Annotated in this window: 96 protein-coding genes and 4 pseudogenes (2 of these 100 cut by a window edge); 23 read left to right on the forward strand and 77 right to left on the reverse strand. The window is 38.9% G+C overall.

Translation table 11 applies throughout. The features are described from left to right. Nucleotides 1-364, forward strand: the end of a protein-coding gene (locus ACVIJU_RS00335; RefSeq protein WP_340854572.1) for an inositol monophosphatase family protein. The gene continues 404 nt to the left of window position 1, outside the view; the window shows 364 of its 768 coding nt (coding positions 405-768); its start codon lies beyond the left edge, outside the window; it ends in the stop codon at nucleotides 362-364. Between the two features lie 190 nt (nucleotides 365-554). Here the strand turns inward: ACVIJU_RS00335 and ACVIJU_RS00340 are convergent, their stop codons facing one another. Beyond that, complete coding sequence (locus ACVIJU_RS00340; protein ID WP_327863780.1) at nucleotides 555-1,493, reverse strand: amidohydrolase family protein; 939 nt, start codon at nucleotides 1,491-1,493, stop codon at nucleotides 555-557. 20 nt (nucleotides 1,494-1,513) lie between these two features. Continuing rightward, a complete protein-coding gene (locus ACVIJU_RS00345; RefSeq protein ID WP_063388379.1) occupies nucleotides 1,514-2,293 on the reverse strand; it encodes an IclR family transcriptional regulator in 780 nt (259 codons plus the stop codon). A 211-nt stretch (nucleotides 2,294-2,504) separates the two neighbouring features. Between ACVIJU_RS00345 and ACVIJU_RS00350 the strand changes: the two genes are divergently transcribed. The 7 genes from ACVIJU_RS00350 (at nucleotide 2,505) to ACVIJU_RS00380 (ending at nucleotide 8,673) form a co-directional block, all read left to right on the forward strand. Next, nucleotides 2,505-3,965, forward strand: a complete 1,461-nt coding sequence (locus tag ACVIJU_RS00350; RefSeq protein ID WP_063388380.1) for an aldehyde dehydrogenase — start codon at nucleotides 2,505-2,507, stop codon at nucleotides 3,963-3,965. An 85-nt stretch (nucleotides 3,966-4,050) separates the two neighbouring features. After that, nucleotides 4,051-4,836, forward strand: a complete 786-nt coding sequence (locus ACVIJU_RS00355) for a 2-keto-4-pentenoate hydratase (protein ID WP_066247143.1) — start codon at nucleotides 4,051-4,053, stop codon at nucleotides 4,834-4,836. 20 nt (nucleotides 4,837-4,856) lie between these two features. Next, on the forward strand, nucleotides 4,857-5,741 hold the full coding sequence (locus ACVIJU_RS00360) for an acetaldehyde dehydrogenase (acetylating) (protein WP_063388382.1): 885 nt from the start codon (nucleotides 4,857-4,859) through the stop codon (nucleotides 5,739-5,741). Further along, nucleotides 5,734-6,780: a 4-hydroxy-2-oxovalerate aldolase gene (gene dmpG, locus ACVIJU_RS00365; RefSeq protein ID WP_063388383.1), complete on the forward strand. Its 1,047-nt coding sequence runs from the start codon at nucleotides 5,734-5,736 to the stop codon at nucleotides 6,778-6,780. Before ACVIJU_RS00360 ends, dmpG begins: the two co-directional genes overlap by 8 nt. Nucleotides 6,781-6,794: 14 nt before the next feature. Beyond that, a complete protein-coding gene (locus ACVIJU_RS00370; protein ID WP_456687140.1) occupies nucleotides 6,795-7,583 on the forward strand; it encodes a 2-keto-4-pentenoate hydratase in 789 nt (262 codons plus the stop codon). Next, a complete protein-coding gene (locus ACVIJU_RS00375; RefSeq protein ID WP_257790172.1) occupies nucleotides 7,584-7,817 on the forward strand; it encodes a 4-oxalocrotonate tautomerase in 234 nt (77 codons plus the stop codon). It abuts the gene before it with no gap. A 22-nt stretch (nucleotides 7,818-7,839) separates the two neighbouring features. After that, nucleotides 7,840-8,673 carry a DODA-type extradiol aromatic ring-opening family dioxygenase gene (locus ACVIJU_RS00380; RefSeq protein ID WP_456687141.1) on the forward strand — a complete coding sequence of 278 codons (834 nt, stop codon included), beginning with the start codon at nucleotides 7,840-7,842 and terminating at the stop codon, nucleotides 8,671-8,673. A gap of 722 nt (nucleotides 8,674-9,395) precedes the next feature. Here the strand turns inward: ACVIJU_RS00380 and ACVIJU_RS00385 are convergent. The 22 genes and pseudogenes from ACVIJU_RS00385 to ACVIJU_RS00490 form a co-directional block, all read right to left on the reverse strand. Further along, nucleotides 9,396-10,418 (reverse strand): LLM class flavin-dependent oxidoreductase, encoded by a 1,023-nt coding sequence (locus ACVIJU_RS00385; protein ID WP_327863036.1) that lies wholly within the window; start codon nucleotides 10,416-10,418, stop codon nucleotides 9,396-9,398. Nucleotides 10,419-11,032: 614 nt separating this feature from the next. Then, nucleotides 11,033-12,249: pseudogene (locus ACVIJU_RS00390) on the reverse strand (acyl-CoA dehydrogenase family protein). A 42-nt stretch (nucleotides 12,250-12,291) separates the two neighbouring features. Further along, on the reverse strand, nucleotides 12,292-13,551 hold the full coding sequence (locus ACVIJU_RS00395) for an acyl-CoA dehydrogenase family protein (RefSeq protein ID WP_130157489.1): 1,260 nt from the start codon (nucleotides 13,549-13,551) through the stop codon (nucleotides 12,292-12,294). Between the two features lie 373 nt (nucleotides 13,552-13,924). Beyond that, nucleotides 13,925-14,917 (reverse strand): aldo/keto reductase, encoded by a 993-nt coding sequence (locus ACVIJU_RS00400; protein WP_130157491.1) that lies wholly within the window; start codon nucleotides 14,915-14,917, stop codon nucleotides 13,925-13,927. Nucleotides 14,918-14,965: 48 nt separating this feature from the next. Continuing rightward, nucleotides 14,966-16,336, reverse strand: a complete 1,371-nt coding sequence (locus ACVIJU_RS00405; RefSeq protein ID WP_456687142.1) for an LLM class flavin-dependent oxidoreductase — start codon at nucleotides 16,334-16,336, stop codon at nucleotides 14,966-14,968. 108 nt (nucleotides 16,337-16,444) lie between these two features. Next, nucleotides 16,445-17,335: a MetQ/NlpA family ABC transporter substrate-binding protein gene (locus ACVIJU_RS00410; protein ID WP_063386546.1), complete on the reverse strand. Its 891-nt coding sequence runs from the start codon at nucleotides 17,333-17,335 to the stop codon at nucleotides 16,445-16,447. Nucleotides 17,336-17,366: 31 nt separating this feature from the next. Then, nucleotides 17,367-18,029: a methionine ABC transporter permease gene (locus ACVIJU_RS00415; protein WP_066247161.1), complete on the reverse strand. Its 663-nt coding sequence runs from the start codon at nucleotides 18,027-18,029 to the stop codon at nucleotides 17,367-17,369. Next, a complete protein-coding gene (locus tag ACVIJU_RS00420; protein WP_339229981.1) occupies nucleotides 18,019-19,044 on the reverse strand; it encodes a methionine ABC transporter ATP-binding protein in 1,026 nt (341 codons plus the stop codon). Before ACVIJU_RS00420 ends, ACVIJU_RS00415 begins: the two co-directional genes overlap by 11 nt. 342 nt (nucleotides 19,045-19,386) lie before the next feature. Continuing rightward, the gene (locus tag ACVIJU_RS00425; protein WP_063386543.1) at nucleotides 19,387-20,595 is read right to left on the reverse strand and encodes an acyl-CoA dehydrogenase family protein; all 1,209 of its coding nucleotides are present in this window, start codon (nucleotides 20,593-20,595) and stop codon (nucleotides 19,387-19,389) included. Nucleotides 20,596-20,617: 22 nt separating this feature from the next. After that, nucleotides 20,618-21,850, reverse strand: a complete 1,233-nt coding sequence (locus tag ACVIJU_RS00430) for an acyl-CoA dehydrogenase family protein (RefSeq protein ID WP_063386542.1) — start codon at nucleotides 21,848-21,850, stop codon at nucleotides 20,618-20,620. A gap of 106 nt (nucleotides 21,851-21,956) precedes the next feature. After that, nucleotides 21,957-23,333 carry an LLM class flavin-dependent oxidoreductase gene (locus tag ACVIJU_RS00435; protein WP_063386541.1) on the reverse strand — a complete coding sequence of 459 codons (1,377 nt, stop codon included), beginning with the start codon at nucleotides 23,331-23,333 and terminating at the stop codon, nucleotides 21,957-21,959. A 214-nt stretch (nucleotides 23,334-23,547) separates the two neighbouring features. Beyond that, nucleotides 23,548-24,936 carry an LLM class flavin-dependent oxidoreductase gene (locus ACVIJU_RS00440; RefSeq protein ID WP_063386540.1) on the reverse strand — a complete coding sequence of 463 codons (1,389 nt, stop codon included), beginning with the start codon at nucleotides 24,934-24,936 and terminating at the stop codon, nucleotides 23,548-23,550. Nucleotides 24,937-25,378: 442 nt separating this feature from the next. Further along, nucleotides 25,379-25,921, reverse strand: coding sequence for an NADPH-dependent FMN reductase (gene ssuE / locus ACVIJU_RS00445; protein WP_063386539.1), 543 nt, complete (start codon nucleotides 25,919-25,921; stop codon nucleotides 25,379-25,381). A gap of 42 nt (nucleotides 25,922-25,963) precedes the next feature. Continuing rightward, a complete protein-coding gene (locus tag ACVIJU_RS00450; protein WP_117017026.1) occupies nucleotides 25,964-27,145 on the reverse strand; it encodes an acyl-CoA dehydrogenase family protein in 1,182 nt (393 codons plus the stop codon). A gap of 69 nt (nucleotides 27,146-27,214) precedes the next feature. Then, on the reverse strand, nucleotides 27,215-27,547 hold the full coding sequence (locus ACVIJU_RS00455; RefSeq protein ID WP_235600401.1) for a hypothetical protein: 333 nt from the start codon (nucleotides 27,545-27,547) through the stop codon (nucleotides 27,215-27,217). Nucleotides 27,548-27,816: 269 nt separating this feature from the next. Continuing rightward, nucleotides 27,817-28,893 (reverse strand): dimethylsulfone monooxygenase SfnG, encoded by a 1,077-nt coding sequence (gene sfnG / locus ACVIJU_RS00460; RefSeq protein WP_063386537.1) that lies wholly within the window; start codon nucleotides 28,891-28,893, stop codon nucleotides 27,817-27,819. Nucleotides 28,894-29,393: 500 nt separating this feature from the next. Further along, complete coding sequence (locus tag ACVIJU_RS00465; RefSeq protein WP_063386536.1) at nucleotides 29,394-29,867, reverse strand: PCYCGC motif-containing (lipo)protein; 474 nt, start codon at nucleotides 29,865-29,867, stop codon at nucleotides 29,394-29,396. 469 nt (nucleotides 29,868-30,336) lie between these two features. Continuing rightward, nucleotides 30,337-31,698, reverse strand: coding sequence for a branched-chain amino acid transport system II carrier protein (brnQ, locus tag ACVIJU_RS00470; RefSeq protein WP_144596898.1), 1,362 nt, complete (start codon nucleotides 31,696-31,698; stop codon nucleotides 30,337-30,339). 321 nt (nucleotides 31,699-32,019) lie between these two features. After that, the gene (locus tag ACVIJU_RS00475; RefSeq protein WP_066250491.1) at nucleotides 32,020-32,496 is read right to left on the reverse strand and encodes a flavin reductase family protein; all 477 of its coding nucleotides are present in this window, start codon (nucleotides 32,494-32,496) and stop codon (nucleotides 32,020-32,022) included. A 361-nt stretch (nucleotides 32,497-32,857) separates the two neighbouring features. Next, a complete protein-coding gene (locus ACVIJU_RS00480; RefSeq protein WP_117017022.1) occupies nucleotides 32,858-33,697 on the reverse strand; it encodes a zinc ribbon domain-containing protein in 840 nt (279 codons plus the stop codon). A 103-nt stretch (nucleotides 33,698-33,800) separates the two neighbouring features. Next, a complete protein-coding gene (gene nagZ / locus ACVIJU_RS00485; RefSeq protein WP_117017021.1) occupies nucleotides 33,801-35,114 on the reverse strand; it encodes a beta-N-acetylhexosaminidase in 1,314 nt (437 codons plus the stop codon). Further along, complete coding sequence (locus tag ACVIJU_RS00490; protein ID WP_158640151.1) at nucleotides 35,111-36,511, reverse strand: zinc ribbon domain-containing protein; 1,401 nt, start codon at nucleotides 36,509-36,511, stop codon at nucleotides 35,111-35,113. Before ACVIJU_RS00490 ends, nagZ begins: the two co-directional genes overlap by 4 nt. Before the next feature lie 371 nt (nucleotides 36,512-36,882). Between ACVIJU_RS00490 and ACVIJU_RS00495 the strand changes: the two genes are divergently transcribed. The 3 genes from ACVIJU_RS00495 to ACVIJU_RS00505 are packed head-to-tail and all read left to right on the forward strand — an operon-like array spanning nucleotide 36,883 to nucleotide 40,212. After that, nucleotides 36,883-37,926 (forward strand): sugar phosphate nucleotidyltransferase, encoded by a 1,044-nt coding sequence (locus ACVIJU_RS00495; protein ID WP_063386531.1) that lies wholly within the window; start codon nucleotides 36,883-36,885, stop codon nucleotides 37,924-37,926. Further along, complete coding sequence (locus tag ACVIJU_RS00500) at nucleotides 37,923-39,140, forward strand: glycosyltransferase family 4 protein (protein ID WP_117017019.1); 1,218 nt, start codon at nucleotides 37,923-37,925, stop codon at nucleotides 39,138-39,140. Before ACVIJU_RS00495 ends, ACVIJU_RS00500 begins: the two co-directional genes overlap by 4 nt. Beyond that, entirely contained in the window at nucleotides 39,121-40,212 is a 1,092-nt protein-coding gene (locus ACVIJU_RS00505; protein ID WP_117017018.1) for a glycosyl transferase, read from the forward strand. Before ACVIJU_RS00500 ends, ACVIJU_RS00505 begins: the two co-directional genes overlap by 20 nt. A 172-nt stretch (nucleotides 40,213-40,384) precedes the next feature. Here the strand turns inward: ACVIJU_RS00505 and ACVIJU_RS00510 are convergent, their stop codons facing one another. Together ACVIJU_RS00510 and ACVIJU_RS00515 are read right to left on the reverse strand one after the other, a co-directional pair. Beyond that, nucleotides 40,385-40,813 carry an SRPBCC family protein gene (locus ACVIJU_RS00510; protein ID WP_456687143.1) on the reverse strand — a complete coding sequence of 143 codons (429 nt, stop codon included), beginning with the start codon at nucleotides 40,811-40,813 and terminating at the stop codon, nucleotides 40,385-40,387. A 177-nt stretch (nucleotides 40,814-40,990) separates the two neighbouring features. Next, the gene (locus ACVIJU_RS00515; RefSeq protein ID WP_222422782.1) at nucleotides 40,991-41,488 is read right to left on the reverse strand and encodes a 2,4'-dihydroxyacetophenone dioxygenase family protein; all 498 of its coding nucleotides are present in this window, start codon (nucleotides 41,486-41,488) and stop codon (nucleotides 40,991-40,993) included. Nucleotides 41,489-41,750: 262 nt separating this feature from the next. Between ACVIJU_RS00515 and ACVIJU_RS00520 the strand changes: the two genes are divergently transcribed. Further along, the gene (locus ACVIJU_RS00520; RefSeq protein ID WP_257790162.1) at nucleotides 41,751-41,876 is read left to right on the forward strand and encodes a hypothetical protein; all 126 of its coding nucleotides are present in this window, start codon (nucleotides 41,751-41,753) and stop codon (nucleotides 41,874-41,876) included. Between the two features lie 370 nt (nucleotides 41,877-42,246). On the opposite strand, the gene ACVIJU_RS00525 is transcribed toward ACVIJU_RS00520, so the two are convergent. Both ACVIJU_RS00525 and ACVIJU_RS00530 read right to left on the reverse strand, forming a co-directional pair. Beyond that, a complete protein-coding gene (locus tag ACVIJU_RS00525; protein WP_456687144.1) occupies nucleotides 42,247-43,458 on the reverse strand; it encodes an MFS transporter in 1,212 nt (403 codons plus the stop codon). Nucleotides 43,459-44,386: 928 nt separating this feature from the next. Further along, nucleotides 44,387-44,536 carry a hypothetical protein gene (locus ACVIJU_RS00530; protein ID WP_456687145.1) on the reverse strand — a complete coding sequence of 50 codons (150 nt, stop codon included), beginning with the start codon at nucleotides 44,534-44,536 and terminating at the stop codon, nucleotides 44,387-44,389. Nucleotides 44,537-45,080: 544 nt separating this feature from the next. Here ACVIJU_RS00530 and skfA point away from each other — a divergent pair. The 7 genes from skfA (at nucleotide 45,081) to ACVIJU_RS00565 (ending at nucleotide 51,352) form a co-directional block, all read left to right on the forward strand. Beyond that, the gene (gene skfA / locus ACVIJU_RS00535; RefSeq protein ID WP_456687146.1) at nucleotides 45,081-45,248 is read left to right on the forward strand and encodes a sporulation killing factor; all 168 of its coding nucleotides are present in this window, start codon (nucleotides 45,081-45,083) and stop codon (nucleotides 45,246-45,248) included. Between the two features lie 207 nt (nucleotides 45,249-45,455). Next, nucleotides 45,456-46,691 (forward strand): sporulation killing factor system radical SAM maturase, encoded by a 1,236-nt coding sequence (gene skfB / locus ACVIJU_RS00540; RefSeq protein WP_456687147.1) that lies wholly within the window; start codon nucleotides 45,456-45,458, stop codon nucleotides 46,689-46,691. After that, nucleotides 46,688-48,187, forward strand: a complete 1,500-nt coding sequence (locus tag ACVIJU_RS00545) for a CPBP family intramembrane glutamic endopeptidase (RefSeq protein ID WP_456687148.1) — start codon at nucleotides 46,688-46,690, stop codon at nucleotides 48,185-48,187. The genes skfB and ACVIJU_RS00545 overlap by 4 nt, the downstream gene beginning before the upstream one ends. A gap of 15 nt (nucleotides 48,188-48,202) precedes the next feature. After that, entirely contained in the window at nucleotides 48,203-48,925 is a 723-nt protein-coding gene (locus tag ACVIJU_RS00550; protein WP_063386521.1) for an ABC transporter ATP-binding protein, read from the forward strand. Then, nucleotides 48,918-50,366 (forward strand): sporulation killing factor system integral membrane protein, encoded by a 1,449-nt coding sequence (skfF, locus tag ACVIJU_RS00555; RefSeq protein ID WP_456687149.1) that lies wholly within the window; start codon nucleotides 48,918-48,920, stop codon nucleotides 50,364-50,366. Before ACVIJU_RS00550 ends, skfF begins: the two co-directional genes overlap by 8 nt. Before the next feature lie 43 nt (nucleotides 50,367-50,409). Next, on the forward strand, nucleotides 50,410-50,916 hold the full coding sequence (locus tag ACVIJU_RS00560; RefSeq protein WP_063386519.1) for a HEAT repeat domain-containing protein: 507 nt from the start codon (nucleotides 50,410-50,412) through the stop codon (nucleotides 50,914-50,916). A gap of 13 nt (nucleotides 50,917-50,929) precedes the next feature. Continuing rightward, on the forward strand, nucleotides 50,930-51,352 hold the full coding sequence (locus ACVIJU_RS00565) for a TlpA disulfide reductase family protein (RefSeq protein ID WP_094244947.1): 423 nt from the start codon (nucleotides 50,930-50,932) through the stop codon (nucleotides 51,350-51,352). A 439-nt stretch (nucleotides 51,353-51,791) separates the two neighbouring features. On the opposite strand, the gene rhaB is transcribed toward ACVIJU_RS00565, so the two are convergent. The 14 genes from rhaB to rhaA form a co-directional block, all read right to left on the reverse strand. Next, a complete protein-coding gene (gene rhaB / locus ACVIJU_RS00570; protein WP_162877021.1) occupies nucleotides 51,792-53,273 on the reverse strand; it encodes a rhamnulokinase in 1,482 nt (493 codons plus the stop codon). Between the two features lie 107 nt (nucleotides 53,274-53,380). Further along, the gene (locus ACVIJU_RS00575; RefSeq protein WP_456687150.1) at nucleotides 53,381-53,590 is read right to left on the reverse strand and encodes a hypothetical protein; all 210 of its coding nucleotides are present in this window, start codon (nucleotides 53,588-53,590) and stop codon (nucleotides 53,381-53,383) included. Nucleotides 53,591-53,649: 59 nt separating this feature from the next. Then, entirely contained in the window at nucleotides 53,650-54,699 is a 1,050-nt protein-coding gene (locus ACVIJU_RS00580; protein ID WP_456687151.1) for an autoinducer 2 ABC transporter substrate-binding protein, read from the reverse strand. Nucleotides 54,700-54,758: 59 nt separating this feature from the next. Beyond that, on the reverse strand, nucleotides 54,759-55,727 hold the full coding sequence (locus tag ACVIJU_RS00585; RefSeq protein ID WP_456687152.1) for an ABC transporter permease: 969 nt from the start codon (nucleotides 55,725-55,727) through the stop codon (nucleotides 54,759-54,761). 11 nt (nucleotides 55,728-55,738) lie between these two features. Beyond that, nucleotides 55,739-56,722 (reverse strand): ABC transporter permease, encoded by a 984-nt coding sequence (locus ACVIJU_RS00590; RefSeq protein ID WP_327863025.1) that lies wholly within the window; start codon nucleotides 56,720-56,722, stop codon nucleotides 55,739-55,741. Then, entirely contained in the window at nucleotides 56,719-58,248 is a 1,530-nt protein-coding gene (locus tag ACVIJU_RS00595) for a sugar ABC transporter ATP-binding protein (protein WP_456687153.1), read from the reverse strand. The genes ACVIJU_RS00590 and ACVIJU_RS00595 overlap by 4 nt, the downstream gene beginning before the upstream one ends. 15 nt (nucleotides 58,249-58,263) lie before the next feature. Next, complete coding sequence (rbsK, locus tag ACVIJU_RS00600) at nucleotides 58,264-59,199, reverse strand: ribokinase (protein WP_456687154.1); 936 nt, start codon at nucleotides 59,197-59,199, stop codon at nucleotides 58,264-58,266. 1 nt (nucleotide 59,200) lies between these two features. After that, on the reverse strand, nucleotides 59,201-59,881 hold the full coding sequence (gene rpe, locus ACVIJU_RS00605; RefSeq protein ID WP_456687906.1) for a ribulose-phosphate 3-epimerase: 681 nt from the start codon (nucleotides 59,879-59,881) through the stop codon (nucleotides 59,201-59,203). A gap of 279 nt (nucleotides 59,882-60,160) precedes the next feature. Further along, nucleotides 60,161-61,765: a response regulator transcription factor gene (locus tag ACVIJU_RS00610; protein WP_456687155.1), complete on the reverse strand. Its 1,605-nt coding sequence runs from the start codon at nucleotides 61,763-61,765 to the stop codon at nucleotides 60,161-60,163. Continuing rightward, nucleotides 61,765-63,585 carry a sensor histidine kinase gene (locus ACVIJU_RS00615; RefSeq protein ID WP_066250437.1) on the reverse strand — a complete coding sequence of 607 codons (1,821 nt, stop codon included), beginning with the start codon at nucleotides 63,583-63,585 and terminating at the stop codon, nucleotides 61,765-61,767. Before ACVIJU_RS00615 ends, ACVIJU_RS00610 begins: the two co-directional genes overlap by 1 nt. Further along, nucleotides 63,575-64,618: an autoinducer 2 ABC transporter substrate-binding protein gene (locus ACVIJU_RS00620; RefSeq protein WP_327856046.1), complete on the reverse strand. Its 1,044-nt coding sequence runs from the start codon at nucleotides 64,616-64,618 to the stop codon at nucleotides 63,575-63,577. Before ACVIJU_RS00620 ends, ACVIJU_RS00615 begins: the two co-directional genes overlap by 11 nt. 69 nt (nucleotides 64,619-64,687) lie before the next feature. Beyond that, on the reverse strand, nucleotides 64,688-65,302 hold the full coding sequence (locus ACVIJU_RS00625) for a histidine phosphatase family protein (protein WP_066250433.1): 615 nt from the start codon (nucleotides 65,300-65,302) through the stop codon (nucleotides 64,688-64,690). Continuing rightward, nucleotides 65,299-66,747, reverse strand: coding sequence for an FGGY-family carbohydrate kinase (locus ACVIJU_RS00630; protein WP_456687156.1), 1,449 nt, complete (start codon nucleotides 66,745-66,747; stop codon nucleotides 65,299-65,301). The genes ACVIJU_RS00625 and ACVIJU_RS00630 overlap by 4 nt, the downstream gene beginning before the upstream one ends. Before the next feature lie 234 nt (nucleotides 66,748-66,981). Beyond that, nucleotides 66,982-68,238, reverse strand: a complete 1,257-nt coding sequence (gene rhaA / locus ACVIJU_RS00635) for an L-rhamnose isomerase (protein WP_456687157.1) — start codon at nucleotides 68,236-68,238, stop codon at nucleotides 66,982-66,984. 514 nt (nucleotides 68,239-68,752) lie between these two features. Here rhaA and ACVIJU_RS00640 point away from each other — a divergent pair. Further along, nucleotides 68,753-69,187 carry an acyl-CoA thioesterase gene (locus tag ACVIJU_RS00640; protein WP_311066768.1) on the forward strand — a complete coding sequence of 145 codons (435 nt, stop codon included), beginning with the start codon at nucleotides 68,753-68,755 and terminating at the stop codon, nucleotides 69,185-69,187. A gap of 62 nt (nucleotides 69,188-69,249) precedes the next feature. On the opposite strand, the gene ACVIJU_RS00645 is transcribed toward ACVIJU_RS00640, so the two are convergent. The 4 genes and pseudogenes from ACVIJU_RS00645 to ACVIJU_RS00660 form a co-directional block, all read right to left on the reverse strand. Then, entirely contained in the window at nucleotides 69,250-69,585 is a 336-nt protein-coding gene (locus ACVIJU_RS00645; RefSeq protein ID WP_311066767.1) for a DMT family transporter, read from the reverse strand. A 22-nt stretch (nucleotides 69,586-69,607) separates the two neighbouring features. Further along, entirely contained in the window at nucleotides 69,608-69,931 is a 324-nt protein-coding gene (locus ACVIJU_RS00650; RefSeq protein ID WP_130158505.1) for a DMT family transporter, read from the reverse strand. 472 nt (nucleotides 69,932-70,403) lie between these two features. Then, nucleotides 70,404-70,697 (reverse strand): hypothetical protein, encoded by a 294-nt coding sequence (locus tag ACVIJU_RS00655; protein ID WP_456687158.1) that lies wholly within the window; start codon nucleotides 70,695-70,697, stop codon nucleotides 70,404-70,406. A gap of 306 nt (nucleotides 70,698-71,003) precedes the next feature. Then, nucleotides 71,004-71,497, reverse strand: a pseudogene (locus ACVIJU_RS00660) (short-chain dehydrogenase); the annotation flags it as partial. A gap of 792 nt (nucleotides 71,498-72,289) precedes the next feature. Between ACVIJU_RS00660 and ACVIJU_RS00665 the strand changes: the two are divergent. Beyond that, nucleotides 72,290-73,585, forward strand: a complete 1,296-nt coding sequence (locus ACVIJU_RS00665) for a DUF4085 family protein (protein ID WP_456687159.1) — start codon at nucleotides 72,290-72,292, stop codon at nucleotides 73,583-73,585. A gap of 397 nt (nucleotides 73,586-73,982) precedes the next feature. Here ACVIJU_RS00665 and ACVIJU_RS00670 read toward each other — a convergent pair whose 3' ends face one another. The 14 genes and pseudogenes from ACVIJU_RS00670 to ACVIJU_RS00735 all read right to left on the reverse strand — a co-directional run bounded on the left by ACVIJU_RS00670 (nucleotide 73,983) and on the right by ACVIJU_RS00735 (nucleotide 90,835). Then, nucleotides 73,983-74,729, reverse strand: a complete 747-nt coding sequence (locus ACVIJU_RS00670; protein ID WP_066250409.1) for an amino acid ABC transporter ATP-binding protein — start codon at nucleotides 74,727-74,729, stop codon at nucleotides 73,983-73,985. A 15-nt stretch (nucleotides 74,730-74,744) separates the two neighbouring features. Beyond that, nucleotides 74,745-75,404: an amino acid ABC transporter permease gene (locus ACVIJU_RS00675; protein ID WP_063386499.1), complete on the reverse strand. Its 660-nt coding sequence runs from the start codon at nucleotides 75,402-75,404 to the stop codon at nucleotides 74,745-74,747. A 59-nt stretch (nucleotides 75,405-75,463) separates the two neighbouring features. After that, nucleotides 75,464-76,234, reverse strand: coding sequence for an amino acid ABC transporter substrate-binding protein (locus ACVIJU_RS00680; protein WP_063386498.1), 771 nt, complete (start codon nucleotides 76,232-76,234; stop codon nucleotides 75,464-75,466). Between the two features lie 342 nt (nucleotides 76,235-76,576). After that, nucleotides 76,577-77,923: an MATE family efflux transporter gene (locus ACVIJU_RS00685; RefSeq protein ID WP_456687907.1), complete on the reverse strand. Its 1,347-nt coding sequence runs from the start codon at nucleotides 77,921-77,923 to the stop codon at nucleotides 76,577-76,579. Nucleotides 77,924-77,939: 16 nt separating this feature from the next. Further along, a complete protein-coding gene (locus tag ACVIJU_RS00690; RefSeq protein WP_063386497.1) occupies nucleotides 77,940-78,233 on the reverse strand; it encodes a metal-sensing transcriptional repressor in 294 nt (97 codons plus the stop codon). Nucleotides 78,234-78,642: 409 nt separating this feature from the next. After that, on the reverse strand, nucleotides 78,643-80,430 hold the full coding sequence (locus ACVIJU_RS00695; protein ID WP_117016996.1) for an L-lactate permease: 1,788 nt from the start codon (nucleotides 80,428-80,430) through the stop codon (nucleotides 78,643-78,645). 208 nt (nucleotides 80,431-80,638) lie between these two features. Beyond that, nucleotides 80,639-81,412 (reverse strand): IclR family transcriptional regulator, encoded by a 774-nt coding sequence (locus ACVIJU_RS00700; RefSeq protein ID WP_066250400.1) that lies wholly within the window; start codon nucleotides 81,410-81,412, stop codon nucleotides 80,639-80,641. A gap of 160 nt (nucleotides 81,413-81,572) precedes the next feature. Beyond that, nucleotides 81,573-82,082: pseudogene (locus ACVIJU_RS00705) on the reverse strand (fumarylacetoacetate hydrolase family protein); the annotation flags it as partial. A 181-nt stretch (nucleotides 82,083-82,263) separates the two neighbouring features. Continuing rightward, nucleotides 82,264-84,447, reverse strand: coding sequence for a malate synthase G (locus ACVIJU_RS00710; protein ID WP_117016995.1), 2,184 nt, complete (start codon nucleotides 84,445-84,447; stop codon nucleotides 82,264-82,266). A 124-nt stretch (nucleotides 84,448-84,571) separates the two neighbouring features. Beyond that, nucleotides 84,572-86,029, reverse strand: a complete 1,458-nt coding sequence (locus ACVIJU_RS00715) for an FAD-binding oxidoreductase (RefSeq protein ID WP_063386493.1) — start codon at nucleotides 86,027-86,029, stop codon at nucleotides 84,572-84,574. Continuing rightward, on the reverse strand, nucleotides 86,020-87,387 hold the full coding sequence (locus tag ACVIJU_RS00720; RefSeq protein ID WP_066250396.1) for a (Fe-S)-binding protein: 1,368 nt from the start codon (nucleotides 87,385-87,387) through the stop codon (nucleotides 86,020-86,022). Before ACVIJU_RS00720 ends, ACVIJU_RS00715 begins: the two co-directional genes overlap by 10 nt. A gap of 2 nt (nucleotides 87,388-87,389) precedes the next feature. Continuing rightward, entirely contained in the window at nucleotides 87,390-88,661 is a 1,272-nt protein-coding gene (locus tag ACVIJU_RS00725) for an FAD-binding oxidoreductase (RefSeq protein ID WP_117017031.1), read from the reverse strand. Between the two features lie 638 nt (nucleotides 88,662-89,299). Continuing rightward, nucleotides 89,300-89,524 (reverse strand): annotated as a pseudogene (locus tag ACVIJU_RS00730) (YbfB/YjiJ family MFS transporter); the annotation flags it as partial. Nucleotides 89,525-89,749: 225 nt separating this feature from the next. Beyond that, entirely contained in the window at nucleotides 89,750-90,835 is a 1,086-nt protein-coding gene (locus tag ACVIJU_RS00735) for an NAD(P)H-dependent flavin oxidoreductase (RefSeq protein WP_063386490.1), read from the reverse strand. A gap of 399 nt (nucleotides 90,836-91,234) precedes the next feature. On the opposite strand from ACVIJU_RS00735, the gene ACVIJU_RS00740 reads away from it, so the two are divergent. Together ACVIJU_RS00740 and ACVIJU_RS00745 are read left to right on the forward strand one after the other, a co-directional pair. Next, nucleotides 91,235-92,077 (forward strand): LysR family transcriptional regulator, encoded by an 843-nt coding sequence (locus ACVIJU_RS00740; protein WP_063386489.1) that lies wholly within the window; start codon nucleotides 91,235-91,237, stop codon nucleotides 92,075-92,077. Between the two features lie 1,441 nt (nucleotides 92,078-93,518). Further along, nucleotides 93,519-94,895 (forward strand): amino acid permease, encoded by a 1,377-nt coding sequence (locus ACVIJU_RS00745; RefSeq protein WP_456687160.1) that lies wholly within the window; start codon nucleotides 93,519-93,521, stop codon nucleotides 94,893-94,895. 317 nt (nucleotides 94,896-95,212) lie between these two features. Here the strand turns inward: ACVIJU_RS00745 and resA are convergent, their stop codons facing one another. The 17 genes from resA to ACVIJU_RS00830 all read right to left on the reverse strand — a co-directional run. Then, nucleotides 95,213-95,755: a thiol-disulfide oxidoreductase ResA gene (gene resA / locus ACVIJU_RS00750; protein ID WP_456687161.1), complete on the reverse strand. Its 543-nt coding sequence runs from the start codon at nucleotides 95,753-95,755 to the stop codon at nucleotides 95,213-95,215. Between the two features lie 19 nt (nucleotides 95,756-95,774). Then, nucleotides 95,775-96,161: a FixH family protein gene (locus tag ACVIJU_RS00755; RefSeq protein WP_063386486.1), complete on the reverse strand. Its 387-nt coding sequence runs from the start codon at nucleotides 96,159-96,161 to the stop codon at nucleotides 95,775-95,777. 89 nt (nucleotides 96,162-96,250) lie between these two features. Further along, nucleotides 96,251-97,021 carry an ABC transporter permease gene (locus tag ACVIJU_RS00760; protein WP_063386485.1) on the reverse strand — a complete coding sequence of 257 codons (771 nt, stop codon included), beginning with the start codon at nucleotides 97,019-97,021 and terminating at the stop codon, nucleotides 96,251-96,253. Between the two features lie 15 nt (nucleotides 97,022-97,036). Continuing rightward, the gene (locus ACVIJU_RS00765; RefSeq protein WP_456687162.1) at nucleotides 97,037-98,155 is read right to left on the reverse strand and encodes an ABC transporter substrate-binding protein; all 1,119 of its coding nucleotides are present in this window, start codon (nucleotides 98,153-98,155) and stop codon (nucleotides 97,037-97,039) included. Nucleotides 98,156-98,264: 109 nt separating this feature from the next. Next, nucleotides 98,265-99,125, reverse strand: a complete 861-nt coding sequence (locus tag ACVIJU_RS00770; protein WP_456687163.1) for an ABC transporter ATP-binding protein — start codon at nucleotides 99,123-99,125, stop codon at nucleotides 98,265-98,267. A 204-nt stretch (nucleotides 99,126-99,329) separates the two neighbouring features. Beyond that, a complete protein-coding gene (locus ACVIJU_RS00775) occupies nucleotides 99,330-100,724 on the reverse strand; it encodes an APC family permease (RefSeq protein ID WP_456687164.1) in 1,395 nt (464 codons plus the stop codon). 454 nt (nucleotides 100,725-101,178) lie between these two features. Continuing rightward, entirely contained in the window at nucleotides 101,179-102,570 is a 1,392-nt protein-coding gene (locus ACVIJU_RS00780) for an LLM class flavin-dependent oxidoreductase (RefSeq protein ID WP_327873458.1), read from the reverse strand. Nucleotides 102,571-103,249: 679 nt separating this feature from the next. Further along, nucleotides 103,250-104,071, reverse strand: coding sequence for an ABC transporter ATP-binding protein (locus tag ACVIJU_RS00785; protein WP_130157017.1), 822 nt, complete (start codon nucleotides 104,069-104,071; stop codon nucleotides 103,250-103,252). A 12-nt stretch (nucleotides 104,072-104,083) separates the two neighbouring features. Continuing rightward, nucleotides 104,084-104,851, reverse strand: a complete 768-nt coding sequence (locus ACVIJU_RS00790) for an ABC transporter permease (protein WP_456687165.1) — start codon at nucleotides 104,849-104,851, stop codon at nucleotides 104,084-104,086. A 63-nt stretch (nucleotides 104,852-104,914) separates the two neighbouring features. After that, nucleotides 104,915-105,958: an ABC transporter substrate-binding protein gene (locus ACVIJU_RS00795; RefSeq protein ID WP_456687166.1), complete on the reverse strand. Its 1,044-nt coding sequence runs from the start codon at nucleotides 105,956-105,958 to the stop codon at nucleotides 104,915-104,917. Nucleotides 105,959-105,963: 5 nt separating this feature from the next. Further along, nucleotides 105,964-106,296, reverse strand: coding sequence for a 4Fe-4S binding protein (locus ACVIJU_RS00800; RefSeq protein WP_327873453.1), 333 nt, complete (start codon nucleotides 106,294-106,296; stop codon nucleotides 105,964-105,966). Between the two features lie 12 nt (nucleotides 106,297-106,308). After that, nucleotides 106,309-107,931 (reverse strand): FAD-dependent oxidoreductase, encoded by a 1,623-nt coding sequence (locus tag ACVIJU_RS00805; protein WP_456687167.1) that lies wholly within the window; start codon nucleotides 107,929-107,931, stop codon nucleotides 106,309-106,311. A 401-nt stretch (nucleotides 107,932-108,332) separates the two neighbouring features. After that, nucleotides 108,333-109,454, reverse strand: a complete 1,122-nt coding sequence (gene ssuD, locus ACVIJU_RS00810; RefSeq protein ID WP_456687168.1) for an FMNH2-dependent alkanesulfonate monooxygenase — start codon at nucleotides 109,452-109,454, stop codon at nucleotides 108,333-108,335. A 900-nt stretch (nucleotides 109,455-110,354) separates the two neighbouring features. After that, nucleotides 110,355-110,996, reverse strand: a complete 642-nt coding sequence (locus ACVIJU_RS00815; protein ID WP_456687169.1) for a LysE family transporter — start codon at nucleotides 110,994-110,996, stop codon at nucleotides 110,355-110,357. Nucleotides 110,997-111,854: 858 nt separating this feature from the next. Further along, nucleotides 111,855-112,283 (reverse strand): DUF5391 family protein, encoded by a 429-nt coding sequence (locus ACVIJU_RS00820; RefSeq protein ID WP_456687170.1) that lies wholly within the window; start codon nucleotides 112,281-112,283, stop codon nucleotides 111,855-111,857. A gap of 584 nt (nucleotides 112,284-112,867) precedes the next feature. After that, a complete protein-coding gene (locus ACVIJU_RS00825) occupies nucleotides 112,868-113,830 on the reverse strand; it encodes a sporulation protein (RefSeq protein ID WP_456687171.1) in 963 nt (320 codons plus the stop codon). A gap of 301 nt (nucleotides 113,831-114,131) precedes the next feature. Then, nucleotides 114,132-115,343, reverse strand: partial view of a hemolysin family protein gene (locus ACVIJU_RS00830; protein WP_066250350.1) — the 3' portion only. 114 nt of this gene lie beyond the right edge of the window; 1,212 of the gene's 1,326 nt are visible here — the last part of the coding sequence; the start codon falls outside the window, past its right edge; its stop codon occupies nucleotides 114,132-114,134.

The raw sequence follows: 115,343 nt of genomic DNA on the forward strand, positions 1-115,343 counted from the left end.
AAATGCTATAAACATTCGAAATGCCAGCCTGGCGGAAGCTTTTATTTCCATTGGCGATTTTGCAAAGGACGCCAATAAACAAACGAATAAAGAGCGCATTTCATTGCTTGAAAACATTGTAAACGACGTTTACCGAGTCAGAATGATCGGAACAGCTGCTGTCACTTTAGCCTACATTGCTTGCGGCAAACTTGATATCGCAGTCTACTATAAGCCTAATTTTTATGATATTGCTGCTGGACAGCTGCTTGTGTGCGAAGCGGGCGGAGCTATACAAACGATCGGAAATTATACTGTCATTGCTGACCAAAATATAATAGACGAGATAGCACCTTTACTGCCTGTTCAGCACACAACGGCATAAAAGCAGTCCGCAAGTCTAGACTGCTTTTATGCTTTTCTGCTGCCATATAGTACAACGACATTTCCGTTTTCCTGATGCTGAGCCCGTTCGTGAAATAACGTTTTGCTAACAAAAACCGGAACGATGATTCAAAAGATAAATCATTTAGCGATTGATTGTCCAGCCTGCTGGCTTAAAAGACGAAAAGCTTTTAAAAATCTATTAATGAACTTGCCCCTTTGCAATGCTTTTCATTTGGAGGCCAGACAGAAAGGTCGAACGGAAAATCGGAGCCAGGCACTACTCGATCTTCTCCCACTATTCGCACTAAATAGTCAATGCTTGCTTGCTCCCACAAAACATTGTCATACCAAAAACGCTTTAAGTATTCTTTCGGAGAGGATGTTAAATTTTTTGAAACCGCTTCCCATTCTTCGTATCCTTTTTCAATTCTGCCGATTTGGTAAGGCAAAAATCCTCCACCATGGGCAAATAATATTTTCACATTTGGAAATCGATCAATCAATCCGCTTAATAAAAGATCTGTAGCACAAATTGTTGTTTCCCACGGAACACCGATTAAATTTGGCATCATTCTTCTTTTCAAGCGAGGATCTTCGCTCAATAACGGATGAATGAAAACAATCGCCTTCAACCGATCGGCTTCTTCAAAAAATGGGATAAAAAATTCATCTGACAGCATATGATTAGCTGCCCCAGGACCGATAATGGCTCCTTTTAACCCTTTTCCCATCGCATCGTTCAAGATTTGTGCAGCTTTATCCGGGTTATTTAACGGAACCGTTGCCAGCGCAGACAATTTTTCCGGGAACGATTGCACAAGCCGCGCTAATGAATCATTATACACGCCGGATAGTTCAGCAGTGATTTCTTCCGGAAACTCGTACATAAAAAGCTGCGGTATCGGCGAAATGACGGAATGATGAACTCCCGCTTTCAATTGTTCGTTTAAAAAAAGGGTTAAATCTAAAAAAGATTTTTTTAATTCAAATCCCCATTTTTGATTAACAATCAAAAACTCTTCCTTATCCTTTTCTTTTTTCACCCATTCAGCATGAATAGTTTCTTTATGTTCTTTTACCCATTCCATCACACCTTCAGGGATGAAATGTGTATGAAAATCATACATCTCTCCACTCTCCCACCAAATTATGAAAAATTCAAATACCCCATTCTTTCAGAAATTTCCTTGCTTGCTGCGATCACTTGTTTCGCCATCGCCTTAAGCTTGTAAGAATTGATTCGTTGTTTTGGACCGACTACAGAAAGTGCTGCAATAACCTTTCCGGTATAATCATAAATCGGGGCGGCAATGGAATTAACTCCCTCGGACAATTCTTCAATGCTGACGGCATACCCATTCTCCCTTACTTTTTTTAAATGATCTCTCAGCTTCTCAGGATCCGTAATCGTATTTTTTGCAAAACGCTTTAACCCTTTAGATATAATTTTTTCGACCGTTTCATTTTCCGAAAATGCAATTAAAACTTTTCCAGAGCTCGTGCAATAAGGCGGATTGCGTCTCCCGATATGGGTTAAAAATCTTACGGGGTGATTGCACTCTACTTTTTGCAAATAAACAACTTCTAAATTGTCCAATACAGAAATATGGGCAGTTTCACCGGTTGTTTCGACCAGTTTATTTAGTACAGGTTGCGATTCTCTGTAAATATCCATATTGCTGAATAGCACGCCGCTTAAAGATAAAATGGATAATCCCAATCTGTATTTCTTCGTTTCTGAATCTTTATAAACAAATCCTTCACTTGCCAACGTCTTCATTGTCCTGCTGACTGTGCTTTTATTTAATCCTAGAGAATTGGATAAATCGCTTATTTTTTTTTCTGGCTCTTCCATTGTAAAGCTTTTCAATATTTTCAGTGCATTTTTGATGGAAGAAAGCTGATTTTTCTCGTCTTTTCCATTCAATGTACACCCTCCCCCTCTACATCAATTTTCTTTATACGAGAATATATCAAATATATGAACAACTGAAAAGTAAAAAATTAAATATTTCGATATTTTTAAAAATTTTTATATTTGTTGCATATATAGCAATTTAGAAGTTGAAAGTGCAACATAGGGCAACTACCATTAAAGTCACAGTTGAAATTTATGATGATATTCGGGAGGGTGAATCATGCCAATCAACTCAAACGGAACGATTAACTGCTTGCATTTTATTAACGGACAATTTGTTGAATCCGATAACAAAAGGACCTTTGACAATATTAATCCTGCAACTGAGGAAGTAATCGGAACAGTCGCTGAAGGAGGAAAAAAAGAGGTCGACTATGCCGTTTCCGCTGCCAAAAGGGCTTTGAACGGTCCTTGGAAAAACATAACATTAACGGAGCGTTCAAAAATTTTGCGGCGTATTGGCGATTTAATCCAAGAAAGACAGGATGAGCTGGCACGATTGGAATCATTGGACACAGGAAAACCGCTATCTCTTGCCAAAAAAATTGACATTCCCCGTGCTGCCTATAACTTCCACTTCTTCGCAGACTACATCATTTCGATTACGAATGAAGCTTATCAGCAAGATGATCAGGCCATTCATTATGCACACAGACGCCCAGTCGGAGTAGTGGGAATTATCAAGCCTTGGAATTTACCTCTTTTATTATTGACTTGGAAGCTGGCTCCATGTTTAGGAATGGGCAACACAGCTGTTATTAAACCTGCAGAGTGGACTCCTTTAACCGCTACTGCATTAATGGAAATTTGCAAAGAGGCCGGTGTTCCGGACGGAGTTGTCAACCTTGTTCATGGCTTCGGTCCAAACTCCGCTGGGGCAGCAATTGCCGAACATCCTGACATTGACGCCATTTCCTTTATCGGTGAACCCGGTACAGGAGCAGCCATTATGAAAGCAGCATCTAATTCCTTGAAAAAACTTTCATATGAATTGGGCGGCAAGAATCCAAACATTATTTTTGCCGATTCAGATTTAGATGAAGTCATTGAAACTACCATCAAATCAAGCTTTATTAACCAAGGCGAAGTTTGTCTTTGCGGTTCAAGAATTTATGTAGAGCGCCCAGCTTATGAAGAGTTTTTAGAAAAATTTGTAAAGAAAACAAAAGAATTAAAGATTGGCGATCCATTTGAAAATGGCACAGATGTCGGCGCACTCGTAAGCAAGGAACATTACGAACGCGTCAACAGCTACATCGACATAGCCAAGCAAGATGGGGCAGAAATTTTAACAGGCGGAAAGCGTCCAGACGGATTAGATAAGGGTTATTATCTCGAACCTACAATCATAACTGGTTTGGATCGAAATTCCCGCTGCGTACGGGAAGAAATATTCGGCCCAGTTGTAACTGTCTCTCCGTTTGACATGGAGGAGGAAGTTATAGCCCAAGCCAATGATACACATTACGGATTAAGCGCAACTATTTGGACAAATAATTTACGGCGTGCACACAGGGTGGCACATCAAATTGAAGCAGGCATCATTTGGGTCAACACCTGGTTCCTGCGTGATTTACGAACGCCGTTTGGAGGAATGAAGCACAGCGGAATTGGCAGAACGGGCGGCATGCACAGCTTAGATTTTTATACAGAGCTTTCAAACATAACGATAAAGCTATAATTTCAGGTGCCGTTGAAACATAAGGAGTATGTTAAAATAGCCTGCTTACCAAATCATTCTGTCTGAATGAGAAAGGAAGGAAAAAATGTTAACAACGAAAATTGCCAACTTTGCCAATCAACTGCAGGAAGCTGAAGCTTTAAACAAGGCGACAGATCCTCTTACTTCCGTTGATCCGAATCTGACTGCCGAAGAAGCTTATCTTATACAACTGGAAAATATAAAAAGAAAGGTCGATCAAGGTCAAAAAATTGTCGGAAAAAAAATCGGCTTAACATCTTTAGCAATGCAAAAGCTGCTTGGAGTCGATGAACCGGACTATGGACATTTATTAGATTACATGGTCGTTGAAAACGGCGGAAGCATTTCCATGAAAAAAGTTTTGCAGCCGCGAGTAGAAGCTGAAATTGCCTTCATTTTAAAAAAGGAGCTTAAAGGTCCAAACGTAACCGCTTTAGACGTGATCTTAGCAACTGACTATATTGTTCCGGCATTAGAAATTGTCGACAGCCGCATTAAAGATTGGAAAATCAAGCTGGCTGACACCATTGCCGACAACGCTTCATCCGGATATTTCTTATTGGGAGGAAAACCGGAAAAAATAGAAAATGTTGATCTCGAATTAATTGGAATGAGCTTGACAAAAAACGGGGAACTAGTCAATACCGGTGTCGGCGCAGCAGCATTAGGCAATCCGGCAAACTGTGTCGCATGGCTCGCCAACAGGCTGGCTGATTTTGATATTTCATTACGTCCCGGAGAAATCATTTTATCAGGCGCTCTATCCAGAGCCGCTGATGCACAAGCTGGAGACGTCTTTACGGCGCGGTTCGCTCATCTCGGGCATGTAACTGTATCATTTACAGAATAATAGATTGAAAGGAGAATTTTATGAATAAAGTAAAGGTTGGAATTTTAGGGTCCGGCAACATCGGAACAGATTTAATGTACAAAATCCGTCGATCAGATGTGTTGGAGCTTACAACGGTCATCGGAATTGACCCCTCATCGGACGGATTAAAAAAAGCAAAAGATTTCGGATATTACACGATTGATACCGGCATTAAAGGTTTTTTAGAAAATCCCGATCTAGCGGATATTCTATTTGATGCCACCTCCGCAAAAGCTCATATACGCCATGCAAAATTGCTGAAGCAAGCAGGGAAAAAAGTTCTTGACTTAACACCTGCTGCCGTCGGTCCGTCTGTCATACCTCCTGTAAATATTGATAAACATTTGGATGCCGACAACATTAATTTAATTACATGCGGAGGCCAAGCGACGATTCCGATCGTTCATGCCATCAACAAAGTTCAGCCTGTCAAATATGCAGAAATTGTGGCAACGATTTCAAGCAAAAGCGCCGGTCCCGGAACTAGAGCAAATATTGACGAGTTTACCGAAACGACAGCGCGCGGAATCGAGGAAATCGGCGGCGCTAAAAAAGGGAAGGCTATCATTATTTTAAACCCTGCTGAACCGCCGATTATGATGAGAGATACGATATATTGCCTTGTAGAAAATGATTTTGTCGATCAAAAAAAGATTACTCAATCCGTCAAAGATATGGTGGAAGTAGTCCAATCTTATGTACCGGGCTATCGCTTAAGACAAGAACCTCTCTTTGACGGAAATAAAATAACAGTTTTTATCGAAGTGGAAGGCGCTGGAGACTATTTGCCGACTTATTCAGGCAATTTGGATATCATGACAGCCGCAGCAGTGAAAGTGGCGGAGGAATGGGCGAAAAATATTACTTCTAAAGTGAATGTTTAAGGAAGGAGTGAATATCGTGGGAGAACGTAACATACTGATTACTGAAGTCGCTTTAAGAGACGGCAGCCACGCGATTCGACATCAATATACTGTGGATCAAGTCGTAGCCGTCGCAAAAGGGTTGGATGATGCCAATGTACCTTATATTGAAGTTTCGCACGGAGACGGTTTAGGTGGCTCATCTCTGCAATACGGACTTTCTTTAACAAATGAAATGGAATTGATCGAAGCCGCTGTATCTACTGTCACGAATGCCAAAATTGCTGTTTTGCTTTTGCCGGGAATCGGGACAATGAAAGAATTAAAACAAGCTGCACAGCTGGGGGTAAAAATGGCGAGAATCGCCACTCATGTAACAGAAGCGGATATTTCAGCACAGCATATTGCTTTCGCAAAAGAATTAGGATTGGAAACTGTCGGTTTTTTGATGATGGCCCATATGGTTCCAACAGAAAAACTGGTTGAGCAAGCAAAGCTTATGGAGAGCTATGGAGCTGATGTTGTATACGTTGTCGATTCAGCTGGCGCTTTTCTGCCGCATGAAGTAAAAGAAAGGATTCAAGCTTTAAAAAACAGCTTGTCAATTGAAATCGGATTCCATGGCCATAACAATCTTTCCCTAGCAATGGCCAATACATTAGCAGCCATTGAAGAAGGAGCGACGCGGATTGACGGAAGTATCCGCTGCTTAGGCGCCGGTGCAGGCAACACTCAAACGGAAGTATTAATCGCGGTGCTCAACCGTTTAGGAATCAACACCGGAATCGATTTATACAAAATTATGGACGTAGCCGAAAACATAGTAGCCCCCATTTTGGAAAAGCCGCAAGAAATTACAAAAGATGGACTAATACTCGGATATGCTGGAGTATATTCAAGCTTCCTGTTGCATGCACAAGCTGCCAGCAAAAAATTCGGAATTGATTCGCGCGACATATTAGTTGAGCTTGGCAAAAGAAAGGTTGTTGGCGGTCAAGAGGATATGATTATTGATGTAGCTGCTGAAATTTCAAAACAAAAACAAACGGCACATACTTAAGGAGGATGCAGCAAATGGCTGGCGCAGATATAAAAAAAATTGCTGACTACTACTTAGTAACAGCGGAAAAGGAAAAACGTGAAGTAAAAAAGGTAACGGCCTCATTAAAACCGGATTTGTCCGTCGAAGAAGCCTACGCCATTCAACAAGAGATTGTCAATATGAAAATAAATGAAGGTCACCGTATCATCGGTCCAAAAATGGGTTTGACAAGTTTTGCTAAGATGAAGCAAATGAAGGTCAATGAGCCTATTTACGGCTATGTATTCGATTATATGGTGATCAATAACGGCGGAGCATTGCCTTTTCATGACTTAATCCACCCAAAAGTGGAGGCGGAAATCGCTTTTGTATTAAAAGAAGATATTGAAGGACCTGGTGTCAATGGTGCACAGGTGCTTGCGAAAACAGATTACGTGATGCCGGCTCTTGAGATCATCGACAGCCGATATGAAAATTTTGATTTTACGCTTCCTGATGTAATCGCTGACAATGCGTCAACATCCCGGGTTGTATTCGGAACGTCTTTGAAAAAGCCGGAAGGATTAGAACTTGATTTAGTTGGATCGACTCTTTCCATAAACGGCGAAATAAAAGAGTTAGGAGCCGGAGCCGCTGTGCTTGGCCATCCTGCCCATTCCGTCGCTCTGCTTGCCAATATGTTATCACGAAAAGGACAAAAGCTGCGTGCAGGTGATGTCATTCTAACAGGAGGAATCACGAGCGCCGTCTTGATAAACAAAGGCGACTATGTCACAGGAAAATTTGACGGATTGGGCGAAGTAAGCTTCCATGTTGTTTAAATAGCGAAAGAAAAAAATTTCTTACCTGATAGGAGGGATGACATGCCTTTTGTTACTATTCAAATCATGGAGGGCAGGCCGCCAGAGAAAATAAAGGAGTTAATTCAAAATGTAACAAATACTGTATCGGAAACGCTCGATTCACCAAAAGAAAACATCCGCGTTTTAGTGACAGAGGTGCCAAAAACCCATTGGGGAATTGCGGGCAAACCCGCATCTGAAGTAAGAAAATAATTTTAAAGGAGGAGAAGTAGCGATGACGATTGAGCTGGCTATGTTAGCGCCTCATGTGCCAAGCATATGCCATTTTGACCAAGTCCCCGACTTTCAAAAGGATATGGCCATTGAGATGCAAAAGATGTCAAAGACAATTTATGATTTAAAACCGGATGCCATCGTTCTTGTTTCCTGCCATTGGCCGTCGACTTTTTTCCATTATGTTGATTGCACTCCTGTCCATAAGGGCATTTTAACCGCTTTTGAATGTCCTGATTTAATTCGTGATGTTCCATATGAATATCCCGGAGATAAACAGCTTGGTGATGAACTAGTAAAAATCGGTCAAGATGCTGGACTGCAAGTTGTAGGAATAGACGACCCTTACTATGTTTGGGATTACGGAACGGTTGTGCCTCTTAGATACCTTGTGCCGAATGAAGACATACCTGTTGTGAATTTGTCCGTGACGATGGCTGCCACTTTAGATGAAACGTATAAATGGGGACAGCTGATTGCAAAAGTATTAAAAGAAAGCGAAAAGAAAATTGTATTTGTTTCAAGCGGCGCACTTTCCCACAATTTAGTCCGCGGCAGACACAATAAACCGACCGCTTCAGAACATGCACTAGATAAACAATTCATTAGTTATATATTAAACAAAGAATATGATGCAGCCTATCAAATGCTTCCTCAATACGCCCGTCTGGCAAAGGTAGAATCAGGAGGAAGACATCTCGCCATGCTATTAAGCATGCTTGAAGACGATGACCAACCGAAATATTGGGCAGACGGCCAATCTTCCGGCAGCTGGAACGCACTGATCACATTTGAGAAAGTAAGTCAGCCGGCAGCCCCAAAAGTTAAGAACTAACATTCAATCAATAATAAAGAAACATGCCGTCGTTTAAAAAACAACAACGTTTTGAAAAAAAATATTTTGAACCTCCTGTTTTGTAAGCGTTTACTGTTATTTTATAAGGCTATTAGAATTGGAATATTCCCTGAAATGGCATCTTTTTTTGCCTAGTTTCAGCAATTCTCTTAAAATCGCATCATATAAAAAATGTTGCGGGGCTGTCCAAAAAGTCAGGATTAACTGACTTTTTGGAGCCCCTTCATTTTAGGAACTTATCGGACAGGTCATTTTTTCTATCTTGTTTATATCCTTCAGAAGTCTATGAAGGACTTTTCTTATGCTCTCTTTCTGAATTCGGTTCTTCAAAAGTTTTATGACAGACATTCAGCACATACAATTGCTTCTAGTTGCCTTCATGCCTCTATGAAGGACAGGATTTTTTTGTCCTTCACAGTAGTATTGCTCCAAAATCCTTCATTTTAGGAACTCATCGGGCAGCCCATTTCAGAAAAGTTATAACTACATCAAATATCTGCTATCAGAGAAATAATAGCAAGCTGTCAGCAAAGCTGATAGCCTGTTTCGAGAATCCACAATTCATAAACATCGTTGCTTTTATGACAGCATAAAAATAACATTTCTGAAAAAGGAGTCTGCCGCTCTCAGATCTCTTCCCGAACTGAAAAAGTTAAACAGTATTGATAGTTGCCGAAAATAACATATTTAAAATAAAAGAACTACATTTCATTCTTTATCTCAGATAAAATACGGTACGAATGCACGCGAGCCGAATGGTCGTATATATATGAAACAACCATTATTTCGTCTACCTGAGTGTCATCCAAAAATTTTTGAAGCTTCTCTTTTATTGTTTGCTTAGATCCAACAAACGAAAAATAAAGCTGATGGCGTACCGCTTCTTTTTCAAATTCATTCCATTCTTCATCCATGCTTTCAACAGGAGGCTGCAACAATCTAGAAGTTCCTCGGATCACGCCCAAAAACATTTGATACAAGCTGGTTGCAAGATACTTCGCCTCTTCATCGGTATCTGCTGCCACGACATTCACACACGCCAACGCATACGGCTCCTTCAAATGTTCTGACGGCTGGAACTGGTCACGATATATTTTCAGTGCTTCATATAAGTGATTCGGTGCAAAATGGCTTGCAAACCCAAAAGGAAGTCCAAGCTTTGCTGCAAGCTGAGCGCTATACGTACTTGATCCAAGCAGCCAAACAGGAACATTTAATCCCTCACCAGGAACTGCGCGTACATATCCTTTCCGCTTCTCTTTCGGAGCAAAATAATTGATGAGTTCTTGGACGTCGTTTGGAAATTCTGATACTGACCCATGTAAATTTCTTCGCAATGCCATGGATGTCACCTGATCTGTTCCAGGAGCACGTCCTATCCCTAAATCAATTCGACCTGGATACAACGACTCTAATGTCCCGAATTGTTCAGCAATCACAAGAGGAGCATGGTTCGGAAGCATGACGCCTCCAGATCCTACACGAATCGTTTTCGTACCTCCTGCAATATAGCCTATTAATACAGAAGTAGCTGAGCTTGCGATGCCCTCCATATTATGGTGCTCTGCAAGCCAATAACGTTTATATCCAAATCGTTCAACATTTTGCGCAAGGTCTAAACTGTTTTTGAATGTGTCAGCCGGCGTTTTCCCTAATAAAACAGGAGCCAAATCCAAAACTGAGAATTCAATCTCTTCCAATCTTTTTTTCTGAGAATTCGTCATTTTTTCAACTCCTTTTAAACTCTCCTTATAAGGATTGTAAAAAACTGTTCAATGGTATTACAAGGAATTTGCCTGCCGCACAACTTCTCACAGTGAAAAATGCTTTTTGATTTTTTATGGTTCATTGACGTCTAACGTGAAAATCTGTCTTTTCCCATAAACGTTGAAAAAACACTTTTAAGTCTCGCGCTTTCAGTTTTCAATGCTTCTTCTGTTTTAAAGTTGAGATGTTGTTTGTTATACGCTTCCCTGACAGGCAAAACTCTCGTCTACTTCCCTTGTAAATGATCAGCCACTTAAAATTGCGAATGTCCTCTTTTTTTCACAAAATAAAACCTCACACCTACTATAAAAAAGAAGTGTGAGGCTTATTCATATAGTTCATCGAAATGGTTATATCTAGAGTTTTTAAAGTTTGGCAGAATAAGTCTTTAAAACACTGTAAAAAACAACAGATTTTTTGAGCAATTGGTCATTTATTCATTAATTCATAATTATTCTAACAGCGTTACAGACAATTGACCTACCGATTCATCCATTCATCATTATCCTAAATAGGCAGTAAAGTTCTTACAGATTTCAGACTCCAAATAAAAATGCATTGCTGGTTTGGTTTATTTTCTTTCATTCTCATTCCAAAGATTCAACGGCAATTCTAATAAAATTTTTGCCACTTGGTCGCGGGCGATATTATTAGATGGAGCCATCGGGATTCCTGCCCGGGCATCGCGGTAAAGCCGTTCAAAAGGTCCTTCAATATAGCCATAACCGCCCGCTACATCCATCGCAATTCGTGCAGCAAAATCTGCTGTTTCGGATGCTTTCACTTTAAATTCTATGACTTCGGATGCCAATGAGCTTATAGGTTGCCCTTCTGCCAGCAATTCATCATAATGTCTTGCTAAATCTATCTGCCATGCTTTTAAACCTGCAATTCTTATTTTCACTTCTGCCAATTTTTCACGAATGACTTGATGGTCAGCCAAACTATTATTAAATCCTTTGTTAACTGCATTCTTAACATGTTTAACAGCCAGTTCTAGTGCACCTTGGGCAACACCGAGCCAAACAGATGCAATACCCAGTATATAAATAGGGTTTGCGCCTTCATCCATGATTTCTCTTCCTAACCCTTCGTATCCCACTAGATCGCGGCCGCTTACTTTTATATTGTTAAACGTAATTGGACCACTGTGGCTTCCTCTTACACCTAATGCATTCCATGGCTTTGCAACTATATACCGTCATTATGGCCGTCAACGATAAAGAAGCTAATGTTACTAGGGTCGTCAGAATCAGGTGTTCTCGTTTGCAAAATATAAAAATCTGCTTGGCCTCCGCTTGTCGTAAAGGATTTTTCAGCATTAATGATATAATCGCTGCCATCGCGCTCAGCCTGGCTTAAGCTAAACCATACATGACCTCTTGTAGCTTTTTCACTAACAGCAAAGGTTCCGATCGCACCATCTCTGATAGGGAGCAGCCACCGTTTCTTTTGATCATCGTTTCCATATAAAACAATTACTTGTGCTGCTCCAACATGCATAGCATATACTAAAGCTGTTGACGCATCAACTTTCCCGATTTCTTCAGCCACGATGGAAAATCCTAAATATCCTAAATCTAATCCTCCCCATTTTTCAGAAAATGTTACTGAATTCCATCCTTCTTTCGCAAGGGCTAACAAACTTTCACGCGGGAACTCCCCACTCTTGTCAATTCGTTCAGCGCTTGGTTTAATGACTTCTTCAATAATTGGCTTAACTTTCTCCCTAATTTCCTCAATAAATGCTCTTGAATACTTTTTGTTAATTGTTTCATAGTTACTCATTTTTAAACACTCCTTTTTATATATAAAATTTTTAAAACATCCTTAAAAGTAAACCTCTCTTATTGGAAGATCTGTACTGTTCACGACGTAGTCGCCAATAGCTCTAGCTTTGTAAACTGTTGGATTATGTGAAGCAAGAGTGCGAATATTACGCCAGTGACGGTCAAGATGTTTTGATTGTCTCGTTGCGGATGCCCCTCCAACCTCGAAAAGAAGCGTCGAGGCCTGTAAGGCAAGTTGATCTATAATAACCTTGGCCTGTGCAGCTCGCAGGGAAGCTTCATGGCTCAGAGAATAATCGATCACTCCATTAACTGCTGAATTCAGAGCAGCATCAATTGCATCTGCGGCAGCTAGGACAATAGTTTCTGCGGTAAACGCGCTGCTTGAGAGCTGTCCAATGACATGCTGCAGTTGCGGATCTTGTCGAGGTGTATCCGCAGCAGCAAAACTGAATGTCCGTGATCTTCCATGAACTAAAGCTTTAGCGTCTGTCACCACATTCCGCAAGATGCCCGCTATCACTCCATGCAAATAGAGCTGCAGAAAAGAGTTGAAAGGCGTTTTGGAGCCATCAATATATGTTATTTCATCTTGATTGACATACACATTGTGAAGACGTGTAGTACCGCTTCCTGTCCATTTTTGTCCGATGCCGTCCCAGTCATCTTCAATGATGACACCTTCACGATTTGTCGGAATTATTACCGATGCAGGCCTTCCTTCATGAGTTGATGCCGTAACAACTACCCAGTCTGCATACAGTGTGCCGGTACTAAAGTATTTTTTGCCATTCAATAGGAAGCCTTCACCATCCGGTGATAAAGTTGTTTCAAAAACCAAATTTCCAGCATTATTGGATGAAATTTCAGCAGAAGCATTGCCGATGATTTCTCCATTGGCTACTCTTTGCAGCCACTTTTCACGGAGTTTTTCATCCGTAAGCAGCAAAAATTTCTCCACTTGGGAAAAGTGTGAACGAAGGCTGTGTGCGACATCTGGATCAGCTTCCGCTAAACGTATTAAAATTTGAAAAAGATCACGAATATTTGCACCGCTGCCGCCAAGTTCAACAGGTAATCGCAATGCACCCAATCGAGATTTTCGGATTAAATCAAAGGCATAATATGGATGATCTTTACTCCCAGTACTTCTGCGTTTTTCAGCATCTTCTGCAATTGCAGCAATTAAGTATTCTAATTCTGGTGAATCAACTTTTACTGGGCTGGTAAAAGTTAGAGAATTTGATTCATCTTTATTTTTGAAGTTAATCCTTTGATTTAATGGTTTTTGGCTTGACATTCATCAAACACTCCTGTTTTGTTTTTTAAATTTACCAACCACATCTTTTTCGCTGTATTACCGCAAAAAATAATGTGAAAGTTCAAACTGGTAAGCAATGGATTCAAGTGTTTCATCAATCCGTTTGTTTTACACCGCAGCTTACACCACGATTGTTTTGATTCAGGAAATGGATGTCCATTTACCAAGCTCTGATGTTCATCATTAGAATACTTAAGTCCACCCTTTCGTAAGAAAAGATTGCTCCAACAGCTTTTCACAAATTGCCATTAAAGGAAAAGACAGCATAACCATTCTCTGATTTCAAATTTGTCAAAGTGTGAAATCGATTCTTATGCTAGATTTTTAAAACACTAGCACCGTTTCCTCTGGATTACTTTCTATATTTGCTAAATAAATCCTCATCTGGACTATGATCCGTTGGTAATGGAGGCTCATCTGACAATGCGGATATCTGTTCTCTTTCACTGGCAGTTAAAGGGATTTCTGCCCCAGCAATCGATAGGGCCAGTTGTTCCGGATTACGCGCTCCTATAATTGGAGCAGTTACAGCAGGATGATGTAATACCCATGAAACTGCTAAAGAAGCAGGATGATATCCAAATTGTTTCGCCAGCTCCGTAAATTGATGTGCAACAGTAAAATAATACTGATGACTATATCTTTTCTCATAATTCTTTTGTTCTACTAATCTTCCTTGCTCCGGCTTGTTTGTACTGTTATATTTTCCGGTTAATAAGCCTCCGCCGAGCGGACTGTAAGTTATGGCACCTAATTGCTCTGATTGAGCTAACGGAAAAATTTCTACCTCCGCTTGCCGTTTTACGAGATTATACATCGGTTGAATTAACTCAAATCGTGCTAGCTGTTTTCTTTCAGATATTCCTAGAGCTTTTGCAATTTGCCAGGCAGCCCAGTTACTTACAGCGGGGAATAAAATCTTCCCTTGTTTTTGTAAATCATCTAAAGCTCTAACGACTTCTTCAATATCTGTATACTCGTCAAACAGATGAACAAAATAAAATTCAATCCGATCAGTGCCCAATCTTATTAAACTTTGTTCAACTGATAAAAAAAGATTTCTTCTCGATAAACCGCCGCTATTTAAATCTTTGCCTGTAGGCAAGCCTGCTTTAGAGGTTAAAACAATCTCATCTCGATGACCGGCAATACACTTTCCAAGAATTTCTTCAGCACGTCCATCATTATAAACATTCGCTGTATCAAAAAAGTTTATCCCGGCTTCTCGACATTGCTTATACATCATAATGGAAGTTTCTTCATCTGCAATGCCGCCGAATGACATTGTTCCAAAGCATAAATTTGAAACATGAATGCCTGTCCTTCCAACTGTACGAAATTCCATTATTACCTCCAACATTATGAGCTGAAGGAGAAGCAAACTTTAAAATTGTTAAAAATTCCGATATTTTGCACCTGTATGATCATCTGGCAGCAGCTTTTTCCCTGTACCAAACAGCTTCTCCCTCAGTGTTCCTTTCTCGTATTCTTTTTTATAGATTCCACGTTTTTGCAGCTCCGGAACAACGAAATGAATGAACTCTTCAATGCTTCCAGGCGTTATAAGATGTGCAAGATTATACCCGTCGATTCCAGTTTGTTCGATCTGGAATTGAATGCTGTCAGCTATTTCAACGGGATTGCCGACTAATACATTACTCCTTCCGATCGTTTCAAACTTGTTTAACACTTCTCGAACAGTTAATTTTCTTGGCGCATCTTTCGTTAATGAAGCAGCTCGAGACTGACCATGTTCCGTATGCTTATATTCAAAAAAAGCGTCTTTATCTTCATATTTAGATAAATCATAGCCTGTTGAACCGCCATATTGAGCTTTTGCCGCTTCAGCACTCCACAATCGATTGTATTCCTCATATTTTAATTCAGCTTCTTCTGTCGTTTCTGCCACAATGACATTTAAAAACGTAAATGCTTTAATATTTTCAGGATTCCGTCCGTATTTTTCAGCCCGTTCTTTAATATCTTGAATATAAAATCTTAATTTTTCGGGCGTCGACCCGCCAACAAATACACACTCTGCATGCTTGGCGGCGAAATCTCTGCCGCGTTCAGAAGAACCTGCCTGAAAAATAACAGGTGTCCGCTGTGCAGAAGGATATGTTAAATGCGGGCCTTTTACGCTGAAATATCGCCCATTATGGTTTATTTCATGAACCTTTTCGGGATCAAATAAAATTTCATTTTCCGCATCGCCAACAAACGCATGCTCCTCCCAGCTGCCTTCCCAAAGCTTATAGGAAACCTCCATAAATTCATCGGCAATATCATAACGCTCGTCATGTTTAACAATTTCTTTATGGCCGTAGTTTTGCGCAGCATTTGGCAAATATGAGGTGACAACATTCCAGCCAATTCTGCCGTTTGTAAAGTGATCTAATGTGGAGAAGCGACGTGCATTTGAAAACGGATGTTCATACGTTGTGCTGACCGTTACTACAAATGACAAATGCTCTGTAACAGCTGCCACCGCTGGTACAATAAAGGCCGGATCATTTAGCGGAACTTGAACGCCGTCTCGAATCGCAGCATCTTTACTATTTTGATAGACATCATACACTCCGGCTACATCTGCAAAAAAAATGGTGTCAAACTTCCCTTTTTCCAACAATTTTCCTAACTCAATCCAATAATGTAGATCATTATAATAAAGATGGCGTTTATTTTGAGGATGCTTCCATAATCCGTGAGAATTATGCATAGCTCCTGCCATATCAAAAAGATTTAATATTATCTGCTTTGCCATATTTCTCACTCCAGCATCTTTTCAAAAGTACAAATTCCGATTCTATCAGTCGATTGTCATCAAATTCAAATGCAGCCTTGCTCGCAAATAAACAATTCCTTCCTTATGTTATTCTTTGCCTTGTTTAATATTTTCAACTAAGCGATCTAATTCTTTTTGCAGTTCTGGTACTGGCACCTTTGTGACAATGCTTGCACCCTTCGTATCTTCTTCTACTGCTTTAGCTACTTCTTCTGTCTGATAAATTTCCGCAATGGTCTTATATGCCTCATTGTCTTTATTCTTTTCTAAAGTGGCAAAAACGTTAACATACGGCAGTGTATCTTTGCTGTTTGGATCATCATGAAAAATGGCATCTGCTAAAGTGTAACCGGCTTGACCAGCTATTCCGCCATTAATAATAGATGCGGCTACATCAGGCAGCACTCTAGGAGTCTGTTGGGCAACGACTTCTACTATTTCAATATTTTTTGGATTTTTAACGATATCTTTTACTGTTGGATAAAGACCGACATCTTCCCTTAACTCAATTAATCCAGCTTGCTGCAGAACCTTTAGCCCTCTGCCTAAATTAGCCGGATCATTTGGAACCGCAATTTTTGAACCATTTGGGATCTCGGATACATCTTTATATTTTTCCGAATACAATCCTAAAGGAGCAACAACAGTTGAGCCAATCGGCACAATATTCACATTATTTTCCGCGATAAATTGACTTAAAAATGCAAGATGCTGGAAGGCGTTCACATCTACCTCGCCATTGACAAGTGCAGTATTTGGCAGCACATAATCGGAAAATTCGACATATTCTACCTTAATATTTTTTTCTAACGCTTTTTTCTTAATGATGTCCCAATACTGTCCATCTGATCCGGTAATCCCCACCTTAACAGTAACGACTTTTTCTTTTTTATCACCAGATGCTGAATTGCTGTTGCAGCCTGCCAAGAGGCCAATCACCAAAATTGTTACTAGTAAATGGAATAGTTTGATTTTCATAAAATAATAATCCCCCTAATATATGATTGATCTATCTGCGTAAAAAGAAACGTGAAAGCATGTTGCCAATAAATTGAGCAATTTGAACAAGAATAATTAATATGACAACCGTAACAATCATGACGGATGTATCAAACCGCTGATAACCATATGTCATCGCAAGATCCCCAAGGCCCCCTCCGCCAACCGTTCCAGCCATGGCGGAAAAATCAATAAGTCCTACGGTGATAAATGTAATTCCTAAAATTAAAGGCCCTAATGCTTCGGGAATTAGTACCCCAAATATTATTTGAATAGGTGATGCCCCCATCGCCTTTGCAGCCTCGATAATACCTGGATCAATTGAGACTAAATTATTTTCTACCACCCTGGCAATGGCAAAAGCTGCAGCAATGGTCATCGGAAAAATAGCCGCTGTCGTTCCAATTGTAGTTCCCACAACGAATCGCGTAAGCGGGCTGATGGCAACTAAAAATATGATGAACGGTATAGGTCGAATAATATTGATTAATAAATTCAAAAATGAAAAGATGAATCTATTTTCTAAAATATTGCCTTTACGGGTGACAAATAGCAGTAGTCCCATGATAATTCCTAAAATACTAGCAAAAATCAATGTGAAAATGACCATTGTAATCGTTTCACCTGTTGCTTGAAGTATTCTAGGCCAAAACGTCGTCCAATCAACTTTCACCGTTTGTGACCTCCCTTACTTCAACTATCTCTGTCAACTCTTTTAATACTTCTTCAATTTGAGAATCAGCTCCAATGAATTCCACGATTAAATTGCCAAACAATTGATTTTGAAGTTCATTGATGCTTCCGTAAATGATATTAAAGTGAATATTATGTTTAGCTGTTAATGTCGATAATATAGGTTGACTCGCAGTGTCTCCTGAAAATACAATTCGATAAAGCTTTCTTTCATGATCCTTCCTTAACTTTTCAAGCAAGCTCGAAGATAATTTTTCATTTACAACCGAACTGATAAAATTTTTCGTCGTTTTTTCTTGAGGATTTGAAAATATATTAAAAACCTCGCCCTCTTCAATGATTCTCCCGTTTTCCATAACCGCTACGCGATTGCAAATTTTTCGAATCACGTTCATTTCATGTGTTATTAATAAAATCGTAATATTGAATTCTTCATTCACTTTTTTCAATAGATTTAATATTTCATTAGTGGTTTCTGGATCTAAAGCCGAGGTAGCCTCATCACATAACAGAATGTCTGGTGAAGTTGCAAGCGCTCGTGCAATCCCTACTCTTTGTTTTTGACCTCCTGACAACTGTTCAGGAAATTTGTCAGCTTGGTCTTCAAGACCAACAAATTGTAATAGCTCTGTAACTCGTTGGTGGATTTCCTCCTTCGATTTTTTCTCCAATCTTAAAGGGTAAGCAATATTGCCATATACCGTGCGAGAATTAAATAGATTAAATGTTTGAAAAATCATTCCAATTTTTCTTCTTAATTGCCGCAGATCTTTCGAAGATATGGAATTCAAATCATAATTATCGACTATAATATTTCCTTTTGTCGGACGTTCGAGTAAATTCACTAACCTAAGCAGTGTACTTTTTCCGGCTCCGCTAAAGCCGATGATTCCAAAAATGTCGCCTTTTTTAATGTGAAGCGAAACATCTTTTACAGCTTCTACTTTTTTCCCACCAGACTCGTATATTTTACTAACTCTCTCTAGCCTAATCATCAATTTCCTCCACCAACCGAAAATTTATCTAGATCTATATACAATATCCCCTTTGTTCAAAACGTTTAATGCGGGAACTACTCGAGTGTTTGGGGATGGTGCTTCTCCCATCTTAACTCTTTATGTTTAATTTAATTTGTTTAACTTGGAAAAATGGCGATGAACCATAATACTTTGACACATTTGTGCAATGCAAAAAATTTTTTTCCTTGTCATATTGTGAAAAAGAAAGGCCTTAATTTCATTTTTCATGAAATTAAGGCCTCTGGTGTTCCAGTCAGCAAATATTATGCACTTTTCTGCTCAGCAGCAGAAAATGCTCCCACAGTCTCCAGCATCCTCCTATTTAAATTGCACTTCTTTCAAGCTATTTCGATATTCTTCAATCACGGATTTCGAAACTTGACTCACGACCATGTCATTTAAAGGAGGATTATATAAACCACACTGAACATCCCTAAAATATCTTTCTAATGGCAAATCTTTCGATAACGAATGACCGCCTGCGATTCTCATAGCCAGCTCTACTATTTTGATCGCATTATTACATACTGTATATTTTGTAATAGAGACTTCATTGCTTAACTTATCTCGAACATGTAAATTTCGGTCCCATTTTTCAGCTAAACCGTATAACAGGTATCTTGATACAGCGATTAAAATTTCGATTTCTCCAATTTTATCCTGAACATGCGGCGCCTCTAGAATAACATCTCCTAGACTTGGTGAAAATTTCTCAGCCGCATACTTTAAAATAAAATCTCTGGCTGCAATCGCAATCCCTAAATAAATGGCTGGCAACTGCAGCGTGTAGGCACTGCTGTTGCCCTTAAAGCGGTTGTTCTTCCCCTTGTCAATGTAAGACAATAACGCCTCTTCCGGCACAAACACATCATGCAGTTCGATATCATGGCTGCCTGTTGCTCTCATTCCCAAAACATTCCATGTATCTATCAATTGTACCGAATCATTTTTTTTAATTAAAAATTCGGCCGTTTTATCTTCTTCTTCGACATATGCCAAAATCGTAAAATGCGACACAATTGGCGCCAATGTTGCAAGTGCCTTTCTTCCTGAAATGATATATCCGTCTTTCGTTTTTCTCGCAATTGTTGATGGGGTTCCGCCTCTTACAATATTGCCTGATGTCCGCTCCGTGACAAAAACATTTAATAATGAACCTTCCTCAACGGCCTCTCTGCATATTTTCGCAAAAATTTCTTCTTTCCAAGGCCGGAAATCCCTAAGGCTAAAGAATGCCATTAAGTGCCATCCTATCGCCAGTGCCGTAGAACCACAGGCTTTCGCTAATCGTTCTTGTACAAGCAAAATTTCATATAATGAAAGTTCTTCACCTCCAAATTCTTTAGGGATTGTTAGCTTATGATAACCCTCTTTTTTCAGGATTTCGATATGCTCAAACGGAAATTCTCCTGTTTCATCATATTTATCAGCTGTCTGTCGAATTTTCTCTGCAATGCGCTCCGCATATTCTACGAGCCTTGCATCTCGTTCATTTCGAATCGTCTGATTGCTTGCGTTAAAATCCATTGTGCATCCTCCAATAAAATCCTTAGAAGTAAACCTCTCTTATCGGAAGCTTCGTACCATTCACAACATAATCGCCAATAGCTCTTGCTTTGTAGGCTATCGGATTATGGGAAGCAAGTGTGCGAATATTGCGCCAGTGGCGGTCAAAATGCTTGGATTGTCTCGTAGCTGAAGCGCCGCCAACCTCAAAGAGAAGTGTAGCTGCTTGTAATGCAAGGTGATCGATAATAACTTTCGCCTGAGCAGCTCGCAGGGAAGCCTCATGACTTAAATCAAAGTCTATTTCTCCATTAACCGCCTCATTCACTGCTATGTCTAATGCATCTGCGGCAGCCAGCACAAGTGCTTCTGCGGCAAACGCGCTGCTTGAAAGCTGCCCAATAATTTGCTGAAGCAGCGGATCAGCCGCTGGCGTATCTGCCGATGCAAAAGTAAAGGTTCTGGATCTTCCATGAACTAAAGCTTTAGCGTCTGTCACCACATTCCGCAAAATACCCGCTATCACTCCTTGCAGATAGAGCTGTAAAAATGAATTGAAAGGCGTCTTCGTCTCATCAATAAATGTTACTTCTTCTCGATTGACATATACATTGTTTAAGCGTGTTGTACCGCTTCCTGTTAATTTTTGTCCGATACCATCCCAGTCATCTTCAATGATGACGCCATCACGATTTGTCGGAATAAACGCGGAAACAGGTTTTCCTTCAGGGGTTGATGCCATAACGATTACCCAGTCGGAATATATGGTACCGGTGCTAAAATATTTCGTACCGTTTAATCGGTATCCTTCGCCATCTTGAGTCAAAGTTGTTTCAAAAATCAAATGACCAACATTTTTTGATGAAATTTCCGTAAAGGCATTCCCAATAATATCTCCTTTTGCCACGATTCCCAACAATTGCTCACGTCGTTCTTTATCCGGATTTCGAAGTATTTCTTCTACTTGCCAATAATGGGCACGAAGGCTGTGCGCCACATCCGGATCGGCTTCAGCTAAACGGATTAGGACATAGAAAAGATCACGAATACTAGCTCCTCCACCGCCTAGTTCAACAGGCAGACGTAAAGCACCCAATCGAGATTGCCGAATTAAATCGAAGGCGTGATAAGGCAGTTCTTCACTGCCGGCATTTCTTCGTTCCTCAGCTTCTTTGGCAATTACATCAATCAATTGATCTAATTCAGGCGAATCAACTTTTACCGGACCGTTAAAAGTCAAAGAGCTTGCTTCATTTAATTGATTTTGAATTGACATCTTTTATGCACTCCTTTAATCGTATTTTAAATTTCACTATTCACATCTTTTTAGTAATATTTATTTGTAAAAAAAAGAGCCAAACAGCAATTACTAGCACCTCAGATCAATTTACAGGGCTTTTCGCTGCAAATGCACCTCGGTATTTTGCAGCAGGATGACGCTCATTGAGACGATCTGTCCCAAACAATTTGCGCCGCAATGTTCCTGGCTTTCCATATCCATTGCGCGCTAAACCGCGCTTTCGAAGCACAGGCATGACTTGATCAATAAATTCTTCATAGGAACCGGGAATCGTCGCATTGATGACATTGATGCCGTCAACACCTGCATCCCTCCAAAGCTCAAGCTGGTCTGCAATCATTTCAGGAGTGCCGACAATACGGTTTGTTTTGCTCCTGAGCCTAGCAAGATCTCTAACTGTAGGAGTCCTTCCCGGCGTGCTTTGCTTTAGCCATTCATATGTGCTTCTGATCCCTTCAGTTTTGATATCTTCCAATGGAGTATCTAAAGTAGCATTCCCTAAATCAATTCCCATCCCCCCAGCGGAATGAGCGATCATCATATCGAAATCAATCTTATTTTCAAGTTCATATTCTTTTTGCCGAGCTTCTTCCTCCGTCTTTCCGATCACAAAGTACAATCCCTGATAAAAGTGGATATCCTCACTCTTTCTGCCATTTTCAACCGCCAACCTTCGTGTTTCATCGATCAGCTTGCGGGCATTTTCAGGATCAGGTGCTCCAATGAAGATCGCTTCAGCATTGCGAGCCGAAAAATCTCTGCCAGTAGGGGACGAACCAGCTTGAAAAAGCAACGGTGTGCGCTGCGGTGATGGAGCCACTAAGTGCGGTCCTTCCACCTTGTAGCGCTTGCCGACATGATGAATTTTATGGACTTTCGCCGGATCCGCATGAATTCCGCTTTCACGGTCCTGCAAAAGCGCTCCTTCATCCCATGAACCTTCCCAAAGCTTATATAAAACATCAACATATTCATCCAGCCACTCATATCGTTCATCATGCGGAACTAAGCCGTCATAGCCAAAGTTGCGAAAGGCATTTGCTGAGTAGCTGGTAACCATGTTCCAGGCAATTCGTCCTTTGGTGATGTGATCTAATGTTGATACACGGCGTGCAAAGTTAAAGGGAGGTTCTTGAACCGGAGCCGCCGTAAAAGCTAAGCCCAAATGTTTTGTATTTACTGCAAGTGCTGAAAGCAGTACCATTGGGTCATTACTAGGTACTTGCAAGCCATTTTCAATATGGAAATCCCATCCTCCTCGAAAGTCATTGTACAGCCCGACGACGTCGGCGAAAAAGATGACGTCAAAACCTCCCTCATCCAGCCGTTTCGCTAAAGAAACCCAAAGATTTACGTCATTAAAGTTAAGCTGATGACCTTCTTGATCACGCCACATCCCGTGAAGAATGTGAGAAGGTGTATTCATAACAAAAGCAGAAAATGATAATGGCTTTGTCATATTCCCCATATCTCCATTTATCAAATTTGTTTAGCCAAAAAACGAATTCATTTCATAAACGACTTAAAGGACTTATGAATCCGCAGCAAAATTGGCAACAAGTCAAATAAAGATGATGCAAAAGTAATACTGACTAACGACTAACCTACATTTTCCTTTTTTTCAAGGCTGATCATACGAAGTTCAAAGCTTCTTTTGATACAAAAAAGTGAGGTTAATCCTGCAGTTGATAGCTTAAATTTCTATATTTAGCTCCAATATGGTCTTCCGGTAAACGGGACTGGCCTTTGCCAAACAATTTTTCCCGCAAAGTTCCTTCTTCATATTCTTTTTTCACGACTCCACGTTGTTGAAGCTCCGGAATGACAAGATCAACAAAATCTTTAAAAGTTCCCGGCGTTATTGCATAGGCGAGATTAAATCCATCGATATCCGTATCTTCAATCCATTCCTCAAACGTATCAGCTATTTGCTTTGGTGTTCCGACTACTACAGGACCCATTCCGCCTATTCCAGCAAAATTCGCCAGCTCGCGGACAGTCCATTTTTTATTTGGACTTGCTTTCGTTAATGATTCGAGCACTGATTTGATGGCGTTAGTATCAATGTATTCAATTTCTTGATCAGGATCATATTTTGAAAAATCAACACCTGACCAGCCGCCTAATAAAGAAAGGGCCCCTTCATAGCTGATATATTGCGATAATTCTTCATATTTCGCCCACGCTTCCTCCTCCGTCCGCCCAACAATCGGTGTGAACAAAGCGAATATTTTTATGCTTTGCGGATCCCTGCCAAATTCAGCAGCCTGGGCTCTTAAATTTTTAACATATGAAGCGATAGGCTCTTTTCCTGGCATCGAAACAAATGTGCACTCAGCATGTTTTGCTGCAAATTGACGCCCTCTCGCTGAAGCGCCTGCTTGATATAAAACAGGTGTTCTTTGCGGCGACGGCTCGCACAAATGAATGCCTGGCACATTAAAATATTTGCCGTGATGATTTATTTCATGAACTTTCGCTGGGTCTGTGAAAATTTTTCTATCTCTATCTTTTATAACAGCATCGTCTTCCCAGCTGCCTTCCCATAATTTATAGCAAACTTCCAAATATTCTTCCGCAATATTATATCGTTCTGAATGGAGGAACCGATCGCCAATATCGATGTTTTTCGTTCCGCTTTCCAAATAGGAAGTAACAATATTCCAGCCTACTCGGCCCTTTGTTAAATGGTCTAAAGTCGACATTCTGCGTGCAAATGTATATGGATGCTCAAATGTTGTAGAGCATGTGATCCCAAAGCCTAAATGCTCCGTTGCATGCGCCATTGCAGAAACAAGTAAAATAGGGTCATTGACTGGAACTTGGGTTGCTTCACGTACTGCTGTTGTTTTATCATTTCCATACACATCATAAATGCCGATTACATCTGCAATAAATAATCCATCGAACCGCCCTTTTTCCAGTAATTGCGCCAGCTCAACCCAATATTCAATATCTTTATATCGGTATGACTGATCTTCAGGATGCACCCATAATCCCGGAGATTGATGCGCCACACAATTCATATCAAAAGCGTTTAAATAAATTCGCTTTTTCTTCATATGATTTCCTCCCGACTAACCGTAAATTTGACATTGTCGTTTAGTTATCATTCCATGGACCGATAATGTCTGTGATTCTATATATCGAAACTGAAATGGAGTGGGATCATTTTTGAAAGGTACGTGTCTCTTTCTCAAATACTTGTTGTTACATCTTTTTCTTCATTTTATTTAAAGGTTTATAACGAAAAAAAACAGAGACTATCTTTGCAAGTACGAAACTTGCGATGATATGTCTCTGGTCGTCCAGTCAACATGATACATTTGATCATATGAAATTTTTGCTAAAGTAATATATTTTCCTATACAAAGGCAAGAATTTTTTGGTTGGAATCAACGGCAGCTTAAGCATTTATTGGTGACAGTTCTGGCACCATTATGTTTCATCTCCGTAAGCAGGATGAAACATCCTTTCTGTTCGGTGCAAACAATATATAAATCACTATTTTAATTGTTCAACTTTTAACCGGCTTAATAGATCATTCAATGATGTTTGTAATCTCGATTCTATTTCCGCATCAATAAAAGTAACCTGATCTTCGTGATAGCCAATTTGAGAATCTACGAAATACACTCCTTTTAAAATCTCCTGGCTGCCTAACACAGAAGCAATCGGCTTAATAGCATATTCCAATGTTAAAAGATGAGCTGCTGTTCCGCCGGTAACCACTGGGAGAACAACTTTATCAACGAATCCTTTTTCAGGAATGAAATCTAACAGGGCTTTTAACACCCCAGGATAGCTTGCTTTATATACAGGACTTACAATAATAACTGCCTGTGCTTGTTCAATCTGTGCTAAAACCTCTTGAATTTTTGGGCTGTTGAAGTTGGCAAATAAAAGATCTTCTGCCGGCAGGTCACGAACTGAAATGGTAGACGCATTCAGCCCTTCAGCTTTGATCCTTTTTTCTAAATAAGCAGAGATAGCTAAGCTTCTTGATGGTTTAGATGGACTTCCAGAAATAATCACGATATTTGACATAATGTCATCACCTTTCTTCAATTAAATTCGATCGTTTTTACATTAAGAATACGGTGTAATCTCAGGTAATTTACCGTTAAGGGCCCATTCTCCGATATCACGGATTTTATATTCAATGGGATCATGCAACGTGTGAGTCCTTACATTTCGCCAAAAGCGGTCAAACCGATATTTTCCTAAAGTTGCCCTTGCCCCCATTACTTCAAACATACGGCTGGTAACCTCTAAAGCTGCTTTTGCTGTTGCAACCTTTGCAGTCGCAATGATAATTCCACACTCTCCACGTTCCTGTTCTGTTAATGCCCTTTCTTTATCCCATGCTTCTTGCAGAGCATTTGAAGCGTCTTGGGCCAATGCAGCTGCAGCTTTTAGCTGCACATATAAATCTCCATACTGGCGAATCGTATATGGATCGCTCGTCGCCTGATCTACTTTAGAGGTCAGCCAAGGACGAGTGATATTTTTCGTATAGTTTTTCGCTTCTTCAAATGCTCCCTCCGCAATTCCAAGAAGAACATGAACTAAAATGGTTTGAGCAGTATGCGTCCTTATAGTAGGGAAAAAGCTTTCAGGTTCTTGTTCATAGAAATTTAATATCTCTTCTTCCTTCAGCAGTACATCTTGAAAAACAACAGTGCCGCTGTCCGTTTGCCGTTGGCCGAAGCTATCCCAATCATCATTAATGATTATTCCTGTCCGATTAGTAGGAATAACGGCAATAACAGGGCGATCTTGATTTGGACTTTTAGCTGATATAAGCAGCCGGTCTGAATCTTTAGCACCCGAGCAAAAGCTTTTTTTCCCAATTAGCTTTAACTGATCCCCTTCTCGCTTTACGAGCAAGCTTTCATCAAGAGGATTATAGGTATTTCCCCAAAACAAATTATTTTCAGCCGTTTCCTTATAATACTTCTCTTTCTGCTGAGGGGAACCGAATAGATGTACGGATGTCAAGCATAAGAAATGATAGCCGAATAAGTGAGCCAATGACCCGTCTACTTTTGCCAGCTCACGTGTAATTTGCAGCACAGCTTTCCAATCCTTCCCCAGTCCGCCTAAAGACTTCGGGATGATAAGTGAAAGTAATCCGCTTTTTCTAAGCAGATCACGTTCTGCTTTTGCTGTTCCTCCTCGTTCATCCCTTTCAATTGCAGTTTTAGCAAACTCCTTTGCTAACTGCAAAGCTGTGTCAAGGTAATGACCTGTTCCTTCTGCAACACTCATCATTAGTTACCCCTTTGTCTTCTTTATCTAAATAATGTTTGTGATTAATAGTTTACTGACATAATCGTTCTATTGTTCCATTATTTCATTCATAAATTGATGAAGCTTCTTTGAAAGACCTCCGTTTCCAAAACGGATATATTTGCGTTTTTTAAAATCCGCATCTTCTCTTTTGACAAATTCCAGAAAAGCTAAAATATAAATTCGACGATGAATAATAGAAACGACTCCATTTGTATAAAACCAATTGTCAATAGTATTGAAAACACCTTTATTTATCCGATAATTCTTTTGGCACCAAAGGAAAAATTGTAAATCCGGCAAATTCAAATATTCATTTTCTCGCAAAGATTTTTGTTTTTCTGCTTTATAATCCAATATGTTCACATAACTATTTGCCACCGCTAATCCACCTTTCCATGTTTGTAAAAAAAGGAAAGAGACTCTCATTTCAAGAAATATGATCTTGAATTGAGAGCCTCTAGTTGTCCAGTCAGCATTCATCAAACTATTTTGTTTATAACTAAATTAATACATATTATTCCTATATGTCAAGTATTATTTAAAGAAAGAGACTCCTCATTTCTTGATGTTGAATGCCCAACATCATTCGTATTCATTTGTTAGTTGTTCCGAAAGCTTACTCATTTCGAATCTTATGCTTCTTTATATTAGTTGGCTAGGATTCCCTCCAATTTTGCTTCTTTTTCTCTTACGAGCGGAATGACTTTTTCACCAAAGGCTTTTAAGTCTTCATCGTAATGTAAAAATCCTGTCAAAACAATATCGACTCCTATTTTTTTCAGCTCAATGATGCGATCCGCCACTTGTTCTGCCGTCCCAATCAAACCTGTTTTGAAACCGTCATTATATTGCACAAGATCTTCGAAGGTGGATTCCGCCCACATTCCTTCACCTTCAGGAGAGGCTTTCCCTGCGAATTTCACTTGACTTTCAAAGCCTTCCACAGCTTCTTTATCTGCATGTAAAACAATATCTTTTAAAACTTGTTTTGCTTCTTCTTCTGTATCACGAACAATCACGAAGCCATTAACACCGAATTGGATGTTTCTTCCGTTCGATTCAGCCAATGATTTCACATGATCAATTTGCTTTTTCAGATTTTCCAGCGAATTTCCATTCATGAAATAAACATCTGAAACTCGTCCAGCCATTTCTCTTGCTGCTTTCGAGTTTCCGCCTTGGAAAATTTTTGGGATATTAATAGGTTTAGGCTTTAATGGCGCTTCATTTATACGATAAAAATCTCCTTTAAAAGTAGTGGTTTCCTTTGTCCACAAATCTCGTAGAACCTGTATAAATTCTTCAGACCGTCGATAACGTTCATCATGGTCTAACCACGGTTCCCCATAACCGATAAATTCATTTTTAAACCATCCGCTGACAATATTAATTGAAGCACGACCATTACTGATATGATCAATCGTTGAAATAATTTTTGCTATGACACCTGGATGCCAAAGACCGGGCAGCACAGCTGTAATAATGTTTAATTTTTTGGTACTAGCGGCAAGTGCAGAAGCAAGCGCAGCGGCTTCTAATTGTTTTTCAGCTCCGTAGCTGGCGAAAAATCTTGTTTGCAGCAGGACGTAATCAAAACCATTTTCTTCAGCTATTTGTGCATAACGTTTGTTATCCTCAAATGACCAGCCTGTTTTCTGTGGCAGATTAGAGATCACAAGCCCTCCACTAACGTTTGGCGCCCAATAAGCAAATTGTAAACCCATTGATTTTCCCTCCTTAAATTTTAATAAAAAAGGCTCATATCAGATCCTAATATTAGGAACTGATATGAGCCTCTGGCGGTCCAGTGGGCAACCGGATAAAAGTAAAAGATTTAAGTATGATATTAATTCCATTATTCCTATTTGTCAAGTATGTTTTTAAAAATTTCGACTTTTCTTGCTAGTTTTATTAGATCAGTCCTTAGAATTAGACATGAGGGAAAGGCAGAATGGAAAATGGGTCATGGAGCGAAAGGGAATATGATTATAAATAATTCTTTGTTGGAAAGCGTGGAGGATCGGTCAAAAAAAAGCCGAAGGAGCTTTCTCCGACAATTTTATTATGTAAAAATAACAAAAAAACAGTATTGATGGACATTCAAGATTAAATGTCTAATCACAAGCCTTTTTCCATCATGATCAAGTCCTGAGGACAAAAACAGTTTCGACAAAGCATAAAACATAGAAAAGGATGAAACCAATAATTGGTCTCATCCTTTTCTTTATAACGGCATTGGTGTGTCTGTCGGGTTCGCATAGCCTTCTTTGTATTTTTCATCTATATATTGGCGAATTTCTTTTACCGTTTTTCCATCTTGCTTCATTTTGATTGCTTCTGCTGCAATTTCTAAGCAGACGTTGCAGCGTGTTCCATGGTCATCCCATACAACAGAACCATTTTGATTTACTTGCTTAACAAAACAATTTAGACTGCTCCGATGTCCGGCATGATCGCCGCAGCCACAATAACAAGGAATCCATTGCAGCAGCTCCATTGATTTTCCGGCTGCTTGATAGATGATTTGAATGTTTTCGCTATATTCATTTAAAAAGGTCGGCAGTTCATCCCTTGAAGCAGTTGTTTCCCACAAGTCGCCATTCGGCGCGTGCTCCATGGTTGATTGTTCTTTATTTGAACTGCAAGCAGAAATGATTATTGTAATAAATAGTAATACCAATAATTGTTTGGCTTTCACAACGTCACACTTCCTTTTATAAAGTGTAATGAAATCCTTCTTTTCTGTTCATCAACTAATCACAAATTGCATTCAGCTGCCGAACATAGAACCATCTGGCGGCCGATGTTACCCTTACAATATATATTCCTATTTCCCTTCCTTAAAGGTTTTCTCTCAATTAATAAAGTCTAAAGAACGGCATACATCTTCAAAGCTTCTGATATCATTCCATTATATTGTAAAGGGGATACTTCTAGCAGCTGCTAAATATCCTTTATTTTTAAATCCGAACTTGCGAAGGGTGGATAGACTTTAACCTCTACAAGAAAAATACCATAATCACTAAATAATAAAAAGAATCTTCCTTTACTTTATAAAAAAATTGTCAATGGTCAAGTTTGATCAAAAAAGGAACCTTCCTTAAGAAAGTTCCTTTTTTATAGCTTACAAAAATTCAAACTATTCTTTCTATATATAATAGAACATTTTACGCTTTAACAGTTGATTTGGCCTGAATCCTTCCGACAATACCTGTAATAATAATGACAATAATCGCTGGAATAAACCAGCCGAGTCCTTGTTTATAAAATGGCAATACTTGTTCATAGAACGAAACAATTGGTACCATCCATCCGAAATAATCAATTCCAAGTGAATCACATAATGATTTCAAACCATCAAAAATACTAATTAAAAATGTAACTCCAGTCGCTGAAGCATATACAATGCGTGCGTGATGGAAAAGCGGCGACAAGAACGTTAACAAAATCAAAACAATCGCTAGCGGATAGATGAACATTAAGACAGGGATAGAAAATGTAATAATATTCGCTAATCCAAAGTTTGCTATTATAAAAGTAAGTATGCTAAAGAAGACAACCCACGTTTTATAGCCGATTCTCGGAATCAATTTATGAAAATATTCAGCATTCGCCGTTATTAATCCGATGGCAGTCGTTAAACATGCAAGGATGATAATAATAGCCAGCATAATTAAACCGAATGTGCCAAAATAATGTGAAGCTGCATTGCTGAGAACGGGTCCGCCTGTTTTAAAAATTCCGAAAGCTTCTGTACTTGTTGCTCCTAAATAAGCAATTCCAATATAAATCAGTGCGAGAAGCGCAATGGCAACAGTTCCTGATTTTGTTGTTGCTTTCAGAATATCTTTTTTTGATGTTACACCTAATTTGCGTATGGCATTGATCACAATAATGCCAAATACAAGTGATGCAAGGGCGTCCATTGTACTATAGCCATCTATAAAACCTTGGGAAAACGCATGAATTTTATACACGCCTTGCGCTGAACCAATGTCCCCAATAGGATTCACAACTACCATAAATAAAAGTATGGCAAGAAGAATCACAATTCCAGGCGCTAGAAGTTTTCCAACATTATCGACAATCTTAGACGGGTATAAAGAAAACCAAAAAGTCACAGCAAAAAATAGCAGCGTATAAATAAACAATCCAACTTGATGAAATTCCTCAGCAACAAACGGCGCAATACCGACTTCATACGCAACAGTTCCAGTCCGCGGTGCTGCAAAAAAAGGACCAATTGTTAAATAGAGCAATGATGTAAGAAAGACGGCATAAGTCGGATGAACTCTACTAGAAAGCTCTTGTAAATCACTGCTTCCGGAAAAACTCATCGCTATAATCCCGAGAAACGGCAATCCAACTCCAGTAATGATAAATCCAGTAACAGCAAACCACAGATTTTCCCCGGCATTTTGTCCAAGCTGAGCCGGAAATATTAGATTCCCTGCCCCAAAAAATAGGGCAAACAACATAACTCCAATGACAGCAAGCGAAGAAAATGATAGCTTGTTATCCTTATCCATAATTATTTATCCCACCATGATGAAATTTTTTAAAATTAATTTATTAAAATAATTTGCATGATTCGTACAATAAATTATATTATACTATTTTTTTACGAAAATTTCAATGAATTCATATACTTATACTACGTACATTCACTTGGAAAAAACGCTTGAAGCAGGCGGAAATGAACGCCTGCTTCAAATAATCGTAAGTCATCATCGCTTATCCTTTAAAATCTTGCTTCAACCTTTAGCCGAACAAAACTATATTCTTATTTTTTGTCTCAAATAATAAAATTTGCAGGTCTTTTTAACCAGAACATTATTCTTATAAAAAGTTTAGCCTCCATAATAGAAACCGGTTTCTTTCAATGTTAGCGGTTCGCCTTCCCGATGCACTCCGGCATTGAACACTTCACCAACGTAAATATAGTGGTCACCTTTTTCTATTTTTTCCACCACTTTACACTCAAAAAAGCTCAACGCATCTTTAAAAATCGGACATCCTGTTTCTTCCGTATAAAATTCGTATCCAGCCAGCTTGTTTCCTTCCGGCTCAATGGATCGGAAAAAGGCAGTAACCATGTCCTTCTGACCCGTCTCCAAAATATTGACGCTAAACACTCCGCTTTTGGCAATTTGTTGTTGTGAACGTGTACCCGCTTTTGCGGCAACTGCAACTAAAGGCGGTTCAAAAGAGGTTTGCGTCAACCAATTTCCAGCAAATCCATTGGCTCCGTTTTCATCTTTCGTTCCGACAATGTACAAGCCATATGTAATTCCACGTAAAGCCGTTTTTTTCGCCTTTGCATCCATGTTGAGCATCACCTTCCTTTGAAAACAATTTTTTGGATTGTTTTGGTATTCCCTTTAGCTTCATTTTAGGCAAACGATTAAAATATGTCCAGTTTCAGCTTATAGTTTGCCTAGAATATCGGCCAATTGTTCCATACTGCTTCCAATTCTCTCATAATGACCTCAACTTAAAACGTCATATCATACAATAGAATGAAAATCAGCCTATTAACATATGAAACGCTGGTATGCGGCGGGCATACCAGCGCAGAAGGTGATCTGATGCTTTTAAGGCTTAACGGTACTCATTGTGTAGTCTATATTGTATGAAAATTAAAGCAGCTAATATTTAGATTCGTTCAAAATGTTCAATGTCACTCCATCACCAAAAATATCTCCATTGATCAACAATTCTCCCCATTGCCGAATCAGCCAATATACCGATAAAAATCGCAAACACGATGGAAAATATAGCAACATAGATAATAAATGAGTATAAAGGATCTATTCCTTTTGAATATTTCGTTAGCAGTACACTTATCAAATAATATGGAATTAAAACGATCGCAAGCAAAAGTGAAATGCTCAGCACAATGTTTCCATAAACATGGGATTTTAACAAAACTAGCAATAACGCGATAAGCGAAACAATGATCGCAGTGGTAAGATGTGCTCCATATATAGCTGTTACCTCTTTAAAAGATGCACTTGATCCAAACAATTTATTAACAATGAACATACACAATAACACGAGCGCAACAATAAGAAAAACAAATATAAAAACATTAAAAAAGACCGAAATATACGAAGGTCCATCATAAAACTCATTTATCAGTCCTTGAGTACCATGAATTGCCGATTTAAATAGATTGCGGACAAAAACGCTAACCGTTAGTGTGACAATGAACACAAATAAAATAATGCTGATAAAGCCATTCACCCATTCATTTTTTTCTTTGCCAAAAATGGATGACGGATGTTTCAAAAAATGAACGAAATAGCTTCCATACACTTTCGACTGCTTTTTAACCTTTTCTACATGTTCATTCATTTGCGTGGAAGCTGCTTGGCCATAAGACGGTTGGGGATTTCTGTTAATTGAAACCTGATCCCCGCCGCCTCCCGCTGTTTCTTGTAGATTTAGATCATTATTCAATTTTGCCCCGCATTTCCCACAAAAATTTCCTTTTTCTTGTTCATTTCCACATTGATGACAAATCATTTTCCTCTATTGTTCCTCCTCTATTGATTGGTATAACATGGGCAGCCGCCTACAATCGGCTTGCCCAAACATTGAATGAAGATCTTCTACGAATTTAATTGAATCACTGTTCCTTTGTATTCATCCAATTTTCGATCAGTGTTTTATGCTCCTTGCTTCCAACTGTTTCTTTCGCATATTGCGGATCAACGATCGGATTTTGAATAGTGGATAATTTATGCATTAGCACTCTTGTCACCGCTTCGTTGATGCGCTTTTCTTGAATTTTTCCGTCTTTCACTGCTTTCACTAAGCCATTATAAACCTCCACTTGATGCTCATATTCATGGCAAACAAGCAGCAAATCCGCTCCGGCATTAATCGCTTCGATTGCCATATCTTCATATGAATAATATTTATTTACTGCGCCCATTTCAAGATCATCCGTGACAACAATTCCTTTATACCCCAGCTTTTCCCGAAGCAGCTTTTGAATCATAACAGAAGATAAACTTGCTGGTTTGCTAGGATCATAACTTGGATATTTAATGTGAGTCATCATAATGAAGAATTGATTGTGATCTGTATTTTCAATGAGCTTTTTAAATGGATAAATATCGGAATTCTCCAAATCCAATTTGTCCGCTTTTACAGAAGAAGTGTCAATATGCGGATCAACGCTGCTTCTTCCGTTGCCGGGAAAATGCTTGAGCGTTGCTGTAATCTTCGCTTCATGCAATCCTTGAACCACTTTTGCACCATACGTATAGACCGCTTCCGGATTTGTACCAAAAGATCGGCTGTCAGTCTCTGACAAATCCAAAACGGGTGCAAAATTTAGATGAAATCCCATGGCAGCCAATTCCCTTCCGTTCAGAAGAGCAATATCGTACACCGCTTTTTCATTTGCAGCTTGCCCTAGCTTCTGTTGGGATGGGATGGGAGACACTTTTTCTCTCATCCGCAAAATGTCTCCCCCTTCTTGGTCCACTCCGATCATAAGCGGCACTCCAAACCGCTTTTTCAGCGCGAGCCTTTGCAAAGAATTATTTAATTGCGCAACTTGTTCCGGAGTCTCCATGTTGCGGTCAAACAAAATGACAGAACCGATATGTTTGTTTACGATTAAATCGGTTATTTCCTCGTCTTTTTCCGTGCTTTTAAAGCCCACCATCAAAAGCTGGCCGACCTTCTCGCCCAAAGACATATCATCCACTATTCTAGCTGCTTTTTCTTCGACCGTTTCTTCTTTCTTATCGTTTTTTTCTTCTTGCAAAGCTGCAACATTACCCGCTTCTTTTACTTCCGGTTCTTCATGCTGGTCTTGAATCTTTGTTTTTTGATTTTCCTGAAAGAGCGGCAATTTCGGGATTGATATAATGGCAAAAATACTCAAAATAAATATGGCGAAAATGAGAAGCAAAGATTTCCATTTCATTCCGTTCTAGTATTTAGCTTTTTAATTTCAGGCGTTGCTAATTTCCAGCCGTCTGATTCCTTCACTAAATACCATTTCCCTCCCCATTCTTGTACTAATGTGGAGCCGTCGTCCTGTTTGTCATAAGAAGTTAATTGAAAACTCACTGTCGCTTGATCATTTTCTATACTTTCCACACTTACATTCGTAACTTCATTTTTAAAATTGTTTTTTAGCCCTTTAGACCATTTTTCATAGCTAATTTTACTGCGACGGCTTGAGGAAAACATTGCATATGCAGTTTCGTAGTCACCGCTTGAGATACTAGTATAATGGCTCATAATCACATTTTCGATCTCCGATTGTTCATCATGATAGTCTTTTAATGAATCTCCAACATCTTCGAAATCTTCCATTGGAATTTCTTGTTCAAATAATAGATCAATCGTTTCCCCGGCTTCTTTAATTGTCTTTTTATTGCTTTTCACCGTACCATCAGCAGTTTTTATTTCGGCATGAAGCGTCATCGAACCGTCTGTTGCAACTGGTCCAAACTCTTCTACATCCGAAATTTTTAAACCTGTGCTCTTTCCATTGACGAATAAAGTGGCATCTTCAATATTTGAATATAAATATACATAATCTCCAGTTAAATCAAAATTTATGTACACTTTATTTTCTTCTGCATCACTTGGCGAAACTTCTTCCACTTGCTTTACGTCTGCGTATTCTCCTTTGTATACTGCTTGCACTTTATGATTGATTGGCAAAAACGGCCCGTAAGTCCGTTCTTCGTCTTTTTTTATAGGTTCATATTTTTTTCCATCTATGTAAATATGGCTATCATGATTTGCCGTTACGACAATATATAAATTTTTAGGTATGAGTGCATAATAGTCAAAAAATAACCATTTTTTTCCTAGTTTATTGATCGAAATATCAGCATCTGTATGCTCAGGAAATGCCCCTTTTTCATAAATAACGGCTTCTTTATGCAAGCTATTTTTCAGTTCAGAAAATTCCGATGGGTTCATTTGATAATGGTCAATTAATTGTTTGGCCACTTTTTCATCTATTTTTATATCCGATTGCTTCGAGTTTAGTAAATGAGCCACTTTTTTTGCATCATGATTGTTGATCGCTAGAATAAAATTTTCCGCCAGTTTTGTCGGTTTATAGACCGATTTTACAATAAAAAATGAACTTGCAATTACTAAAATTAATAGAACTCCAATACTTGCAAAAATCTTAGATTTTTTCGTTGCCAGCACCGGTCTTCTTGATCCTGATCCCTCCCCTGCCTTCATTACATTTTGCGATTGTACGGCGTTTTGTGATTCTACGACTTTCGCGCCGCAATTCGTACAAAATGTTTGATTTTCTTCTAATCGGTGTCCGCATTGTTGACAATAGTTCAACGATATCACCTGCTTTCTTCATAAAATTCAAGGAGATTATATCATTTCATAAGGCTTTTGATAGATTTTCTGAATAATTAGACATTAAAACAAACAGCACTCTTCTTAGAGGTTTTTCAAACATTTTTTAAGCTTCTATCAATCGGAGTAGAGACTTTAAACAAAAGGTGTTATATTTGCCCCTTTTTTCATTAAGTATAGGAAAACCCCCGACTGAGTTGAAATTCATACATTTTACTTATATAAGAAATTTTGTTATAATATTTATTAGCAACCAGTAGGTTTGAGTGCTAACAATATACACCACTTTCATTTTTCATTCATCCATCTGTTATGAACTTCATAATCATAGACTAATGGAGGGATGACAAATGAAAACATTACTGTTAGCTGGTGGTTTAGGAACACGTTTACGCCCATTAACTGAAAATTTGCCGAAACCGATGGCACCCATTGCTAACCGGCCATGGCTCGAACACCTCATCACTTATCTTCGCGATCAAGGAATCAACCAATTCGTAATAGCCTCACATCACTGTTCAGATGTCATAAAAAATTACTTCGGAGACGGCAAACGTTTCGGTGTAGACATTGAGTACTCTGATGAAACACATCAAATGGGAACAGCAGGAGCTATCAAAAATGCTGAAAGATTTTTGAAGGAAAGATTTCTTGTTGTAAATGCCGACATTGTTCACTTGCCAAACTTGATTCCTCTTCTTGAATTTCATGAACAAAGCGGCGGGATCGCCACAATTGCACTGACGGAAGTAGATGACCCTTCTTCTTACGGTGTCGTTCAACTGGACGATTCCAGCCGGATTTTGCGTTTTGTTGAAAAGCCTCGTCGTGAAGAAGCACCATCAAATTTGATCAATGCTGGTTTGTACATTCTTGAACCAGAAGTAATGCGCTACATTCCAGCAGGACGCGAAGTTTCTATCGAACGTGAAACATTTCCCACCCTTATTCAAAAAAGCAAAAGTGTATACGGAAAAATAAGCAGCGGTTACTGGTTTGATATGGGAACACCAGAACGTTACCGGAAAATTCATTGGGACGTTCTTGAAAATCGGAACCCGTTGCCTACTCGCGGAAATCAAGTTCAACCGGGCGTTTGGTTAGGAAAAGACACCAAAATCGGATCTGGCGTCCGCTTTATCCCTCCTGTTTTGATCGGGGATAATGTCGAGGTAGGCGATCAGTCAGTAATTGGCCCGTTTGCAGTGATTGGTGATCATTGCCGCATTGGCTCCAAAGTGCATTTTTCAAACTCTATTCTTTGGGATCAATCAAGCATAAGCGATAATATTCGTGTCAACAACAGTATTATGGCTTACAAGACATTCTTAAATGAAGGTAAAGTGTACGACAACTTGATCTTGAACCAATATGAGAGGGTGATGCAAGCATGAGTCGAATTGCATATGTCAGCACATATCCTCCGCGCCGCTGCGGTATTGCTACCTTCACTGAACATGTATTTACAAACGTAAGCGCTGCTGGCAAACGCGGTAATCGTGATCCAATCATTGTACTTTATAATGAAAATGATGACAGAAATGTATATGAAAATAATCCGAGATTTTGGCCTTTGCCAATGCAAGATCGTTCAGCTTATGTGAAGATGGCCAAAAGGGTCAATCGAAGCGATATTTCTGTTGTAGTTTTGCAGCATGAATTCGGCATTTTCGGCGGTGAAGCGGGAGAGTACATAGTCGACTTTGTACGCGCATTAAATAAACCGCTCGTTACGACGTTTCACACGATTTTCTCTGATCCTAAGCCGCCATATCGGCAAGTCCAGCAGGAAATTGCCGATTTAAGCGACGCTATAGTCGTCATGAACCGCAAGGCTGTCTCTTATTTAGTCCGAGCGTATAATTTGCCCGAAAATAAAATTGTCTACATTCCACATGGATCGCCTAAACCTCGAGATAACGAGCGGGATCAGCTTCGCCGCCAACTGGGATTTGAAGGCAGAAAAGTATTGCTTACATTTGGATTACTGAATCGCGGCAAAGGAATCGAGTCTCTAATTTCAGCCCTCCCAGAAGTTGTCCGTGAAGTACCGGAAACGTTATATATTATCGCGGGACAAACGCATCCTGAAGTGAAAAAGCGGGAAGGAGAATCATACCGTGAAGAGCTGCAAAACATGATTCGTCAGCTCGGATTAGAAGAGAATGTCCGAATGATTGACCGTTACTTTAATGAAGAGGAGCTCGTCTCCTACTTAACAGCGTGTGATCTATATGTAACTCCTTATCCGGGCTTGCAGCAAATCACAAGCGGAACGCTGGCTTATGCCGTTGGAATAGGCCGTCCGATTCTCTCCACGCCATACGAGCATGCGCAAGATTTATTAAAAGGCTGTGAAGAACTGCTTCTTCCGTATGGCGACATCAAAGCATGGGAACAGCGATTAAAAGAGCTATTAATGGATGACAATGCATTACACCAATGGGAAAATCGAATTCGGCAGATTGGAAAGGCAACCCATTGGCCAACTGTCGGGATGCAATATTTGAAGCTGTTTGCCAAAATCGGCGAAATGGACTTGGATGAGAAGGGTGTGAAAGAGCCGAACGAAAGCGTGGTGAAACACGTTGCCCCAACCAAATATTAATTTTGATCATTTGGAACGTTTAACTGACGATACAGGGTTGATCGAGCATTGCCTCGGCCGGATTCCGCGCCGTAAAGAAGGATATTCAACAGACGACAATGCGCGCGCCCTTTGGCTATGTATTGAATGGATAGAGCTTCTTCAAGATGAACCGTCTGAATTGAAGAGACTCTACGGAATGCTTGATCGGTATTTAGCCTTTTTGCTTTGGGCTCAAAGGGATGATGGATGGTTTCATAATAACTTTTATTATGACCGAACACCTGAATCGGAAACTCGTTCTGAAGATTGTCTTGGTCGATCAGTTTGGGCAGTGACAATGGCCTATTTAAAACTTAATGACAATGCCCGCCGCTATGTGGCAGCAGAAATTTTGCGCAATGCCCTTTCTGCATGCCGCAAGCTTCGTTTTGCCCGCAGCCAAGCATGGGTGCTGGCCAGCTGCAGCAAACTGCTCATGGAAAAGAAAAACAGCATTTCCTCTCTTGGAATAGCAGAAGATGAACTTAAACAATTGGCAGAGACATGCGAACATAGTTTATTAACAGCATATAAAGAGCACCGAACGGAAGATTGGCATTGGTTCGAAAAACAAATGACATATGCTAATGGAATTTTGCCTTGGGGATTATTTTTATCCTATCGATACAACCGTCGCAATGAAACATTGCGAATTGCCAAGGAGAGTCTTGATTTTCTCATCGAAAAGATGGGCGGATTCAACAGTTCCCCCATTCGGCCAATCGGCAATCGGGGTTGGTGCAGCCGCCACAATCGCGCCGACTGGGATCAGCAGCCCATTGATGTTATGAAACTAGCTTTAGCTGCAAACGAAGCTTATCATATTTTGGATGATTCTGCTTACTTACAAGTTGTACTGCGCTGCCGTGACTGGTTTTATGGCGGGAATGACCATCACATTCCTTTAGTCGATCCTAGCGATGGCAGCTGCTGTGACGGTCTGAATTCCGATGGCCCTAATCAAAATCGGGGCGCGGAATCAACTCTTTCCTATTTAATGACTGAAGCTTTAGCACATCCGCTAAAATTGGAAGTATTCGAAAAGATTTAATAAAAAATCTTTTTTTCAGTTGTTCAAAAAAGTGCAGCCGCCTTTTCCTCTATTCTTCGGACGATATGGCGATTGCATTGGGGAGATCATCATCTCCCTAATTTTTTTGCTGTTTTCTTTTCCTCCAAGTTATTTCCTCGAGCTGGATCTGAAAACGTAAATGAATTTTTTGTTATTCCACAACCTTTTGCAATTTTTTTAAAATGTTCATCCAGCCATGATTCATCCGTTCACGAACAACAGAGCTTTTTTCATTTACTTTAGGCAGCACATGGTCAGGATGCTTCCATCCGCTGTGAATAAGAGTAAATTCAGTTTTATCCCCTAAATCCTTCAAAATAAATGAAACAACCCAGCCTTCTGTATCCCATGTGAAAGAGAGGCGGTAAGGCGGTTCAAGTTCTACCACTTTACATGGAGACAGCCCGAAAGGAGATTGCAGATGGAATTCATGTCCCAGCTTTGGCTGAAAATCATTTGGCATGAACCATGACGCAATCCCCTCTGACGTAGCCGCCGCCTCCCAAACTTTTTCAATTGAGGCTTCTAATACAATTGATTGATGAATGTCTTGTAATGGATTTTGATGATTTTTTTCCATAGTCTTGCTCCTTTTTACATCATTTAGTTTCAAATTATATGAAACCACAAGGTATTATGTCAAATGCACTGACTCATGAAATAGAAATTCTTAGATATAAACGAAAAAAACCGTTCCGAACTAGAACGGTTTTTTATATTTGTAAACGCTATCATTTTTTGCATCAGTTTCAAAGGATCATAAAAACAAATCTTTATTAATGGGCAAATTATTTTTCTCGCAATAAGTTAAGTAATGATCGATAAACCAAAATACATCTACCGTTTCAATGATACGGTCTTGATCATCGAGAAATTCAAGCGGTCCGTTTAAATGAAACACAGTTTCCATCCCTTCGTCGGAAACGAGTGTATGTGTCCTGCCCGGACTTTCGCGAATAAAATCTCCCGGTTTTGCGATCCAGTCGTATTCTTTGTAATACCAGCTTCCTTTCATCACATAACCAGTGACAGGACCGCGGTGGCGATGCCTGCCAAGCGTGCCGCCAGATCCAACCCGAAGAACATTGATGGAAGTATTGCTGCGAATATCAAAAGATAAATGGCGTATCCAGACGTTTTCTACAAACGGGACCCATGGCGAAGTTTCTAAAGAAGAATGGATATAACCTTCAGAAAGCGCAAATTGGTCTCGCCTCACATCTATTCTTTTTTCCACCTGTACATAATGATCCACAATATCCCCCCGCACCTTTTTATTTTTCTTTTAAAACAAGGTGAAAAAATTCACTAAATGTATATGATTTCTTCATCCAAATATGACAAATTCTTTTTAGTCTAGAAGAAGGAAGGTACTGCTAAAATTTTCAACAATTAACATATTTGCTATAATCTAATATGAATAAAAATTATTCATTTTTACCATTTCATTTAGTTCATTTTCTCCCCTGCTTTATGGGCATATGCAAAAATAAAGATCAAAACAGAGGTGAAAGCAAATGAGAATAAGCTTAAAAGCAAAAATGTTGTGCGGATTTTCTTTAGCTGAACAGTCTGCAGCAGGAATTGAACAAACATCTGCCGCATACGAACAGACGAACAGCTCGATGGAAGAAATTCCATGAAGTTGGCAAATCTGTCAGAAGAGCTCAACGGGTTCGTTCAACAGTTTAAGCTATCTAACTAATTTCTAATACCAATTATTTCAAGCTGGTCGAATACGTTTCATGCGAATGGCATGCCAAAATACAAAAAAAGGACAGCCTTTGATTAAAGAGGCTGTCCAAAAATCCGTAAACGCCCAAGCGATCGCGCTTTATTTTCCTTGTACGACGGCTTCAATTGAACTTCGGCGCCAGCAAATGATCCATTCCCGCACTGTTTAAAAAAGTTACGGGTTGGGATCAATTTTCCCAACGAGAATAGATTTTTACAAGCCTATTCATCTTGTCACTTCGGTCTAAAAAAGGTGATAAATAACAACAGTTCTTAGCGTTAACTAGACGACTTGGATTTGGCCAGTTTCGTATTTTTCAATGACTTGTTTTGCCAAAAGACAGTAATAAAAAGTGTAAACACTAATAAAATGCATCCTAAAATGAAAGGATACAAAATTTGAATATCATATAATATTCCCGCCAACATCGGCCCCAATATATTTCCTATACTCATATAGGCGTTGTTTAACCCCATGGCAAAGCCTTGTTCATTTCCAGCCATCTTTGAAATAAGAGTGTTCAAAACAGGACGCAAGATGGATGTTGCAAGAAAAATCAAGAGGGTGATGACAAAAAACAGAGAATAGCTGCCGGCAAACAATGAAAGGAAAAAACCAATTGCAACTACGCCTAAAAAGAAATTTAAAACGGCTCCTTCCCCAAAGCGGCCGACAAGCTTATCGACCACAAACAACTGCACAATCACACTTATCAGTCCAGTTAATGTAACCATCCAAGCAATTTCTTGCGGTGTTGCCCCAAACTGATCATCCATATATAACCCGATGACAGATTCATAAGCCATTAAACCAAAGCTCATAACAAGAGTAATAATCAACAGCATAAAATACGGCTTATGAGCGGACGAAACCAATTTTTTTAACATCGGCTCATCATTGATTTGCGTTTTTTGTTCTGGGGCATGTTGTTGTTCAACACTTTCTTTTAAAACTGTTAATGAAAAAATAACAGCAGCTAAAGAGACGATCGTTGCAACAAGAAAAGGCATTTTCAACCCAAAATCAGCAAAGAAACCGCCAACCCCTGGTCCTATTACAATCCCAAGCGACATGGCTGCTGATATGAAACTGTTGCCTTTAGCCCGCTGCTCAATTGTCGTAATATCGGCAATATAAGCAAAAATAGCGGGTACCAGAAGCGCGGAGCCTATCCCTCCGACTACACGCGAAGCGTACAGCCACCAAATGGAATCAAATGCGTAAAAGATAAACATAGAAACAGTTAAACCGATTAATCCTAAAACAATCATTTTTTTCCGGCCATACTGATCTGTCCATTTCCCTGCAATTGGAGAAAACACAAGCTGGGCTCCTGCAAATATTGCGACCATTAAACCAGCTGCCGTACCGCCTTGACCAATGGACTCTAAATAAGCAGGCAATATAGGGATAATAATGCCGAAGCTTCCAATAGTTATAAACATGTTAATCATTAAAATAATCATTTTTCTCCACTGAGACATTGACATAGTGAGTACCTACGCTTTCTTCCGGTCTATTTCAAGCACATAGAAAACCTGCTATTCCATTTTCTGGACAGCAGGTTTATTCTACAGGCACACTGCGGTGATTTGTATTTAGCATTTTCAAACACATACTAATCCTATCCAGAAAATATATTCGCTTCCTTAAAAATGCAGCTTAAAGATAGAATTAGTTAGTCATATCCAAACCATCATCCTTCCGCTTTTTTACAGATTTATAATATCTTATAACATCAAACAAATCAAATAAAAATTTAAATTCAATGCAGGCAACATAATGCTGAAAAGGGAAAAAACAGAAATCCCGACCGAGAGCCTGAGGAAAAAATCCGAGCGTTGAAAAAGAAACTCGGCATAGACGGTACGAATGAAAGCAAAATGATGTGCCATCAACATAAAAACTAACGTATATTATAATCAATACAGGCATTTAAACTTAGCAGACGCACTATCCGGCATGCTTTAAGATCCGCTGTCTTTCATTCTACTTGAAGTAAAATGTATTCGCTTAGAATTTGAAGATCCAGCGAAAACTCAAAAGGGCAAAATACATGTGGTTTTGCATGATACCAACTTTTTCCCCGTTTTGTTCGGGGGCTGTCTATGATAATTCATTTGATGAAATAAAATCCTCTGAAATTGATTCATTTGAAACGAATTTTTAGCACATAAAAAACCCCCTCAAAGTTGTGAGAGAGTTTAACCCCTTAAACAAACGTTTGATTAAAACCCTGCATGACTTAAAGTCCCAGCAAACTTACCTCCATAAACAGCGCTCTCATCAAATTTTGTATTTGGTCAATATTATCGTTTCATGGGCATGTTTGGACAATTTTATTATCGACATTTAAAATGAATATCCTACATGTTTTCATCTTCATCAAACGTTTAGATGCCCCACGATGAACACCTCCTAATTTAGAGCCTGCCTTAATCTAAAAATGCCTTCCGCAATTTCTTCTTTTGTTAATTTTCCATATCCTAAAATAATTTTGTTTTGATGGATTCCTTTTTGAATAGCATGAACTTCTACAGGATAAATTTTCACTTTATGCTTCTTCATTATTTCATTTACTACTTGATTAAAAACACGATGTTTTGAAATTCTGCGACTAAATGCAAACCGGTGGAATCGCCAAAAATTTTAACTGTGTCGCCAAATTGTTCAGTCAAACATTTTTTTACATAGTCACGCCGCGCTTTATATATTTTTTTCATTTTCCTGATGTGGCGCTCTAAATGCCTTTCATCAATGAAACGCTTTGTAACTGAAAGGGCTGAGGTGAAGGAAGTGGCAAGGTCTTCATATGGATTTGAGTTTATACAAAAACCGTAGCGTAAATCGCTAATCGCTGGTTGGATGATAAGGCTTACCGGTTGCTGAAACGGACATCCTGTATCAAAAGGCTAATAAGCATGAAACTTGTATCAATAATAAACAGCTCTTGCACCAATACAAGCTGTTATGAAATCTTTATATTAAATTTTCAAAAAATTATAACAAAATGACAATTTATTTCTTACTTCGACATTATCGCTATGCTAAATTTTAAACAGTTATATTTTATTCCAATAATGACCATTTTTAATTGGAAGGAGATGGGATTATGGAGAAGCAAAAAAAACAGTGGGAGCCAACAGCTATCAAGGAACTGAAAAAGCCAGTAGGCACCTCGATTGTGAAAGCGGCTGGATGTATGAGCTGCTGGGCCTCAAAAAGTATCTCGATGACTAGAGTCTGCTGGCTCCCACATCCGGCAATGCGCCTGCTATAACCATTATATTCAAAAGGATTGCAATGGAGCAGTTTTTTAACTGCTCCCTAAAATAAAGGAGTAGTGGCAGTGAAGCGCACCCATCCAATGTCATATATATACAGATTTGAGAAACAAAGTTAGAAAACGTGTCGAAAAAAAATTTTTTGACACCCCTTAAAACGGCTACAACCATTGATATATCAACATTTATAGAGGGAGGATTTTATGTCAAAATTGTTAGAAACGGCAACTAACACTTCACCAGAATTTGCGATCCACTTCCAACCTCATGGGGCCATTTTGCTTGACAGAAAAAGCATGTTCTATTTTAGACTTAGCGGCAGGGGAACAGAATTAGCCTTAATGCTTGCCAAAAATAACAGTGTTCAAAAAACGGCAAGAATTTGGGAGATTCTTTCAAAAGAAAAGGTAAGTGAGGAAGAATTAAATAACGAGCTAGATTCACATCCATTTACATCAGCGTGGAAAAAAGGCCTGCTAAATCACCCTTTGATGATCACCGGATCTACAGAGTACTATTTGCCAATCAGCTGCACCCTTCAATTAACAAATATGTGCAATTTGAAGTGTCCTTTCTGTTATGCAAGCTCAGGAAAACCGTATCCAGATGAACTATCATCTTCCCAATGGATAAAAGTGTTGCAAAAACTCGCATCTCACGGTGTAGCTGACATCACCATTACAGGCGGAGAAGCAAAGCTAACAAAAAATTTCCTGAAAATCATTGCCACAGCCAGTTCTTTATTTACGAACGTCAACCTTTTTAGCAATGGCCTAAATTGGCGCGACGATGAGATTGAACTGATCAGCTACTTGGGAAATGTCAGTGTCCAAATAAGTATAGATGGAAACAGCAGCACCCATGACAAGTTAAGAGGGAGAGAAGGAGGATTTTCCGAAAGCTTGAAAAATGCCGAACGTTTTGCTCAATCATCGGTTCCCGTCCTCATTGCTATGACTGTTAACCAACTCAACTACAAAGAAGTTTATGAAGTAATCGAAAAATCGGTGGAAGTTGGCGCAGTTGTATTTCGTGCGGGTCAAACTATTCCCGTAGGCAGAGCATCAGAATATCAAGACATGACAAGCGAAATGAAGGAGAAAGTAAAGCAGCAGTTGGCAGACGCCAAAAAAAGATGGAGTGATCAAATCATTATTATTGATTGGGAAGAACACCATCAAAATGATAGTCTTACAGATTTCTGCACGCCGGGATTTTTGTCATGGTATATTCGTGCGGATGGACAAGTTACACCTTGTCAAATTGAAGATACATCCCTTGGACACGTCTTAAAAAACAGCATGCAGGAGATCGGTTCACCGGAAAGGCTAATGCAAGCGAAGCGACTTGCTAAACAATGTAGATGTATAGGAAAGATAGAATTACCTGAAGCCGATTTGCCTTTTACCATTCAAAAAGAAGCTGAGGTTAAACCATGATGACGACCATCATCCATTTATTATGGATCATCCTTCCTATTGCAGGAATCTTTCTGTTTTACAAATTCAAACCAAAAACGTACGAATCGCTATTATTACATAAAAAAGAAGCTCGGGAATTGGCAGTGCAATTCATTAAACGGTATTCCGGCATTGATGTATCAGATTGGGATTTTTATGCGATGTATTGGTACGACCGAAATACCGTCAATATGCTGCATCACCTAGGATTGTTAAACAAAGTTCGCCATATTTTATATCATTGGGGTTTAGTCGAATCATGGAGAATTAGATTCGTTCGAGAAAACCGATCAGTCATCATTGGCATCAATTCAAATGGAGAAATTACGTTTTACACCGCGAACCTGTCAAAGAAAGAAATGGCGAAACATAAAGGCGCTTTTTCCTCTCCGGAACAATTAAAAAAAGAGCTTGCCGTCTCAGATAATGGATTATGGGCTGCATCTCAATTCACAGGTGCAGGCAGAAAAGAAGAAGACTTGGAAAATATTGAAACGTACTGGTATATTGCCGAATCTCAACCAGTAAGAATGAAAATAACGGTTGAAATCCATAACGGGCAAATATTCTATATCGGTTCAGAACAAGAGATATTGACAGAAGACATCGAAACAGCGGTTAAGAAAGAGCAAATGGAATCTACCTTAAATATGACGGGAGTATTAGCGTCATGCCTGGCCGTTATTGCAGCGATCATCATCCTTATCAACCTTCGCCAAAATGCCGGCATCACTGCAAGCATCTTGCTGGGGGCGGTTCTATTCTTTTGTAACATTATAACAATAAAAGAAGACATTCAACTGAGCATCGTCAATACTTATGATTCCCGCCTCAGCATAAAAATGGTTTATGCTCTTGGAATCTTATCGGCAATTTTAGCAGGATTGGCCACAGGTTTCGTCGTATATATATGTTCATTGGCAGGACACTCTTTGAGTAATGTTCTCCAAATAGCTTTTTTTGATAATGCTGTATGGCAGTTTTTCGTCGGCTTAAGTGTCGGCATCGGCTGCTTAGGTTTTTTTTCAGCAATTTTTTCATGGCTGGAAGAGAAAAATTGGCTGCGAATTTCTCCCGAGTTGTCCAATCGTACCATTTACTTGTCGGGCTTTACATTTAAACAAGGATTAAGCATCGGCCTGCAAAGTTCCATTGCAGAGGAAACAGTCTACCGTTTGTTGATCATTCCGACGATATGGTGGTTGAGCGGCAATTGGGCTTTGGCGATCATCATTTCCTCCATTCTATGGGCCATTATGCACCAAGGAACAGGATTTCATCCCAGATGGATCAGATGGATCCAATTAGTGGTCTTTGGCATTATACTGGGATTCTTTTTCATCCAGTTCGGTTTTCTGTCCTCCTTAACCATTCATTTTATTTATAATTTTATTCTTGTCATGAAGCCACTTTGGGATTACACTTTCCAGAAAAAATTGAAGGCCAGTGAAACTTTCAAACAACCCTCAGTATAACAATGGAGGAGAGGCATGAAGATCATCCAAGTAACCAATTTGAAGAAAAAATATCGTAACGGCGATGGTGTAGAAGATATAACTTTTTCCGTTCATTCAGGAGAAATCGTAGCCTTATTAGGGCCAAACGGGGCAGGTAAAACAACAACCATTAGGTGTCTCGCTGGATTATACACCCCTGATGATGGGACGATCAAAATTGCGGGGCATTCCCCTGGTACGGTTGAAGCGCAGCAATCCGCTTCGCTAATTCCGGATCACCCATATTTGTACCCTACCTTAACCGTAGCGGAACATTTGCAATTTCGCGCCAGAGCCTTCAAAGTTGAAAAAAAAGACCTTCAAAAAAAAGTTTATGAAGCTTTAAAAGAGGTAAATATTGAATCGTTGGCGGATCGATTAAGCGGGCAATTGTCAAGGGGACAAAAGCAAAGGGTTATTTTGGCTGGCGCCATTATACAAAACGCTTCCATATATATATTGGATGAACCAACAATTGGTTTGGATATTTCTTCCAAACAATGGCTTGCCAACTGGCTTGTCCGTAAATCAAAACATCATAGCGCCATTCTCATATCCACCCACAGCCTCGAATTTGTATTGGAAACGGCTAACAGAGTGTTATTAATTCGAGAAGGCCGTATTGTAAAAGAAATGGCCGTACCAAAAAACAACGAAGAATATCCAGCCTGGAAGCAAGAAGTCATACGCAGTTTAGGGGATTGGTCAAATGATTAATATTTGGTCATTTTTGTTCCTTCAAGCGAAAAGAGAAATCGATAGCCAAAAACACGGGTTAAAATTCTTTCTGTTCATTTTTGTTTTATTTATATGGTTTTTTCTGTTTCAACTTGAATGGGGGGCTAATTCCAGAAGTTGGGACATTGCCTATACAGGATGGATTTGCTCAGGAATTTTTATTGTCATGACCATTTTTGGGCTGCTTTCCAACCGCATACCTGGGCTCATGCAAGACGTCATATGGCTTTATACCGCCCCTTATTCTTTCACTAAAATCGTTTATTCTATATTATTATGGCGATTGTCTTGGAAAGGGCTGCTCTGTCTTCTCTCAGGAATCACAGCTGATGCCGTTTATTTTTTGGCAGGAAATCCATTTGGCCGGTTAACAGCACAATCAATCCGATTACTTTGTCTCATTGTTTTATTAGAATCATGGATAATGGCTATGTCCTGTGCCAGAACTGTAAAAGGAACAAAAATTGCTTTCTCCTTTGTTGCCTTCATTCTCACCGTTATATATGGTATTGCTCTCTATGGTTCTTTTTTTCAAGCCAATGAATTGATTTGGCAGAAGTATATTAGCTACCATATCGGCTTTATCGGCTATTTATTTACAAACAGCTTTTTGCTGCAAGGGTTTCTTGCCTTTCTAATCATGATCGCCCTTTCGTTCATGATTATTCGAATAACAACGAAAAAATCGGAATGCAAAGAAAAATTGGTAAAAGAAGCTGATTTTTGGGCGGAGTTTCAAGATCATCAAACCGATTTTTTTAAAAACAGCCTGAAAGAGATGCACACATGGTGGGGGCTGAAAGGATTAAACGGTATTTTTTCTTTCCTTTGGCTCGAAATATTGCTTGCCAAGAAATACATTTTTTTTCATGCTACTCATTTGTTTGTTCTTCTCATCTTAGTTCCCGTTTTCATTGCAAAAAACATTTATTGGTTTTATATTTTGGTCGTTTTTACAATCGGAGCTTTTTTCAGCAGTTCCTACTATTCAGGATTAATTAGATATGCAAAGTCTGGAGATCTTTTTTTGCTGCCGGGAAAACTATGGAAAAAAGCATTGCTGCTGGAAGGCTCGAATACCGCTTGGATCTTTCTATTTTATCTTTATTGCGTGGGTATGTGGCATTTCCATTTCAACACTGCTTTTACAGATTTCCTTTCATTTGGTTTGTACGGGCTTGGAGGATACATGTTCATGCTTTCTATCCGCTGGGCGGCATTTGTTAGAACATATAAAAAAGACCCCTCTCTCAGCCTGATTTCATACTATAAAAATTTTGCTTTCATTTGTATGGGGAGCACCCTTTGTTACATCCTTTTGTTTTTTCTTTTCAAAAACCTTCTTTTCTATTGGCTGCCGCTTTTCATGATCGTGTTAAGCACGATTTTATTCTTATCTTTCTATCAATATGAACGTTGAATCAGAAGGGATTTAATACTTTTTCTTAAGGAGATGAATTTTCATGAGTTCAAATGAAATAATCTCTCAAGCCTTGACGAAACTAAAAAGCAGCGATGAAGCAACGGTATTTCAAGGAGTGAAAGAACTAAAAAAAACTGGAAAAGCCGCTGTCCCAATACTCATAAAAGCTTTAAAAGATGAGAAATCCCTCCGAATGATTTCATCCGTTGTGCTGGGGGAATTTGGTGCAGATGCAAAGGAAGCAGTTCCCGAACTCGCTTCGCTTTTAAAAGATGACGACGAAGATATAAGAATGTCAGCTGCTTTATCCTTAATGAGAATCGGACATCACAGTCTGAACGCCCTCGTTGAAGTTGCACGAAATACAGAAGGAAAACCGCGTTTTTGGGCATCATGGGCAATCTCCTTGATCGATCCGTCTAAAATTGAACCTCTTATGTTGAAGTGTCTAAAAGAAGAACTGGATAAGCCGTCCGGAATGGTCAGTCCTTTTGCCGCGGAGGAAGCAATTGGAAAAATTATCGCTATGCAACTAAAGGATCAATGAGGAGGAACAGCACATGGATTTAATACAAACAATGACAAAAGACTTGCCGTGGCTGAACGTTCCAAAAAACGGCCATGATTTCCCATCATCCAATCGGCTTTTGTTTTATTTTTGGTCAATTAGCTGCCCGTATTGCAGTGAATTAACGGATCAGTTATTAGAAGAAACAGTTAATCTTGAAACCTTTCATGTCATTGCCGTTCATGTACCTTATACAGCTGAAGAGAAAGCGTTGGAGCTTGTGAAAACACGAGTAGAGGAAAAAAAGATTACAATTCCTGTAGTTTTAGATCAAAACTATGCAATCGCACAATCTTTTGGTATTCAAGGAATCCCTGCTTTTTGCCTAGTCAATCAACAAATGAAGAAAGAATTATTAACAATGGGAGAGGAAGGTTTTCACAAAATGATGAAAAAAATTAAACAGCTAAAGTAAAGTCTTACCGCTTTTTCTTGACTTTTTCACTGTAAAAAGAATCGGTTTACCTTTTTAAATATTTCTCTATTAAAATTTATGTTCAACATTCCGTTAACATTTTTCTTGGAGCAATAAATTGAGAGAAAAATTTTTTTGGTTCCTTTTGAAGTTCATTTATTTGCCTTTTGGAATAGTGTCTTTATTCTAAAATCTCTTTTATTGTACATGATCCGATAAAACGGCAGCTAATCTATTAAGACCATCAAAAGGAACCTTTCCATATTCTGTTTCATTTTGCGCCCCCAAGTTTAAATGAAATTTTTTGAGGCTGTTGGAAATGCTATTCCCCAACTCGATGTACTTTTTAATGATAATGCATTCCAATTTCTGGTGAACATAAATTGGAGCGCCGCTCATTCCTGATGTAACATAGGCACTATGAGTTATTGTGTTATGATCAATTTTTCTTATGGAGCCGGTACTCTGTACATATCCAGGAGAAAACAGCTTGTTTAAATTGTTCTTTTAATGCTTCGTTTCCGCTTTCTCTTGGATCAAAACGCTTTATAGAAAAAGAGTTCAAGACTAGATTCCGTCCTTCCTGTAAATTTGCAAGCTTTTTCTCCGCTATTAGCTGAATTAAAATATTTCCTACAGCCGTTGCTTCAGAGGGACCGGCAAAAACCGTTTTTCCGCTTACAGCAGCGGTCATTTCGTTTATGAAATCATTTTGCGAGCCGCCTCCGACAATATATAATGAATCGATTGTTCTGCCCGATATACTTTCAATTTCATCAATTGACAAGGAATATAGTATAGCCAGATTTGTAAATACACATCTCGCAATTTCTCCTGTTGATTGCGGCACAGGCTGAAGCGTTTCCCTGCAATATTTCTGAATTTCTTCTACCATATTGTCCGGATTAAAAAATCGCTGATCGTTAAAATTGATAAATTGTTTGCACGGAGGCGCCTTTCTTGCCTCATCAACCATTTGGGCAAAATTGTAATCTTTCGTTAAATGTCTTCTCACTTCTTGAATAATCCACATGCCCATAATATTTTTTAAAAAACGGTATGTCCCAAACACTCCCCACTCATTTGTATAATTGTAAAATAATGATTTTTCTGTAATGATTGGCGCATCCGATTCAATCCCAATCAAAGACCAAGTTCCGCTGCTTAAATACGCCCAATTTTTTTCAGCAGCAGGTACTCCTGCAACTGCGGAAGCTGTATCATGAGAACCGACTATAATCACTTTTGTTTCGGGCAGATCGTAATCAGGAAAATATTCGTTTCTGACATATCCGAGCATGTCCCCGGGGTAAGAAAACGGCGGAAACTGCTCACGCTCAATTGACAGCAGCTGAAGCAAATCTTGATCAAAATCTTTTTCTTTCACGTTTAAAAGCTGAGTACAAGATGCGCTTGTCACTTCCGTCACTGCACATCCAGTCAGTTTGTATCCTAAGTAATCAGGAACTGTCATAATCATTTTCGTTTTTTCAAGATTTTCTTTTTTTTCTTCATATAACTGGTATAAGGTGTTGAAGGATAAAAACTGAATGCCTGTTTTTTCATATATATCTTTTTTGGAAATATGCTTCGTAATTTTCTCAATCGTCCGTTCTGTTCTTTTATCTCTGTATGCTATGACCTCTTGCACCCTTTTTCCTTCTTGATCGACCAGCACATAATCTGTAGCCCAAGTATCGATTCCAAGTGTACACCTTTTCACTCCCAATGTTTTGGCATATGCCAATCCCTTAACAATTTCCGTCAGCAAATGATCAATATCCCAATAATACGTTCCATTTCGTTCCGTAAAACCATTGGCAAATCGGTGTATTTCTTCAATTGTCAATTTTCCATTTTTTATATCCCCTATGACAAGCCGTCCGCTTGATGCACCGATGTCAACTGCGATATGTGTCATTTTATCCCTCCTAAAATTCACACAATCTATGAAGCTGCTAAATGTTTCGCTTAAAAATTAGGATAGCGTTCCATAACTAGACATTTTCTTGCTGCTCATGCAGCAGGTCAAAATCTGAGTAAACATTTGCAAACAACTTTTCTTCCATTCTTCAAAAAATTCATTGGCAGTAACCATTTAAAAAATTTTCCCTTTCCACAAAGCAAGAAAAATCTCTTTTCGTTTCCTGCCAATAAAAATATTGATATTTTAGCCTTCACTTTTTTATTGCAAGGCAAAGAACTTACCGGGCCTGCGAAAATAGAAATACTTTCCAAAATAACGAACCCCCTCTCCAATTGCAAAAATGTGAGAGGGGTAATCTCTTTAACGAAAATTAGAAGTCATAGTCTTTGGCATTATCCTTTGTGAAGTCTGTAGGCGGTCCCATAATGACCGTTTTACCATCCTCCCAAACTTCCACTTCTCCTACACCATCTATATTTTGGCCGTTTTCAGGCTTTTTGCCATCAACAAGATCTTTAGCTAAAGCGACTGTCAAATATCCTAATTTATCAGGCTCCCAAAGGATTGCTACATCTAATGAGCCATCCTCTAAAAATGGAGCTGAATCCTTCGGAAGTGCTGTTCCGACAACAGCGATTTTGTCTTGAAGACCTTTCTCTTGAATAGCTTGAGCTGCGCCAAGAGGAGCAGGAGTTGAAAATGCCATAATCCCTTTAAGGTTCGGATATGATTTAATTAAATCAAGCGTTTTTTGGTATGCCACTTGCTGCTTTTCATCAGTCGCAATTATATCTGTTACTAGCTTTATTCCTGGATAATTTTCTTCAAGCTCCTTCTTCGCTGCATCGATCCATGAATTTAAGTTTGCTGCCGCAAGACCACCTGTGAGAATGGCAATTTCCCCTTCTTCAGTCCCCATTTGTTCAACTAATGATTTTGCGATATGACGGCCATAAGCTTCGTCATCAATTTGGTGGACAGAAAGTTCAACTAAAGATTGATCTGCTGGTGTATCCCAGTCCATCACGATAATTCCTTTATCCTTCGCTTTTTGTAATACAGGCGATAATGCAGCTGCATCATTCGGTGCAACAGCAATTACATCCACATCTTGACTAATTAAATCTTCAATCACCTTAACTTGCTGGGCAGCATCTGCCTCTGTCGGACCTGTATAAATCACTTCGACTCCAAGATCTTTTCCCGCTTGAATTGCTCCTTTTTCAGATGCATTGAAATAAGGAATGCCAATTAGTTTAGGGACAACAGCAATTTTGATTTTTCCATCGCCCCCGCCAGCCTCATCTTTTCCATCTTTAGATGAATTTGAATTCCCCCCTGCACCCTGCTGAGAAACACATCCTGCAAGAAGACCAAATACAAGCAATAAAGCGACAAATAAACCTGCAATTTTTTTCATACTTTTCCTCCTTGTAAATTTATAGTTTATAAATCTTTTAACCAATTAAAGAAAAGTTATTATGCTGTTTCTGCAAGCTTTTTTTGCTTGTTTTCATCAACCTTTACTTTAATAAAGTTAATAATTAACACCGCGATTAAAATAACCCCCATAATCACTGTCACAATCGGTCTCGGCACTCCCATTAGATTTAAGCCACTGGATATCATTTGAAAAATCATAACCGCATATAACGTGCCGATCACTTTCCCATAGCCTCCTTGGATTTCAGTACCGCCAAGAACGGCTGCTGCAACGCTTTGCAATAAATAGGATGATCCAAGATCAACTTTTACTGTGTTATATCTTGATGTCATGATGATAGAAGCAATTGTTGCTAACAAAGCACTATATAAATACACCTTTATCAAAACCTTGCTGTTATTAACCCCTGAAAACAAGGATGCAACCGGATTGCTTCCAACCATATAAACTGATCTTCCCCATACTGTTTTATTCAGCAGTACGGAAGTCAAAATAGCGACAAAAAGAAAGATTATAATCGAAAGTGGAATGAGCCCCAGGTAATAACCATTTCCAATCAGCGTGTACTCAGGGCTGAATCCGGATATTGAATTTCCTTTTGTAATGCTGAGAATAAGCCCTTCAAACAATACCATTGTCCCAAGTGTTACAAGAATCGGCGATACTCCGATCTTGGCTATAATAAATCCATTCATAAAACCACAAAGAAGTCCAACTGCAATGCCTCCTAAAATCGCAATGATCATCGGATATCCATTGCTTGATAATATCGCAATTGCTACCCCTGCAAGCGCTGCCGTATACGTGATCGACAAATCGATTCCGCCTGTTACGATCACCACCATCATGGCTAAAGCAAACAAACCGAACTCAGGCAGCTGAAACATCATATTTGTCAAGTTATTGCTTGATAAAAATCCCGGAACACTTATGCTCATCAAAACAAATAGACCGATGGCAATGAGTCCGAGTATATTTTCTTTTGAAAGCGTAACCTGTTTCATCCTCTCCCCCCTTATGCTTCCACTTCAATTTTTGAAAGCTGCTTTTGCGAACGTTTGTATTGAATATGGTCATACGATACAGCGATTAAAATAATTGCCCCTGTAAAAACCTTTTGCCAAAAAGTATCAATTTTCGCTAATATTAATCCATTTTGTATAATTCCTAGCAGAAGAACACCTAATATCGTTCCAAATATTGTTCCGCGTCCTCCCATTATATTGGCTCCTCCGAGCACCACTGCAGCAATAACCATTAATTCCAAGCCAAGCATTCCGTTCGGATCTACCGCTTTTGTATAAGAAGTTTGAGCAATCGCAGCAATCCCTGCTAAAAAGCCCATATAAGAAAAAACAAATATTTGAACTTTGCTGTAGTTAATTCCGACTCGGACAGCCGATTCTTTGTTTCCGCCAATAGCCATTACTTCGCGGCCGATTAATGTGTATTTAAGAATGTACCATGTCAAAGCTGCTGTAATGATAAAAAGCCAAATAATAATGGATATTCCAAAAACAGAGAAATTCGAAAATTTCAAGAAAACAGTTGGGAAGTTGCTGCTGTTCAAGTATTGGCCGTTTGTAATATACAGAACAAGTCCGTTAATAATACTCATCATCCCTAAAGTAGCGACAATCGCCGGAATTTGAATTTTTGCAACTAAAATTCCATTGATGGAGCCTAACAGCACTCCGAAAAGCGGAGCAATGACAAAAATCAACACAATGGTCAGCGGGCTATCAGGCAAAAACATCATCGTCTTGCCCAAAACGACACATACTGCGCTTGTCACTGCTGCAACAGATACATCAATCCCCCCTGTAATGATGACAAGCGTCATTCCAATAGCCAAAATGCCTAACACTGCATTTCCTTTCACAACGTCCAACAAATTATCTGCTGTTAAAAATACCGGGCTAATGAAGGCCAATATGATGCATAGAAGTAAAATAATGACAGCAACGCTCATTTCTTTTGATTTTAAAAACGCTTTCATAATTGTGCCTCCTCGCGGACCTTACCCTTTTGCCCAAGCAATGCAAGGTTCATGATGCTTTCCTGTGTCGCTTCATGAATCCCGAGTTCGCCTGCAATTCGTCCATGGCGCATAACGATAATGCGATCGCTGACAGCAAGCACCTCAGGAAGTTCAGAAGAAATCACAATGATTCCCATTCCATTTGCCGCTAATCCTCTTAAAAGCTTATGGATTTCTGACTTGGCACCGATGTCGATTCCGTTAGTCGGCTCATCGATAATCAAAATTTTAGGATTTGTTGACAGCCACTTTCCTATGACTACCTTTTGTTGATTTCCGCCTGACAAATCGCCGGCAGCCCTGTATGGCAGCGGCGGTCTGACATCTAATGATTGTATATAATGCTCAGCTAATTCTATTTCTTTTCTTCGATTAATCAGCAAAAATTTATTTTTTAATTTTTTCAACACAGGAAGCGAAATATTGTTAATGATTGATTGTCTTAAAATAAGCCCTTGCGTCTTCCGGCTTTCAGGAATATAAGCAATTCCTTTTTTTACTGCCTCTTCTGAAGACTTGATCACAGTCTTTTGACCGTTAATGATGATGTCCCCTTTGTAAGGACGATTAATGCCGAAAATAGCTTGCGCCAGCTCGGTGCGACCAGAGCCTACAAGCCCTGTAATTCCAAGAACCTCCCCTTCCTTCAGTTCAAATGAAATATCTTTGAAATTTCCTTCTTTCGCAAGGTTTCTTACTTCAAGCAATGTTTTGCCTGAGGCTGCCTTTTCTTTATTTTTTTCATATAAAATTTTCCGGCCAACCATTAACGTAATTAGTTTTTCTTCTGTTAATTCATTTGCACGATACGTACCGACATATTTCCCATCTCTTAGAACGGTGAATCGATCAGAAACTGTAAACAGCTCTTTTAATTTATGGCTTACAAAAATAATTGAAATCCCTCTTTTTTTCAAAGAAAATATAACTTCGTACAGTTTCTCTACTTCACCGGCGGAAAGTGATGATGTCGGCTCATCCATGACGATTAATTTCGCATCAAACGCAAGCGCCCTCGCTATTTCGACCATCTGCTGCTGGGCTATGCTCAGTTTTTCTACCGGTGTTGAAACATCAATCTCAAAATCAAGCTCTTTTAAAGCCTTTTTGGCCGTTTTTTCCATAAGAGCCCAATCAACTTTTTTCCAAGAATGCTTATCGCTGTCTCTTCCTATATAAATGTTTTCTGCTACCGATAAATTCGGAAATAAGCTTAAGTCCTGGTAAATAATTGATATGCCGCGCATAGTGGCATCAATTGGTCTTCGTATTTTTGCTTCCTTTCCTTCAAAGAAAAACTGGGCTCCTGGATCAGGCTGATAAACTCCAGCTAGTATTTTAATGAGTGTGGATTTACCGGCGCCGTTTTCTCCAATAAGGGCATGAACTTCCCCTTTCTTTACTTCAAGCTTCACGTCATCTAATGCTTTTACACCAGGAAATGTTTTGCTGATATTTAACATTTGAAGCAAGTATTCACTCATGCTATCACCTTATTTCTAACCAGTTGTTATTCCATTTTCTTTGCAATATTGCTTTACTTCCTCAAGTGTCGGAATGCCGTCTTGTGCACCCTTTCTAGTTACTTTGATGCCGGAAACAATAACAGCAAATTTGGCAGCTTCCTCTAATGTTTTTCCATCAGCAATTGCGCATGCAAGAGCCCCGGCAAAGGAATCTCCAGCTCCAACCGTATCAATAGCTTTTACCTTTAGCGGCGGTATGAATAAAGTCTTGCCTTCATCATAAAGCACGAGACCGCTTCTGCCCATTTTAATAATGCTCTTTTTCATTCCAAAATGAAGGTGGAAATGTTCTGCTGCTTTGATTGCGCTTTCCTCTGAATCAGCTTTAATACCTGTCAATGTATAGGTTTCCTGTAAATTCGGCGTTATAATGTCGGCATACTGAAGAGCATCGAGTGCTATGCCTTCTGCAGGAGCCGGATCTAATATAACAAACATCCCTTTTCGTTTTGCTGCTTTCATCGCCTGGATAACGGCTTCAACAGGTATTTCCATCTGAATGAGAAGTACCTTGCTGTCCTCAATCGTATTGATCCTTTCCAATATATCTTCAGCGGTTAATGAATCATTTGCGCCTTTTATCACGAGCATTGTGTTTTCAGCTGATGAATCAACTGTAATTAAGGCGCTGCCTGTAGGAACGTTCGGCACTATTTTGATTAATGTCGTGTCGACACGGTTTTGCACTAGTCTTTTTGTTAGTTCGGCGGCAAAAGCATCTTCTCCGATCGCACCAATCAAATAAACTTTTTTTCCAAGCTTTGCACAAGCTGTTGCTTGGTTGGCGCCTTTTCCTCCACTAAACAAAATCATGCTGTTCCCAAAAACTGTCTCACCATGGCTCGGATATTTGTCTGTCATCGCAACAATGTCCATATTAATGCTGCCGACTACTGTAATTGAAGACATATTAATCCCCCGTTTTTACCTTGGCTGTTCCTTCAATAAATTGACGAAGATGAATAACAGCATCATGAAGAGACCCTTTGGATTTAAACAAGCTGGATGTGCCGCAGACGAGCATTTTTGCTCCATTTTCCAAAACCTTTGGGATCGTTTCATAACCTATATTGCCGTCAACTTGAATCAAAATATTGTAGCTTGCTTTTTCAATCAATTGATGAAGTTTCTTGATTTTGTGATACATCGTCGGTATGAATTTTTGACCGGCAAAACCGGGGTTCACTGTCATCAATGTGACATAATCAATCACATCCATCACATATTCAATCGATTCAATTGGAGTGGAGGGGTTTAAGGCCACTCCCGCTTTTATGCCTTTAGATTTGATCGTTTGCAAAACGCGCTGCAAATGAATAGTCGTTTCAATATGAACCGAAATCATATCTGCACCGGCATCAGCGAATAAATTTATATGCTCCTCCGGCCTCATAATCATGAGATGAATATCTAACGGCTTATCCGTTGCCGCACGGATGACGTTGACCATATCCGGCCCCATCGTAAAATTTGGAACAAACGAACCGTCCATAATGTCAATGTGAAAAAAATCGACCCCGGCCTGATCAAGTTCTTGCACATCCCTTTTTAAATTTCCCATGTCTGCACACATTAGCGACGGCCCTATCATCGTCACTGAAAATTCCCCCGTTTTCACAGATAAAATTCAAGTGTTTTCTTTTTATAAACATATTAATGAAATCGCTTACTTATGGATAGGGGGTAAAATTCGGATTGGTGTGACAATATTCAGTAAATTTAAAAAATAAAAAACGTACTGAAAACAAATTCAGCACAGTTGCCGATACAAAGTTCGGTATGTGCCAACCGTCTTCAGTACGTTCTTTTAAAAAGGTTCAAGTATTTTTGTATCTCAACGATCAGTTTTCAACGTCTTCAGTGCGTCCTTTTAAAAGCTCCCCCGTTTTTCCCTATATTGCGACGGTAATAAGCCAGTCCATTGTTTGAATAATCTGCTGAAATATTTTGCATCTTGATATCCGACATGAACAGCTATATCATAAATTTTCATTTCCGTAGCAGACAATAATTGTTTCGCCTTTTGAATTCTCGCATTCGTTACATAATCCAGAACTGTTTCTCCTGTCTGATTTTTAAAGTATTCGCAAAAGTAGGTTGGGTTTAAATGAACATGGTCCGCAATACGTTTAATGGTAATATTTTCGCCAAGATTAGAATGAATCCATTCTTTTGCTTTAACAATTGGGTCAATTGTATTTTTCCGATAATATTCTCTCATTTTTCTAATTTTCATGATCCAGTTAATCATTTCCTGTCTCAAAACAGAAAAGGAAGCCGGTTCATCCGTAATCGAAAACGCCTCGCTAAGCAGTGTAGGAAGCTCGCTAATCCCATCATCCTGTATCCATTGGTTTATGACCCGGATGCACAAATAACGAACTGATTCTTGAAGCAAAAAAGGTGAGGTCATTTTTTTAAGCTCGTCAAAAAATGAGTTGATTGCTGTTAAAACAGTTTGCTCTTCATATTCCATTGCTTCAACCGTTTGTTCAGCCCATTTGTACACTGCCGGCGGAACATCCGTAATCTTATTATAAGTAAGGTGCTTTAAAGATTCCGTTTTAAAAAGCTTATTCCCTCCTTGAATCATCCTATATTTCATTGCCTCTCGCAGCTCGTTCTTCACATCCACTAACATTGATAAATCCACAAATGGCTGTCCGAAAGCAATCGATGCCGTAAAAGGCGTTGTCCTCTGAATGGTTGTTTTGAGCGACAAACAGCTTTGTTCAATCTTCGCCTCTTCCCCGTTATAAATAAGCACCCAATACGAATATTGGTTGTTTTTCCATATCCAATTGCGTTCCTTTATAAACGATTTTCGAATCAATTCTTTGATGATGACATCCCATTTCTTCCATTCACCCTTATTTTCGAAGCCGTTTTTAGAAAACGCATTATCTATACCGATATAAAGCAAGTTATACTTTCCATCTGGAAAATCACGTGTCCAGTCCAAATACGACACATCCATATTTTCAACTGCCGTTGTATCGCTTAATAATTGGATTTGCTTTTCATACGTCAATTTTGTTTGAATTTCTTCAGCCTCTTCGATTAGTCTTTTGTTTTTCTTGTCAGTTACTATAAGCTCCTCTGCTTTTTGTAAGTGGGATTCAAAATTCCCTCGATCTATCGGTTTTAAAATGTAATCAATTGCCCCTTCCCGCAGCGCTGTCTGGACATATTTAAAATCATCATACCCGCTGATAATAATGGAATAAAAGTTATACCCTTTTTCTTTCAGTAGACTAATTAATTCCAATCCGTTTATAACCGGCATTTGCACATCGGTAAATATAAGATCGAAGGCGCCAATTTTTTCATGAATTTCTCTAAAAGCTTCATCTCCGTCTGAGAATACCCCGCAAATGTGCCAGTTTGGCCTAAACTTTTTAATTAGTCTTTCCAGCCCCTGTCTAATCCGCGGCTCGTCATCGACAATTACAACCTTTATCTGATCCGTGATCATTAATCACCTCCTCCTTTCAAAAGAAGCTGGTTTGCTTGATAGGCGTTTATTTTTGGTATTCGAATTTTAATCATAGTACCTTTATTTACATGACTAGTAATCGATAATCTGTAATGATCCCCAAAAATCATTGTAATTCTGGCATTTACATTGATAATTCCTATGCCGGAATCCCTTCCTAACATTGGATCAGCCATCAATCTTTCATTTAACTCTTCCAGCTTTTCCTTGGCGATTCCAGGACCGCTGTCCAAAACAGTTAAAATGAGGTCCGGATGCTCTTCACAAACTGAAATATTCACTTTTAGCTCTCTCTGTTTTTCAAGTCCGTATTTGATTGAGTTTTCAATGATTGGCTGCAGCACAAATTTAGGAATATAGTATTCTAGTAATTTCTCTTCTTTTTCAATTTCAAAGTGCAGTCGTTCTTCAAACCGGAACTTCTGTATGCGTAAATAATCTTCAATATGCTGCAGTTCATTCCGTATCGTGACTAATTTATCTTTGTTATTTAAAGAATACCGAAGCATTCTTCCAAGCAAAGTCAGCATTGTTACAACATCTTCTGTTTTTTCTTCTTCGACCGACATGCTGATTGTTTCTAATGTGTTATACATAAAATGAGGATTAATTTGAGATTGCAATGCATATAATTCAGCTGTTTTTTGTTTAAGCTCTACATTATATTTCTGCTTAATCAGCTCTCGAATTTCCATCAGCATTGAATTAAAGCTTTTAGCCAGCTGCCCGACTTCATCATTTGAATGAACAGGTATATTAATGCTTAAATCTCCTTTTTCAACTTCCTTCATCATTTTGCTTAAATTATTTAAAGGACGGGTTACATTCATTGCAAAAAATATGGAAATGGCGGTCGTTATTAAGGCAAACGCTATGAAAATGAGGATTGTCACGTTCCTTACTAAATCCGTTGTTTCTGTTAAATTTTTTATTGGCATGCTATGAGCCATCACCCACGGCAATACACTCGACTCATTTAAGCTAACCAGCAGGCGCTCGCCGTTCTTTTTTATAGTAAAGCTGCCGTTTAAAATTGGATATTTGTCAATTCTCCTATCGACTGTGCCGATTTTGGAGCGATCTGAATGATATATAATCATTCCGTCCTTCGTCATCATCCATACTTCCGCATCTTTTTCATGCAGCAAATCCTTAGCGAACTGCTCTATGAATGTTACATCTACCACAATATATATTGTTCCCAGCTTTTTTCTATTATCGAAGTCGGTGATTTCTTTTATTAGCATAAAATAGGAAGGAGATCCTTCAAAAGTTAAGTTAATTTGACTTGATAACACTACTTCCATACTTCCAACTTTGCTTAAAGAATTCAAATATGGCAACGAACCGTCATGAAAGCCAAAATTCTCATAAGGTAAAGTAGTGCTTGAAAAAACACGGTTCTTCGATATAAGGAACACTCCTAAAATATTGTCTGTGTGGTTTCGCAAGTATGTTCTTGTTAAATAGCTTTCAACAATATACTTATCTCGGAGTCTTTTAGATTGAGTAGTTTCTTCCGATTCCCGTAATATTGTCATCACATCGCTCGAATTATACACTAGGTTTGGAAGCGCTTCCAATTTCCTGATTTCATTTTCGATATTATTATTCACTTGCTTTAATAATCGCGGAGTGTATTTTCCGACTTCTTTCTCGATAGAGGATGTATACTGCGAATACGCTAAAAGACCAAGCAAAGCCATTGGAATAACAGTCAGCAGAACATAGGAAATAATTAGTTTATGTGTTAAAGACAAAGATTTTCGGCTTGAATCGTTTCTTCTCTTAAAAATCATATTGATCCACATTCTCTTTTGTAAAATCGATTGGCTGTCCCATAATCACCATGTCGCCGTCAAAACTAATATTCCCTATATTCTCCACAAACTGTCCATCATACGGCAAATCCTCCAACACTAAGTTTTTGGCTAACGCAATGGTTAAATAACCGAGCTTTTGCGGACTCCATAATGTGATGGTTTGCAGCACATCCTCTTTCAAATATGGTCTTGTCATGTTCGGAGTCGATGTTCCAACAACTTTAATGTCTCCAGATTTTCCGTAATCCTTTAACGCCTGCGCAATAGCAGGCGGGTTCACTGTCGATATACCAATGATCCCTTTTAGATCATCGTATTTTTTTAATAGGTTAACTGTTAAATTGTAAGCTTTGTGAATATCTTCATTCGCATACTCCACATCGAGCAGCTCTAATTCTGGATAATATTCTTCTTGCTGCACCTTTAACCACCTAATCCAATTGTTTAAATTCGCAGCAGTCGGCGAGCCGGTCAAAATAACGTATTTCCCCCTTTCTCCCATTTCTAATGCTAAAAGATCCATAATATGTCTTCCCATTTGCTCGGCATCGACCATATTGACAAAGAAGTCACGATATTTTGCGTCTGTGTCTGCATCCCAAGTGATGACTTTTATCCCTTTTTCACGGGCCTGCTGCAGAACCGTACCCAATTTTTTCGGGTCATTTGCTGAAACAGCAATCACATCTACTTTCTGCTCTATCAGCTCATGAATAACGGCAATTTGTTCCTCTGCGGTTGCCGCAGAAGGCCCTTTATAGATGACTGTAACATTCAAATCCTTCGCTGCTTCTAAGGCTCCTTCCTTTGCTGCTAAAAAATAAGGAATATTAGCGATTTTAGGAACAAGTCCAATGACAATCTCATGTTCATGATTCCTGTTGCTTTCATGATTCATTTGTTCAGTTGGTTTATCTACATAAATAACCTCATATTCTTTTGATAAAGAGCAGGATGCCAAAAAGAACAGGAAAAAAGCAAGGGCGAAAAACTTAAACGTTTTGTTCAATTTTCTCCATACCTTTCCGAAAAGGAAATTTTTTAAGATCGATTTGATGCTTATCGGAAACTTCCTGCTTCAAAGAAGATGCAAAATACTGTTCCATTGAATAATGGATGCCTTTCCTTTACCGTGATATTCAATAATAGAAACCCCTGTATTGTCCATTTTTATTTTGCGGTAATGCGAAAAAGGTAATCCAAACCATTGCGTTGCAGCAATACGGTTTACTGTGTTATGAGCTACAACAAGCGCATTTTTATCTGGATATGTTTTCGATACCTCTTCAAAAAAAGATTGGATCCGATTATAAACTTGACTTGCAGATTCTCCCGTTTCCCCGGCAAAACACTCTGCTGGATTCGTTAACCAATCTGTCCATGAATCCTTATGTTCTCTCTCAATCATTTGTACCGTTTTTCCTTCCCATTTCCCGAAGTCAATTTCTACAAGACGCTGATCTTCAATAACTGGCAAACCAAACTCTTTGCTTATAATTGCAGCTGTTGCCGATGCTCTTACTAGAGTTGAAGAAAAGACCGCGTGAAACTTTACGTGCTTCAGCGCTTTAGCTGCTGCTTCCGCCTGCTTAATCCCTTGCTCTGACAGTGAAACATCCGTCCTTCCGCAATATTTGTTGCCATCCCGATTCCATTCCGTTTCTCCATGGCGTAAAAGGAAAAATCTTGTCACAGCACAACTCCTCTCTTTTTAAGTGCTTGAATAAAGCGTTCATATCCTTCTTCATATTGTTCACTTATATGTTCTTCAAACATCACCTCTTTTTCTCTTTTCAGCATGTTCTCCCCGGCTTCTTGAATACTTCCAAAATATGAAGCTGCCGCAACAATCGCAGCCCCAATAGCACCGTCGCTATGCTTCATTTTAATAATAGGCTTCTTTAAGACATTGCTCCGTATAGTCAGCCATACATCACTGCTGCTTCCTCCGCCTGCTGTAAAGACAGCCCTCACTTTCTCGCTTGACAGCTTTTCAATCATCTCGTAAGCCATTCTTTCAAGATAGGCAACACCTTCTAAACGGGAAATAAAGAGCTGTTCTTTTGTCAAACCTGGTTCGTCAAAGCCTTGTATGTCAGGAAATGCAAAAGGAAAACGCTCTCCCTTTTGCCGGAGCGGATACGAAATCCACCGGCTTGGGAAATATTCATATGCTTTACTATTTAAATAAGCTAATTCATCTTTTGAATAATCAATTGAAATCCAATCTCCCCCTGTGTTGCTCGCACCGCCCGGCATCCAATATCCATCTGGATGGCGATGGTTATAAAGTATTCCCTTCTCATCTATTATTGGCTCGTATGTAATCCCTTTTATTACTAAAGTTGTGCCAATTGTCGTGTTCCAGTTTCCAGGCGATAATGAACCGGATGCGAACTGCGACGCACAACCGTCAGTCAGTCCGAGTGTAACGCTTACATTTTCCGGCAACCCTGTTTCCTCCATACATTCCTTTGACACATTCCCGGCAAAAGTCCCTGAAGGCAATACGATTGGAAGTGATTTAACAGGTATTTTTAAAGTTTTTTCAATATATTCCGGCCATTTTTCATTATTTAAATCATAGCCGCTTTTAAATGCACTCGTATAATCGGTTATTCCCCATTTTCCCGTTAATTTCCCGATAATATAGTCAGTAGGATGCGCCCATAAACATACATCCTTTGCTATTTGCGGAAAATGTTTATGGAACCAAACAATTTTCGGCAAACCATACGAGCTGGAAAATGCCGTATAATGCCCTGCTGCAAAGGCAGCCTCTCTGCAAAGCGCTGCCTCAGATGCTGACCTGCTGTCGCTGTACATTAAGGCATTGTATAGCGGTTCATATTGTTTATCAAGGGGAATTACAGTACCTGATGTGGAAGTGACAGACAAGGAAACAACTTGATTAAGAATTTTTTGCTCCTTCAAACTATTTGCTACTTGTCGAATAGATTCAGCGGTATGCTGCCACCACATAAACGGCGATTGCTCCATTCTTAACTCGTTTCCTTTCGCCAAGTTAAAAATTACAGTACTGGCTGCATAAATAGTTCCGTTATAACCGATTGCAATTGTGCGAATGCCCTGTGTTCCAATATCAATTCCTATAAAAATTGGCTGTGATTTGTTCATTTCATCAACCTCTGCCACACATTTTTTTCTCTTTCTATTATCTACTGATGCTTCGGATGCTAAAGCTATTAAGTGAAATTGCCGAATCGAGCACTTCCTATATTTACTTTATTTTCTCCATTAGGAGTGAAGCTTTCCTTAATCCACGAAGTCTTTATAATTTTTCAGCTCTTTTAATTCACTGATCGGCTAATTTGAGCAGCAAGAGAATTCATACTCTTGCCATATTTACGACTACTGTCTCTTAGTTAATACTTCCTCCTCATATTTTTGAATTTCTTTTAACCATTCTTCTCTTACAGGAACATTCATTTTCTCACAATAATAATCCCAAATTGCACCGAAAGGATAAGTTTTAAATTCCTCCATAACCGCCAATCTTTCCGTAAAGTTTCCCTTTTCTTGCAATTGCTTTAAATATTCATGCGGCATAAGCATTGCATATAATAAAGCTTTAATCATATTACGCGTTCCAATGACCCATGCAGCAAGACGATTGATGCTGGCATCAAAGAAATCAAGTCCGATTAAAACCTTATGCAGCGCATCATTGCGCACGATTTCAAGCGCTATTTCACGCAATTCATCATCCAAAATCACGACATGGTCGCTGTCCCACCGAACCGGTCTCGATACGTGTAAAGCAAGCCTGTCGCTATAAAGCAAAATCGATGAAATTTTATTTGAGACTGTTTCAGTAGGATGAAAATGACCTGTATCTAATAAATATATTTTATTATTTTGTAAGGCGTACCCTAGATAAAATTCATGCGAGCCGACAACAAAAGACTCAGATCCTATTCCAAACAATTTGCTTTCGACTGCATCCAAATTATATTTCTCATTGATCTCTACACTAAAAATTTTATCCAATGATTCTTTTAATCGCTTCCTTGGAGTCAATCGGTCGCTTGGAATGTCCTTATAGCCGTCCGGAATCCATATATTTGTTAAGCATGGTGTTCCAAGCTCCTTGCCAAAGTACTCACCGATTTTTCGGCTCCTAATACAGTGGTTGATCCAAAATTCTCTAATTCCCGGATCAGGATGAGACAACGTCAGTCCATCTGCTGCTTTTTCATGCGAAAATAAGGTAGGATTAAAATCCAGCCCTATACCAATTTTTTTCGCCCAATTAACCCAGTTTTCAAAATGTTTCGGTTCTAACTGATCTCTTTCCACTTTTTCACCATTTGTTTCTGCATAAATGGCGTGTAGGTTGACACGATGTTTCCCTGGAATTAATGACAGCGCTTTCTCTAAATCCTGCCTTAATTCTTCAGCATTTCTTGCCTTCCCCGGATAATTTCCTGTTACATCAATCCCCCCTGAAAGCTCGCTTGCATCTGCTTCAAATCCTTTTACGTCATCACCTTGCCAGCAATGGATAGAGATAGACACTTGCTGCAAGTTTTCTAATACTTCTTCAATATTTATTCCCCATTTTTCATAGACTTGCCTTGCTATCTCAAAAGATTCTTTTATAACCATAAATTATCCATCTCCTTTAGTAAACTAGTACTTTTTTCTAATACATTATGAATGTACCTTATGCTGTTTTTATGAACTGTTATGAAAATTTAGAAATTTTAAAGTAAACGGTTTCAAATTTCTTCACTAACTGTCGAACATTCCTTCACCTTTGCACAAATTAAATTCTTTGCCAGCGTCGACGCCAAGGAAAGGGGGAAGAGTTCATGACATCTTTTATTTTCGCTTTTTGCATAAATATAAAAATATTCCAAACATACTAGTTGGTTTTTACTGTAATTCCAATTATATAATACTTTTGTTTGTTATTGAATATATTTTTTTATTTTTGTTCTTTATATTATTTCCTACCTCTGTCCTAATCAAAGAGGTGAACGCAACTTTAGCATCTGTGTTTGAATTTTTGACAGATGCTCAGCTTATTTCGAACTTCTTTACAAAGTCTTATTTCCCGCTTTAATTGATAGAATTTTCATTATATAATGAAAATAACATTTTTTCAGGAGGGTACATAATGGAAGGATTCCGTTTTTCACACCGCCTGAGGGTGCGCTACTCAGAAATTGACGGACAAAAAATTGTCTTTAACGCCCATTACTTGACATATATTGACGTTGCGGTTATTGACTATTTTGAGGAAGTGTTTGGGCGGGATCTCGAGGAGCTTGCCCAAGAAAATATATTTGATATTGCAATGGTCAAATCAACGCTGGAATATAAAAAGCCAGCCCGTTTTAAAGATACGCTTGAGATCTGGTGCCGAACATCACGAATTGGCGGCTCTAGCCTGACAATGGAGTTTATCATCACAAAAGCGGGAGAAAAAGACCCGCTGGTTCAGGCTGAAGTGATCTATGTCAATTATGATGCCGCCGCTGGAAAATCGAGAGCGATTCCTGATTTCGTCCGTCAGCGAATTAAAGAATACGAACCGGCAGTCAGCCTATAAACGAAATACAAACGTTTAGACCTATAGCTGACTCCTTGCGCCCTTCAGACAGGGGGTCAGTTTTATAAAACTTTATCTGGACTTTTTGGAGCATTTAATAAAATCACCCCGCCAATGATCAATACTAGACCAACTAATGTAATAATATTAAATGGGTCCCGCCATACTAGAACACCAATTAACGCTGTAAAAGCTGTCCCCAGCCCCGACCAAATCGCGTAGGCCAAGCTTAGCGGAACTGTCTTAAGACATAACGACAAACAATAAAAAGATAATCCATAACCAACTATAACACCAATGGAAGGGAAAAAACTTGTAAATCCATCTGACAATTTAAGCATTGTCGTACCAAATACTTCGCTGATAATAGAAATTCCTAATGCGATAAAACCTTTCATACAATTGCCTCCTCTCTCATCGTTAATGAGAACTGCTGAGTTTCAAAACAACCACTCCACAAATGATTAGAACTAAGCCTAAACATTTTTTAAGATCAATACTTTCTTTATAAAAGATAACACCGACTAATGCAGTTAAAGCCGTACCGAAGCCTGACCATATCGCATAAGCCGTACCAAGCGGTATTGCTTTTAGAGATAAAGATAAGAGATAAAAAGCTGCGCCATACCCCATTACGACTCCGATGGAAGGAAACAACTTTTTAAATCCATTTGATACTTTCAGCATTGAACTTGCAAATACTTCACTTATGATGGCTACTGCCAAAATTACATATTCCTTCATGTGAATCCTCCTAAAACTTAACGGTCCTTCGCACTTTTGTCCTTTTTGATATAACAATTTGATAGTCTTCGAAAAATACGTTTTGACTGACCTGATAAAATCCAATCCATCGCTTACTCACAGTCATGCACGCAGACTCTCGTCTTTTCACCAGCAACTAGTACAAAATACTAGGAAAAATCATGTCCGCAACATTACGTGGAGAAGAGTTAGAAAAAAAGGAATTCCGGAAAGGTCCAAGGAGATTTTTACAATGGATCTAACGTCTAATCAATAAATGGATCCCCTTGAAAATGGCCACCCACACTATAAATGGTAAGTCCATCGTTTGATGAACTTGAACTTCGTAATCATACATTTCTAAAAGATTTTTAAATATCGAAGAAATTTTGTTCGCTGTCAGAATGACCTCTTTTCCATTACTAATCGTTATCGTTTTAAATGCAAGAGTAGAGTTTATATGAAAGCTGTTCTAGCTATAAACCATTCGAAGCTCTTTAAAAATAGATTTTTTCTTATGAAGTGACAAATTTTTAATTCGTACAATTTCTTTTCCGTCTGGTTGAAGCACAACAAAGGCGTTATGTATGAAATGTTCTTTTGTAGATATTGCCTTATATTCTTCTTTTCCAGAAAAAAACGAATACTTTCCAATTGGAAAACTCCATTTAGGATGAAGCAACACTTCTTCATCAGTCTGTATTTCACGGATACGAGTTTTCGTTAAATCCATAAATGAATCTTTAAAAATAAACGAATAAGTCATTTTTTCTCTCCATCTTTGTAAAATCCTTTATACTGCTTCCCATTAATTGAAAAAGAATTTCCTTCTACGCATATTTTATCACAGGTTTTCATCATTCTTTCTTCCTCTTATCTATCCACCTTCTCCCCCCTCACCCTTCGACTCCCATACAGCTACAAGGCTTCGAGAGAATAGAAGATATCATCAATTTTCCACAAAAGAAGAAGCCGAACATGCGCCTGGTGATCAAGTTCGACTTCTTGGACACTTTTTTAAACATGAAAATAAAGATCCGCACTGCGGTGCATATCGAGCTATCGCTTCCCGTTAGTGGTACTCGGAAGCATTCGCTGGCTTTCCAGCATCCTGTACTTCTCCGATATATCGCCAGGCATCTGGCTGTGAGCCATCAAGATCATAAAAACCATACACTTGCGCGAGCTGACCGCTTGACACAGATTGACCGTTCCAGCGAGCAACCTTCGGATCACCGGCTAAAGCGGCCGACAAAACGCGGCGTTTCCGAGATGATGAATTGGGGTTCCTTTACAAGGGCATCACGCCAGTTTTCTTCTGTCATACCATAGTGATCAAGCATAATTTCAGAACGCATCCAACCCGGAGTCTGCTACGGCGGTGCATTGATATGGTAAAAGCTTATGGACTAAAGACTTTGCCATACGAATGACAGACATCTTGGCTAGATCGTAGAACAGTGATAAACGGTAGTTTTTCTCGTTGTATTCTGCCGTGCCATCCGTTATCTCAACGACCAGCCCGTTCTTATTTCGGATTAACAGGGGTAATGCAAAGTGGAGCGTCAAATACTCTATCTGCAGAGGCATCAAAAGAACGTTTCATCGTTAAGGTTATTGTAGATGTACTAACCATTCTCATCACCCTTTACAAAATAATGAATTTGTTGCAAATACTTTATTTTTTCTCCTTTTTTGCTTTATTCAGCTCATGTTCAAGAACGTCAAACTGTCTGTTCCAAAAACGTTCATAAATCGAAGCCATCTTTAGCAGTAGAAAACGATTTGGAGGTAAGACGACAAATATGCGTTCGTCCTTGCATAGTCCTTTCAAACAGGGTTGACCGTTCTAATGTTTTGATATGCTTAGCAAAGCTGCTAAAGACATATCAAAAAGGTTCCGCCAATTCCCATACTGTTCGGTCATGAGAGGCAAGTAGACGAATTATTTCTCTTCGCGTCAGATCAGCTTAGGCTTGAAAGATGTTGTCTAGTAAGTATAGAACTTGAATTTATTCAACTATTAGTTTAACTATTTCTGTACAGTAATTACTTTTAAGTTCAGATGCATGATAGTAATTCTTTTTTATATCCTTGCCGTTAAAACCGGATATTTTTCTGTACAATCATGGGGCTGTCCAGAAAGTCAGATCCCCATTGAAAACAAAAAATCATAAACACCGATATATCAACGTTTCTAAAACATTAATGGGGGCGTCCATAAGCCGTAAAAACGACTTATTAGACACCCCCATCACCTATTTTGTTAAATTTCTCCTTTTTAGCAGGTGAAACGCTTATAAGAAGTGAATTCATTATATGAGAAAAAATGGTGGATAGCATATAAGGAGAGATATAATGAAATTTTTTACAAAAGAATGGTATGACAAAATGCAGAAGGGGCACCTGCTTACAATTCCCGAGTCTGATGAAGAATGGATGGATTTTATCAAAAGCTTTGAAGAAGACGGCGAGGATGTCTACGACTATTTGCGGCAAGATCTTGAATCTATTAAAGACGAATTATTGCAAACATTGCCGGAAACATTTCATCCCTATATTCTGGACGGCACCATTAATCAGCCGACACTGCCAAAGGAAGTGCGGGACGAACTCATCATTTGGTTGAAGGCTAAAATTGAGGAATGCGAAAAAGTGTTAGATGAAGCGAATAATCATTTTGAACATATTCGCGAAAATCTGCCGGAAGAGCTGATCAGCATTTTGGAAGATGGATTACATGACGCAGAATTACAATATATCCATCGCGATTACGATGCACTCAGATTAACGTTAAATGGGGAAGGCAGTTTCAGCAAGGGGGATGCCATCGTTATTGAGATTACTGGAATCAAGGAGGAACAATCCGAAATACCTTTAACACCAGGTATGTTTTGGCTTTATGAAGAAGGGGATCATAATAACAAAAGCTTCATCTTAAGTGTTTTATTTGACAATCCGATGACGGAATGGAAGGTAGCTGCAAAACAATTTTCCATTACCCTTTTTTATAAAACACAAATTTTTCACCACGATCAGGAATTTGAGAAGGAAAATCATAGCCGCCATAAAGCAAAAAAAGAGAGACATAGTCTTCCTTACAAACTGCCGGATCAGTATGCGTCTTTCGTGACTGCTTTACACGAAGGAGAAGCGGAGAAAATGTATTTTTTAACGGAAAAGGAAGCTATAGAAATCGACCGCTTTTTATCTCTTGAGGAATTGAAATTAGAAGGCAGCGTCATCCCGATTGCAGTTTGTACCAATGGAAATATTGTCCTTCACCTTGAAACTCAGAAAATATTTTATCTTGGTGCAAATACAGAGGAGCTAGCTGAAAGCTTTGAAAAATTTTTAGAAGGACTTTATTCAAAACAATTCGTGGATGAAATGCCCCTATTATCAGAGCCGTTACCGACGGAAGAATTGGAAAGCGCACTGTTCAGTGAAGACTTAGAGCTGATCATACGTGCATGGAACACCATTGTTCAAGAACCAGAAAAACATATACCATTAATAGAAAAAACTCTCCCATATTCTTTACAGCATGAAAATGAAGAGATACAACAAATCGGTGAAGTGTATATGGACCATATTCTTTCCTTCAACATTTTGTCTGAGCAATTCATCAATAAACTGAGAAAAAGCACTTAGGAACGAATGCTAAAAAGGCAAGGCTCATTCTAAATGATCCTGCTCCATACCCCATCGAATGAATTTGTACAACAAACTTATGGTTCCGGGGCTCATGACCTTTTCACCGCTTCTACTAATCGAGTAGGAGGGGGTGACTAACCCCCGACCTCTCACACCACCGTACGTACCGTTACTTCTGCCTTCACGGCTCGGCTTTCACCCTAGAGATTATTACACTCTGCCGGGTGTACAAAAATAGCAGCACAGACTTAGCCGTAGTCTGTGCTGCTAATCTTAATATGTTTTATTTAAAACGGATTTGGGGTGTGCTAAAAGTACGTTTTATTTGTTGATCAGTTACTATTTATTTTAAGTAGCAAGTGTCAAGTAATCTACTAATAGACAGCGTCCCGGATTATTTCAAACTGCGGTTCAAGAAAGCTTTCGTTCGTTCAAACTTCGGGTTTGTAAAAATCTCAGTCGGAAGTCCGGATTCGATGATTTCCCCGTTGTCCATGAAAATGACTCGGTTTGCAACCTCCTTGGCGAACCCCATCTCATGTGTCACCACAATCATCGTCATGTGCTCTTCAGCCAGCTGCTTCATTACTTGCAGTACTTCGCCGGTTAACTCCGGGTCCAAGGCGGAAGTAGGTTCATCAAACAGCAGGATTTCAGGGTTCATCATAAGCGCACGAGCAATGGCGACTCTTTGTTTTTGACCGCCCGAAAGTTTTGCAGGATAAGCTGATGCCCGATCGGAGAGCCCGATTTTCTTCAGAAGTTCTGTGCTGCGTCGTTCAATTTCCGCATTTAACTCCTTCTTTACTAGCCTAGGAGCAAGTTCCAAATTTTCTTTAACCGTGAGGTGAGGAAAGAGATTGAAATGTTGGAAAACCATTCCCATCTTAGAGGTGATCCGCTTAATCTCCTGCGGTTTTGAGTAAATCCCGTCCTTCACCAAATAATCCCCGGATATACAAATGCTGCCTCCGTCAATTTCCTCAAGATGGACTAGGCTACGGAGCATTGTACTTTTACCAGAGCCAGATGGTCCGATCACAGCAATTACGTCGTTCTTGTTAACATCAAATGTTATCTGTTTTAATACATCCAACTTGCCATATGATTTTTTGAGGTTGGATACTTCAATGAGAACCACACTCACTACTCCTTTTTAATCAAATTTGAACCGTCGTTCGAGCCACTTAAAGAGAACAGTTAATAAGAGCGTCATGATCAGATAAATAATGCCTGCGATGAAGAAAGGCACGATTGTAAAATCACGGTTCACAGCAGTCTGTGCATAGTGTAATAATTCTGGTACGGCAACAGCATAGAGCAGTGCGGTATCCTTAACTAGTGTAACCGATTCGTTAGCGACGGCAGGAAGTGCGATGCGGAACATTTGTGGAAGTATGATTCGCGTCATCGTCTGCCATTTATTCAAGCCTAGGACTTGTGATGCCTCATACTGACCTTTATCAATAGCCAGCAAACCGCCGCGGAAAATCTCGGCAAAATATGCAGCATAGTTCAATATAAAACCCAAACAAGCTGCGACAAAGCGGTCTAATACCAAATAATCTCCGATCACAGGGATCATCGGCAGTCCAAAACATATAAAAAGCAGCTGAAGCAGCAATGGGGTGCCCCGCATCACATATATATAAATCTGTGTAAGCCACGATAAAGGCTTAAACCTGCTTCTTACAGCAAGTGTTAGTATGAAGCCGAGCGGAATTGACAACACAATGACGATCAAAAACAAGAGAACCGTCATCTGTGCGCCTAGCAGCATCGGCTTAATGATTGAGTTGAAATAATCTACGGACATGAAAGAATTCCTCCAACAGCAAAACAGGGTTTCTCAAGGAAATCCAAGTTTGGTCTATTTTACTTTAATACCTTATTTTCGCCAAACCACTTTTGCGAGATTTCGGCGGCAGTGCCGTCCTCATTCAGCTCATCGAGAGCTTTTTGCAGTTTATTCAGCAGTTCCTCATTACCCTTTTTAACACCAATTCCATATTCTTCTTGTGCAAGGGATTCATCGAGCAGTTTATAAGTATCTTTTTCTTTCGACATGTAATATTTAATGACAACTTCATCAATCACTACTGCATCAACACGTTTTAGCTTTAGATCCTTCAATGCCAGAACATTGTCGGCATACTCCGTAACCGTCTTGATTTTCGATTTAATCGGATTTTTATCCAACGCATCGGCTGCAGAAGATAGAGATTGAAGACCAACCACTTTGCCTTCTAGATCATCAAGTTTAGAAATGTTTGAATCAGCAAGTGTGACCACAACTTGTGCATTTTTCATATAAGGCTTTGTAAAAAGAACCTTCTTTTTGCGCTCCTCCGTAATGGTATACCCGTTCCAAATGAGATCGATCCGTCCGCTGCTTAATTCAGATTCTTTTGTTTTCCAATCGATCGGCTGAAATTTTACCTTTGTTCCCATTTTTTCGGCAGCTGCCTTGGCGTAGTCAATGTCAAACCCTACAATTTCATTATTCTCATCCCGGAACCCCATAGGTGCAAATTTATCATCTATTCCAATTACTAGCGTTTTGTCTTTTTCCTCCGATTTGGAGCATCCTATCAGGAGCGAGAATAACGCTGCCATAGTTAGAATAAACATTGCTAATCGTTTCATACTGTAGATAACCACCTTTAATTTATTTTCATTTTGTTTTTAACCTATTGCATGTCCAAAAAATTTAAATGTCCCCCACTACTAATCACAATTAAACCATCCGTAAATGCATCTGCAATAGTTCGGACAACATTTGCATCAAATAAGCTTAAAAAAGCATAACGATAATTGCTATAAAAACGCATCTATGAGGATACTTTAATTCGATAATATATTAGAGTAATAAATTAACATAAAATAAAAATAACACAACATAAAAATGAATGTCAATGGATATTTTTAGTTCATTAGCATACTAAAGTATTTGAGAATCATAGTTTTCTATACATAGAATTGTATTGTTCAATGTTTGATTTGCTTTTTAAATCTCCACCATAAAAACAGGGCTCGAATGACTTGATCGATTACAATGGATAGCCATACTCCTGCTATTCCTAAATTTAATTGGATGCCCAATACATATACACCTACAATACGAATGACCCACATGCCGACCGCTGTACTGTACATGGGGCTTTTTGTATCTCCTGCTCCTTGCAAAGCTCCAGTCAACACCAATCCCATAGCTAATGCTGGTTGGGCAAAAGCATCAATTCTTAATGCCGTAGTAACCATCTCAATAGCCTGTTTATCTGTTGTAAACCAAGTAGCAAGCCAAGGAGAAAGAAAAAACAACAGAACACCTATAATAGACATAAATAACATGGCGATATAAGTCGTCAGCATTCCATATGTATAAGCCTCTTTTTCAAGCTTTGCCCCAATATGCTGCCCTACAAGTGTTGATGCTGCCGCAGCTAAGCCATATCCTAGCATATAGGAAAATGTTTCGATATTCCCGGCAATTGTATGAGCTGCATACGTTTCCGTTCCAATTCGAACAATTAATCCAAAGTAAAGCACTTGCCCTAAACGCATAATTAAGCGTTCAATTGCTGCAGGAGCAGACAGCCTCAAAATAGGCAATGTGAATATCTTTATATCCAAAGAAGATTTCTGAAATAAAGAAAATGATATAGACGATTTTTGAATGTAATAATAAAGAGCGATGGCTCCCAGCACTCTTACAATGACTGTCGCCCAGGCTGCTCCTGCTAAGCCCAACCCGTGAAATCCCAATAAACCAAAAATGAAAAAGTAGTCCAAACCGATATGGATGATATTAATCCACCAGCTTACTTTCATCGGTGTTTTTGTATCGCCAGCAGCTCGTAAAATACTTCCAAAGATAAACATTAAAGAAATAAAGACAGACGGGACAGCTACAATCCGAAAATAAACAGAAGCGTCTACTAAAACGCTTGGTTCTGCTCCCATAATACGAAGTAAAGGTTCTGTGAAAAATAAGGTGATAAGACCAAAAAATAAACCTATAAAAAAAGAAAGAATGGTTGACTGCTTAGCAACGGCTTTTGCTTGGCCAATATTACCAGCACCGACATGACGTGCGATCAAAGAAGAAGCCCCTACTCCAACTGCCATGAAAATGGCAATATATACGGCTAGAACAGCATTTGCCACGCCTACTGCTGTGACTTCGTTTAATCCTAATTTTGATACAAAAAGTGTGTCTACAAATCCTACCACTGTTTGCAAAATATTTTCGATCATGGCAGGAACAGCTAATGCTAGGATGATCTTTATTTTTTGTTTTGTTGATCGCTCCTGACTGATACCCTCTGGAATCATCAAAAAGTTAATCCCCTTATCGAATGAAATTCTCTAATGCTTTTTTTAAATCGTTTAATACTTGTTCCTCATTTCCTTGATGAACAGCATTTACTAGACAATTCTCCATATGATCAACAAAAATTACTTTTGCTGCATTATCTAACGCTTTCCTTACAGCCGCAATTTGCAGAAGAATTTCAGGACAGTCTCTTCCTTCTATCGCCATTTCTTTAATGGAACGAACATGTCCCTCAATTCGCGCTAATCGATTAATGACCTGCTTGCGATATTTATGTTCGTGATTTTGATGATGGTGGTTTTGACACATATTTCATTCCTCCTTATTATAATAATATCCCCCTAGGGGGGATATGTCATTTTAAATTTTTTTCACCTTTTCAAAATATAAATATGCTGTTCAATTTATAGTTAACATAATGGTCACAAAAAACCCTTTAGGCTCCAAGGGGTTTCTTATTGATGTAAACTTCGTTGATATTTACGTGCAACCAAGCACATCTTATATCTGCATAGAAAAAGCTGGATTTTAATATAGGGCGATATTGTGAGAGCAACTTTGTAAAGTATACAAGTCCTATGATCACTCTTCACAAAACATACTAAGATTAGTATGTTTTTTTGTCATAGAAAAACTCCCCTAGTGAAGGGGAGCATATATTTTAAGACAGCCTTTACTTTTTCTGAAAAAATTATTATATCCATTCTTTTTGTTAGGATTATTGTTTTGCGCCAAATGATGACTTATTATGAGCGGGCCATGTTGCCCGTTTTTTATTTGTTGCAATGATGTAAACGGCGGCAACTGCGATCAAGACTGCAATCAAGGAACCGAGATTAAATATTCCCTTTTCGGAGTACCATGCAATCGAGTATCCAATCGAACCGGCCATTAAAGCATAATACGTAAATGGGAGCAATGTTTTTCTAATAACTTCTCCTTCTTTTCCTACCAACCCGACTACTGCCGAAGCAGCGACGACATTGTGTACACAAATCATATTCCCAGCCGCACCACCTACCGCCTGAAGGGCAACAATCCAAGTGGGATCAACACCAATTTGGGAACCTACATTATATTGAAATAAAGAAAACATCATATTACTGACCGTGTTGCTGCCAGCTATAAAAGCGCCCAGTCCACCAATAAATGTGGAGAAAAAGGGCCAATAATTGCCCGCCAGCGCTGCTACTCCGTTCGCCAATTCAATTGGCATTTGATCATAACCTGCAGCACCGCCGCCTGAATTTAAAAACACTTGAACCATTGGAACGGTAAAAATTAGCGCGGTTGAAGCTGAGATCATCGTTTTCCCTGAATGCATCCAAGCACGTTTGTATGCGCTTCCATTCATACCGTGAATAAAAAAGGTAATCAGTGACACAACAATAAAAATTGTTCCTGGTGAATAAAGCGGTTGAAAGCTAGCCGTAATATTTGTTCCAAACATATTCCGAATCTCAATCGTCCACGCTTGCAGCCATCCGCCGATTGGAAGCGATTTCAACCTGGTCGCCACTAAAAACAGGCCAACTAAAATATACGGAGTCCAAGCGCGAATCATGCTCATCTTGCCGTTCTTGTGTGCGATATCTTTAATCTCAATTTTTCCTATCCAATCCGGATCCCATTTAGACTTTTCTTCAAAATCCCATACTTCTTCTTGAGATGGCATTAAAAAACCTTTTTTCGCAGCGGCAATAACGATTGCTAATCCGACCAAGCCGCCAACCATGGAAGGAAATTCAGGGCCAAGGACATTGGCAACGATGAGATATGGTATCGTCATTGTAAAAGCCGCAAACAAGGCAAATTTCCAAACTTTAATTCCTTCAGAAAACGACTTGTTTTTTCCAAAAAATTTGGTCATTAGGGCTACAACAAATAATGGAACAAGAGTGCCCGTTATCATATGAAGAATAGCAACTTTCGCTCCAATCAAAGTGACCAACGACAGCAAGTTATCAGTAATCGTTGCATCAGCGGATAATCCTGATTGTACGCCGACAAGAATCGGTGTGCCGACAGCACCGAATGAAACGGGTGTGCTTTGTATGACCATGCCCGCCACAACGGCTGCCATCGCTGGGAATCCCAATCCTACTAATAATGGAACAGCAACTGCAGCTGGTGTACCAAAGCCTGCGGATCCTTCAATAAACGAACCAAATAACCATGCGACAATAATTACTTGAATGCGCCGGTCTGGAGAAATATCGGTGAACCCTTGCCGGATTGTTTTAATTCCCCCACTTTCTTGCAAAGTATTTAAAAGCAAAATGGCGCCAAAAATGATGTACAATAGTGTAGCAGCTACAACCAAACCATTTATGGAGGCAGCTATTACATTGGCTGCTGATACTTTCCAAACAAAGAGCGCAAGTATGACGGCCACAACATATGAAATCGGCATCGCTTTGCTAGCTGACCATCGAAACCCAACCAAGAAAATTCCGACGATTAAAATTGGAAGAAGCGATAAAAAAGCCAACAATCCAGTACTCACAAGAGATTTTCCCCTCTCTTATTCAAAATGTAATTCACCCACATGAATGGAAAATCATTGTACACTCATTATATCTTTTATTTTTTTAATTATCAATATTTTCTGAATTTTTTATCATTAACTGATTCCTTTGTTATGTAATAATCAAACCCTTGCCCTATTTGAAAAGTTGGAGCGAAATCCAATTCAAATAAGGCGAAGGTATTACTCAAGCATAGTCAACAAAACCAAGCCGAGCAGAAATTTGCTTTCCTATTTCAATCATCCGCGGCTGAAGTTGTTTGAGCCTCTCATCTGTCATTCGAATGGTTGGTCCTGATACGCTCACGGCAGCAATGACCTTCCCCAAATGATCAAAAATTGGGGCGGCAATACAACGAATCCCATATTCGTTTTCTTCTAAATCTAGTGCATATCCTTGTTGTTTTACTCGAATGAGCTCTTTCAAAAATGCATCCTTATTCGTAATCGTATTTTTCGTATGCATCGGCAACCCTTTTCTGTCAAGGATGTCTAAAACGACACTTGACGGCAAATTGGCGAGAATGGCCTTTCCTACAGAGGTGCAATGCATTGGGGCACGCTTTCCGACTTTTGAATGCATGCGCAGCGTTTCATTTCCTTCCAATTTTTCAATATAAACGACTTCTCCTTGGTCATAAACAACCAGATGGATGACTTCGTTCGTCTCATTTTCTAATTTTTGCAGGAAAGGTTTTGCTTCTTTGCGAAGATCAATCGATTCTAATAGCTTCGAACTGATTTCCAAAAATTTATACCCCAGTTTATATCGTCCTGTTTCGGAATCTTGTTCAATATAGCCGTACCGGGCAAGTGTAGATAAGATTCGATACACGGAGCTTTTGTTGATATCAATCTGATTGGCAATCTCTGTGACGCCTAAACCTTCTTTTTTTAAGCTGACAAGTTGAATAATGTCCAACGCCCTGCTTACAGACTTGACCATATTGTCCCTTTCCACAGCCGTTCACCTTCTAAAATCTTGGCGGAATTTGCTAGAGTGCAAATTCCGCCATATAAATTTTCTTGATTCCCTTATATTATGACAGGAAGAACAAAAACTGCCAAGTTCTTTCTGTTCCATTATTCACTTTATCATTTGAATACTAAGATTGTTTCCTTCATAACGTGTTAACACGTTTTTTTGCAGCAACAACGGTATTTTTTAATGTGCCGATTCCTTTCATTTCGCATTCAATTACATCTCCTGCTTGAACAAAATCGGCTCCAACCGGACTTCCTGTTAAAAGGACATCACCGGGTTTAAGTGTCATGACAGATGATAAATAGGAAATCATTTTCCGAATGGAAATAATCATCAATTCCGTTGAACTATCTTGTTTTTTAACACCGTTCAACTTTGCTTCAACATGAATGCGAAATGTATCAAGTTCTGTTTCAATGACAGGGCCAAGGGGGGTAAATGTGTCAAACGATTTACCGATTGTCCAATGGCCATCTTCATGGAAAAACTGCGGCGCCGTTACGTCGTTGCCCACCGTGTACCCAAATACATAATTCAATGCTTCTGATTCCGGCACCATTTTCGTTTGTTTACCGATTACAATTGCCAGCTCAGATTCAAACTTTACCCTGTCTATTCCCTCTGGAATAACAATCTGTTCTTCAGGATTTTTATGAACTTCCAGCGCCTTTTCCCGAAGGTTTTTCATACATTCAACTCCTTCATAATAAAACTTTTCATTCATAACCAAAGCCGCGCAACTAAAGATTTTGATCGGTTTTTGTGCATGGAAGATGTAGCTTTTAAATAGAAGGCACCCTTTGGTAGGATGCCTTCATGATGAGAAGTTATTGTTTTACAGCATATTTTGCTTTTGCTTCAAGACGGCGGCGATGCAAAATCGGTTCTGTGTAGCCGTTAGGTTGATCATAACCTTTAAATACGAGGTCACACGCAGCTTGAAATGCGACGGAACGGTCATAATCTTTTGACATCGGGCGGTAGCCAGGTTCATTTTCATTTTGCTTGTCGACTATTTTCGCCATCCGCTTAAGTGTTTCAAGAACTTGTTCTTTCGTAACAATGCCGTGATGCAGCCAGTTTGCGATATGCTGGCTTGAAATCCGCAACGTTGCCCGGTCTTCCATCAAAGCAATATTATTAATATCCGGAACTTTTGAACAGCCGATTCCTAACTCCACCCAACGAACAACATATCCTAAAATTCCTTGTGCATTATTATCTAACTCTTCTTGTATTTCTTCAGGGGTCCAATTCGGGTTTTCTGCAACCGGAATTTGTAAAATTTCATCACGGAGATCTTCAATCGTTTCAGCCAATTTGTTTTGGACATCTGTTACATTTACTTGGTGATAATGGAGAGCATGCAATGTAGCCGCTGTTGGTGATGGCACCCACGCAGTATTGCCTCCTGCTTTTAGATGGCCAATCTTTTGCTTGAGCATTTCCGCCATCATGTCCGGCATTGCCCACATGCCTTTTCCAATTTGCGCACGGCCTTGGAAGCCGCTTTGTAAACCGATATAGACGTTTGAGCGTTCATAGGCTTGCAGCCATTGAGATGTTTTCATATCATTTTTCCGAATCATCGGACCTGCTTCCATTGATGTATGGATTTCATCGCCAGTTCGGTCCAAAAACCCTGTGTTAATAAATACAACACGATCTTTTACTTCCCGAATACAAGCTTTCAAATTCAAAGTTGTGCGCCGTTCCTCATCCATCACACCAATTTTCAGCGTATTCCGTTTTAATCCCAGCAAATCTTCGACGCAGTTAAATAGCAAGTTGGCAAACGCCACTTCCTCAGACCCGTGCATTTTAGGTTTTACAATGTAGATCGAACCTTTCCTGGAGTTTTCAAATTTGCCATTTCCTAAAAGGGAATGTTTAGCAATCAAACTTGTTACAACCGTATCCAATATTCCTTCTGGGATCTCTTCTCCCTCTCCAATGAGCACTGCACTATTTGTCATCAAATGCCCAACGTTACGAATGAGCATAAGTGAACGACCTGGGAGAGTGAACTTTTCTCCTGTTTTGGATGTGTATGTTCTGTCAGCATTAAGCGTACGTGTAATCGTTTTATCGTTTTTTGTAAAAGTAGCTGTCAAATCTCCTTTTATGAGGCCAAGCCAATTGCGATAAACAAGCACTTTGTCTTCCGCATCCACTGCCGCCACAGAATCTTCGCAATCCATAATCGTTGTAACAGCCGCTTCCAATAGAATATCTTTAATTCCCGCATCGTCATGTTTTCCAATTGGATGGCTTCGATCGATCTGGATTTCAATATGAAGACCGTTGTTCTTCAATAAAATGGCAGATGGTTTATCCGACTCTCCTCTGTAGCCTACGAACTTTTCTCTTTCTTTAAGAGCGGTTGTCTTGCCATTCATTAAAGTGACAAGCAAATTCCCGTCTTCAACTGCGTATTGAACAGCGTCTCGGTGGAAATGTTCTTGCAACGGCACTACTTCATCAAGGAAGTTTTTCGAAAAAGCAATGACTTTTTCCCCGCGAATCGGATTATACTCTCCTTTTCGTTCAGCCCCATCTTCTTCGCTGATGACATCCGTTCCATAAAGAGCGTCATAAAGGCTTCCCCATCGGGCATTGGCGGCGTTAAGAGCGTACCGTGCGTTATTAATCGGCACTACTAACTGCGGCCCGGCTTGTAGAGCAATTTCGTCATCGACATTTTCTGTTGTAATCTTAAAGTCTCCCACTTCTTGTTCTAAATAGCCGATTTCCTGCAAAAATGATTTATAGGCTTCAAAGTTGAATTTGTTGCGATGTTTTTTGTGCCATTCGTTGATTTTTTGCTGGATTTCATCACGACGCTTAAGCAAATTTTTATTAATAGGTGTCAGTTCATAAACAAGGTTCTCAAACTGAAGCCAGAATTCATCTTTTCCCACACCGCTTCCCGGCAATGCTTCATTGTTGATAAAATCATACAAATTTTCAGCTACTTGCAAATTGCCGACTTTTACATAGTTTGTTTTCATGGGCACAATTCCTCCTTTAAATGTTATAATTGTTGTTTGTTATTACGAAACACTGTTTCGTAATTGTTTAAAAAAGGATAACATGATGATGGAATCATTTCAATAATTTTCTTAAAATTCTTTTTTATGATGCTGTAACAGATTTCTCCTCTTTTTTCACTTCCAAACAACGTCCCGGAGTTGGGAAGAGCTTCCCGGCATTTAATAAATTTTTCGGATTAAATACTTCCCGAATATCCGTTTGCGCCGCTATTTCTTCGTCGCTAAAAATGAAGCGCATCTCTTCTCTTTTCTCGATCCCTACTCCATGTTCACCTGTAATCGATCCGCCGGCATCTGCACATGCTTGCAAACAGGCGCTGCCAGCTTTTAAAGCCTTTTCTGTTTCGCCCGGTTTTCTGGCATCAAAAAGTACAAGCGGGTGCAGATTGCCATCGCCAGCATGAAAGATATTTGCGATGCGCAGACCATACTCTCGACTGATTTCGTGAATTCTGTTTAACACTTCGGGTAATTTGCTGCGGGGAATCACACCATCCTGAACTAAATAATCAGGAGAGATCGCCCCCATTGCGCCAAATCCAGTTTTGCGGTTTGCCCACCATCTAGCTCTTTCCTCTTCACTTTGTGCCACTTTTACTTCTCGAACATGATTTCTCTTGCAAACTTCTAAAATTTGATGGATTTGCTCGTCTATACCTGCGGATATTCCATCCACTTCAATGAGCAAAAGCGCTTCAATGTCTTTTGGATGGCCGACAGGAAACGCTGCCGCTTCAACCGCTTCTATTGCTATTTGATCCATCATTTCAAGGGCTGCTGGTACAATTCCGGCAGAAATAATGTCCGATACGGCTTGACTGCCATCCGCAACGTTGTCAAAATAAGCGAGCACCGTTTGCTTTGCTTCCGGGTTTTTTAAAATACGAACCGTTATTTTCGTCACAATTCCTAAAGTTCCTTCTGATCCTGTTAAAAGTCCTAATAAATCATAGCCCGGTGCATCAGGTATTCCATCCTTGCCTATTTCAATGACTTCGCCATTTGGCAATACCACTTCAAGCCCTAAAATGTGATTTGTCGTCACACCATATTTTAGACAGTGTGCACCGCCCGCATTTTCACCGACATTTCCGCCGATGGTGCAGCAATATTGGCTTGATGGATCAGGCGCATAATAATATCCTTTGTCCGAAATGGAGTTCGTCAGTTTTAAGTTGACAAATCCAGGTTCCACTACTGCACGCCTGTTTTCAAAATCAACGCTTATAAGGCGTTTCATTTTTACAAGACTAATGATTACTTCCCCATTCAACGGGATCGCCCCGCCGCTGAGACCAGTTCCGGCGCCGCGGGCAAGGAACGGCAAATCATGTTCGTGGCAATATTTCACAATTTTTGCGACTTCTTCTGTATTATTCGGGAAAACGACTGCCCTCGGCAAACGACGATGAATGGTAAAGCCATCGCAATCATAAGCTAATAAATCTTCTTTTTTATACAAGATGGAACGGTTTCCTTCAACAATGTTTGCAAGGTTTTTTATATGTTTGTCATTTGTTCTTATCCCTTTTAGAGACATTCCTCTCCCTCCTTTAGGCGATCTTCTTTTTGGTACGCCCAATCCAGCAGCTGTACGGTATGAACAATTTTTTGATTTCTTCCGTTTTTTTGAACACCCATCGCCATCTGCAGCATACAGCCGGGGTTTCCCATTACAATCATTTCTGCTTCTTTAGGAACATTCTTCATTTTGCTATCAAGCACTTCTTTAGCCATCTCCGGATTTGTTATATTGTAAATGCCAGCACTGCCGCAGCATCGGTCGGCATTCGCCATTTCAACCATTTCGACCCCAGGTATATCAAGAAGAAGGCTGCGAGGTTCGTCACGAATGCCCTGTCCATGAGCTAAATGGCATGCATCATGATAGACAACACGAGCCTTGATTTCGGCGATGGGCCTTTTATAACCAGTGTCATAAAGGTATTTTGAAATGTCTTCCACCTTTTTTGAAAATGTTTCAGCTTTTTGGCGCCAAACGGGGTCTTCACGGAACAGCTCCGGATATTCTTTTAACATACATCCGCAACCGGCAGAATTTACAATTACTTTTTCAGCATGTTGGAATGCTTCAATATTTTGTTTCGCTAATTTTCTCCCCATTTCCCGGTCGCCTGCATGAACATGAAGAGCCCCGCAGCAAGTTTGATTTTGCGGAATCATAACGTCATTTCCATTTCGAGTTAACACGTTAATTGTTGCTTCATTAATTTCGCTGAACATGACATCCATTACGCAGCCAGTTAAAAACGCAACCGTACTCTTCGTTTCTCCTTTTGCTTTAATGACTTTTTCATGTTTGTACTTTTTCCGCACAGGCTTTTTCACTTCCGGCATGATCGCTTCCATTTCGGCTAAATGCTGCGGCATGATATTGATCAGCCCTGTTTTACGGACAAACGTTTGCATGCCGCTTTTTTGATACAATTTCAACACATTTCCTAACGTGTACAAGCGATTGTGGTGCGGAAACAAACTATGCAAAAACAGATGGCTGACCGCCTTTTTCCAGCCTTTTAACGGCATGGCTTGGCGGATTTGACCGCGCGCTTCTTCTATCAATCCCCCTACATCGACGTCCGCAGGACAAGCGGTAGTACAAGCGCGGCAATCAAGACAAGCAAAGACAGGATCCATAAAATGTTCGTTCACTTCAAGCTTTCCTTCTGCGACTGATTTAATCAAATGGACGCGTCCGCGGGGAGAATGCTGTTCCTGACCCGTGATCTCATAAGTTGGGCACGATTCTAAACACATACCGCAATGGACACAATCCGCCCATTTGTTTTCATCAGGCGGATCACTCCAAAGGTAATTGCTGAAGCTGTTGGTTTGACAGGCTGGTTCTTTGATAAGATCACTTTCATTTAATCCCATATTTAAATCCCTCCCACAAATCGCTTCGGATTGAGAATGTTGTTCGGATCAATCTTTGTTTTGATTCCTTTGAAAAGAAAGAAATATGGCGGATTTTCCCCCCAAACCTCTATTTTCTGGCGTAAAATAAACGGCAAATGTTTAATGACTGCATACCCATTGAGCTCTTTGACAAAATTCCTTAAATGCTGAATTGCTGAAATGACGTTTTCGCTGCCGCCTCTTAAAATGATTTGACACAATCCGTGGCCTAATCCACCGTGGGCTTCGATAAGCAAATTGTGCGTATCCTGTAATAAATGGCTTTCCCTAATAACTTTTAGGACATCTAAATTGACAACTCCGATTTTCAATACTGCTTCAGTCTCCCCTGTCTGATTAGACACCCTGCCATTCGGGCTGATTGTATAAAAAGATTGCCAAAACTTGCGCGCTTTCTCTTGAGCAAGAATGGTCATTTTCGTTTTAGGAGGCTGAATGCTTTTTAGAAAAGATTCTTGGTAATGAACCGAACTTTCATTATTTTCAAAACTAATGGCCAATGTATAAAATTTTTCACCCGTTAGCTTTTCAGCCAAAGACGGACTTATCAGTTCCAGTGAGACAGGTTCCATCTGCGAATCTAAAAACGCCGCGGCAAATGATCGCATTTCAGCAAAATCTCCTTCTGTAAATGATAAAAGAACATTGCTTTCATATTTTGGCAAAGGACGGAGTTTTAAAGTGATTTCCGTCAAAACCCCCAAAGTGCCCATGGAACCGACAAAAAGTTTGTTCATATCATATCCGGCGACATTTTTCACGACCTTTCCGCCTGTTCGGATGACCTTGCCATTTGGATAAACAACTCGAAGCCCGATGACTGCATCTCTGGCGGATCCATATGCCAAACGTTTGGGACCGCTTTCATTCGCGGCGATAATACCTCCGATGGTCGCATAATCCGGCCAAGCAGGATCTAGAGATATTTTTTGGTTATGTTCTTCTAAGTACTGTTGCAATTCTTGAAATGGTGTACCTGCTTTCACTGTTAATGTCATATCTCCCACTGTATGCTCGACGATTCCTTTTAGATTTGCTAAGGAAAGCAAAATATCAGCCGAATCAATTAGACCGCCAAACCCCCGCTTTGTTCCTCCGCCCACAATGGAAACGGTTTTCCCATTTTTGTTTGCATATTGCAAGATGTGTGAAATTTCGTTTTCAGTTTTTGGATAGACTGCGATTTTTCCGCCATTTCCAAGTGGATGACCTTCATTTTCCTTTACTTCCATTTGACTTTCGGGGAAAACATCTTTTAATTCTGTGTACAACTCTCCTTGGAGCAAATCAAGCACCTCCTATGTTTTGTAATAAGAAACACCGTTTCTATAAATTCGCAAAAGAGCAAGCGTTTTAAATCATTTTCTTTCAATCGACTGCAACACTTCTCTTATTACACATATTTGATATGTTATATGTTTACAATTATTAAAACACTCTTATGAAGATTTTTCAACGAATTTTTTGAATTTACAAAAAAATAAGAAAAATGAAATTCTATTAAACTTGCCGTACGGCAAGATGATCTGATGTATAGCCCCCTATCTTTTTTCTCCCTGCCAATATCCTATCAACGAAAAAAGAGACTGAATTAAAAAAGAATTTTTTTATGGTCCTTTCCAAACAGCCTCTTTTGAACAAAAATTATTTTGTATCTGGAAGAGATATGGTACAAGCGGTAGCGGAAAATCTTATTATTCAGAATAGTCCGAAATTATAGCCCTCGGAAAAGAAATCCAGTTCTTGGGTAGAATAGCGCTTAAAACAACACTTAAACACGCATGCCTGGAAGTTCAAACGTTAGCTGTTTCAAAAGTACAATATATGCCATCGAACAAAGCAGCAAATTAATTGGATATTTAACAGCTGTTTATGGTTTCCACCCGTTTATACTAATGAAGAAAGGAACTAGAATACTACACAAGAAAATCCCAATCCCTACACCACTATAAAACAAACCGTTAAATATTTGCATATTATGCTTTTTCAATACTTGAAGCACTATACTAGAAACTAAGACAAAGACTACACCGCTGCTAAGGCCTGAAAAAAACCTGAACAGGTACCAAAATATATTATTTACAGACCATTCCCATGAGCAGAGTCGTAAAAATGTTCAAAGCTAAAAATATCTTTAAATAAATTGATTCATATCTTCTCAAATTAAAAAAGCTAACAAATAAAGTTCCAGCCAAATTTCCAGCCATCGATTTAGTTATATTCAAGTAGGGGAGGATAGGGGTATAAGCAAATCTTCTGATCCCCATTACAATAATCAATGCAATAATACCGCCGCATAAAGTAAGCCGCGGTTTCATAGTCATCCTTTTATTAATGGGAAGTTACTTATAATTTCTTCTATTTGATTGATGATTGTTTCGATCAGTTCGGCGGCATGCAAATTTTTGCTTAGTCGAGGATTTTGCCCGCACCAAAGCGACATCCACTCTTTATTTTTCTGTTTTGCAGCTTCTGACCGGATATCTTGGGTGAGCATATTTTGAATCGGATAAGCTGGCAAAGCATCTTCATGCTCTTTCATTTTGATGATAAATTCATTTTTTAATCCCCTTGCTGGCTTGCCGCTGAATGCTGAAGTGATTACTGCCTGTTCTTCGGTACCGTTTAATATTGCTTCTTTATGGAGTTCATTTGCTCCGCTTTCTATACAGGTAAGAAAGGCTGTTCCCATTTGAACCGCTTGCGCTCCCAATACAAGAGAAGCTAAAACTCCTCTGCCATCCATGATACCGCCAGCTGCAATAATAGGAATTGAAACATGATCCGCTACTTGCGGAATAAGGGCCATTGTTCCGATCATTGAATCATCAAAGGATCCTGCAAAACTGCCCCTATGCCCCCCAGCGTCACTGCCTTGAACGACAATCATATCCATCCCAGCCTCTTCATTCAATATGGCTTCTTTTACTGTTGTGGCTGTTCCAATTGTGACAATACCATTATTCTTTAATTGATGAATAATTTCTCTCTGAGGAATGCCAAATGTGAAGCTGCAAACGGGTACTTCATATTTTAAAACGATTTGAATTTGTTCATCAAAAACAGAAGTGTTGATTTGCGGAACATCATTCTTTTTTTCGATCCCTAACATTTGGCGGATAGGTTCCAGCAGTTGATTCGCTCTTTCAATTTCTTCTTGAATGACTGCCGGATGTTCAGGAACAAACAGATTGACACCAAATGGTTTTGAAGTCAATTCCTTTATTTTTTGAATATCCGACTCCAATTTTTCCGGCGTCATATAACCCGCCCCTATCATCCCTAGACCACCTGCATTGGATACAGCAGCAACAAGCTCGGGGGTCGTGATCCCTCCCGCCATTCCCGCTTGTATAATCGGAATTTTAATTGATAGTTTGTCTGTTATTTTTGTATGATTCCACATGCCATGTTCCTCCTTGCCTTATATACGTCAAATCTATAGGTTAACAATACAATAATCATAGCTGTTGGCATTCAATTAATAATGCCATTCATACGATTTGGTCAGCAGCAGAAAAAACGATCACCCAAAACTTAGTGAAACATCAGTTGTCCGGCTCTTTTATTTCTCTTGTTCCCATCCTTCCATCCTAAAATTCACATTATTGGACTGAAATCATGTTGTTCATTCAAGCTGCTTCTACATTCATCTGAAATTGACTTGTATAAAGATGAAAATTTATTTTTTTAATATTTCGCAAATTGTCTTCTATAAATAGTTTATGACCCCATTTTGATGGTGTAAAATAGAAAAAAATGATAATTGTTGTTATGAATCAATTTGAGTGATGGGGGAGAAATAATGTTTGAGCTACAAGATTTAAGAATCATTGCAGCAATAGCAAAAAATAAGGGGATTACGAAGGCTGCAAAAGAGCTTGGATATGTACAGCCCAATGTTACGGCTAGACTAAATAAATTAGAAAGCTGTTTAGGTTTTCCATTATTTATAAGAACCAAAAAAGAGGTTATTCTCACACCGAACGGCAAAGTCTTTCTTAACTATGCTAATTTGATTTTAAATTTGTGTCGCGAAGCTGAAAAAGCAATGAATAAACTGGCAATCCCCGATGGAGAATTAAACATAGGCTCCATGGAAACAACCTCCTATGTACGTCTTCCCCACATATTAAAACAATATTCAGCTAATTATCCTAACGTAAAAATTAAATTGCAAACCGGTACCACAAAAGAATTAATAGATAAGGTCTTACATCATGATATAGAGGGTGCATTTGTTGCTGGACCTGTTAATCATCCGGATCTTATCGAAAACGTTATTTTTAAAGAAAGACTGGTACTTATCACCAATACTCCTGACAATCCTCTTAAAAACAAGGAATGCACTTTAGTTGTATTTAAAGAAGGGTGTTACTATCGAGAAGTGTTTACCAGAATCATGAACGACTATCATATAACGATTCAAAATGTCATAGAGGTAGACGCCGCACAAGCTATTTTAAATTGTGTTCGTGCAGGAGTTGGAATTTCTTTGATTCCCGAGTCTATGTCAAAATTAACAAAAAGTCTATACACATATCCCATTGATAAGGACTACGTAAACGTAGATACTGTGTTTATCACTCGTAAGTCACTTGCCAAAACATTAGCTTTTAACAAATTTGTTGAACTTTTAACTCTATAAAAATGAAGCAACAAGCTTTTTCAAGAAAATCATGAATGATTGAATTCATAAAATAGCTTTCTTTTCTTTTGATAAGTGACTCCTTTCCTCTTTCGATTTCAAATTTTTCGGTATTTTTTCTTTTTGTCAGATCCAATAATTTTTTTCGTGCTAATTGTTATTTGAAAAACTGTCGAGGACCGTGTTTCAGAATCAATGGGGTTTCTGTTTTTCTTCACAGCGGTAAAAAGGCCACATCATGCGGGAGAGGGAACATCTCTTAAATATCTATAGCTTATCAGCCTATTCAAGTAAGCAAAAAATTTTAGATGGATGAAATTTACAAATCTTGCAAAACCTTTTAATTCGAATTTTTAATTAATTGGATCAGCTGTTCATATTTTACGGTATGATCAACACAACTTAAATTTGCCTCTCCTTTTGTACCAATTTTTACCTAAATCAGTATTTGTGAAATGCAGCTTCATTTTCTAATCTTGAAAGGAACTGCCACGAATTTCCTATTTTCCAAATATAATCACCACTATGAACAAAATTTATGGTAATATATTGAATATTGCAGCATGTTTATTTTACATTTAGCTACTGCACTATTTATCGCAATAAGAGGCAGGATACTGCCACTCTAATAGAGTAAACGAAAATCAAGAAGCAATAAATAGACAATAAAAGGTTTTGTTTCACTTTTCTCATAGTCACAGCAAAATCGTGATGCTCATCCAATAGCGAAACATTTTAAAAACATGGCTTGTAACTCTATACAACACCTTGTCCATGAATCTTTGGCATTTTTCTCGATGGATGGCAAGCGGTTGAAGTCTAGACTTGCCGCTATTTTTGTATTATCAAAAATTGAGGTGCTTGTCTCGTTTTTTGTGCACATTTTCACAAATAAATTCAGTTTGACTTGTTACATTAATTTTTGAAGCAAGGCTTCACTCATATTTTTTACACTTTTTCAACTGTGCCTTGCTTGTAATACTTGAACTTTGTTATTTTTCTGTTCTTAAACAAACCCTGCCTTCATTCATCTGTCAATTTCCCAGCCGGTTGTAATAGGAATTGGCAGATTTCTCGGAGTATTTATTCGCGATTTTGCCTTACATGTTTGTAACCAGTAGGGCAGGAAAACTTGAATTAAATAGTTTATCTATAGGTTTATTTGATCATAATAACGGAAGTAAGGAAAATGATTTGAACATTTTTCCTTTGTATCATTCGACAAATTGAACGCCTAAATTTGTCGTTTTATACAAAAAGAAATTGAAATATAGTATGATAAAATTTATTCAAATCTAAATGTAAGCGTCACAATTTGATTATCAAGAGGAGTTGCGGGGAATAATAACTTAAATTTTTCGATCATAAAATCTGACATATGATGACCTTCACAACAGAACATTGAAAGGGATTTCATTTATAAACTTAAGGAGGAGCGATCATGGAAAATCAGCTGCAAAGAGGTTTAAAAGAAAGACATATTACTCTGATTGCATTAGGTTCTGCAATTGGAGTCGGGCTGTTTTTAGGATCTTCAAGCTCGATCAAGCTGGCAGGTCCCGGTATAATGTTATCCTACCTTTTCTGTGGAATCATTTTATTTTTCATTTTAAGAGCGTTAGGAGAAATGGCTGTCCATCATCCCGTTGCCGGTTCATTCAGCCAATACGCCAATGATTATCTTGGTAATCTGGCAGGATATATTACAGGGTGGAATTATTGGTTTGTATGGGTCATTACTTGTATGACCGAGCTGACAGCCGTTGGAATCTATATGGAATTTTGGTTTCCGGAGGTTCCGCGATGGATTTGGATTCTGGCTGCATTAATCATCATGATGAGCTTTAACTTTCTTCAAGTCAGTGCTTACGGTGAGTTGGAATTCTGGTTTGCCCTAATCAAAATTATTGCGATTATCTTTATGATTATTATTGGCTTAGCCATGATTTTGTTCGGATTCGGCAATAACGGAGTTCCTACAGGAATCAGCAATTTGTGGGAGCACGGCGGCTTTCTTCCTAACGGTCTTGAAGGTGTCTTAATGTCATTTCAAATGGTTATGTTTGCCTTTCTAGGAATCGAAATGATCGGCGTAACAGCCGGTGAAGCAAAAGATCCAGAAAAAACGCTGCCTAGAGCCATTAATTCTACTTTACTTCGTATATTAATTTTTTATGTGGGTGCGCTGTTTGTTATTTTGTCCATTTATCCGTGGAATGAAATCGGGACAAGTGGAAGCCCCTTCGTTTTAACCTTTGACAAAATCGGTATCCCGGCCGCAGCAGGCATTATCAACTTTGTCGTTTTAACCGCTGCCCTTTCCTCCTGTAATACAGGAATTTTCAGTTCGGGACGTATGTTATACAACCTTCCCCATAATGGACAAGCTCCGAAGGCATTTGGCACATTAAACAAAAAAGGCGTTCCTTTTAGAGGGGTTATGGTGACATCAGCCGTTTTATTATTCGGAGTTCTGCTCAACTATTTAGTACCGGCTCAAGTATTTACTTGGATTGCATCTATCTCAACATTTGGCGCTTTATTGACTTGGTTTATTATTTTATTAGCACAATGGCGATTCCGAAAATCGATTACACCTGAACAACAAAAAAATATCAAATTTAAAACCCCGCTATACCCGTTATCCACTTTCATTGCAGGGGCGTTTCTCATATTTGTCGCAATTCTGCTTGGCTACTATCCAGACACAAGAATCGCCTTAATAGTCGGTCCGCTTTGGGTTGCCATTTTAGTCATTGCATATTACGCTGCCAACTTGAATAAAAGACAAAACGAAGCTGAAGTGAAAGAGACTTGATCGTTTTGGACAGCGGTTCGCTATCGATGTCTTACTTCAAAAATGCGGTTTACAATTTTCTAACCGCCTGATCAATCGTTAAGAGGCTCCCGATCTCTGATAGGGGTTCTCTTTTCGTTTTGATCTGGTATCTTTCGAAAAGGAGTCTATATTTTCAAACGATCTTTCAAGCTGCATTTAAAACTTTTTAAGGGGGACTGCAAATTTTTGAATAGTTCAATTACATTTATTAGGTTTACAGGCTATTAGCCATAATAAAGCCGAGGAAGCGATGACACTTGGAACAAATTATTCAATACCTGCAACACTTAATTCCATCATTTCGGAACGATACTGTCTAAATGTTGACGAACAGCCTCTTCGGTCATTTCGCCGGTAATTTTATCCACGATTTCTCCCTTTTCATTAATGAGAAAAGTAATTGGAAGAGTTTGAACTTTGTATAGATCGGCTGTATCTCCTTTCCAATCCAACAAAACGGGAAAACTCAATCCTTTTTTAGAAACGAATTGATCCACTAATATTCTTGGTTCACCTACATCAACGGCCAGAATTTCAATTCCTTTATCTTTATAATCTTTATAATCCGATTCCAAATACGGCATTTCTTTTTCACAAGGAGGACAATAGGTTGCCCAAAAGTTAAGCAGAACCCCTTTTCCTCGATAATCTTCTAAATTGACTTCATTCCCTTTTAAATCAATTAAAATAAAATTAGGAGCAAGGTTTGTTCCAGTTGAAGCAGTTGCTCCTTTGTCCTTAATAAAATTACTATAAATTGCGTAACCAATTCCTAAAACTAATATGGAAGCGATGACCCCCCGTATGAATAGCACCACCTGTTTTCTTTTATTATTCATTTAAATAGTCTGACTCCTTTCACTCCGTTAAATGAAATGAGAGAATGGGCATTTCATGAAGGCCTTGATAATCGACATGGGCAATCACTTGATGTTCACCTGGCTCAACAAATTTCACATCTAATTGATAGATTCCATCTGCGTTTGGCTCAACAGGCAATCTGCCGAAAGATACTCCATTTTCGATCACTTCAAACGTAACTTTGGCTTCTTCGCTCACATTTTCAGTCCCGTATGTCACTTTTGAAGTAAATGTCACTTTTTCATTCAGCTGAATCTGTTTTGGATCACTTTCTAATGTCACTTTTAATTTTGGCTCTTCACTATTTGTTTGTTGATTAGCTGAATTGGAACATCCAGCCAGCAATAACATGAACAGAACAAGAACCGTAACTATTAATCGCATCATACTACTCCTTTATGGAACGAAGACTCTTCCTTTTCTCATCAGCGCATTGCCGGGAAAAAGAAGAGTCTTACAATTATTATTTTTTTTTAATTGGCTTCATTTTTTAAATTTGTCCAGAACAACAGACGCTTTTTGATTTTTTCAAAAACGATCATGGTAATCAGAATGACAATACTATTAAAAATAATTCCTGCCAGAACTAAATCATATTGAGTAAAATCGGTGTAATACTGTATAAAGCGACCCATTCCTGATTCAGCACCAAACATCTCTACCATTATTAAGACAATAAACGCAAATGCGAGAGATGTCCCGACTCCATTCAAAATTAACGGCAAGCTTGCTGGAAGAATCATTTTCAAAAACAAGTCTTTTCCCTTCAATCCGATTGTTTTTGCATTGTCCCAGTATGGTTTGTCTATTAAAAGCACCCCTTGAATCGTGCCGAGAAAAATAGGCCAAAACGTAGCAATGAATAAGATAAAAATCGAAGCCGATTTAAAAGATGGAAACAATGCAATTGCATACGGAACAAACAATGTCGGCGGTAGCGGGCTGAAAGTCTGGAAAAACGGCTCTAAAATGGCACGGAATCGATGATGCAAACCAAAGTATAAACCGCCGCCAATCCCTAATACGAGCGATAACACAAAACCAGGAACTAATAACCCCATTGAACTGACAAACCCTTGCAACAATTCCTTAATGGCTTTCACAAACGCTATGACAACAATTTCGGGAGATGGAAAAATAACTGGATCAAGCAATTCAGTGAAATTTGTAATGTAAATCCATAGCCCAAGAAGGGCTACGGCGATCAGAGTTGAATAAATATAAACATGTAAAAACTTTTTCACAGTATCTCTCCTCCCCTATAAATTTTGTTTTTTAAATCTTTCTAATACCTTTTTGTAATATTCATCATTTGGATTTTCTTTAATTAGTTCGTCTAATGCCTGTTCATAAAAAGTCAGATTCAAATGAGAATTAACATCGATTTTCTTTGCATCCTCTTCTTTCACGTATCCAATTTTTATCATTCTTTCCCACACTTCTAAAGTTTCTTTTTTATTCGGATCAGCTGAGTTAATTAAATGCGGCTCATTAACAATTTCATTAATCTGCTCTTTAGGTAAATTTTTAAATCTGTCTAATGAAGCTTCTAGATTTTTTTCAGGGCTTTCTAATTTCACACGTTCAGCTTTAATGAGGGCCTTCATAAATTTTTTATAAGCAATTGCTTGATCATCTGAAATCTCGCCTCTTACCGTCACACGGCAGCAAGCAGCATTTTTATCCAGATCATTAATCCATAGAATAGGAGCTAAACCTAATTTCAATGTTTTTGTTAAATGAGCTGTACCCGATACCCCGACATCAATTTTCCCTGTTTTTACAGCCTCAAGTATGGCAGACAACGTTTTAAATTCTACAAATTTTACATCCTTATGGATATCAATGCCTGCTTTCTGAAGCTCCGATTTAAAGTAAACATCATTCGTATGCAAAGGTATAGAACCTATTGTTTTTCCTTTAAAATCTTGTAACGTTTTATATTCGTCCTTATGTTCTTCTTTTACAACAATCGGATGTCCACCTTCCATATGACCGCCAATCAGCTCAAAATTTGAACCTTGGGCAATAAAATTCAGCGGAGCAGTTGAACCGAAAGTTAAGCCGATATCAATTTTTCCTGCCTGCAATGCATTTAATCCGTCTGCTGAACTTTGAAATGGCACCATTTCCACTTTTAAATTCTCTTCTTCAAAAAATCCTTGATCGATGGCAATATCCGCAAGAGGTGCACCATATATTGAACCATAACCAACTTTTAACTCATATGTTTTTTCGTTATCCTTCTCTTCAGCTTTTTCACTTGACGATGCATTTTGTTTTGATGCTGCTTCATTTGCAGTTTCTTTACCGCCGCAAGCGGATAAAACTAAAATAGCTGATAAACCAATCCCGATTAGCCAATATTTCTTTTTCATTTTTTTCCTCCTCTAATACACTCCAACTATATACTCTAAAAATTCATGTGTCTTTGTAATGAATACGGTATAATTTTTTTACAGATTTTAAGACATTATTTTGAATGGTTTAAATTCCTGAACCATCCACAAGAGCTTCCTTACTTTCCTCTAATTTGTCGAAAATGCCTTGGTTCATGACACCTAAAACATAATCTCTGAATTTTACAAATTCTAAGCTTTGATATAGCTGTTTCCGATTTCTCGGCTTAGAAAAAGGAACGTCAATCACTTCCGCAATTCTCCCTGGCGGCCCCGGGGTAAACATGACAATGCGGTCCGCTAAGAAAATCGCTTCTTCTGCATCATGTGTGACAAACACAATGGTTCTCTGCTGTTCCCTATTCACTTGAAGAATTAAATTTTGCAAATGTATTCTTGTCAACGGGTCGAGTGCCCCGAATGGTTCATCCATGAACATCAAATCTGACCCTATTGATAATGCTCTCGCAATCGCCGCACGCTGGCGCATCCCGCCGGACATTTCCCCTGGATATTTATCAACAGCATGACTAAGCTGAACTAATTCCAAATAACTTTGAGCCAAGTGTTCTAATTCCTTTTTTGTTTTTGATTTTTTCAGCTTTTGCCTTAATGCCAGAATGACATTTTCTTTCGCTGTCAGCCAAGGAAATAGCGAGTAGTCCTGAAAAACAACAGAGCAATCTGGTATAGAGTCAGTAAGTAATTGATTATTGACCAAAATTTCTCCTTTATTAGGCCGGGATAATCCGATTAGCAATCGTAGAAGTGTACTTTTTCCCGAGCCGCTCGGTCCCATAAAGACAATAAATTCTCCTTCTTTTATCGTTAAATTAATATCTTGCAGGATTTCTAAGCCGTCGTACTCAAAATAAATGGATTTAACTTCAATTTTATTTTGGTCTGCGATTTCCTTTTGCTCTGCGCTACGATTAAGAACCATTGCCATTTTTGATCCACTCCCTCAGTTGATTTTAAATTTTAAAATTACTGATTGTTCTTTGATCCCTTCCTTTAACTGCTAACTAACCAATTTTACAAACAACTTCACTTTCACAATTTCGTTTTCGGCCTTTGAATTCCGCAGTCAGTTTGCCCCGCCAAACCGCACTTCATTTTCACGATTTCGTTTCCAAACCTGTCCTCCTTTTTCCTATAATTCTTCTTTTTTTAACAACGGTCTGAAGTTTGCCGAAATTGGCGACTTCTTTTTCACGGTAAACCATGAGTAAATGAAACTGACCACACATAAAGCAAGAACAATCCAAGGAAAATAGCTTACCGGTTCCGGCTGACCGGGCTGCACCATCGCCCAAATAGGGATAAGAATACTGAGCAAGCCTAATGATGGAAACAAATATTTTTTATGAAAAGGCCATTTTTCTTTTTTATAAAATATAACTGCAAGATTTAATAAAGAATAAATGAGCAAGAGCGGGATCGTGCCAATTGTACTGAGATAACCGAAAGCAGTTACCCATCCTTTACTAAGCAAACCAATTAAAATCGCAGCCAACATTCCTAAGATAAAAAGAAGTGTCAGTGTGCCGATAGGCGTCCCCCATTTTGAAACCCTTGATAATTTTCTATAAATTAATCCTTCTCGAGCTGAGTTAAACGCAATTCGGGAGAAGCCGTTCAAGCAGGCGATGGTCATTCCAAGTATGCTAGTGAATCCTGCAATAATAGCTAATACAGAAAAGCTGCCTAAATACTGATTAGAAAGATCAATAAACGGATTAGTACTTTTAACTAAATCGTCAATATGATTCGAAAATCCTTGAATAATACTATAATTGACAAATATATAGAAGACCGACATGATCGCAATGCTTACGAGAACTGCACGAGCAGTATTTCGTTTTGGATTATCCGTTTCTTCTGCCAAAGCAGCTGAGTTTTCAAAGCCAATAAACAAATAGATCGCAAGCGGAAAGGCTAAGCTAAGTCCTGCTATGCCATTCTGAATTGAAGAAAATGCAAAAGGCTTTAAAGATAACGGCGCTGGCGGATGCAATAAAACTAACACTGAAACGAAAACAAGGACTGCAACCTCAATGAATAATGCCACCGCAGCAATTTTAGTCGAACTATAAATTCCCACCACTGTAATGGCCCAAACGATTAAACCTAAAATAATAGTAGGGACGATCCAATGAATGTGAATGTTATATAAGGCTAGTGAATCAGATGTCCATCCCCCAAGCTCAATAAATGCTGAGCCGGCTAAAAAGATAGTACCGATTAAAAAAATAAGTGAAGCTGTAGTGCCGACAATATCACCAAAAGTCATACTAATATACTTGATGAGCGATCCGCTGCTAGGATGAATTTTTGAAAAATTTGTTAAGCTGAGCCCAACCATTGTGATCGCTACTGTAGCAAGTAAGAGTGTTAACGGAGATCCAATTCCCGAAGCCGCAAATATAACTGGGAATCCATAATATATTGCTGCCGCTGGAGCCATTTGCGCCAGCGTAGAACTTATGGCATCAAAAGCAGTTAGTTTTTTCTTTGGTTTCAGCTGGATTTTTAAATTTTCTTCCATTTCTCCACCTCCTCATAGTTTTTATTCAAAAGTAGTTTTTAATAGGGTTTCAAACTTGCGCCTCAATAGGCTGCGTCATTTTTTCCTTATCCCGTACGAAAGGGAAATGGAATCCCCCTTCCGTCGAAATAATGTAAAATTCGATCGGACACTTGCTTTTGTGTACCTATAAGCGCCGTTAAATTGGCTTTCAATTTTATCCAAGATCGTTTTCCGAGCTTCTTCTCAGAGCTTGCATCTCCATTGCATAAAATCGCTGGGCTTCTTAACCAGCATATCTTTCATTTCAGCATCTTTTCTAGCAGCAGAGATGCGTTGTTCCAAGCTTACTTGAATGAAGTTTGACTTGATGAAGCATTTTATTCATTTCTCCTTCCTGAAATATAATTATTCATATATATTTAGTCGAATTTTTGAGTAAAAATCTCGGTAAAATCTATACTTCTCAGTGTAATTATTTTTTCTGCAACAGGCACCCGAGGTTTCGATATTTTGCACCTATATGATTTTCTGATAAACGAGAATTTCCTTTTCCAAATAATTTCTCTCGAAGAGTTCCTTCTTCATAATCTTTTTTCAACAAACCTCGTTTCTGAAGTTCAGGCACTACGAGATCCACAATATCCTTAAATGTTCCTGGTGTAATTGCATAAGCCAAGTTAAATCCATCAATATCAGTTTCATCAATCCATTCTTCAAACGTATCAACAATTTGTTCAGGTGTTCCAACTATCACTGGTCCCATGCCGCCAATGCCTGCGAAATTTGCCAGCTCGCGAACGGTCCATTTCTTATTTGGGCTTGCCTTTGTTAGTGATTCAAGCATGGATCTAACGGCATTTGTCTCAATGTATTCAATTTCTTGATCAGGTTCATATTTAGAGAAATCCACTCCCGACCAGCCGCTCAGCAAGGAAAGTGCTCCTTCATAACTGATATATTGGGATAAATCCTCATATTTAGCCCGCGCCTCTTCCTCCGTCCGGCCAACGATTACCGTCATTAATGCAAACACTTTAATGCTTTGAGGGTTTCTTCCCAATGAAGCTGCCTGAGCTCTTAAATCCTTGACATATAAAGTGATCGCTTCCTTTCCAGGAGCAGAAATAAAGGTGCATTCTGCATGTTTAGCAGCAAACTGACGGCCTCTAGTTGAACCTCCAGCCTGATACAAGACAGGAGTTCTTTGCGGCGACGGTTCACATAAATGTATACCAGGCACATGAAAATATTTACCGTGATGGTGAATTTCATGAACCTTTGTCGGATCTGTAAAAATTCTTTTTTCTTTATCTTTTATGACCGCATCATCTTCCCAGCTGCCTTCCCATAATTTATAACAAACTTCGATATACTCTTCCGCAACATTGTATCTTTCCGAATGGATAAATCGATCTCCAATATCAATATTTCTTGTCCCGCTTTCTAAGTACGAAGTCACAATGTTCCAAGCAATCCTTCCTTTTGTTAAATGATCCAATGTGGACATCCTGCGTGCAAACGTGTAAGGATGTTCAAATGTTGTCGAGCATGTAATTCCAAAGCCTAAGTGTTGCGTTGCGTTCGCCATCGCCGAGACAAGCATCATCGGATCATTTACGGGCACCTGTGTCGCTTCACGTACTGTTGTAGTTTTATCTCCCCCGTACACATCATAGATCCCGATTACGTCAGCAATAAACAGGCCGTCAAACCGACCTCTTTCCAAAGTTTGAGCCAATTCAACCCAATAATCTATATCCTTATAACGATACGACTGATCTTCAGGATGTACCCATAAGCCTGGTGATTGATGGGCCACACAATTCATATCAAACGCATTTAAATAGATTCGTTTTTTCTTCATGTTACTTACCTCAAACTCTCATTTTTTATTGGTGTTAAAAAGTTGCTGTTAAACAAAACAGAGACCCATTTCCAAGCTAAATTAAACTTGAAAAAGAGTCTCTGGTTGTCCAGTCAACTATCATTTATTTTTCAATGTTTATTCTATTTTAGAATAATTTGATGTAAAAGAAGGAGGCACCCCATTTCAAGATAAGTTTCAACTTGAATTGAGAGCCTCCGGTTTTCCAGTCAGCTTATTTAAATTTTCAAAATCTTTAATGAGATTTTAAAACCAATTAAACCTATCTGTCAAGTTACTTTTATGAAATTTTTTTTCTTGTATTTCTATCATAATTGCTTTTATTGATCCGATTTTTCATCAGCATCAACTTTTTATAGTCTTTGTACAAATAATAATAAATAAAGATAGATTAGGAATGAATGTTTCAATCCAACTTGAACGAAGACACTGTATATTCACCTTTTAAGATATGTAAAAAAGGCACTTAGTATGTAAACCAAGTGCCTCCAGTGTTCTGGTCGGAAATCTAATTATTCATATGCGAATAAATTAACATGCCAACTTTTTGTTGTCAAGATTATTATATTTTTATAGTTTAATATGTCGTTGTATCTGCATAAGACGATAGAGGATTTCTATTTTCATGCAAAAGCAATAAGCTTTTTGCAGAAGGAACCTATCCCTCTAATGAAATTTTTTCTTGTGATTTATTCAACGAAACATTTGTGTCAAAAAATAAATTTAAAATCTTTTCACGTATTTTTACAAAATCACGGCTATTTCTGTCTCGCGGTCTTGATAAATAAACTGGAATCGTCTTTTGGATGCGGCCTGGTTTTTTGGACATGACAATCACCCTGTCACCTAATAACACAGCTTCATCAATATCATGAGTCACTAAAATCATAGTAACATTGGCCTGTTCTCGTATTCTTAAAATTTCATATTGCATTTGAATCCGGGTCAGTGCATCCAGCGCCCCAAAAGGTTCATCGAGCAAAATAATGCTGGGCTTTTTTACTAATGTACGCGCCAATGCAACCCGCTGAGACATACCGCCTGAAAGCTCTCCGGGCCTTGCTTTTTCGAATCCCTTTAATCCGACTAATTCAATATATTCATTCACTAGTTTTTCACGTTCAGATGCAGGCACTTTTTCAAGACCAAAGGCTATATTTTGCTTAACAGTCATCCAAGGAAACAGCCGATGATCCTGAAAAACCATGCCTATGTCGGCTCTTATACCTTTTATATTTTGATTATCAATGGCAATCGTTCCTTCAAAAGAGCTGTCAAGACCAGCAATTATTCGCAATAACGTACTTTTTCCGCATCCGCTGGATCCAACAATGGTCAAAAATTCGCCTTCTTGAACCTCTAAATTGATATCATCTAATACGTTTAACGTATTCTTTCCTTGATTAAATGATTTTGACAAATTAGTAATCTTTATTTTCGGTTTCGCTACCTGAAACTGAACGTTTTCCTTTATTGGCATGTAAGCAACCTCCTAAGATTTAATGCCTGCTTGCCAAGACAGGATGCGCTGCTGGATAAACTTAATAACAGCATCCATTGCGACTCCAATTATCCCAATCATGATCATTCCAATGATCATGGCATCGGGCTGGGAAAGCTCCCGGCCTTGTGTGATTCGGTAACCGAGTCCTGAATCGGAAGCAATCAATTCCGCAGCGACCACAGCCATCCAAGCCGCTCCTAATCCCAATCTAAGCCCAACAAATATAGAAGGCAAAGCAGCAGGAAAAATCACGTTAAATAACGTTCTTCTTTTGCTTACTCCCATCAGTTTTGACACTTCCAGAAATCCTTTAGGCACTCCTTCGATTCCTTGAATTGTATTTAACAGGATGGGGAAAAAGGCGCTTTTAAAAATAATAATGACTTTAGAAGTTTCACCGATACCAAACCAAAGAATAATGATCGGGATCCAGGCTAATGGCGGAATTACTCTTATCGCATTCAGAATTCCAGCAAAAAATTGATCGACTCTAGCAAATAAACCCATTAATACCCCAAATAGCAGACCAAAGAAAACGGCTAAGGAAAAGCCTTGCAGCATTCTTTTGACACTTGCCCATGAATCCTGCAAAAGGGTTCCATCCTCTATAAATTGAACGATTGTGTGGATAACCGTTTTCGGTGATGGAATTAGGTATGGGGCAATCAATTCACTTTCCGTCAAATAAATCCAAAGAAAAACAAGCAGGAGCGGCAAAACAACCGGCAAAATATAATACTCATACGTTTTTTTCATATCTAACCACCTCAGTTGCATAAACAGGATAGAAGGCTTTTAAGACAAAGCCTTCTACAAAAGCTACTGATCTTTTAGCATCCAATCTTTTATGGCAAAATCATTTTTAATCAATCCTTGTTTTACTAAAAACTTTTTCGTTCCTTCCAATAATTCCAATCCCTCTTTCGGGAAGTTCTCTTCTCGAATATTGTTAAGAGGGAGGCTTTCCTTCACAACATCTAAGTCCTGTTTGGTCACTTCAGCCACATATTGATAAAATTCTTCTTGATGTTCTTTTAAATCTTTTACTGCCCTTTCACGGGTATTTGTCCATACTGATAAAAACTCCGGATTCTGTTCTAAAAATTTTTCTGACGCAATGGTGACAGATGTTCCGGTTAAATGCGGTGTCGTTTTACTTGCTTGGTGAAGCAAAGGAAAACCAAGTTTTACATGTTTTGGACCCATATATGTTGGAAATGCATATGCTTGAATATCGCCGCGCTCCAAAGCGGCAGCGGCTTCTGGCGGAAGTAAATGAACAATTTTTACATCTTCAAGCAGATTATTTTCTTCCAATAGACCTGTTAAATAACGGAGCATATAAGATCCATTTGATGTTGCTACTGTTTTTCCTTTTAATTCCTCCAAGGAAGATACTCCATTTTTCTTATTAGTAACTAACCAAATATCTTGAAAAATATTAGCAAATCCTATTAATCTTGTTTTTTGTCCTGAGCTTCTCGCCAATAAAGCAGGTGTATCACCTAAAATTCCTACATCAATTTCTCCTGAAGCCATTGCTTCGTTTAGGTTAGGGCCGTTAGGAAAAGAAAAATATTCAATATTTGTAATTCCAATTTTCTTTAATTCTTCCTGCAAAAATCCTTTATTAAGCGCCCACCCTTCAGCTCCTGAAACGGCAGGTTTGTCCTTGTCTTTGTTTCCGGTTGAGTTAATATATCCGAGCCTTAATGTTTTTCCTTTCTCCTCAACCCCTGCATTAGAATGATTCTCCGTTTCCGCATTTTTGTTTGTAGAAGTATTATTGGAACTGCACGCTGTTAAAAGTGCAAAAATTGCTATAAAGAATATGAAGGATTTTTTCTTTGATGATTTTCCCATTCTAGTCACACTCCGCTAGGCAAATAAAATTTATAAGCTGGGTCTTGGGCAGCGACCGGTTTTTGTCCCTTCTGCCATCCCATGTTTGTTCGATAACTTCCTACTAAACCTGTTGTTAATAATTCCTGCTCAGAAATTTCTACGGCCTCATCAGCGTTTGGAGCTACATAAAGTGCATCAACAGGGCAATACAATTCACACATATAACACGTTTGGCAATCATCCTGCCTTGATATAACGGGTACCTCTCCCTTTCTTTTTTCAAACACGTTAGTGGGGCAACTATTGACACAAAGATTGCATTTTACACATCGTTCCTCAAGCAGAACCTGTATCAATTTTCTTCCTCCTTATACAGTCTGGAAATTATGAGTATCAGCAGTCACTTTTATTTCGTCTAAACCGCTCGTGATCAGACGATGCTGCTGGTTTTCATCAATCTTAGGAAAATCAAGCCGTTTATGCATGCCTCGAGTTTCTTTTCGCTCTAGTGCTGCTGTGTACATCCAACGGGAGGTGGCTAACATTGCGGCTGCTTCCCGAACCCTTACGATATTTCCTTTATTTTCCTTCAGACTTGTTTTTGCTTCATGCCATATTGAATGAAGCCGCTGCAAGGAGGAGGATAACTTTTCTTCTGTTCTAAACAAATTAATATCAAAAGGCATCACTTCCGCTTGAACATGCCGAATCACCTCATTTGCATCAAGACCATTATGACTTGTGCGCTGTTCGTTTATTCCAATGACTTGTTTTCTTGACAAGGTTCTATCCAGATTATTTCGATTAAAGGAAAGGGCATACTTCGCTGCTGCTTCCCCGGACCAATAGCCAGAGGAAATGGCCCATGCCGCATTGTAGCTTCCCCCTCCTGTAAATCCGCCGCAAATCAACTCTCTAGTCGCAGCATCACCTGCGGCAAATAATCCGGGAACTGATGTTGCACAAGTTTCATCAATAATCCGGATGCCGCCGGTGCCCCTTACTGTCCCTTCTAACCGTAATGTCACTTCAAAGCGATCCTCAAAAGGATTAATGCCCATTCGATCGAATTGAAGGAAGAAATTCGGTTGGGCAATTCTCATCCACTTTTGTAGCTCACGGTTATCCTTCGCCTTATCCAGCTGTGCAAACACTTTTTTTCCCTGCTGCAATGTTTTGGCAATGATCGAACGCCCTTTATGTGAACCCGCCCCTTCAATAATGGTTCCATCTTCATAAGTGAAAGAAGCCCATTGATAAAAAGCTGTTTTTGTAATGGAAGAAAATTTTGGAGTAATGGCATATGCATTGGAAAATTCCATGCCTGAAAACTCAGCACCAGCTTCTGAAGCCAATAAGTACCCATCACCAGTTAATACATTGCATCCTAACGCCTTGCTTAAAAAGGCGCATCCGCCTGATGCGATAACGATAGAACTGGCTTGAACAGACCAGGTTTCTCCAGTTTGTGTATTGACGCCCGCAGCTCCGGCAACTCCATTGCTGTCATACAAAAGCTCCAGCGCAGGGCTGTGATCTAAAATTTTTACCTTCGATTTCACCAATTTTCTTCTCATCAATCTCATATATTCAGGTCCTTGAAGGCTTCTCTTATGTACTACGCCATTTTCATCTACTGGAAAAGGATATCCCCACTCAGCAAGCTGATTGACACTTTCATATGTTTGTTCTAGTACCCTTTTCATCCATTTCCGTTCAGAAAGAAACCCTCCTAAGGCTTCACGGCTTCTCATCGCTTCTTCTCTTTTCTCTTTATCAGGCGGTATATACCATACTCCATTGCCTGAAGGAGCCGTCGCCCCGCTTGTGCCGCAATAACCTTTATCCACCAAGATAACCGTTGCCCCGTTTTTTTTGGCTGATAATGCAGCCCAAGCACCGGCAGGCCCTCCGCCTATAACAAGAACATCTGCTTTAAAACTTACATCATATATTTGATTGATTAATTTTTCAGAATGATTGAATGCCATTTTATCCATCCCCTTTTCATCATTTAAAATCGTTTTTACTTTTTTAAACTGAAATTTCCATAAAAAATGAAAAGAGACTTCCATAAAATGAAGGAAGTCTCCAGTCGTCTGGTCAACTCATACTAAATCCCGTAATTTTCACTAATTGATCCACTTTGGAGCTGCTGTTTTCTGTAAAGCCAAACCTTTCCTTGCTGATGAGCTGCCCGCTTTCATACTGTCTTATTTCAAATTAAACATATTTATTTACTTTGGTTTTAACCAAAAAGAGCCGCTGTTCTCTATGTGACAGATGAAAATCTTTCTGCATCATCCTATAAGAGACATGATGGTTATCACCAATTAAAATCAAGCATTTTCACAATCCTCTTGTTGTCACCTCAAATTGTTTAATGAACCTGTTATTTCGCAACAGCCGATTTGATATCTCCACCGAATGGGCTAAGGAATGTCTTCTGATGAGAAGTATCCTTTTTATCAATTGGAAGTTTCGGGAACAATAATTCCGCTGTTCTATAGGCTTCTTCTAAATGCGGATAGCCTGAAAGAATAAAGGTCTCAATGCCTAAATCAGCGTATTCTTTCATACGGGCAGCAACCGTATCAGGATCTCCTACTAGCGCCGTGCCTGCACCGGTCCGTACCAATCCAACACCGGCCCAAAGATTTGGACTCACTTCTAATCTTGTACGATCACCTTCATGCAAACTCGTCATTAAGCGCTGGCCTTCAGAATCCATCCGCTTAAATACTTTCAACGCCTGCGCAATAGTTTCCTCATCCACATGTTCAATGAGCTTATTGGCAGCTTCCCATGCTTCCTCTTCTGTTGGACGGACAATGACGTGCAGCCGGATGCCGAATTTTACTGTTCTTCCTTGGGCAGCAGCGTACGCCCGCATTTTATTGATTTTTTTCTCCACTTGTGCCGGTGGTTCTCCCCATGTTAAATAGACATCGATATGCTTTGCCGCCACCTTCATCGCAGCAGGTGAAGATCCTCCAAAATATAGCGGCGGATATGGTTTTTGAACTGTCGGGTATGGCAATTGCCCACCTCGAATTCGTAAATAGTCTCCTTCTAAATCAACTTCTTCTGTAAATAATTGACGCCAAATGGTTAAAAATTCATCTGTTAACTCATATCGTTCATCGTGATCTAAAAACACACCTTCTCCTGCAAGCTCGACCGGATCTCCGCCAGCCACCACATTAATTAATAACCGACCGTCAGAAAATCGATCCAATGTCGCCGACATGCGTGCTGCAAAGCTCGGTGACATTAATCCTGGCCGCACCGCTACAAGATACTTTAAATTTTTTGTTACGGGTGCAAGCGTTGAAGCGACAATAAAGCCTTCTTCACATGTTTTTCCTGTTGGAATTAACACGCCGCTATAGCCTAAATCATCGACAGCCTGTGCAATTTGTCTGCAATAGTTATAGGTTGCAGGACGTGAACCTTCTTGATGATTTAATTGACGAAAGTCGCCATTTGTGGGAATAAACCAAAAGATTTCCATTTATAATTCCTCCTTGAATATGGACGATTAAATATGTCTTGAGGTGCTTAAAATAAAAAAGGAGACTCCCTTAAAAATGAAAGGAAGTCTCCAGTGGTCTGGTGGACAAATGATTGTAATCACTTCATCAGCTTGCTATTGGACTTTATCATGTATCCATGCAAGATATACTCAGATTTCCAATCAGTGATTATTTTGCTTCTTTTGCTGGTATGCTCTAAGGTTAAAGAATCGCCCAATTGATAAACAAATTAAATCCAGATAGCTTTGCAAATTCGCTGTTCGACATGAATGAGATATTCCATTTCAAAGGGAGCGGAACGTCTGAATGTATTTCCGAAAATTACGCAACCGAAACATAGTATTCCTAGTTGATTACTAGATATTATATAGCTTGGATTTTTGTTTTGTCAATAACCAATACGTGTTTTTTTAATGTTGCACAAGCAAAACGCAACAAGCCGAATAATCAATACGTGTTTTTTAAGGGAGAAAATGCACTTCTCCAAAAATACTTGGCGAATCGTATTAAAGTTTGTTTTGCCGGAAGCAATGTATGAGACTCAAAGAGTTAAACACTTATGACTCTTTCTCAATTGTTCAACTTGATCCTTTCATCGCTTCAGGAGATTCTCCTGTGTTTCTATTGCTCTTCCTTGAGCTAATGGGAAATAGAGCTACTGCCGTATCACCGATTTTTTAGATTCAAGTGTTAATGATGTTTTATCGAATGAAACTGAAATTCCTTTATGATTCACCGTTTCATTACCACGAGGAAAGCGTATTTTTCAAATAAAAATATCGTTCCGTGATAGAAGGAAGGACTAAAATGGAAGATGCAGTTTTTTCAATTTCGATCCAATTCGAACCTGTTACACTAATGTCATTATTTATTTGCACCTACCAAAACGGATAGTTCGCTTGTAATGTTATGAAAAATTTATAGAGAAAAGTACAACCGAAACCAAACAACAAAATTCCGGCAATAATCGAAACAGTCATTATTGCTTTTTTATTCATTGCTTTTCGTGTAACCGAAATGATAGTAAGAAGTATAATGTCATGTACCAATATTCCTGATAAGATTCCTAATGCAGTAATAAAAAAATCAGCTGTATTCGCTTGAGAAAATGAATCTGTCAACACTACACCAAAAATTGATATCCAAAAAATTAAATTACTTGGCGAGATTGCAACAAATATACCATTTCGATATGTTTTTCCAATCGATTTATAAGTTGGTTCGCCAATCATTGTCATATCGTGATTTGCATTTTTTATCGAATCATAAGCTAAATAAAATAAAAAAACAGCGCCTAGCAGCCATAATGGAATTTCTATTAAAGGGGCCGATAATAGGGGAGCCAATCCTAAATAAATGGCAATAATTAAAAGAAAATCAACTGTCATCCCGCCTAACCCCACCGCCCAACCATGTAAAAAACCATGTTTAATCCCTTGTTTAGTCATTTCAATTGTGATGGTTCCTATCGGTAAAGCAATCGTTAACCCCATTAAAAAGTATTTCAAATATATTTCCATTTATATAGCCTCCTAACTTATTTTGAAAATAATTTTTTGTTTATAAGGAACAGTTTTTAAAAAATAAATATGTCAGGCAGGACAAATGGAAAAGTTAACCTTTTTATTGTAATGATACTGACTCGGTAACGTCAATAATTTTGTATAATGCAAGATAAATAAAGTACCTCTGATGGAAATTTAGAATAGAGGGCTGTTTTCTTCACACAATGCGGCTAAATTTTAAGTCTCCTGTATGGCCTTTTTGCAATAATGGTTCATTGCAACATTTACCAAACATTTGCTGAAAGACTTCCTTTGCTTCGGTACTCCTCTCTACTTTTGCTCTGCCCATTTTTCATGAAAGTCTTATATCATCAAATATACAACTTTTCCCCACGATTTCTAAACTGCTCAAATGCCCATCGGTTTCAACTATTTCCGAATTTCTTTCGATCGAATTGATCGCATAATGTACGTTCCAAACCCTGCTTGAAAAGTCCATAATATTCAAGTCGTTCCACGATTGCACCTTTCTCTGGAACTTACTTGACCAGTTGGTTCAAAGAAAAATGAAAGAAATAGCAGTTCCTAAAACGCAGGAAGAAAGATGTGATTTTTTTACATTCGACTCAAAGTCGAAGTAAAAAAAATGTTCAGACACATCAAGGGTGATCTGCAGATGATCCTTGCAGGAGGGCGAGTTTGGAATTGTGGCAATAGTTCACAGCATCCTGAAAATATGGGTCCGCATTTTCAACTCAGACAAGAATCGAAAAATTACAAAAGCCAGCGGAGAAAAACAACTCATTTTTCTCTACTGGCTTCATTTTAGAATTTATCGGACCGTTCCTGTACTTCTCATTTGCATGATAAGGACTATTGGAAAATTGTTTTTTTATTTTTATTACTAGTTGAAACGGTAATAAAAATCCAAATTATATTTGACATAATATATAAAACGGAAAGACATAATAAAGCATATAAAATCATACTAGTTGTAGAAGTAAATATAAATAAAATAGTAGTAAATATAACAGCCATCCCTATTAGAAGACCTAAGCCACAGAGTGCAGCCATTACATACTTAAATGCATCAACCCCTAAACTGTAAATAATTAAAGGGATTGCATAAGATATAAGAATGAGAACTATAGACATCCACATACCGATGTCTCCAAATTGATTGACATTAGGTCCTGAATTAGATATTGGAGAAAGTGAAGCCAATACAATGATTGAACAAAGAATGGTTGCTGAAATTGCGCTTACAATAATAATTTTAAGTTTTTTATTCTTATTATCCAAAATGAACATTCCTTTCTTAGTTTTATGTAGTCATTTTCCCTTAGCTAATTGATAAAATGCTAAAAATTAAAAAACAAAATGTTTAATGACCCTTGTTATAGTTGAACAATAGAGAGCTCAACTATAAATTGTCGTCAGCACCTATGTCTTTGTAAAAATCCATTGTATCCTCGAAGAAGAAGCATATCGTTTCGTAATTTTTATAAGGCAGTATAACATTCGATGTTTTACTGATAATGTTTATTCAAAACTTTCCTAAATTTTTATCATTTTTATTTGCATTTCATGCTTTGCTATGATCATCTCATTAAAATAAAACACAGTCGTTTAGAGTTATTTCCATTTTACTCCATGACATATGTTTTTTAAACAAAAGTTTAGATACTAATAAAATTCATGTTAATGTTGTTATTTATGTTCTTAATGAAAATTAAGTTTGTTTATAAATATCAAACAAATATTGAACCGTAAATAAAAAAGAATCCATTTGGAAAAAAGCTTGATCAAATGGATTCTTCCATCAAACATAAAATTGTTTTTTTTAAAAGAATAATCATTCTTCTGACCGTTAATACGCTTTTTTATTAGTTTTCATCAAAAAAATCTCCAAAATCCATGCCAGCTAAATCAAAATTCTCTTCGTCCAAACCTATGGCCTCTGCCGCATCTTCTAACATTTCATCTACACCGAGGTTATCCATTAGTTCATTTAATACCATACCACCTAAAACACCCATCGCCAATCCTCCAACCATGCTTCCAATGCCGCTTGCCATACTGCCTTTATGATGAGGCTGGTAGGTAGGATAGGTAAAAGGTTGTTTATACAATTCCGGTTGTTGGACTGCTTCTGCAATATATTTTTCGAGTGAGGACACCAGTTTGTCTTCGTTCTCTACTATTTCTTTAGTCAAAACAAATTCTCGTTTCGCTTCGATTTTTCCATAGCCAGATCGGTATTCCACTTCCATCCAAACTTTGACTCCTTCTTCTACATAAGCAAAACGAATTTCTAATTCTTGAACTTTGTCTGCGAATAACTGTGTCGGAAAAAACTCAAATTCTTGGCCATAAGAATCAAGCTTTCCTGAAGTAGATTTTTCTCGGAAACCTAAACGGGAAAGAGCATGAAAAATGGATTGGATCTCTTTCGATGCTCCAATGGTGATATAATCAATATCTGTCCGATCGACGCCTCCCTCAATATCAAGATGGGTATCAAAATAATAAGATACAGGGCCTCTAGATAAAGGCAAGGCTTGCGGAATTCGATAATTAAATGGAATGCGTTTTTCTTCTTTTTTTGAAATTACAAATGATCCGTTTAAAGGAATCCTCTCAACCTCCCGTGAAATAGGCTGGCCATGCTTTGCTCTAACAGTCATCATGAATTGAACTGCCAACTGGTTGATCTGTTGATCTACTTCGCCTCCCTTAATGACAACTTCTCCTTGCACTACTTCACCAATCTGATAAGGACGATTTTCGAATTGTAAATCTACTGTCGCTGCTCCCTTACCGAATTTCGCTAAAAATTTCTTGAGCATTTTTGAATTTCCCTCCATTTATTCATAATTATTCTTTTCAAGAAACGATATCCCATTCCACTTATTTAAATTTTAATGATACTGATACGCTCGAGATAAGCGACCATTAGAAGGAGTGAACTCAATTTAGAGAGCTTCGTTTAAATGAGTTTGGCGGATGACAGATTTTTATTTTCGCCGCAACTATAAGCACGTTTTGGGGATTACAGTATTCCCCTGTGGGTTGAAATATCGAAGCCTTTTGGCAGACTTTTTTTGTATTCTGCTAGCGGGGGGATCTTGTCGCCAAGTCTTATTATGATTAATCTTCTACTAGAACTGGCGAGCCTTTATCAATTTTAGTAATCTCAATCGTTTTAATATGGTTCCCGGCCATTTCCACTACGTGAAAGGTGTACGGTCCAAATTCAATACTTTCCCCTTGTTTAATATCATAACGCTCAGTTAACATCCATCCGCCAAGTGTATCTACATCCGTTTCTTCAATTTTCAACCCTAACCAATCATTTATCTCGCTAATTAAGATGCGGCCATCAACTAAGGCTCGATCATGATTTATTTGTTGGATGATGGGTTTTTTATCTTCATCAAATTCATCTTGAATCTCACCGACAATTTCTTCAAGAATATCTTCAACGGTGACCAAACCGGATGTACCGCCATATTCATCATATAAAATTGCCATGTGTATTCGTTCTTTTTGCATTTTCAGCAACAGATCATGGATTGGAATGGATTCAATGACTTGAATAATTGGACGGACAAAATCATCTATGGATTTTTCGGTATTTAAGCTATCGTGAGAGGAGATTTCTGTAAATACTTCTTTGATGTTGATAAGGCCAATAACATGATCTTTATCTCCGTCAATTACCGGATATCTTGTAAATTTTTCTTTTTTGATGATTTCCAAGTTTTCTTTAATGGTTTTATTTTTATCAAGTGCAACAATTTCCGTTCGGGGAACCATGATTTCTTTTGCGATCCGGTCATCAAACGTGAAGATGTTATTCACATATTTGTATTCCGTTTGGTTAATCTCGCCGCTTTTGTAGCTTTCAGATAAAATAAGCCGCAGCTCTTCCTCTGAGTGTGCAAGCTCATGTTCGGAAGCTGGTTTTAAGCCAAATAAACGGATAATGCCCCTTGCAGAACCGTTTAATGCCCAAATAAATGGATACATGATTTTATAAAACAAAACTAAGGGTCTTGCTGTTAATAATGTAATAGCTTCTGCCTTTTGAATGGCTACCGTTTTCGGAGCCAATTCTCCAATAACGACATGTAAAAATGTAATCGCAGCGAAAGCAATTCCAAATGACAGTATATTAGACACATATGGGGAAAAATTCATTTTTTCAAAAACGGGGTGAAGAAGATGCTCAACAGTCGGTTCTCCTAGCCAGCCTAAACCTAATGCTGTTATGGTGATTCCAAGCTGGCACGCTGATAAATATTCGTCCAAATTGGAGATGATTTTTTTAGCTACAACAGCATTTTTATTTCCTTCCGA

Source organism: Aeribacillus sp. SP014, assembly GCF_054055575.1.

Excerpts from the sequence above, each read along its gene's own strand:
- ACVIJU_RS00340 (WP_327863780.1), bottom strand. The coding sequence starts at position 1,493 with ATGTATGATTTTCATACACATTTCATCCCTGAAGGTGTGATGGAATGG.
- ACVIJU_RS00350 (WP_063388380.1), top strand. The coding sequence starts at position 2,505 with ATGCCAATCAACTCAAACGGAACGATTAACTGCTTGCATTTTATTAAC.
- ACVIJU_RS00355 (WP_066247143.1), top strand. The coding sequence starts at position 4,051 with ATGTTAACAACGAAAATTGCCAACTTTGCCAATCAACTGCAGGAAGCT.
- ACVIJU_RS00360 (WP_063388382.1), top strand. The coding sequence starts at position 4,857 with ATGAATAAAGTAAAGGTTGGAATTTTAGGGTCCGGCAACATCGGAACA.
- dmpG (WP_063388383.1), top strand. The coding sequence starts at position 5,734 with ATGTTTAAGGAAGGAGTGAATATCGTGGGAGAACGTAACATACTGATT.
- ACVIJU_RS00370 (WP_456687140.1), top strand. The coding sequence starts at position 6,795 with ATGGCTGGCGCAGATATAAAAAAAATTGCTGACTACTACTTAGTAACA.
- ACVIJU_RS00380 (WP_456687141.1), top strand. The coding sequence starts at position 7,840 with ATGACGATTGAGCTGGCTATGTTAGCGCCTCATGTGCCAAGCATATGC.
- ACVIJU_RS00385 (WP_327863036.1), bottom strand. The coding sequence starts at position 10,418 with ATGACGAATTCTCAGAAAAAAAGATTGGAAGAGATTGAATTCTCAGTT.
- ACVIJU_RS00395 (WP_130157489.1), bottom strand. The coding sequence starts at position 13,551 with ATGTCAAGCCAAAAACCATTAAATCAAAGGATTAACTTCAAAAATAAA.
- ACVIJU_RS00400 (WP_130157491.1), bottom strand. The coding sequence starts at position 14,917 with ATGGAATTTCGTACAGTTGGAAGGACAGGCATTCATGTTTCAAATTTA.
- ACVIJU_RS00405 (WP_456687142.1), bottom strand. The coding sequence starts at position 16,336 with ATGGCAAAGCAGATAATATTAAATCTTTTTGATATGGCAGGAGCTATG.
- ACVIJU_RS00410 (WP_063386546.1), bottom strand. The coding sequence starts at position 17,335 with ATGAAAATCAAACTATTCCATTTACTAGTAACAATTTTGGTGATTGGC.
- ACVIJU_RS00420 (WP_339229981.1), bottom strand. The coding sequence starts at position 19,044 with ATGATTAGGCTAGAGAGAGTTAGTAAAATATACGAGTCTGGTGGGAAA.
- ACVIJU_RS00425 (WP_063386543.1), bottom strand. The coding sequence starts at position 20,595 with ATGGATTTTAACGCAAGCAATCAGACGATTCGAAATGAACGAGATGCA.
- ACVIJU_RS00430 (WP_063386542.1), bottom strand. The coding sequence starts at position 21,850 with ATGTCAATTCAAAATCAATTAAATGAAGCAAGCTCTTTGACTTTTAAC.
- ACVIJU_RS00435 (WP_063386541.1), bottom strand. The coding sequence starts at position 23,333 with ATGACAAAGCCATTATCATTTTCTGCTTTTGTTATGAATACACCTTCT.
- ACVIJU_RS00440 (WP_063386540.1), bottom strand. The coding sequence starts at position 24,936 with ATGAAGAAAAAGCGAATTTATTTAAACGCTTTTGATATGAATTGTGTG.
- ssuE (WP_063386539.1), bottom strand. The coding sequence starts at position 25,921 with ATGTCAAATATCGTGATTATTTCTGGAAGTCCATCTAAACCATCAAGA.
- ACVIJU_RS00450 (WP_117017026.1), bottom strand. The coding sequence starts at position 27,145 with ATGAGTGTTGCAGAAGGAACAGGTCATTACCTTGACACAGCTTTGCAG.
- sfnG (WP_063386537.1), bottom strand. The coding sequence starts at position 28,893 with ATGGGTTTACAATTTGCTTATTGGGCGCCAAACGTTAGTGGAGGGCTT.
- brnQ (WP_144596898.1), bottom strand. The coding sequence starts at position 31,698 with ATGGATAAGGATAACAAGCTATCATTTTCTTCGCTTGCTGTCATTGGA.
- ACVIJU_RS00475 (WP_066250491.1), bottom strand. The coding sequence starts at position 32,496 with ATGGATGCAAAGGCGAAAAAAACGGCTTTACGTGGAATTACATATGGC.
- ACVIJU_RS00480 (WP_117017022.1), bottom strand. The coding sequence starts at position 33,697 with ATGATTTGTCATCAATGTGGAAATGAACAAGAAAAAGGAAATTTTTGT.
- nagZ (WP_117017021.1), bottom strand. The coding sequence starts at position 35,114 with ATGAAATGGAAATCTTTGCTTCTCATTTTCGCCATATTTATTTTGAGT.
- ACVIJU_RS00495 (WP_063386531.1), top strand. The coding sequence starts at position 36,883 with ATGAAAACATTACTGTTAGCTGGTGGTTTAGGAACACGTTTACGCCCA.
- ACVIJU_RS00500 (WP_117017019.1), top strand. The coding sequence starts at position 37,923 with ATGAGTCGAATTGCATATGTCAGCACATATCCTCCGCGCCGCTGCGGT.
- ACVIJU_RS00510 (WP_456687143.1), bottom strand. The coding sequence starts at position 40,813 with ATGGAAAAAAATCATCAAAATCCATTACAAGACATTCATCAATCAATT.
- ACVIJU_RS00520 (WP_257790162.1), top strand. The coding sequence starts at position 41,751 with ATGAGAATAAGCTTAAAAGCAAAAATGTTGTGCGGATTTTCTTTAGCT.
- ACVIJU_RS00525 (WP_456687144.1), bottom strand. The coding sequence starts at position 43,458 with ATGTCAATGTCTCAGTGGAGAAAAATGATTATTTTAATGATTAACATG.
- ACVIJU_RS00530 (WP_456687145.1), bottom strand. The coding sequence starts at position 44,536 with ATGAAGAAGCATAAAGTGAAAATTTATCCTGTAGAAGTTCATGCTATT.
- skfA (WP_456687146.1), top strand. The coding sequence starts at position 45,081 with ATGGAGAAGCAAAAAAAACAGTGGGAGCCAACAGCTATCAAGGAACTG.
- skfB (WP_456687147.1), top strand. The coding sequence starts at position 45,456 with ATGTCAAAATTGTTAGAAACGGCAACTAACACTTCACCAGAATTTGCG.
- ACVIJU_RS00545 (WP_456687148.1), top strand. The coding sequence starts at position 46,688 with ATGATGACGACCATCATCCATTTATTATGGATCATCCTTCCTATTGCA.
- ACVIJU_RS00550 (WP_063386521.1), top strand. The coding sequence starts at position 48,203 with ATGAAGATCATCCAAGTAACCAATTTGAAGAAAAAATATCGTAACGGC.
- skfF (WP_456687149.1), top strand. The coding sequence starts at position 48,918 with ATGATTAATATTTGGTCATTTTTGTTCCTTCAAGCGAAAAGAGAAATC.
- ACVIJU_RS00560 (WP_063386519.1), top strand. The coding sequence starts at position 50,410 with ATGAGTTCAAATGAAATAATCTCTCAAGCCTTGACGAAACTAAAAAGC.
- ACVIJU_RS00565 (WP_094244947.1), top strand. The coding sequence starts at position 50,930 with ATGGATTTAATACAAACAATGACAAAAGACTTGCCGTGGCTGAACGTT.
- rhaB (WP_162877021.1), bottom strand. The coding sequence starts at position 53,273 with ATGACACATATCGCAGTTGACATCGGTGCATCAAGCGGACGGCTTGTC.
- ACVIJU_RS00580 (WP_456687151.1), bottom strand. The coding sequence starts at position 54,699 with ATGAAAAAAATTGCAGGTTTATTTGTCGCTTTATTGCTTGTATTTGGT.
- ACVIJU_RS00585 (WP_456687152.1), bottom strand. The coding sequence starts at position 55,727 with ATGAAACAGGTTACGCTTTCAAAAGAAAATATACTCGGACTCATTGCC.
- ACVIJU_RS00590 (WP_327863025.1), bottom strand. The coding sequence starts at position 56,722 with ATGAAAGCGTTTTTAAAATCAAAAGAAATGAGCGTTGCTGTCATTATT.
- ACVIJU_RS00595 (WP_456687153.1), bottom strand. The coding sequence starts at position 58,248 with ATGAGTGAATACTTGCTTCAAATGTTAAATATCAGCAAAACATTTCCT.
- rbsK (WP_456687154.1), bottom strand. The coding sequence starts at position 59,199 with ATGTCTTCAATTACAGTAGTCGGCAGCATTAATATGGACATTGTTGCG.
- rpe (WP_456687906.1), bottom strand. The coding sequence starts at position 59,881 with ATGATAGGGCCGTCGCTAATGTGTGCAGACATGGGAAATTTAAAAAGG.
- ACVIJU_RS00610 (WP_456687155.1), bottom strand. The coding sequence starts at position 61,765 with ATGATCACGGATCAGATAAAGGTTGTAATTGTCGATGACGAGCCGCGG.
- ACVIJU_RS00615 (WP_066250437.1), bottom strand. The coding sequence starts at position 63,585 with ATGATTTTTAAGAGAAGAAACGATTCAAGCCGAAAATCTTTGTCTTTA.
- ACVIJU_RS00630 (WP_456687156.1), bottom strand. The coding sequence starts at position 66,747 with ATGAACAAATCACAGCCAATTTTTATAGGAATTGATATTGGAACACAG.
- rhaA (WP_456687157.1), bottom strand. The coding sequence starts at position 68,238 with ATGGTTATAAAAGAATCTTTTGAGATAGCAAGGCAAGTCTATGAAAAA.
- ACVIJU_RS00640 (WP_311066768.1), top strand. The coding sequence starts at position 68,753 with ATGGAAGGATTCCGTTTTTCACACCGCCTGAGGGTGCGCTACTCAGAA.
- ACVIJU_RS00645 (WP_311066767.1), bottom strand. The coding sequence starts at position 69,585 with ATGAAAGGTTTTATCGCATTAGGAATTTCTATTATCAGCGAAGTATTT.
- ACVIJU_RS00650 (WP_130158505.1), bottom strand. The coding sequence starts at position 69,931 with ATGAAGGAATATGTAATTTTGGCAGTAGCCATCATAAGTGAAGTATTT.
- ACVIJU_RS00655 (WP_456687158.1), bottom strand. The coding sequence starts at position 70,697 with ATGACTTATTCGTTTATTTTTAAAGATTCATTTATGGATTTAACGAAA.
- ACVIJU_RS00665 (WP_456687159.1), top strand. The coding sequence starts at position 72,290 with ATGAAATTTTTTACAAAAGAATGGTATGACAAAATGCAGAAGGGGCAC.
- ACVIJU_RS00675 (WP_063386499.1), bottom strand. The coding sequence starts at position 75,404 with ATGTCCGTAGATTATTTCAACTCAATCATTAAGCCGATGCTGCTAGGC.
- ACVIJU_RS00680 (WP_063386498.1), bottom strand. The coding sequence starts at position 76,234 with ATGAAACGATTAGCAATGTTTATTCTAACTATGGCAGCGTTATTCTCG.
- ACVIJU_RS00685 (WP_456687907.1), bottom strand. The coding sequence starts at position 77,923 with ATGATTCCAGAGGGTATCAGTCAGGAGCGATCAACAAAACAAAAAATA.
- ACVIJU_RS00690 (WP_063386497.1), bottom strand. The coding sequence starts at position 78,233 with ATGTGTCAAAACCACCATCATCAAAATCACGAACATAAATATCGCAAG.
- ACVIJU_RS00710 (WP_117016995.1), bottom strand. The coding sequence starts at position 84,447 with ATGAAAACAAACTATGTAAAAGTCGGCAATTTGCAAGTAGCTGAAAAT.
- ACVIJU_RS00715 (WP_063386493.1), bottom strand. The coding sequence starts at position 86,029 with ATGTCTCTAAAAGGGATAAGAACAAATGACAAACATATAAAAAACCTT.
- ACVIJU_RS00720 (WP_066250396.1), bottom strand. The coding sequence starts at position 87,387 with ATGGGATTAAATGAAAGTGATCTTATCAAAGAACCAGCCTGTCAAACC.
- ACVIJU_RS00725 (WP_117017031.1), bottom strand. The coding sequence starts at position 88,661 with ATGGAAGTAAAGGAAAATGAAGGTCATCCACTTGGAAATGGCGGAAAA.
- ACVIJU_RS00735 (WP_063386490.1), bottom strand. The coding sequence starts at position 90,835 with ATGTGGAATCATACAAAAATAACAGACAAACTATCAATTAAAATTCCG.
- ACVIJU_RS00740 (WP_063386489.1), top strand. The coding sequence starts at position 91,235 with ATGTTTGAGCTACAAGATTTAAGAATCATTGCAGCAATAGCAAAAAAT.
- ACVIJU_RS00745 (WP_456687160.1), top strand. The coding sequence starts at position 93,519 with ATGGAAAATCAGCTGCAAAGAGGTTTAAAAGAAAGACATATTACTCTG.
- resA (WP_456687161.1), bottom strand. The coding sequence starts at position 95,755 with ATGAATAATAAAAGAAAACAGGTGGTGCTATTCATACGGGGGGTCATC.
- ACVIJU_RS00755 (WP_063386486.1), bottom strand. The coding sequence starts at position 96,161 with ATGCGATTAATAGTTACGGTTCTTGTTCTGTTCATGTTATTGCTGGCT.
- ACVIJU_RS00765 (WP_456687162.1), bottom strand. The coding sequence starts at position 98,155 with ATGAAAAAGAAATATTGGCTAATCGGGATTGGTTTATCAGCTATTTTA.
- ACVIJU_RS00770 (WP_456687163.1), bottom strand. The coding sequence starts at position 99,125 with ATGGCAATGGTTCTTAATCGTAGCGCAGAGCAAAAGGAAATCGCAGAC.
- ACVIJU_RS00775 (WP_456687164.1), bottom strand. The coding sequence starts at position 100,724 with ATGGAAGAAAATTTAAAAATCCAGCTGAAACCAAAGAAAAAACTAACT.
- ACVIJU_RS00780 (WP_327873458.1), bottom strand. The coding sequence starts at position 102,570 with ATGAAGAAAAAACGAATCTATTTAAATGCGTTTGATATGAATTGTGTG.
- ACVIJU_RS00785 (WP_130157017.1), bottom strand. The coding sequence starts at position 104,071 with ATGCCAATAAAGGAAAACGTTCAGTTTCAGGTAGCGAAACCGAAAATA.
- ACVIJU_RS00790 (WP_456687165.1), bottom strand. The coding sequence starts at position 104,851 with ATGAAAAAAACGTATGAGTATTATATTTTGCCGGTTGTTTTGCCGCTC.
- ACVIJU_RS00795 (WP_456687166.1), bottom strand. The coding sequence starts at position 105,958 with ATGGGAAAATCATCAAAGAAAAAATCCTTCATATTCTTTATAGCAATT.
- ACVIJU_RS00805 (WP_456687167.1), bottom strand. The coding sequence starts at position 107,931 with ATGGCATTCAATCATTCTGAAAAATTAATCAATCAAATATATGATGTA.
- ssuD (WP_456687168.1), bottom strand. The coding sequence starts at position 109,454 with ATGGAAATCTTTTGGTTTATTCCCACAAATGGCGACTTTCGTCAATTA.
- ACVIJU_RS00815 (WP_456687169.1), bottom strand. The coding sequence starts at position 110,996 with ATGGAAATATATTTGAAATACTTTTTAATGGGGTTAACGATTGCTTTA.
- ACVIJU_RS00825 (WP_456687171.1), bottom strand. The coding sequence starts at position 113,830 with ATGCTCAAGAAATTTTTAGCGAAATTCGGTAAGGGAGCAGCGACAGTA.